Below are 115,343 nucleotides of genomic sequence, written 5' to 3'. Positions count from 1 at the left end.
TCAAGAGCGTGACATCGCCCTTTTATATCGCAACGTTTACAATGGAATGGATAGCTTTCCGCTGATGGCCATTCCATTTTTTATGCTGGCGGGCGAATTGATGAACCGGGGTGGAATCACAAGCCGTTTGGTGGAATTCGCGCAGGCAATTATGGGGCATCTGCGCGGTGGCCTTGCGCATGTGAATATTTTATCTTCAATGCTGTTTGCCGGCCTGTCCGGATCAGCCGTCGCTGACACCTCTGCGCTTGGCTCTATGCTGATCCCCGCGATGGAAAAACAAGGCTATACACGGCGTTTTGCGGCCGCAATTACCGCCGCCAGTTCGGTTATTGGGCCCATTATCCCCCCCTCTGGCATCATGATTATCTACGCCTATGTAATGGGCGAGAGCGTCGCCGCATTGTTCTTAGCGGGTATTGTGCCGGGGATTATGGTTGGTGCAGGGCTGATGCTGATGGTGAAGGTCATGGCCGACCGCTATGATTTTCCAGTTGCCAGCGCCAAATACAGCTGGCACGCCCGCGGCCAAGCCAGCCTGAAAGCGTTCTTTCCTTTGATGACGCCGGTGATCATCCTTGGTGGTATTCTCGGCGGGATATTTACCCCGACAGAGGCCGCGGCTGTTGCGGTAGGCTATGCGACTTTTATCGGCTTATTCGTTTTAAAATCACTGAAACTGCAGGATTTACCACAGGTTCTTACAAAAGCAGCGATGACTTCTTCGGTGGTTTTATTATTGGTTGGCGCGGCAATGGCGTTTAAAACAGTCGTGAGCCTGAGCCATGCCCCAGAAACCCTTGCAGCGTTTATATTGTCGCTTTCTGAAAACCCGTTGATTTTGCTTTTTCTGATCAATATCCTATTGTTCATTGTTGGGATGTTTTTAGACGCTGGGCCGGCAATCATTATTTTGGGGCCGATCTTGGGGCCAATTTTCATCAGTATGGGCGTTGACCCGGTTCATTTTGCAATCATAATGAGTGTAAACTTAACGGTTGGGCTGGCAACGCCGCCAATGGGTTTGGTGCTGTTTGTGGCCTCCTCTGTATCAGGAGAGAGAGTCGATAGTATCGCCCGCGCAATCATTCCATTTCTTTTGGTTGAAATATTTGTGATCTTCTTAATCACCTATATTCCAGCCATTTCCATGACGATCCCACGTCTTACCGGGTTCGTAAACTAACCTTAACTGCAATATCTCTAGGGAGGAAAACATGCTAAAAGGTACTATCAAGTCGCTGACGCTCGCAGCGATGCTCACCACAGGGGCGGTGGCTGCCAATGCCGCAGATTACACAATTCGAGCCACAGCCAACTCGAATGAAAACGATGAAGACTATGATGGTCTTGTTGTGTTTAAAAACTATGTTGAGAGCGCTTCAAACGGCGCGATCGAAGTTGAATTGTTCATCGGCACGCAGCTGTGTTCAAAAGGCGCAGAATGTTTGCAAGGTGTGGCCGATGGCTCAATCGATGTGTATATTTCAACATCCGGCGGCGCAGCAGGCATCTTCCCGTATGTGCAAGTTCTGGACCTGCCTTATTTGATGGCAGATGATCGCATTGCTGAGCATGTTCTTTCCGGTGATTTCACCCGCACAGTACGCAAAATGGCGCTTGAAGATTCGGGCGATAAAATCCGTTTGATGACAATCGGGAATACTGGCGGATGGCGCAACTTTGCCAATACAAAACGCCGCGTTCAAAACCCAGATGACATGGCTGGCTTAAAAATCCGCACCGTTGTTGCAGATCTTCCGCAAGAACTGGTGAAAGCGCTTGGAGCCTCTCCTACGCCAATCCCATGGCCTGAACTGTTTACATCGTTTCAAACCGGCGTGGTTGAAGGGTCCAAAAACGGCATTACCGATATCATGGGGATGAAATTCCCAGATGCAGGCCTGAAATATGTGACTTTGGATGGCCATGCCTATATGGGCGCGTTGTGGTGGATGTCAAATGACACATTCATGTCAATGCCAGTAGAAATGCGCACGATCGTTGCAGATGGTTTCTCACAATTGCAACAGGCCACTTTCGCTTCACCTAAGCGCAAATCAATCCAAGCCTATGCGGATTTTGTAGCTGGTGGCGGAGATCTTTACGTGCCCACACCTGAAGAAAAAGCAGCGTTTAAAGCAGCTGCGGCGCCCGTTTTTGATTGGTTCAAAGCCAATGTAGATGGAGGCGAAGAGGTGTTTAATGCACTGACCGCAGCGGTTGCTGCCGCAGAGGCCGATATTTCCGCCGGTCGCGCAGCGGATATTCAATAACAACAAAGGATCTGCGCCGCATATGGCGCTGCGCAGATCCCGCTTTTGCATCTTACTGTCAAAACTGTTGAAAACATTTGCAAAGCTGGTGTGCATCCGTTCTTATCTGAACGGATATAACCAGACCCGATAATCATCGATCAAAACATGCGCCTTTTCAATCTGCTCTTTCGTCATTTTTTAACCACTTCCTCTTGGCTAATCATCGCATCCGGATCATTGCCAATCGCAGAGAGCACATACCACATATAGGCGCGGGTCAAATCAGGCGCGGGCATGCCAAGCCCCAGTTCATAATACCACCCCACACCAGATTGTGCGCCCGGATGGCCTTTCATTGCACTGCGCAAATACCAATCAAACGCGCGCTCAAAATCTTGCTCTACGCCCAAGCCCATCGCATACATTACGCCAATCAATTCTTCGGCCTCGGCATTGCCCGAACGGGCCGCCGGCCACAGCGCGTGGCGCGCTTGTTCAAATTTGCCCGCCTCCATCAAATCTCTGGCAATTTCAAGCTCGGCCAAAGCCGGCCCAGCGCTCATCAACGCGGTTTGCAACGCCAAAACCAGCCCCAATTTCTTAAAAACCTGTTTAGTGCGATACATGTTTCTATCCTTGTTTCTGCGTTAAGCAGCTCTGCCATATGGGCAGAAACGCCACCCCTCACCGAGGCGCAGTTTCATCCATTCGACCTACAAAAAGCAAGCATTGGCCGGCTTTTATTTTACGATAAAATTCTCTCTGGCAATCGCAATATCAGTTGCAGCACATGCCATCACCCTGACCATGGCGGTAGTGATGGGCTTAGCCTTGGCATCGGCGAAGGCGGTGTAGGAATAGGCCCTAAGCGCAGCGCCGGCACGGGCGATGACAAAATCAAAAAGCGTATTCCACGCAATGCCACAGCGCTGTGGAATTTGGGGCATAAATCTATCAATGTGGTCTTTCAGGACGGACGGCTTGAAATCAGCGATATTTATGAAAATGGCTTCAACTCACCGGCTCAGGAATGGTTGCCAGATGGGTTGAACACGATTATTTCAGCGCAAGCGATTTTTCCGCTTGTGGCGCAATTTGAAATGGCTGGAAACCCCAAAGAGAATGAAATTGCCGGCGCTGTGCATGACAGAATCGATGCAGCTTGGCCGATTTTGGCCAAACGCGTGCGCGTGATCCCAGCCTATGGTGATATGTTCGTCAAGGCCTTTGATGATATAGACAGCCCAGAACAGATCACGATCGTGGAAATCGCCAAAGCCCTAGGAGATTTCATCAATCTTGAGTGGCAGAGTTTTGACAGCCCCTATGATGCGCTCTTAACCTCGGGCAAGCCACTAGACCCGGCCAGTGAGCGGGGACGGCAATTATTCTTTGGCGAGGCGGGCTGCTCAAATTGCCATAATGGACCTTTATTGAGCGATCAGAAATTCTACGCGCTGGGCCTGCCCGCTTTTGGCCCCGGCCGCGCACGGCGCTGGGATCCAACTGCGCGCGATGTTGGACGTATGGGTGAAAGCGATGATCTGCGCGATGCCTATCGCTTCAAAACCCCTCGCTTGCGCAATATTGCTCTGACAGGGCCCTATGGACATAACGGCGCCTACCCAACATTAGAAGGGATCCTGCGCCATCATTTAGACCCGCAGGGAATGCGTGCGGCTTGGACGCGCGATATGGCCGCTCTACCCCCGGTGCCTTGGTTGGAGGAAATTGATTTTGTCATCCAATCAGATCGCTATGAAATGGCGCGACAAGCCGCGAAAATTGATATTGAGCCCCGCTCGCTAACGGATAATCAAATCGCTGATATTGTGAAGTTTTTGCATAGCCTTACGGGAAAAACCGCTACCAAAAGCCGGTTGGGCAGCCCGGAGTTTGTGCCCAGCGGCTTGCCCGTTGACTAAACTGACCTGAGGCGAATGACTGGTCACGATCATCCCTTGGTTTGTTAACCCTTATTAGCCCTTTCAAGCGCGTGGGCCAGAAACTTGAATCTACCAGTGATCTTAAGCTTTTGCCGCGCAGAAGCGCGCTTGAGGCAATTCTTAAAATGATACAAATCAGTATTTTGGTTTTGGCGCCTCTGACTCAAAGCGGGCTACACTTAAAACCACTTAACCAACGCGTCTGCCCAGCTGGTCTGATTTCGCACTTTTCTTTTTATGACACCACTTCCGCTAAATAAATGTTTTACAGATCAGGCCAAAGGAGGAGGCGCTGGGTACAGCATCAGCTCCTGCTCTTACCCCGTCAACTTGTAACCACCGCGTTTTTTGTTTTGGAAAAACTATTATATTTTAAAAAGTCCTTACCTTTCGCCCATCCCAACCGAAGATGGCGCTTTTTTGTCATTCCTTTTAACTTAAAAGCAGGCAAAATCGACACAAACTGATTTTAGAGGAGATGAGTGCACCCCTCCAGTAAAACATACCAAGGCGCGTAGCTTTACGGTCCGTACAGAAGAGCGCTATATGGCCATGCCCAATCATAAAAAGTTTTCAACGGGCAATCACCCGGTTGAAATGGCGTTGCCAATGCTTCATTTTTTAAGCGCGGGATTTGAAATCGATTTGATAACCCCCACTGGCGCCCCCATCGCGATCGAAATCTGGGCAATGCCTGATAAAGACCCGCGTGTCGCAGGTTTCTTCCATGCGTCTGAGACGGCATTCAAAAACCCCAAAAGCCTTGCCGAATTTTTAAACAATGCCATGATCCAAGATGCTTCTTAAATTGCCAAATTTATTCCCGGCGGGTAGGGTGACATGCTCAGATTACCAGATAATCCGGATTTGAGAGAACTGCTTGATTGGGCGCATGATCGCAAGCTGTTTACATTGGCAATCTGTCATGCGGCCGCTGCGCTTTTGGCCACAGATACAAGCAGTAGGCTTATCTATCAGAGATATCAGAATATCGCTTTCCCAGCCGAAACCAACAAACACCAATGGTTGGATATATGCCCAGACCCATGCCGAGGTATTTTGTAGAGAAGCTGAACGTTTTTGGGGGAACTCACTTGTCAACACAAAGCCCGATGCAACCTACCATCTTGATCTTAGGCTTCTCACAAGCGCCAGTCCGAAAGCAGCAAATAATCTCCGCAGATTGGCCAAAAACACCCTTATTAACGCACTTGGCCAGAAATAACCGCGATTGCAAAAATGTTGAAAATCTGCCGATAAGCCCTCTGATTTGTTGAGCGCAAATCCTATTCCCCCCAGCAAAGACCGCGGCGTCCCCAGCACACCCGAAGGGCTTCAGCGCATTTTCGGGGCAATTGACCTCTCAGCCAAGCCTAACTAGGGTGCGCGAGATACGCTGGAGGATCATCCATGAGCATAAGCAAAACAGGTGTCGTTCTTATGATTTGCCTCAGTATCGTTGGCTTTATCGGCTATCATCAACAAGGGGCCCGCAGTTGGACAGAAACCAACGATGTAACGGGCGAATACCGTGTCTGCCAAAAATCTCCAGGTGCCGCCAAGGTGGTCTGCGATGCGTGGCATCCAAAGCAATTGATAGATCTGGACCCTTAAGGACATTTGGCCCAAAAAGGTTAAACATAGCGCTGCATAGCTTTGAGTTTTTTTAAAAATATTCAGGCTTAAATTCACAAATCCGCGCCATGGTTGTGAGAAACCGTTGTTCTTTAAGATAGGCCCTGCATTAACAAAACCTCAAAACGATGGAAAAACGTTTATTGCGAGCATGCTAGAACATAAATGTCTGGGAACTAACAATCGGCAAGGTCTTTCAGCCCATGTTTCAGCATAGGTGCATAATAGCAGCTTATCAAAAGCCAAACGGTCAAAATAGTCCTGTATTTCTCAACGCAAAAACGTGGTAAATTCCCTTTCATCTCAGTGGTTTCGCACGTGCACCAGCTTGGCCGATCTGCATGCAGGCGTTCCAATTGTTTCGCTAGACCCGCCTCTCATCACTATACGCGCAGCTTTTGCGGTTGACAAAGAGGTATAAATGACTGTGCACGGCCCAAACACTGCGCCCCATTCGCCCGTAAAGCTGTTGTTTTGAACTCTGCCGTCGCCATTGCAAAGGCTTTTAAGGGTTCGATCACGCCGGCAACCGTAACGCCAGCTTTACATTTTACCGCCATATCACCCCTGTTCCCTCTGAGCTACAAAAGGGGGCTTCTCTTCATTTCGCAACCATTCAGTCTGATTGGTAATACCCGACAACATCCCCTGCGGTGGTCACGCCCAGCCCATTTAACAGCCTATTGACATAATTAAAGTAGCCAATAATTTGATTTGCCTCAAGAATTTCACCGTCTTCTACGCCTGCAGACTTCAGAGAATCAACATCTTCTTTGGTGATATTGCCTGGCGATAAAGTTAACTTTTCAGCATAATTCAACAAAGCAAGTTCAGCGCCTTCAAAGACATCGCGCGGCGAATGGGCACGCAAGGCGGCCTCTACCTTTGTGGCTTTTGCATCATCCGCCATTAAATGGCGCGCATTCGCCCAATGGTTGGCATAAGAATAGGGGCAATTGTTTAAAGTCGAAACATAAGAGCTTATTACCTCCTGAAACCACATGGGAATGGTGTTTTGATCATCATGCAGGCAGGCCCGATACAGCGTCACATGTCCGTTCATCGTACTGGGGCGCAGAGAATGCACCCGCATAACGTTATCCACCGTACCATGCGGGGTACGTGCAAAATCCAGCGCTTTTTTCAAAGACGCATCCGCCTCTTCATCCGAAATCATCCTTATCCAAGCAGACATGTGTCTCTCCTTTTAACGCTGCGCTGACGAGGCGCTTATTTGCAGAAAATAGGGCAATCTATACAGCGCGGTCTTTTGGCCCGTTAAGCCTTTTTTCAATGTGTTTTTGTTCTTGGTCAATCATTCGCTGCAGCTTAAGCCGGAAAAGCTTGGCCCCCGCATCCAGCCCCAAATCGATATGGGGCGTCACCATATTATCCATGCCTTTTTGAACCTCTTCGAGAATAACCTTATCCTCCAGAAAGGCCATGCGCGCACCGGCATTCATTTTCTCGGAAATCTCGGCATTTTGCGGATCCGTGTTGCGGTGTTGAAACCAGATATATTGCGTGTTTTTTTCATCAACCGGGGTCATGAAATTATAAGAAATATTGACATAAGTGTTATCGACCGGTTTCGATTGCGGCCCCCCCGTACCTGGCGGCGTGTAGATTGACATATTTAAAGCTATTCCGGGAATAGACATTTCATAATGTTGTTTGCGATCACAATTTCCCTCAAAACGCAGAAGATCTTTATAATAGGGCGATGGTGGCTGATCATAAATCCATCGCGAGACAATTATACCATCTTCTGTTTTCTCAAGGTCAAGCGGTTGATCATCGGTGCCGCTACCCCCAAAAGACGTGACATGCACCCAAGCCACGTGGCTGGGATCGAGTAGATTATCCACAACCCATAAATAATTGCAGGCAATCGGCAACACGCCGCCCTCGGTATAGCCCCAATCTGGATTGTCAAAATTTTTGATTTCAAAAATATCATCTGGATTAGCTTTGTTTGGATCGCCCATCCAAATCCAAAGCAAGCGATATCGATCAACAACCGGGTAAGATTTCACCACGGCGCGACGTGGAATATTGGCGCGCTGGGTGGGCGCTTCAACGCAGGATCCGCTGCAATCAAAAGTCAGCCCATGATACCCACAAATCACCCTATCTTCGCTTAGCTGGCCATGCGACAGCGGCAATTTGCGATGCGGACAGGCATCTTCTAAGGCCACAGGGCTGCCATCTGCGCGGCGGTAAAAAACAACATTTTCTGACAACAAAGTCTGCGCGCGCAGTTCTTGTTTATAGTCTTTACTCCAGCCGGCAACGTACCAGCAATTCTGCAAAAACATATGTTAGCCCCTTTGATCTTTCTGCTCAATCCACACAACGCTTTTTTCGGCCAGCGCCGGCGCCTCGTATCAGGCAAAGCGTAATATGCGCGCTGCGGTTAGTCCATTGCAAATAGACCGGTTACATCCCCGGTTTGCGGCGACCGGCACAACAGCGCCAAACGCGCTTCGTAAGCCGCCCCATACCGAGTTATGGCACCGTTTGTGAAAACCATAAAAGCCGCATAATTTTAACTCAAATTTACGCCTCAGAAAGGCCTGTGACACCATGAGCAAGAGATTTTTGAAAGGTTTCAAACCCCAGCGCATCAAAGATTGAGCTTTAAATCCGTTTCATGTTTAACAGTAAGGTTGTTTACGAAAATGACAGCCGCTCTGCAGGCCCCAGCCCGATTTCTTTGGCAGGGTTTTGAAACGCCCGCGCCAAATCGGGAAAACGTGCCAAAAGCATATCACCTCCACGCAACCGCTCAGGATGCAACACACCTTTTTCCCAAATCAAGGCATCATCCAGTCTGATGCTTGGGTCAACAACATTTATCGATATTTCGCCAGGCGGAATTTTTCCGCAGGAATGAAAATGCAGCAAACGAGGATTGCCGAATGCAGCGCCGCTCCAACGCTCAAAATTTTCTGATGCCGGATGATCAAAGCGACAGGCCGGATGGATCCCTGCATGCCAAGAATGAACAAAATAAGGATCGATATTATATTTTTTGGCAACCATTTCATAATGGGTTTGGGCTGATGAAATATCGCGTTGACTGCCTCTAAAACCGGTGATGTCCGCGCCTTTAAAATCAATCAAAAGCGTATCGCGCAATTCGCAGGCATAAGGCTTATAATATTGCGATCCGGTTCCGGTCAAAAATCCATTTTGAGCAATGCACCCGCTGAATGCAAATATCGGAACAGGATTGAAAATCGAAAGCGGGAAGCGTTTTAAGTAAATATCTGAATGTTCAAATTCACCGTTTTGCAGCGATCCCGAAAAATCGGTACCCGCAGGACAGGTGACTTGAATGCGCTTTGCGGCCACAAACGCTGCCTCTATAAGCCCTTTTAACTCGGCAAACCCCGCATAGTCTGCCCGAGCAAAGCTGGATAAAAACATATCACTATCAATCGCGTAGCTGATGATCGAACGCGCGGGTATCTTATTCTTCTGAAATCGGAGCTGGTCGCCCAATCTTGCCAGAAACAAACTGTGATCTGCAGCGGCCAGTTTTGCCGCTAATTCGGGGCTAGGATCTTTGATATCTGGCGCAAAAGCGATTTCGAACAACGTGACCTCAAAACCAAGCGTCTTGGCCGCTTCGGCGACGAGCCCATGAAGCTTTGGATCATAATACCCCTCATCACAAGCTTCATGCACAATCAGCAGCGTGTCACCCGCCTGGCCTTTTGCGCAATTGAACAAAATGTTTTTCGCAGCCTGCTCAACGTTTTTGATCAACTCACTCATTCCTGTTCACTTCACCGCTGATGGCGCTCGCATACGCCAGAGATTAAGGTAGACATATAACGACAAATACGCAGATTTTGGCAAGACCACGATCAGGCTGCGATATGAATTATGCATTGCAGCCCCCTAAAACCACTTGGGCGTGCATCTCCAACTATTGAGAAAACTGATCATATGCCTCAAGGGCTTTGGCGCTGTAAGAGATAGCAGGCCCTCCTCCCATGTAAGCGATCATTTGAAGCGCTTCACAAAATTCTTTTCGAGAGGTTTTCAGCCGCACAAGCGCTTTCACATGATAAGCGATACAAGGATCGCAACGGGTTGAAATCGCAATACCAAGAGCAATCAACTCTTTTGTTTTTTCGTCTAAAGCATCACTCTTCTTTGCCGCCTTGCCCATGGCCGCAAAAGCTGCAAAAAGTTCGGACGCTTCTTTGTGATACACGCCCGTACTTTGAATGGTTTCATCCAGAAACTTTTGCCAATCCATAATATATTCTCCCTTGCTCGCATGTTTCAAATTTATCAGAATTTGACCAACGTGACGCAATCATAAAAATTAAACTTTCGGCTTCAATGGCTTGATCAACTTTAAGACCCCACGAATTTTTCGTAATCTTTTATAAGAGCAGACACGGCCGCGGCTTTAAGCTGCGCACCCTGCGCCCGCGTGGCCAAAGCCGAATGCGATCCGACGCGACCGTCCGGAAATTGCGCCCGATGTTCATCTGCGGACCCATGTTTGTCACCTGCATGGGTTCGAACAAAGTCTTGAGTTAGTTTTTCAGGTGGCTCACTGGCCAAAGCAGCATCCACGCTGCGATGCGCAACTTGCGTAATAGCGATTTCGGATGGGGTGGCATGCATACCCTCCCAATCTCCGTAGAACGCTTGACGTAGCAACTTAACGCCCTCAAAATCCCACCAGCTTTTGATCCGCAATTTTGCCTTTGAAACTGCATCTGCAGCCTCGGCTTAAGGCTCCAAATTAGCGCCGTGGCCATTTAAAATATAAATATGCCGAAAACCATGACGCTCTAGCGCGTGAAAGATCTCGCCACATAAATTTCGATAGGTATCTTGGGAAATTGAAATCGTCCCTGCGAAGCCCATATTGAACTCAGCCGGCGCGTATCCCAGCGGCGGCGCAACCAGAAAGTTTGCCGCTTGGCCAGCCGCGACGGCAATATCATCCGCGCAAAGCATATCAGTGCCAATCAAACCTATGGGACCATGCTGTTCGATCGAGCCGGTTGGAATGAGAATACCATCCGATATTGTCAAATACGCGTCAATTTCCTGCCAGGTTGAATGGGTAAGTCTCATTTAAAAAACACATTCCACTATTTGGAGACTGTGCAGCCTCGTGGGCCTAAAAGTAAAAAGGTGCCCGAAGGCACCTTTTGAGGGTTTTAATTAAGCTTCCATTTTTCATCTAATTCTTTAAAGAAGCCGCGCTCTTGCTTGAGCTTGATCCAAGTGTTCACATAGTTGATCCAAACTTGATCTGCCTGTGGCAATAACATCGCGATTGGTGTGGGTGATTTTGGCGCTGAAACCGGTACAATCATCAAATCAGAATGAATCGCTACCAATTTATTCGCCTCTACGTTTGACGTAATATGTGCATCGGCGCGGCCACTCAGCACCTGTTGGAACGGCTGCGCGGGAGCTTCTACGATCACATGCTTCGCATCGGGGAAATACTGTTTGACCTGTTTTTCCTGCGTTGTACCCAGCGTTGCTGCAACGCGCACATCCGCATTGTTGAGATCCTCCCAATCTTTATATTTATCAGCATTTGACTTCAACGTCAGCGGCACTGTGGCCAACGAAAAATAGCTGTCAGAATAGCCTGTTGCTTTTGCGCGCGCCGGCGAGACCGAGGCAGATCCCGTCATATGATACTTGCCCGCCGTAATGCCAGCGACCAGCGTTTTCCATTCTGTCGGAACCAGCTCTAGTTCAACGCCAAGGTCAGCCGCAAGCTGGGTCATCACATCGATATCAAACCCGGTATACGAATTGGTCGCCGAATCCTTCATCGTCATCGGGTTCCAATCCCCCGTGGTGCCAACTTTCAACGTGCCGCTGCTTAAAATATCCTGTAAAGCGCCCGCGTGGACTTGAACGGATGACACCGCCATTACCATTGCTGCTGCAATTACCTTAGCTAACTTCATGATTATCTCCATAATTTGTAATTTCCTCAACAAAAGGAACGCAAAGCGGTAGAAAAAGCAACAAGATTTGGAGATTTAGGCATCGTATCATTGCCTTTATCGGTTTTGAGGTGTTTGTTAGGGCGAATATTTGGAGATTTCATGCCTAAAAGCCCACGAGATAATGATATTGAGATTAAAGATATCTCAAAAAATTTTGGTAAATTCGCCGCCTTAAAGGATGTTTCGCTAAGCGTAAAGCAAGGAGAGCGCGTTGTTGTCTGTGGCCCTTCTGGATCTGGAAAGTCTACATTAATAAGATGTATCAACGGATTAGAGGTCCATGATGCGGGATCAATTACGGTTGATGGCATCATATTAAACCATAAAACCAAATCTCTTGAACAGATCAGATCGCGCGTTGGCATGGTTTTTCAACAATTCAATCTTTTTCCCCATTTGACTGTTTTGGAAAATATCACGCTTGGGCCGGTTCGTGCCAAAAAAGTGACCCGTCAAGAGGCGGATAGCCGGGCAATGGGGTATTTAGAACGGGTTAAAATTCCAGAACAAGCGCATAAATATCCGGGCCAATTGTCGGGCGGGCAACAACAAAGGGTGGCGATTGCCCGGTCTTTATGTATGGAGCCAAAAATTCTATTATTTGACGAGCCAACATCGGCTTTGGACCCAGAAATGATCAGCGAAGTGCTTGAGGTGATGATTGAACTGGCCGATACCGGAATGACAATGATTTGCGTCACCCATGAAATGGGGTTTGCCCGGCGGGTGGCCGATACAATGATTTTTATGGATCAAGGTCGGATCGTTGAAACTGCGCCTCCAGCCAAATTTTTTGACTCTCCAGATACCGATCGGTGTAAGGCCTTTCTTCAACAAATTCTGCATCACTAGAGTAATGAGATGAAAAAGCTGGCAATTTTATTATTTTTAATGCTGTTTCTGTCGGGTTGCTCTGACAATTGGGGATGGTATGTGGTTAACCCCTACAGCAAATCCGGTTGGATAAACTTAAAATTCCTTATGTCGGGATATTATTTCACGTTGTTGCTGTCCTTCACCTCGATCCTCATTTCGATTGCCGTTGGATTATTGATCGCCCTGCCCGGTCTTTCGAAAAATCCGTGGCTTAGGAATTTTAACCGCCTCTATGTCGAGATTGTCAGATCGGTTCCTATTCTGGTTCTCATTTTATGGGTATATTATGGCCTGCCTCCAATGACAGGTCTGGAAATAAACGTTTTCTGGGCTGGAGTCATTGCGCTGGCATTGTCCGATAGTGCCTTTCAGGCAGAGATTTTTCGCGCGGGAATACAATCTATCGATAGAGGCCAATATGAAGCGTCACATTCCATTTCATTAAACTACAAAGATACGATGCGATTTGTGATCTTACCGCAAGCCATTCGTCGTATTCTTCCAGCATTGGGCAATCAACTGGTCTATATGCTAAAAATGTCTTCACTGGTTTCTGTGATTGGCATGCAAGAACTGACCCGAAAAGCCAATGAGCTTGTTGTGACAGAATATCGGCCTTTGGAGATTTACACCATTTTGGTGTTGGAATATTTGGTGCTCATCTTGGTTGTTTCCGCAGGCGTGCGCTGGCTAGAGCGGCGCCTTAAATCAGATGAAAGGGTATAAAGCCCATAGGTCTACTGCAAATTCGACTGCCGGAAAAATGGTGCTAGCGGTTCATCTGTTTTCATCAGATATTTTTATACTCGCTCTAATGTGTTTCCTACGGATGAACGGAGGACTCGCTTATAATTAGAGCCCTTTGATCACTTGATCTATTGAGCGGTTCATTCACCTTTAGTGTTATATCGATTTGGCAACTTCAAAAACGGAAAGTTATAAAGACGTGTGGAACTTTTCAAACCTTGATACATTATAATTCGAAAATTATTTTTTGAGATTTTGAACGATGAGAATTGTCTGCAATAGCTTTTAAGGGCTTGGTTGGAGAAAGATGCCGAAACTCACATGTCTTATTTGCATACAGAATAGGAATTTCATCTGCATATAAATGACCTGAAAATCAACATTACAAATTATGATATTGATCGGATTTTAAATTTCATGACCGAAGCCGAACAGCTACATCCACCTTATATTTATCAAAATGAAGAAATTTTCATTGAGCATTTTCATACAGTTGCCACAAAAGGCAGCTGCGAAGCGGTTCTATGGTCCCACAAGCTAAAAAATGGGTTTATTTGGCGATCGCAAAATGGCTGTACTTCACCGACAAAAAAGCAATGGTAGGCTCATCCTGTCAATCATTGATTGAGAAATTTTAATACCAACCCAAGCATATCTTTATTCGAGCAAGACCAAACATGCCATAATACGGCAACCAATCGCAAAATTTCATGTGGGTGGTATGCAGTGACTGTTTCAAGTTTAGGATAGTAAAAAGAAGATTTGTGACTGAGCTCACACCTGTCATCTAAAGCGGCTTTCGTAGATCACGATAGAGAATAATTCAAAGGGCACAAGATACCAGGCTTTTAATAAATATTATCGAGCTTGATAAAAAACGGTCGCCGGCACCCGGGTAAAAGAATACCAAAATTGCAAGAAAACAGTTTTCAGAATAAGTTTTACTTTTCACGACTAGACCAAGCTCAACGCCAGCGATGACCACCGTATTTTATCCCAATGAAAAAACGACACAGCGCAGCTTGAAGATGCGTGCAAAGCGGAGTGTAAGCGAAAAATATATTTTTAATAGGCACAGGGAAGGCGAAAATTCTCGACTGTTCTCAACAGGTCTATCTTATAAAAGATGGCTGTTTGTCACTGCAATCTAACAACTCTTGGCGCATAATTTTTTCTTCCAGATAAGCTTACAATGCCAGCGCGTAACAGCGCCGCTTAAAACCTCTACCCCAGACCAGATAACCAAAGCGCCCATTGCGGTTTAAACATTCACGTCAAGGCTTGGCTCGCGATAAAACGCCTCTCTCTATCCTGTTCAGCACGTCACCAGCCAGTCAGGGACATTAAGGGGGGGGACATGCGAGAAACCTTGCGTCAGATTTTTAACTGTCAAAAAAACCCGCGCTGTGGTTGGCTAAACGCGAAGTTTAATAACACAAAACGAGGAGAGCGTTGTGCTAGTGGTGACGACAATAAGGTTATCTAAAGGTTTCCAAGCATGGAAAGATATGGTGCACTGTGTTGAAGACAAGATGCAAGAACATGGCATGACATTTGTTTTTGCAGGAACACAAAAAGACGATGACACTATGCTGCATACCGTCATACATTTTGAATCAGAAGAACATTTGAAGCGCTTTGGTGCCGATGAGGAACTGACTAGACTGAGAAAAGAAGCAGGCGCGATAGTCGAAACCGGAACGTTTACACCGATTACAAATGACGGCTTTATTAATTACCCGAAAGTTGTAGAATTGAATTAATAAATTAACCTGCAATCTTACATTCAGGATCGTGCCACAGGCTTTTTGGCACGATCATATCTTCTGCGATCATTGACCCAAGAGCCATGGTCATACCCATCAGACCAGCGATCTTTGAGCTGCTGTTTAATTCATGTCGCTTTCAGTTTCCCGCATGATCACTTTGCCCATCCCTTTTCCGCATGTGCCGTGCGACTTCTCAAACCTATCGGGAATAAACTGCGCTGGAAACCCATCAGCGTGAGCGGCAGCCCAATCTAAGTGCCGTCTGGGATTAAGCAAAAAGTCTATGAAAGCGAATATTCTGTGATCGGGCGTCATTTAGATTCTAGCTTTCGCAACGTAATCTTTGACAAATCGACAATTGAATGAACGATGATGTAACGTTGCAAAAAATGGAGAGAAAAATGTTTGTATCTTTTACGGATTGGGAATTTGACGGGAACGTTGACAATGCAGTTGAAGCCGCCAAGGGTTTCTGGCCCGAGATGAAAAAGTATGGCGCAGTGAACATGCGCGCCACAGTTACTGGAGAAAATACAATAAGAACCATGACACTATGGAGAGACCCAAAAATGTTGGAAGCAAATATTGATGAAATTAGAGCCGCAGCCGGTTCTGCAGTTGGCATGTCCGTGACCGGGGGAATGACTGGTCCGCTTGCTGTCGAACTTGATTAATTAGGAAGAGAAAAAGGCCGGATAGTGTAAGCTCCCCGGCAAATCGTGATCTGCGTCAGAGGCTTGGAAACCAAAGAGCACGCGACTTATATTGGGGATTTGCGATTGCAATATGAACTAGTTTGGCAACGCTTTTTATCATTTCACAGGGCGCGGATTTTCAATCACTGGCGATATCCACGATGATACTGCGAACATTCGTCTTTGTGATGATCAATTCTTTTGATTTCATGGACGACCTTAAAGCGAATGGGGATGATTTGGATGCAGAGGAAGCTACCACGCACTTTGGATCAAAGTTTCGCAAAGAACTCTGGGGCATGTTTGAAACTGTTGTAACTATTTTATTTGGAGCAACCGCTCTTACCCAGCGCCAAGCCATCTGGGGCCTTTTTTAATGAATGAGCGGGCTGAACAATCAGCCCCTCATGCCCACCTGTTCAACGACTATTCTGGCCTCAACCTCAAGCTTAGCTGATCCCTTAATCCTGCGCGGATAACAGGAGGTTTGATTGGGCGAGATTAATCAGATCAGCGCAAGCTGATGCCAAAAGTGATCCATATCTCATACGCAGCCGTACTATGAATGGGTCGCGACAAAATACGCGCGCGGAAGTCACGGTCAGCTTTTTTTCCAATTTTATTCAGACGCCATAATTTGGCAGATCTTTTATGGTGGAAAGGGAAGAGCGTATGAAAAAAATGAGCGACCTCACGCTGTTTGAAAACGTTATATTGCATTGCCAAATGACGCATAACCTCACTGGAACAAGGGAAGCCTTAGTCGCTGCTCAAAAAGAAGGCTTAGTGGATTTTTATAATCAGCTAACATCTGCGGGCCGCAACGTTAGCCAGCTGATGCTATCAAATCTTGAGGACTATCAAACCCTATTTGACGTCGAAATTAAGAAGGCGCCAGATTTTTTTCATCAACAGGCCAATGGTAAACATTGATATTTGCCCTCCAACAATCGCCTTTTTCAGTTTGATTATGCAAAACTGGCAACGGCAACATAACGTCTATTGCTTTGTTCACGAACCAGTTCTGCGCGGTTAAAGACAAAACAGTTTGAGATGACTGAACTGAAAAGGCGATCAAATGATCAAAGCAAGCCTTGCCTATTTTATGCACTCAGCTTTTTTTACCCGTAGGACTTGCGATCTCCCAAGTGGGAAATAGAGCGATTGACGCTTTTCTTTTGGTCGCTGAAACACGTGACCTTGGGATTGCGTTGGGCATTTCAATATCCGCAGCTGCCTTTTTCACAGCCCGTTAAGGCGTTGCAGGCTTGATTGTCCAGTTTACCCCCATGAAAACAAAGGCATTGCCGCTGCAGAAACTTTTTATCCACATCTCGCCGCTTTTTTACGACCATTGATTTTTGTTTTTCTCTTGTAGGGGCTATGGAATGCTTCGCTTATAATCCGCTGCACCAAATCGCTTTTTGTCTACATCTATGGCACCCATACAAAAATATGAATGCTTTGCAGACAGCCTATCACGTTAAGTCTCGATGCCCTTTTCTTGGCAGATTTTACCAAAAATATTCCAAAACGAAGCCCTATGTCGCCTTGTACCCGCTAAAGGCGGTGCTTGCACGACCAGCGGATGTAATGGCAGTGATCAAAACTTTAGTGAATGCCCCTGGGATATCGAATGTCATTATTCTTTGGAAAAAACCTCATATCCGGATAGGTCTCACCCTTAACAGGATAAAATCATAGAACGCCTCTTTCGCGCCGTAGCGGGCTCGACGGAAAGCCGATTGGTTTAATGCAATAAAAAGAGACTGAAACAACCCTGTGCTGTAAGACTTACCGGCTGGCGCGCGCCAAGAGCCCGACAGCGAGCAAACCTACCAATATTATCAATAGAGCCGCTGGCGCAGCCTGGGGTAAATTTTCCAAACTTGCCTGATCATGCGTGCGAGTCGCGAGCGTGCTGAAATTGAACGGCCGTAAAAGCATCGTTGCAGGCAGTTCTTTCACACAATCGACGAAAACCAGCACCAAAGCCGACCCCAAACTGCCTTTAATCAGGGGTAAAAAAATCTGCACCAATATTGCACGCTTCGAGCGGCCTAAAGAACGGGCCGCCTGCGATAAATTGGGAGAGACGCGCTCCATCGCGGTATCCGCCGCGCCTTGGGCAATCGCAAAAAAGCGCACAAAATACGCCAAAATGACCGCAAAAGAACTACCCGTCAAAATCAACCCGATTTCTCGCCCTGTGAGGGCAAGAATAAAATCGGCCAAGGCGTTATCAAAAGCCGCCAAAGGAATTAAAATACCAACAGCCAAGACCGCGCCAGGGGCAGCGTAGCCGATCGTGGTGAGGGGCAATAAAAGACGTGGCAATTTCTGTTGGCTGAGGCGAACACCATAGACCATGACGAGTCCAGCAATCACTGTGAAAAAGGCTGCAATCGCGCCGACAAACACAGTGTTCCACAAGGCCGCATATAGATCCGCATCTTTCCAGTAATCAAGCTTGCGCACCGCGTGCAGCGCCAGCACCAAAGTGGGAAGTATAAATCCGAATAAAACCGGTAAAAAGCAAAATACCGAAGCGAAAACAGCTTGGCGACCGCGCAATTTTTGTCGCAAAATTGGCCTGTGATGAGTGGATAAACTGAAAAACCGCATTTTGCTGCGCCCATTTTTTTCAAGCAGCACCAAAATGATAATCAAACACAATCCCAAAGTTGCCAATTGCGCCGCCCCGCCTGCATTGCTGCCTTCCAGCCAAACGCTGAAAATTCCAGTTGTTAGGGTTTGAACCGCAAAATAATCTACGGCGCCAAAATCATTAATCGTTTCCATCATCACAATCGCCGTACCCGCCGCGATTGCCGGGCGCGCCAAAGGTAAACCAATTTTCCAAAACCGCAAAAATGCATGCGATCCAAGCGATTGAGCCACCTCTTCGGCGGCCCCAGATTGTTCCCGAAACGCTGCCCGACTGAGTAAATAAACATAAGGATACAGCGCCATAGTCAGCACAAAACTGGCCGTCCCGAATGACCTGATTTCAAAAAACCAATAATCTTGCGCGTTTTTCCATCCCATCACCCCTCTAAGCGCATTCTGAACGGGACCCGCATATTCAAGCAAATCGACCAACGCATAGGCCCCCACATAAGAGGGTATCGCCAATGGCATCAGCAGCAACCATTCAAAAGAGCGCACGCCCCAAAAGCGGTACCGCGTAACCAACCACGCGGTGCCAGCGCCTATGCAAGCAGCGCCAAAACCCACGCATAACATAAGCGTCAGCGTGGTTTTAAGGTAGCGAGGCAAAGTGGTTGCCAGTAAATGGCTCCAAATATTATCCGAGGGGAAAAACGCCAAAACCAAAATCGCAATAATGGGCAATAAAACGCCCGCTGCAATCAGCAGAGCCGCCAGCGACCATATACCGATCGCTTGGGGAAAGGCTGCCCCCAACGTCTTATTAATGGCGCGGCTTGTCACATTGTGGTCCTTTTCCGGTTTTTCTGCGTAATGCTCAGCTTATACTTGCCCGATGGGCGCGCTTTGCACAACTGGTGCGACAGCTTGCAACGCCAAAGCCTCGAGCGCGCGCGTCAAAAGAGACTACAGAGTTCCCTTATTCAACGCTTTAGGTAGAATTCACCTTACTCAACTAGCCCCAAGCGCTACATCCCCAGCACTTCTTTATACAGATCCAAAATGGCTTCTTCTTCAGCAATCTCATTTTGATCGCGTTTGCGCAAAACGATCAATTTACGCATCACGCGCGTGTCGTAGCCCCGCCCTTTGGCTTCTGCCATCACCTCTTTCTGTTGATCCGCAATATCTTTTTTTTCAGCCTCCAAACGTTCATATCTTTCAATAAACTGGCGAAGCTCTGCGGCAGCCACACGGTGGGTATCTTCGGGCGTATCTTGCATTTCAATCTCCTTGGAATTCCTGCCCTCCTTAAACCAGCTTGCTTTGGCTGCGCAAGAGAGCCCTTTTGGTTGCTTGGTATAAAGAAAATCTATAAAGCGGGCTCAATCTGGATCGCTAGGAGTGCCGTCATGTCGGGAATAGTTTTAACTGGGGCCGCCCTATCTTTGCTTGGCATTGTTGGATTGATGCTTTGCATCGCGAGAGTTGTAAAGGCAAAGAAGCGATCGCTCTCGGATGAGGACTTGCGCGCTGAATTAGCCTCCCTAATGCCGGTAAACTTAGGGTCTTTATTTTTATCTGCCTTGGGCTTGATGACAGTCGCAATCGGTATAGCGGTTGGGTAACTCGTCGTCCAGACCACAAAATGAGAGGCGAAGAACAAACGCCTTCGGATTGCCCACCTAAGAAAACAAAATTCCACCAAGCAAACCCTTTAAAAACAATCCATTCGATATGCTTGTCAATTTGAAGGATATTGTTATTCTGCCCTCGACCATACCTAGGAGCGCTGAATGGGACCGAAGGTAAAAGCTTTTTTTGATCCGCAAACCAACACAATTTCATATGTTGTGCGCGACCCGAATGGACATGCAGCGGCCGTCATCGACAGCGTGCTTGATTTTGACCATGCCTCTGGAACCACGCAGACCAGCTCAGCAGATAAAATCATCGCTTATGCCAAAGAAGAGGCTTTGGATATTCAATGGTTGCTTGAAAGCCATGTACATGCCGATCACCTTTCCGCAGCTCCCTATATTCAAGAAAAACTGGGCGGCAAAATAGGAATTGGAAACAATATCACCCTTGTTCAAGATACTTTTGGAAAAGTATTTAACGAGGGCACAGAGTTTCAGCGCGACGGAAGCCAATTTGATCAATTGTTTGATCACGGGGATGTTTTTCACATTGGTCAAATGCGTGTTGATGTTTTGCATACACCAGGGCATACCCCGGCCTGCCTCACCTATGTCATCGAAGATGCAGCTTTCGTTGGAGATACGTTGTTCATGCCCGATTTTGGTACCGCGCGCTGTGATTTTCCGGGCGGCTCCTCGCAAACCCTATATGAATCTATCCAAAAGATACTTGCGCTGCCTGATGAAACGAAAATTTTTGTAGGCCATGATTACAAAGCGCCGGGCAGAGATGAATATAGTTGGGAAACCACAGTTGGCGAACAGCGCAGACAAAATGTTCACATTGGGGGCGATGTCAAAGCTGAAGCGTTTGTAAAGCTTCGAGACGAACGAGATGCAAAACTCGCGATGCCAAAATTGATAGTGCCCTCATTGCAAATCAATATGCGGGCAGGCAATATGCCGCCGCCTGATGAGCATGGGGATGTGTTTTTAAAACTGCCCATCAATAAACTTTAAATTTAAAAAATGGCTTGAAAATAGGCGCGCGCAGTCGGAGAGCAAAATATGCCAATGGATTGGATTTATGGATTGGTCGGCGGTGTTTTGATTGGCTGCGCTGGCGCTGTTCTTTTATTGGGGAATGGCCGCGTTATGGGCGCAAGCGGATTGATTTTTGGCATGTTCAAAACAACGGATCGGCGAATTTGGGCGGAAAACCTAGCGTTCGTTTCTGCTTTATTCGTTGTTCCAATGCTGTTCGTAAGACCATTAAACATAGCTCCGACACATGCTAGCGAAAATGTGATCGTCTTGGTGATTGCAGGCCTAGCAGTGGGTTTTGGAACAAGGCTGGCAAATGGTTGCACATCGGGCCATGGCGTCTGCGGCATTTCAAGGTTTTCCCTGCGGGGTATAGCCGCAACGATGGTGTATATTTTAGCCGGGGCGATAAGCGTGGTTCTGTTCAAACATTTTTTCGGATTGATCTGATGCGCATAGTGATTAGTTTGGTTGCAGGAGCTCTGTTCGGCCTTGGCTTGATCATATCGGGCATGACGAATACCAAAAAAGTGCAGGGGTGGTTGGACATATTCGGCGAATGGGACCCCACCTTAGCTTTCGTAATGGGCGGAGCAATCCTACCAATGGCCATCGCCTGGAAGGCCACGCGGGCACGCATGCCTTTAGGGGCGGATAAATTCCCAGCTGTGAACACCGCTGGAATAGATCGCGACCTTATTATTGGCTCGGTATTTTTCGGGGTAGGATGGGGGTTGGCAGGCCTGTGCCCTGGCCCGGCAATCGCATCCTTAAGCTTTGGCGGAAGCAGCGGCGTGGTATTTGCCAGCGCGATGATCATTGGCATGCTTTCGACACGGCGCCTTCAAGCATTTTTTCGTAAAGCTGAGAATACATCAAAAACGATCACGTGACGTTACAAACCAACACCTAAGTATCACTTGTATACGGTGATCATCAAACCGATCAAATCGATATTCAAGGCCAGTTTTGCCTCGTGCTATACGTTTTGTAAGACCAACGTAAAAAAAAAATATCTATCTTACATCAGTTTTCCCTTGAATAACGTGCGACGATCGTTCTTATAGAGCTAGAAGGAGAAACCAAATGAAAAAGATTTTTATTATCGCATTCGCGCTCATCGGAACCGTTTTTGTCGCAGGCTGTGAAACAGCAGCACCAGAATCCGTAATGGTTACCCCTGAGGCTTCAAGCAATAAGCTTTAATTAATACTGAAACCTGAATGTAAAGACAAAGCGGTTTAACTGCTATGTGTATATAATCAAGGGATGCAAAAGCCTGTCGCGCGGAATTTGAATTGGCGCTATGGCAGAAGGACAAAAAAACAGGGTCCAGTTGGATACCTAAGGTTTTATGGCGCGGGTGATATTTAAATCACCCGCGCCTGTTTTATTTCCATAGGACAATAGATCAAATGCGCGTAAGGACACGCCACTAGGAAAGAAAACTTTTGGCTTATTTGCTGTAATTGGATAATCTCGGATCTGAACAACCGCTTGGGGATTGGCCGATGCAATACCAAATAATACGCAAAACCAGCCTGGAAGATCTACAAAACTCGGTCAATGATTTAATCAGCGCAGACTGGCGGCCAATCGGCGGATTGACAATCGATGGGGCAGATACAGAACGCTACTATCTACAAACAATGTTTCGAGCCAATGCAACGGATGCGTTTAAAGAACGCGTGCGGCGCGAAGAAGGCAACGGACCGTTTGGCCTTTGGTAAAAGCGACTTAGCTCACTTTCTTAAGCGCAAACCGCACAAATAAAATCAATCTCTCAGTTGCAGAACGATAAAAACAATGCACGATAAAGCCAAGCCTAATTGACCCCGCCCATTTACGTTGAACCTCTGGTGAAAATTTTCACGCAGTTGCATAAAATTGTAAGTTTTTGGCGCTTGATAACCCGCGCCGAGAACAGCGCGAAAACACTTATCCTACGCGACTCTCGCCAAAAAAATTCTTAAAATTTTGGTAGAAAGATTTTGATTGACTAGAAGAGCTTAGCATGGAGAAGAAAATTTTAAATTGATTAAAAAAACACAGAGCCGATTGTTGTGAAAAAAGGCTTTAATCGTCTGCTTGAAAAAATCGAAAACCTCTCAGCGCACAGGGCGACATGAAAAACCTTTTAAGAACCTGTAATAAAACACTGTTTACCCAATAGGATTAGAACATATTAGATCAATACCCAGTGGCATATTACATGCTCTGCAAGGCGGCCCCTCTATCTTTTATTAAAGCATTATTTCGAAAAGGCGCTTAATAATTATTCTGTCACACCAAATCCCAAATCTCTTTCAGCCCAGCTAGCAAATAATCTTTAATGATAGTGGGGGCAACTTCTTCGTAATCCTGAAGCGTCTTTAATTCCGGCCGCGCTGCTTTAAACGTTTTCAAATAGGCTTTTGCCGCATCTTTGTTATTCAAATGCACATTAATCGCCGCCCGAAACCCATCATAGCGGTTATGCTGCGACCTGTCATAAAGCGTGTTTGACCATTTCAGCGCCTGTTCCGACTGATTCATTGCCATATAGAGAAACGGGAAAAAACCTTCATAGGATTTGCGCTGAACAGGATCCAATTCAATGGCCCGTAAAAAGAACTTTTCTGCCTCGGCAAAGCGCCCCTCGTTACAAATCGCCATCCCATATTGAGAATTTGATCTTGGATGGCTTGGGTTGAGGTCCAAAGCTTCTTTGGCATATTTCACCCGTTGCTCATAATCTCCTTTCATATTGAAAGAATTGCTATAATTTGATACCGCATCCGGGTTTTTAGGATCAAGCCGATAGGCAAGCTCGGACAGCTCGTGAAAGCTTGCCTCCATCTCGTTCCGGCGTGATTTATACTTAGGTTCTAAGCGTACCGAAAAAAGACATTTACATTTTAAAACATAAGCATCAACCAATTCTGGATCTTTTTCAATTGCTTCATCGCACAGCTCGATCACCTGTATATTGCGCTCATCCCCAAACGTGTTGAACTGGTTGAAAATGGACAAAGCCTGTAAATAACTATCCCAGGCCGAAAACGAGGCTTTGGGCCGCCTCTTGGCTCTTTCATGTTCTTTGCTTTTCAAAGCCGGCGTGATTAATGCCGCCACTTCTTGAGAGACTTCATCTTGAACTTCAAAAATATCGTCAAGCAGGCGGTCCCATCGCTTTGACCAAATTTGCTGATCATCTTTTACGTCGATTAAATTGGCGGTGATCCGCACTTTGTTGCCGCCCTTCCGGATACTGCCTTCAACGATGTAATTGGCCGCCAATTCCTGCGCGATCTCGCTGGTTTTTAAATCTTGGCCTTTAAAACTAAAGCTGGAGTTGCGCGAAATCACCGGAAATGATTTCCAAGACGATAAATTGGCAATGATATCTTCGGTCACACCATCCGCGAAATATTCTTGCTCCTCATCATTGCTCATATTTTTGAACGGTAACACGGCAATCGTGGGAGGTTTGCTTTCAAACGCTTCCCCGTCTAGGATCGCTTTAGCCGCTGCCTTACGCTGTTCGACGCCCTCTAGAGTGATATCAAAAGCATGCACCAAAGTGTTTTTAACCTGTTGATTGCCCAGATCTGAAAAAGTCATATCAACCTTTTCGCTCACAAAATCATGTATCGATTTTGATAAAGAAACCCCGCCAGGCTGACAAAATGCCTCAAGCCGCGCGGCCACATTTACGCCATCCCCGTAGAGATTACTTTCCTCAATGATCACATCCCCCATGTTAAGCCCAACCCTAAAGTTCATTTGCTCTGAAGGGTCCAGCGTGGCGTTACGCTGTTTGATCAGCTTTTGGAACTCGCTGGCGCACAAAACCGCTGAAACAGCACTTTGAAACTCGGCCAGCACAGAATCCCCAGCCGTATTGAATATCCGCCCTCCATGTTCTTGAAACAGATTGTCCAAAATTTCACGGCAAGATCTAAGCGTGCGCAGCGTCAAATCTTCATTATGGGCCATCATTTTGGTAAAACCCACAACATCAGTCACAAAAATAACTGCTATTTTTCGGACTATCTTCGCCTCGGACATATCAAACTCCTAGAACAGGCAAAGCAGCCGCAACCCCAGCCTATGAAATATTTATAGGATAGCTTATCAGCTTTAAACGCAAAAGAAACACCACATGTGCGCGACCTAGGCGCGGGAAAGAAAAAAATCCGCTGTAAAAAGGCTATCGACGCCTCTTTAAATGACCAATCTAATAGGTTGCGCGGCCGCCGCTTAGGTCAAAGGTAGATCCCGTGCTGAATGAATTTTCCGAGGTGCTCAGCCAAGTGATCATTTGGGCCGCTTCTTCAACCTGCAAAAAACGACCACGCGGAATCTTAGACAACATATAGTCGATATGTTTCTGGCTCATTTGATCGAAAATTCGGGTTTTCGCCGCGGCGGGGGTCACGCAATTCACAGCAATATCCATATCAGCATGTTCTTTGCCCAAAGATTTGGTTAACGCGATCACCCCAGCTTTTGAGGCAGAATAGGCCGCCGCATTCGGGTTTCCTTCTTTACCAGCCACGGAGGCAACGGTCACAATGCGCCCATAGCCCTGTTCCATCATGGATGGCAGCACCGCGCGGCAACAATTGAAGGTGCCGTTGAGATTGATGTCAATAATCGATTTCCACTCATCAGGATCATATGCCACAAGCTTTGCGTTTGATCCCGCAACACCAGCGCATGTGATCAAAATTGAAATAAAACCATCGTCAGCTTTGGTTTTTTCCGCTGCGTCTTTCACCGCATTGGTATCGGCCACATCCACAGCCATCGCGGCCGCACCCTGCCCCAATCGCGCGGCTGCGGCCTGACCCTGCGCATCATCTCGATCCCAAATCATCACTCGGGCGCCGCTGGCGATAAAGCGTTGCGCAACAGCAAAGCCGATACCCTGGGCGCCGCCAGTGATCACCGCCAAACGGCCATTTAAATCATAGCTATTCATCCCAAAAACCTTTTTTAAAACGCCGCCGCTAGCTATATCACATTAAAACGGCACATCATCCGCCAATATTACAAAGCGCGAGACCACTTTTTTAACCCCCGCCTTTTCAAAGGCGATTGTTAATTTATCGCCTTCGGTCTCAGATACGGAACCATAGCCAAACTTTTGATGAAACACTCGCACACCGGTCGTAAAGCTTGAAACCGCAACCGCATCAATTGTCATATGCGCGCTTTCGCGCGGTTGGCTTATCGGGCGCTCAGCGCTTTGGGATTGCAAGCGCTTCCACCCCGGTGAGGCATAGCCCCCGCCGATATTTTCCATATCAACAGCCAAATTTGACGTCTCAGTCTGCATTCCATAGGCCCCCCCATAAAGCCCCGGAGGGGTCAGCACATCGACGTGCTCAGCAGGCAGCTCATCAATGAAGCGAGAAGGCATTGAAGATTGCCATTGTCCAAAAATGCGCCGGTTGCCTGCAAAACAAATCGTACACAGACGCTCTGCGCGCGTAATCCCCACATAGGCAAGACGGCGCTCTTCTTCCAAACCACGCTGACCAGTTTCATCCATACTGCGCTGCGAGGGGAATAAGCCATCTTCCCACCCTGGAAGAAAAACGGCCGGAAATTCGAGCCCTTTGGCGGCATGCAGCGTCATAATGCTGACTTTCTCACCCGCCTCATCGCGCTCATTATCCATCACCAGCGACACATGCTCTAAAAACCCTTGTAAATTCTCAAATTGATCGAGTGCTTTTACCAATTCCTTCAAGTTTTCCAGCCGCCCCGCCGCTTCGGGCGTTTTGTCATTCTGCCACATCTCAGTATAGCCCGATTCATCCAATATCACTTCGGCCAATTCTTGATGGGAAATTGATTGATCTTGCATCGCTTTGCGCCAACGCCCCAACCCATCGACCAAACGTCCCAGCTCAAGCGCCCCTTTGCCCGACATGCCTTTGGCAGCCAAAAGCAGCCTGGCCGCCTCCGTTAAGGCAACGCCTTCTTGACGCGCCATAGATTGAATTTTCTGCTGCGCTTTATCTCCCAGCCCGCGTTTGGGCGTATTCACGATCCGTTCAAAGGCCAAATCATCACTGGGGCTACAAACCAGTCGAAAATAAGCCATCGCATCGCGAATTTCCATTCGCTCATAAAACCGTGGGCCACCAATCACGCGATAGGGTAAACCAATGGTCAAAAACCTATCTTCAAAGGCGCGCATTTGATGGCTGGCCCGAACCAAAATCGCCATTTGATCCGGGGTAAATTTATCAAGACCACGGCTGCCTTGTTGAAGTGCTTCGATCTCATCGCCAATCCAACGGGCCTCTTCTTCAGCATCCCAATGCCCAATCAAACGCAGCTTTTCACCTTCGTCAAGATCGGTCCAAAGCTCTTTGCCCAACCGCCCTGTATTGCCTGAAATAACGGCGCTTGCGGCGGCAAGAATATGTGGCGTTGATCTGTAATTTTGCTCCAGCCTTACGATTTTCGCTCCGACAAAATCCTTTTCAAATTTCAAAATATTGCTCACTTCGGCGCCCCGCCAGCCATAGATTGACTGATCATCATCGCCAACGCAGCAAATGTTTTTGTGACCGCCAGCCAATAATCTAAGCCACAAATACTGCGCAACGTTTGTATCTTGATATTCGTCTACCAGGATATATTTAAACCATCGCTGATATTGCTGCAGAACATCCGGCTGCGTCTGAAAAATTTTAACGACATGCAGTAGCAGATCGCCAAAATCCACCGCATTTAACGCCTTAAGGCGCGCTTGATAGGCCGCATAGAATTCAGTGGCGCGGTTATTGAAAGCACCCGCTTCAGCCGCGGGTACATTTTCAGGCCCCCAAGCTCGGTTTTTCCACTGATCGATAATACCCGCCAATTGCCGCGCCGGCCACCGCTTATCATCCACATCAGAGGCCACGAGCAATTGCTTCAGCAGCCGGAGCTGATCATCGGTATCTAAAATCGTAAAACTGCCTTTCAGCCCAACCAATTCTGCATGCCGCCGCAAAAGCTTCACGCAAATCGAATGAAATGTGCCCATCCAAGGCATCCCTTCAACGGATTGCCCTAGCAATTCTGCAACGCGGCCTTTCATCTCGCGGGCGGCTTTATTGGTAAATGTTACCGACAATATCTCATGAGGACGCGCCCGCCCTGTCGTCAACAAATGCGCAATCCGGCAGGTTAAGGCTTTGGTTTTTCCCGTCCCTGCCCCCGCCAACATCAAAACCGGCCCGTCAAGCGCTTCAACGGCAGCGCGCTGAGCTGGGTTCAGCTCCTCAAGATAAGGGCTTGGCCGCGCCGCGATCGCTTGCGCAGAAAGAGAAAGCTCTGCGGGTTTGTGGGTATCATCATAGCTGCTCATGGCGCCAAATTAGCGCCAATAAAGCCGATTGAAAAGAGGATGTTCAGCAAATGTTCTATTATTTTCTTTCGATCAGATGTCTGTGCAAAAAGATCAAAAAGCTAAAAAACACAAAGTTTTATTTATCCGATTGCCGCCACGGCTCTAGACAAGAACATCTTGGTTTCGCCATATAGAAATATGGATTTAGACACACGATATCCCGGCCTCTTAGACCTGAAACGGGCCGCAAAGCGCAAATTACCTTATTTTGTTTGGGAGTATCTTGACAGCGCCACCGGAACAGAAAGCGTTCTTATTAACAATCGCGCCGCCTTTGACCGGTTGCGCATGATGCCCTCAGTTTTGCATGGGCCCCTCGCGGTTAATCTTAATTGTAATTTTTTGGGAAAAACCTTCGATCTGCCCTTTGGCGTTGCACCAGTGGGACTGTCGGGACTGATCTGGCCCAATGCCGAAACGCTGCTGGCGCGCAATGCTAAGGACAACAATCTACCCTACACCCTGTCAACGGTTGCGTGCCAAACCCCTGAAACCATTGGTCCTGTCGCAAACGGCAATGGCTGGTTTCAGCTTTACCCACCGCGCGACCCTAAGATCCGCACAGATATGCTAAGCCGCGTGAAAAATGCTGGCTTTGATACCTTGGTGTTAACGGTTGATCTGCCCGTAGCCAGCCGACGAGAACGTCAAACACGAAGCGGCATCACCCAGCCCCCAAGGCTTACTCCGCGCCTTCTGGCCCAAATCGCTCAAAAACCGCATTGGGCGCTGGCAACGGCCGCTTTTGGACGGCCCGCGATGCCGTTTTTGAACAAATATGCAAAAGTTAAACCCGGCATGCCCCCCACCGCCCATATCGGCTATTTGCTGCGCGCCTCGCCCGATGAGGCCTATCTGAGCTGGCTTCGAGAGAATTGGCATGGCTCGTTGATCGTCAAAGGTATTTTGAACCCCGAGGATACAAAGCGGTTGGAACGCATTGGAGTGGATGCGTTATGGGTATCAAACCATGCCGGCCGACAATTTGACGGCGCTCCTGAAAGTATCAGTATGCTACACAGCATTCGCCGCGCCACAACACTTCCTCTGGTCTTTGACAGCGGTATTGAAAGCGGTTTGGATATCCTGCGCGCGCTTGCGCTGGGTGCAGATTTTGTGATGCTTGGCAAAGCATGGCATTACGCTTTGGGGGCATTAGGGCCGCTGGGTCCGGCACATTTAACAGATATTTTACGCAAGGATCTAATCGCCAATATGGGCCAATTGGGGCTCGAAAATCTCAAAGACTGCGCAGGCAAAATAATCGTATAACAGCCGGGTTAAGCTTTCGCGCAGCGCGCGCTTTAAACGGTGACGAAACACCGATACAAACCACGCTTTACATAAATTTTGACAATGAAAGCCGACAGTAGTAATTCTGCAGCGCAGCATGACGTAGCATACCCCCATCGTTTCAGATTTTCAGGCGTAGACTTCAACCAAGGACGATCAAATGACTGATTTCAAAAAAATTCTTATTGCAAACCGCGGCGAAATAGCCATCCGCATTATGCGAGCTGCGAATGAAATGGGAAAGAAAACCGTCGCCGTTTTTGCCGAAGAGGATAAACTGGGCCTGCACCGCTTCAAGGCCGATGAAGCCTACCGCATTGGCGAGGGGTTAGGCCCCGTTGCTGCCTATCTGTCAATCGATGAAATAATCCGGGTTGCGCTGGCATCGGGCGCAGATGCCATCCATCCAGGATATGGGTTATTGTCTGAAAACCCCGATTTCGTTGATGCTTGCGTGAAGAATGGTATTACGTTTATCGGGCCTCGCGCGGACACCATGCGCGCGCTTGGCGATAAAGCATCGGCGCGCCGCGTGGCGGTTGAAGCCGGTGTTCCGGTTATTCCCGCAACCGAAGTGCTTGGGGATGATATTGCCGATATCGCGCGGCAAGCTGAAGATGTTGGCTATCCATTGATGTTAAAAGCCTCTTGGGGCGGCGGCGGGCGTGGCATGCGCCCGATCACCCATCCAGGCGAGTTGGAAGAAAAAGTGTTGGAGGGGCGCCGCGAAGCAGAAGCCGCCTTTGGCAATGGTGAGGGCTATTTAGAGAAGATGATTCTTCGCGCCCGGCATGTTGAGGTGCAAATTCTGGGCGATAAGCAAGGTGCGATCTATCACCTCTGGGAGCGCGATTGCTCTGTCCAGCGACGCAACCAAAAAGTCGTTGAACGGGCACCGGCCCCCTATCTAAACGAGGCGCAGCGCGCAGAGCTCTGTGAATTGGGGCGGCGTATTTGTGCGCATGTGAATTATGAATGTGCAGGTACAGTTGAATTTTTGATGGATATGGATAGCGGTAAGTTTTACTTTATCGAGGTAAATCCCCGCGTACAGGTTGAGCATACTGTGACCGAAGAGGTCACCGGTATTGATATCGTCCAAGCACAAATTTTGATTGCCGAGGGCAAAACGCTTGCCGAAGCGACGGGAAAGCCATCGCAAGCTGAGATTAGATTGAACGGTCACGCGCTTCAGACGCGAATCACCACTGAAGACCCACAAAATAATTTTATTCCCGATTATGGGCGTTTAACCGCCTTTCGCAGCGCCACCGGCATGGGCATTCGCCTTGACGGCGGCACTGCCTATGCGGGCGGCGTCATCACGCGCTATTATGACTCGCTCTTGGTGAAGGTCACAGCCTGGGCCCCCACACCCCAAAAGGCAATCGCGCGTATGGATAGAGCGCTGCGCGAATTTAGAATTCGTGGTGTGAGCACCAATATTGCCTTTGTCGAAAACCTGCTCAAACACCCAACATTTTTGAGCAATGAATATACCACAAAATTCATCGATGAAACGACAGACCTGTTCGATTTCAAAAGCCGCCGCGACAGAGGCACGCGGGTACTCACTTATATCGCCGATATCAGCGTCAACGGACATCCTGAAACAACCGATAGGCCGCGCCCTGCAGCCCATATTAAACCGCCAAAGCCCCCAAGAACTGCAGAAATCGTGCAGCCCGGTACGCGCAACCTACTGGAAGAAAAAGGCCCAAAAGCCGTTGCGGATTGGTTGTTGGATCAAAAGGCTTTGCTGCTTACTGACACAACGATGCGCGATGGGCATCAATCGCTTCTGGCGACCAGAATGCGTTCGATCGATATGATCAAAGCCGCGCCGGCCTATGCCAGCACGCTGCCAAATTTGTTCAGCGTCGAATGCTGGGGGGGCGCCACATTCGATGTTGCTTATCGGTTTTTGCAAGAATGCCCTTGGCAAAGGTTGCGCGACCTTCGGGCCGCGATGCCAAACCTAATGACCCAAATGTTGCTGCGGGCCAGCAACGGTGTGGGCTATACGAATTATCCCGATAATGTGGTGCAAAGCTTTATTCAAGAAGCCGCCAAAGGCATTGATGTTTTTCGTATTTTTGACAGTCTGAACTGGGTTGAAAATATGCGCGTTGCGATGGAAGGCGTAATAGACTCTGGAAAAATATGCGAAGCAAGCATTTGTTATACGGGTGATATTTTGAACCCGAACAGAGCAAAATATGACATAAAATATTACGTTTCCATGGGCAAAGAGCTGCGCGATGCGGGCGCTCATATACTGGGCCTGAAAGATATGGCCGGGTTGCTCAAACCGGCAGCTGCACGCCAGCTAATCACCGCTCTCAAAGCCGAAGTTGGCTTGCCCATACATTTCCACACGCATGATACATCAGGTTTGGCCGGCGCCACTTTATTAGCTGCAGCAGAAGCCGGTGTTGACGCGGTTGACGCCGCGATGGATGCGTTTTCTGGGGGCACTTCGCAACCCTGCCTTGGATCAATCGTCGAAGCGCTGCGCCATACCGAACGGGACACTCATTTAGATATCGCTGCGATCCGCTCGTTAAGTGATTATTGGGATCATGTACGTGCCCAATATGCAGCGTTTGAAAGCGGGCTGGCAGCGCCTGCTTCCGAGGTGTATTTGCATGAAATGCCCGGGGGGCAATTTACCAATTTGAAAGCGCAGGCACGCTCGCTCGGACTTGAAGAAAAATGGCCCGCGGTGGCTAATACATATGCCGATGTAAACCAAATGTTCGGAGATATTGTTAAAGTCACCCCGTCCTCTAAAGTCGTAGGCGATATGGCCTTGATGATGGTCAGCCAAGGTTTAACGCGCAGCAACGTGGAAGATCCCAATCTTGATCTGGCCTTTCCAGACAGCGTTGTCGACATGCTACGCGGCAATTTAGGCCAGCCTCCGGGCGGCTTCCCCGAAGCGCTTGTTAACAAAGTCCTAAAAGGCGAGGCCCCGATGACCACGCGCCCCGGGGCCGTTTTACCCCCCGTGGACTTGGCCGCAGAACGCCTTGCACTGAGCGCGGCGCTGGACGGGCGCGAGGTTGATAACGAAGATTTAAATGGGTATTTGATGTACCCAAAAGTGTTCCTTGATTATATGGCTCGGCATAAAACCTACGGCCCCGTGCGCGCTTTGCCCACCAATACATTCTTTTATGGCATGCAACCTGGCGAGGAAATAACAGCGGAAATTGATCCCGGAAAAATTCTAGAAATTCGATTACAAGCCATCGGAGAAACCGATGATAAAGGCGAAGTAAAGGTTTTCTTTGAACTGAATGGCCAGCCGCGGGTGATCCGTGTTCCCAACCGCTTGATCACATCACAAGCGATGTCTCGCCCAAAAGCAGAGCAAGGCAATGCAAACCATATTGGAGCGCCTATGCCGGGCGTTGTAGCTTCGCTGGCGGTCAGCGCAGGGCAACTCGTTAAAACCGGTGATCTGCTTTTGACTTTGGAAGCGATGAAAATGGAAACAGGCATACACGCCGAGCGTGATGCAGTGATCAGCGCAGTACATGTGCAAGCTGGCGGTCAAATTGATGCCAAGGATTTGCTGATAGAATTTCAATCAGATTAGACAGCTTAGGGGGCCTGGGATGAAAACGTCCAGTTTACACGTGGCGGCGGGACATCTCGGCTTGCCCCGTATCTGGAAGAAAAAATCACGACAGAGTGCATTTTACCCCTTGCGGGCGGGTCAAGTTGTTTATATCACCCGGCTACCCATCGGATGCGGGCGTAGCTCAGGGGTAGAGCGTTACCTTGCCAAGGTAAATGTCGTGAGTTCGAATCTCATCGCCCGCTCCAAATTAACGCATTTTATTTGATAGATGTCAGTTATTTAATTCGAAGACGATGTTTTTCGGGTACACCTTTGGATACACTTTATTTCACTAAGTCAGACGAATCTTGCCGTAAAAATCACTACTGCAAACATTTCATCCACCTTCTCTGCCCCCTGTCGCGCCGCACGATATCTGTTCAAATCAGGAACAGGCAGGGTTTCGTTTAGATAGCAAATGACGGGCTTTACCTTGCGCCGTGCCTCTGCGTCTTGTGGTTTATCGTTCATTTTTTTGTCCCGTTCATGCATGAATCCTAATGCACTTACTAAGCCTACCCAAAGCCTCCATGGCAATCATTTTTGTGATCAAAACAATCCCGCTTGACCTTACACAGTGATCTGATATCACTCAATAATTCTCAGGGCGGGGCGAAATTCCCCACCGGCGGTAAGGGGAAACCCAAGCCCGCGAGCGTTCAGCGATGAGGTCAGCAGATCAGGTGCAATTCCTGGGCCGACGGTTACAGTCCGGATGAAAGAGAAGACGCAATGTACCGATCGTGATCGGTGTGCTGTCGTGTGATCGCCTTGGGTGAAGTACGCGTGAATAAGGAGATTTCATGATGCGCACCCAAATCGCCTATGTCCAAGCAAAATGGCATTCCAACATTGTTTCAAAATCGCTGGATGGGTTTCGTGCCGCCCTGCCCGATGCGGATGTCGCCAATTTCGAGGTTCCAGGCGCATTTGAAATGCCCCTCATCGCGAAAGAATTGGCAAAAACAGGCAAATATGATGCCGTGGTTTGTGCAGCCTTTGTTGTGGATGGCGGGATTTATCGCCATGATTTCGTGGCCCAAACCGTGGTTGAGGCACTAATGAACGTCGGTTTAGAAACAGGTGTGCCTGTGCTGTCCGTTTCGCTCACCCCCCATAATTTCCAAGAGACCGAGTTTCACACAAAACAGTTTGAAGACCATTTCGTGAAAAAAGGGGCCGAGGCCGCAGCGACCGCCGATCAAATCGTGCGTTTGAGAAAACAAATAGCGAATTCAAATTGATTTGTTACTGTGATCCAAAGACAGTATCTGAAGAGGGGTCGAATGATTGAATGACTATCCGCAGCAACTGCGGCCGCCATTACAACCTTTAGCTATTCAAGATTACTGATATTGCATGCAGAAAATGCAAAGTCATGTGTTTTACATGATCACAAAGTTGTCGTAGCGATATCAATTCCACAAGACTAATCCTAAATAAAGTGAATTGCTTTACCGTGGCAGGCCATCGCCGCTTCGCGCACTGCCTCGCTATAGGTAGGATGGGCATGTGATACAGCCGCCAAATCAGCAGCACTGGCGTTTAATTCCATTGCTACGCAAATCTCATGGATCATATCACCAGCAGACGGACCAAGAATTTGCCCACCCAAAATTTTCCCCGTTTCACTATCGGTGATAATTTTTACAAAACCATCCGCACAGTTTGCCGCCTTGGCGCGTCCATTGGCAGCAAATGGAAAAACGCCAGATCTTGTGGCCACACCTGCCAATTTGGCGCGGGCCTCACCATAGCCAACGGTTGCCAGTTCTGGATGTGTGTAAATAACACCAGGAATTGAATGATAATTGATCGAATGAGGCTCGGATCCCACAATTTGCTCTGCCACCATGATGGCTTCGTCTTCAGCCTTATGTGCCAACATTGGTCCCGCGATAACATCACCTATAGCGTAAATATGTGACACGGCGGTTCGGCACTGAGCATCAACTGGAATTATACCGCTCTTAGCCAGAGAAATGCCCGCTTTTTCCAATGCTAACCCACGCGTGTTGGCGCGCCGACCTGTTGCAACCAGAACCTTTTCGCTATGAATTTTCGAAATTTCATTTTTAGAGCGATCATTGTAGGTCACCGTAATACAATCCACGTCCACCTGGGATTGTTTGACCGCCGCGCTGAGAATAAATTTCAGCCCCTGCTTTTTCAGCAATTTTACATATGCTTTTCGCATATCTTGATCGAGCTCCGGCAATATTTCATCAGCGTATTCTAAAACTGTAACATCACATCCAAGCCGCGCATACACGCTGCCCAGCTCTAGACCGATAACGCCTGCCCCGATAACAACCAAACTCTTTGGGATTTGGTCAAAATCTAGCGCCCCGGTTGATGACACAATGCGTGTTTCATCGATCAAGACGCCAGACAGAATCTGCGGCTGCGATCCCGTTGCAATAACATAATTTTTTGCACTATAGACAGCTTCGGATACGCGAACCTCATTTGGTGATATGAATTCCGCCCATCCTTTAATCCAAGTCACGCCATTCGCTTTGAACAAATATTCCAAGCCCTTTGTATTCTGATCGATGACAGAATTTTTGTGCGCTTTCATTGCGGGCCAGTTGATTGCACTGTCACGCACATCGATGCCGATCGAGGCAAAGTTTTTATTCATCTCGACATACATATGTGTTGCGTGCAACAATGCCTTGGAGGGAATGCAGCCAACATTTAGACAGGTCCCGCCCAAACGAGCACGTCCTTCGATAATTGCTGTTTTTAACCCAAGCTGTGCCGCCTTGATTGCACACGAATATCCACCGGGGCCGGCCCCTATGACGATCATATCATATTCCGTCATGTTCTTTCCTTTTACTATAGCTTTGCTAGCGCTGGCATGGTCCAAATGGGCATAATCCCCGATCTTGCGATAAATGGAGCTAGAGGTTTATTTCGAAACAGCCCGTGTTGCGTCAGACAAATGGTATCCAATCCAACAGCCTGACCGCCAAGGATATCTGTATGCAACGTATCCCCAACCATGGCATAATGCCCTGCCCCCCACGCATTAAGCGCGATGTCAAACGCATGATGATAGGGTTTTCCGAAAAACACGACGTCGGCTTGGGTTTTATCCCTCAGATCGTGGGCCCAAAAACCCGGTTCAATCGTCAGTCCATTTTCGCGCGGCGCAACCAAATCAGGGTTACCAACAATCACGGGTCGAGGGTGGCGCAGCAAGCTTTCGATCAACCTATCTTGATGGGCTTGCGTCCAGTTTTCGGCAGTCAAAAACAAAAACGCTGGAACATCATCCCAAGAGCCTGAAACCTCAAAGAGGTTGCTTACATCCTGTTTTGTATCTTGAAATTCATCTTGGGGCGTCGCAATCGCCGCCCATTGGGAAATCTGCGAATATTCGGATAAATTGGCGAATAACGTATCACGGCTGGATATAATTTCATCGCGGCGAATATCTAGACCAAGATGCTTATACTTATGAAAGGCGTCCTGAGAAGTATAACTTGCCGCATTCGTTAAAATCCGAAATGGGATATGCCGCAAACGCAAATCCTCCAGAACCCGCGCCGCGCCTTCGATCGCACTGTTGCCAACATTAAGCACACCGAATGAATCGAGTAAAAACCCCTCATAGTAATCAACCATCTCATCCAAACATGTTGCCTGTCTGGAGGCTTGTTGCACCACGACTGAGGGTAATCTATCGCGGATAGCCTCATATCGATCAAAGGCTGCATGAAAGGTTATTGTTTTTTGCTGCACAGTCATTGCAGTCATATTTGTTCCAATTCAGATGTTACGTCGGATAAGCGCGTAAAATGTTCTTTCAAGGCGGGATAAATATCTTTGTAAATATGATAGATTTGGTCATATTTCAGGCGATCGGTTTCATTCGGATGATAAGAAACGCCCGCACCACACATTGCCGCTACCGCGTCTTGTACAGATGGAAATATCCCCGCGCCCACAGCCGCCAACAAACCGGCACCTAAACAGGTTGCTTCTGGCTCTAAGCCACGATTCCCGCTACCGGTACCACTTTATGCATGGATGCATCGATCTGGTAGTGTATCGGAAACGACACATGCAAGATGCATCAATAACCGTTTTACTGGTACCATTTTATGCGTTTCTGCATCGCTGCCAATTTGACTAATCAACATACCGACACACCATTTGTTAAGGCAGTCGAGTGGTTCCGGCTCCATCATACTAGCGGGTGATTTCCTACCGATCCTGTCGCCCGTCAGTTCACTCAATCATACCTTTGGCCTTCGCCAGCACTTCATCATTGCGACGCGGCCACCCTCGTCCAAATATCTCAAACGTCTTTAAGCTGCGGTAATATGCTGCACGTGCTTCAGCGTATTTATCCAACATGTCTAGCCCCCAATTTCGGTGCGAGTAATTTTGGGTTGCTCTAATAAGGTTTCTGGCATTGGAGGTCGCATGCCACGCGCATGAGGGGGTCTAGACAGTCAGCGGAAATTCTCTGATCGCCATTTGCTTGGTGAGCGCGATAAAAAACGTCAGCTTTGACATCGGTCTCCGAGAGGCTCTACCAGCATCAGACAATCACCAACATGGCGCAATAGATTGATGCCTAAGATACTTCCTAAACTGCAAACGCGCTGCCTTATAAGCCGACATGCAAGGTGTCCGGCAATCCACCGCTCGGCAGAGAACAGTTTGGATCTTATTCAAAACATAGAAAAATGAAAATGATCTATGTAAGACCCGCAACCGGCTCGGACGCGCCGATTATGAAAAAATTGCTCCTCAAAGCGCGAAGCGATGCGATGCCTTATCTGCCCATCCATTATATCTAAGCGCAGATAAATTGATGTATATAAACCAAATCTTTAGCCCCTTTAATAAATAACTTTTGTTAATTTATATAAGTCTTGACCTCCTATGTTATTCTGGCCTTTTCTGACCTAAATTAAATTGCATCCGTTTGAGAAAGAGCGCTGCATGACACGCTTATCTCACCCCATCTGCGCGCCTGGAGCCTCTATGAGTAATGTCTTTCCGAGAAATATCGCCAGTCCGCCCCCCATCGCTGTTGCTGGGCAGGGCTGTTATTTATATGATGAACATGGAAAGAAATATTTTGATGGATCCGGCGGGGCGGCGGTATCCTGCCTTGGGCATGGTGATCCCGAAATTATTAACGCGCTGAAAACACAAGCGGACACATTGGCCTTTGCGCATACGGGGTTTTTCACCAGCGCAGCCGCAGAACAACTTGCGAGCCTGCTTAGCGCGCATGCTCCAGCCGGCCTTGAGAAAGTCTATTTCGTCTCGGGCGGCTCTGAAGCAGTGGAAGCCGCGATCAAACTGGCGCGGCAATTTCATGTTGAACATGGGCAGCCGCAGCGGCGGCACTTAATAGCCAGACGGCAAAGTTATCACGGCAATACCTTGGGTGCATTGGCCGCTGGGGGCAATCAATGGCGGCGCGCGCAATTCGAACCAATCTTAGCGCCCGCCTCGCATATTGCTCCCTGTTATGAATATGCTGAAAAGCGGCCCTCTGAAACGCCTACACAATATGCCCAGCGCACCGCACAGGAATTGGAAGATGAGATCCTACGCCTAGGCCCTGACACAGTAATGGCCTTCATAGCCGAGCCGGTTGTGGGGGCAACCATGGGCGCGGTACCAGCCGTTGAAGGATATTTTAAACTCATACGCGAAATCTGTGATCGCTATGGTGTTTTGCTGATTTTTGACGAGGTAATGTGTGGAATGGGGCGCACGGGTCACCTTTTTGCCTGCGAAGCGGATGGGGTTACCCCGGATATATTATGCATCGCGAAGGGCCTTGGGGCCGGTTATCAGCCAATCGGGGCAATGTTGTGCCACAAGAACATCTATGCGGTGCTGGAACAGGGTTCAAAATTGTTTCAACATGGACATACGTATAACGCGCATCCTATGGCCTGCGCAGCCGGCCTGGCCGTGCTGAACGCGATTTTAGACCGCGACCTTCTGGTCAATGTGCAACGAAGCTCTGAGCTTTTATTTTCAGACTTACGCGCACGTTTCGCGCAGCACCCTTTTATTGGCGATATCAGAGGGCGCGGATTGTTTATTGGCCTTGAAATCGTCGAAGATAAAGGCCTGAAAAAGCCCTTTGATCCGAAACGCAACATTGCGGCGCAGCTGAAGACAGATGCGTTTCAAAATGGCCTGATTTGTTATCCGATGCGCGGTACCAGGGACGGCGAATTTGGCGATCACCTTTTGCTTGCCCCCCCCTTTATTATGGAAGATAGCAATATCACCGAACTGGCAGATCTGGTCGAAATCGCGGTTTTGAAGATCTCGGCCTCTGATTAGAAAAACTTGCTTGCAATCAAAGTGACAGCGGTGCCATTCACTGACCTTTTAGTAAGCTGCGCAGAGGATCAGGTGTGTCGCATATGGGACGGACGCAAAGCCACCAGAGAGGCCACCAAATGTGTCCTAAACAAACCAGGTCATTTGTGGCTAAGCGCTTGATATCATTAGAGACGGGGGTCTGCTTCGGGCCTTATTAAGGAACCAACCCCCTGCGGGTGCATCATCACTTTTAATTAAATTATAAATAATAATTATTTAAGTCGCTGCTTTTTCCAATTTCAGTACCAGTTTATTAGCCGTGTGTGTGCCAAATAAGTGATCTATCTAACCCAAAAAGAGTATCGCGCTGAAATCATGCTCTTCAATTCCCCTCTGGAGAAACATGAAACGCATTACTCTTGGGCGGTGTATGCCTGATCAGCTAGAATAGAACTTTAGGTTTCTGACACAGTCGACAACAAAACTGTAGCCTATCTATCAGCCCAAGGGTTCTCTGTGCGTGTTCTACGGCCGGTCTTTGGGATGGAGGATCGGTGGTTGGATTGGTTCGGTTTCACCTTGCCAACCATAGCTTCTAAAGCAGTAATTCGGTTTGCTGTACTTGGATGAGTTGAGAATAGCTTGTCGTGTGCATGAGCATGGAGAGGGTTTATAATAAACATGTGGGCTGTAGAAGGATTTCTTTCTGCTCCATGATTGTCGATTTTGGAAGCAAAGCCTTGAATGGATTTTAAGGCGGAGGCCAACCATAAGGGGTTGCCGCAAATTTCAGCACCAACTCTGTCGGCGATGTATTCTCGACTACGACTAATTGCCATTTGTATGAGTGATGCAGCCAGAGGTGCTAGGATCATCATCGCTATCAACCCAATAAAGCCCATATTATTGTTTCTTCGCCCACCAAAAAACATTGCAAAATTGGCCAACATAGAAATGGCTCCAGCAAAAGTAGCTGCGACTACCATGATCGTTGTATCTCTGTTCTTAATATGGGCCAGTTCATGTGCCATTACTGCTGCTATCTCATTCTGATTTAACCTTTGTAAAAGCCCTGTAGTAGCAGCAACTGCAGCGTTTTCAGGATTACGGCCAGTTGCAAACGCATTGGGTTGATCGCTTTGTATTTCGTAAACCTTTGGCACTGGCAGCTCGGCATTTAGTGATAGATCAGCTACCATTTCATAAAGGGGATGACCGCGAGGAACCTCTTTAGCCCCATACATTCGAAGAACCATCTTATCTGAATTGTACCAAGCGAAAAGATTAACTGCTATGGCCAATATGATAGCTATGAGGAGACCTTCAAAGCCCCCAAGCATCGTACCTGCGAAGCCGAATAGGGCAGTCATGGCAGCCATAAGCATTGCAGTCTTAATCATAACAGAACCTTTGTTTCGTTAGCATTATAAGCAGATATGTGTTAGGCCGAAGCATTCAATAACTGATCTTGAATTTAAGTGACGCTTTAGCCCATCGCACTAATGCCTAATATCCCTGCTTGTTCGAAATAACACCTTTGAGCTGAACTACGTGACGGTAGTGATGGTGCCGCTATGATGACAATACTACTCAATAATCTGGTGCCAGACATTCGAAGGGCTTAGGCTCAGAATACTGGCCATCATTCAATTGCAATAATAATAACACCGACCCCAACAAAGCTGGCCCACCAAATGTTATAAAAAAACTTCTTTTCTTTCAGAACAATCGTGGCAAACACCACAGCCAAAGGAATTGAAACCTGTCTAATAGCACTCACAGCTGCTGCCTCTGACCCCACCTTAAAGGCCCAGAGTATCAAATAATAGGAAACGTAAGACGACACACCTGCTAAAATAATTCGTTGTGGTGCATTTGCAAAATTGGTTTTAAGTAAAGACATTGAGTTCGCTATACTTCTGGTTTCAGAAAGGCCCAATCCGAACAATCCCAAAGTGACAATAATATAGACGTAAAACAAAAATACCGAGGGTGATATTACCGACATAGCGTTAGCATCGGCCACTGTATAGGCTGCTGATCCCAGCATAGCCAAAAGTGCTAAGTACAAGCTTTTCTTGTCGCCAGTCACTCCCCTCGCAGATTTTTGAAGCATAAATACTCCAATTAATACCAAGCCAATCCCCAAGAGAACTTTAAGCTCATAAGAGTGATCAAAGGCTAGCCAGTTTACAAACACGATAGCCAACGGCGATGAACGGATAATTGGATAATAAACCGAGAGGCTCCCCCGCTCTAATGCTTTTAAAGTTCCATAGTAATAGATGATTAAGCCAAGTGAAGAAGCCACAACATAAGGCCAATAAGATACTGGTAATCTCAAATCCTCATTAAATATTAAAACGTGAATAATAGAGATAAAAATCCAAATTAAGCATATACTGGCATAGGCCGAAATAGGATGCCTTGAGCCTTTCAGAAAAATATCCCGAAACGGATGTATAGCAGCGGCCATAAGTACGAATGCTAAACCGTATGAATTCATAACAACGTTTGATGTAGCGGATTACGCTGTAGGAAGGTGTTAAAATGCACAACTAATTGCTCTGTCGTCACGTTTACCACGCTATAAGCAGGAGGTTCATCACAGAACTCACCATCTACGCTCTCTGGAACCATCGGAATTTGATGATTCAAACTCGGTGGGCTAGTAAAAGGGATACCCTTCCAATTGACAGATGTCATTCGATGAACATGGCCAAAAAAAACATGCCTCAAGTTTTTCGCATATTTTAGAACAAGCGCAAACTTTTCACTGTCTATAAGACTAATCTCATCAACATAACTAACACCAATCTCAAAGGGTGGATGATGCATAAAGATAAATACCGGCTCGTGCTCTGCGGCAATCAACTGCTCTTTCAACCATTCTAAGCGAGCATCACAAAGTTGGCCTTCGTGTTCATCAGCCCCCTCTTTACTCGTATCCAAAAAAATAAAAGTTCCAGCAGAGCACTGATATTTGAACTGTATAAAACCCATTGGATCTTGGTGATAATTATCAAATATTCTCAGGAAAACATCACGGTCATCGTGGTTTCCCATCATCAAAAAGTAAGGCAGTGGAAATGCGCCTAGCATATCTTTTAACAATTGGTATGCCCCGGGCTCTGCAAACTCTGTTAGATCGCCAGAAATAACGCAAAACTCAGCATCGCTGTGCCATTGCAAAATATCATCAAGGCAAGAACGAAGTCTCTGCGAAGGCAAGCAACCATTTAACTCGCCACCACCTGCAACAAGATGGACATCACTTAACTGTACGAATTTCATCACTTTCCTCCATGAGCTACACGCCTATTTTCTCTTACCTTAATAAAGCTTGGCTCTGCATCACAAATCAATATTAGACTTGCCTTATGACGGAAAGCGCAAACCCAAACGAACTAGACCAGTATTTGTCTTCTGACGAAAGCCCAGAGGATTCTATGATGCTTTCTGATCTTGATGGTCTGCTTCACGGTGTGATTTGTTCTCCCTCTTCAATCTCATCTGATGTGTGGATGGCAGCAGGGCTTGGCGTTGAGCCAAAAGAGTTACCTGATTGGGCCGTGAGTACCCTTACTGATCTCTATATGGAGATCGCTCAAGGTCTTACTCATGATCCGATGATGGTTGTCGAGCCAATATTCTGGCAAGCCAAAGCAGGACATCTGTTGCGGTACTTGGTGTGAGGGTTTCATGAAGGCTGTCAGCCTAAATCCAAAAGAGTGGCTCAGGTTAAGTGAACGCGGCCCAGACGGACATCTAATGCCCCCGACCTTGCTTCATTTGATCTATAACAATTTAGGTTCGCATCCTCATCAACAAACCCAAACTTCTTATCTTGTGCCTGATTATGACCAACTGCTATCTCTGCAACCTCACCGCTCAGTGAGTTTATCTTTTCAATCTCACTATACTTAATTGGCCGAAACGACCAAAATACTGTATGAACCACTAATACAGTAAAGCAATTCGTAGGAACAAATATGAATAATCATAGTGAAAAATTCTGCATCTCCAGAGCTAAGAACGCTACTTTTGAGAATGACCAGTTTAGAACTTGGCTATCTGCACGAGACTTAGGTTTAGCTACTGCCACAAATGGCGCTTTTGGTGCGCAAGTTACTAGGGCAAAGGAGTTGGGGCATTCTACTGGAAAGCACTATCACGAAATGACCTTCCAAATGATATATGTTTTAAATGGATGGGTTAAATTCTGGTATGAAAACGAAGGTGAGTTTCTGTTAGAAAAAGGTGATTTTGTTTATCATCCACCGACTGCAGCACACGACCTGCTTGATTATTCAGCAGACGTTGAATTGTTAGAGGTTTATTCGCCATCATCGCCCGAAACAATTGATGTCTGATATTACCTAATGCCGAACTCAAGGCTTGTCTTGTTGAGGGAATGCGACAACTTGTGCGTTGTTTAGCTTATTGATTGACTTATCTTTGTATCAGTCAAAAAGGAGATGAGAGATGAAATTTATCACAACTTCGATTTTCGCTTTAATTCTAAGCACCCCAGCCGTCCTAGCTGACGGATGCGGCAATCATGGCAAAGACGTAACGATGTCTTGCGCTGTAGGACAGGTTTGGAACCCTGAAACCCAGCAATGCATGGATACAAACGCATAGAACCTACCTGAGGTGGGGTCATTTTCCACTGGAGGGTGTTCAGGCGGCAAGTCTATTGTAGATCCGCTTCACCGTGACGTTCTGCCATTTGCCTCTACCGCTAGGCGTTGGGATCTCTTCAGCATTTAGAGCTTGAGCCATAGAGTTCATTGACATCCGCCCATCAGGGTTCAATCTGTCGAACAGGGGTTTATGGTTCTCAGCTTTAGCGTTGGCGTATTGCTTCTTGGCTGTAACTGCTTTGAGGCAATACTCTTTCGCAACAGTACGCCCAATCAACCCATTCTTGTCCTTTTTGTCGTGGGCTGCCGACAACTGACCTCTAGTCTTTGCAGCAGCCAAAGCTCTCGTCGTCCCGTCAAAGATACGCGTGGCCTCATCCTGCGCAGTCCCACAGTTTCGCTGACTGGACAGGTCACGGAATTGTTCTGCTGCTCTCACTTGGTATTTTCCCGAAGAGGAGAAACGATAGGGCATCACCAATACGGACAGCAGAATTCCGCGCAGCAGCGGCGAGGCCTGCGGGCGTGACGGCAGACGCGGCGGGCGGCGGCGCGCATAAGCGCGCTGTTTGCCACGCCTGAATAAAGCGTTCAAAACAGGCTGACCTGCCCGGCTTTTAAATAGGGATAAATTGAGCGCCTTTTCAGATATTCACAAATGGCATCATACGCGCTGCGTAAAAACTATTTCCCCTTTATCAAAAAGCCAATTTTGCGATTAATCTCAGAATGTCAGATCTAGATCAGATCGAAGCCGCAGTGCAGTGTGGCGCAACTGCAGCGCCGTCTCGTTTTCAGCCACAAAAAAGCCCTTTTTCTATGATGAAGAGGTTTGCATATCATTGCCTTAGTGCAGCGAAATATGACCGCAGTATTTTGACGGTACCAATAGTGTAGAAGTTTTTGTTTAGAGTTTCATGCCGTTAAAGAGTTTCAAAATCCTCCTAGTAACCTGTATGATGTTCACCAAGCCCGCACTGACAGAAGAGGTAGATCAATGCCCTTTTGTTTTAGGAGAGAGCGTTGAAGCTGTATCAAGATCGAAACTGCAAGAGTTTGCAAACAACTTTCCTATAAAGAAATCCCAGTTTGAACCCACCGCAAAATTTAAGGCGCGACAAGAGCGTTCGGTGAAAAACGCCATAATCGCTATTCAAGGTCGCGGAGCGTGCAATGTCAATTAGGCTCGGAGGTAAATGCAGCAATGTCAAAAGCGAAATTTGAGATAGCATTTGAAGGCCATCCCTTCGATGAAGGCGAGATCGATGTACGCGATCTTGCGCCTACCCTTCTGGCATTAGGAGATGTAGTTCAAGCTGCCAACAAGGCACTAAATGGCGACAGGGCAAATGCGCGTTTGAAAATGGCCACTACTGATGAGGGGTCTTTCGTCGTGGCGCTCACAATGGATGTTGGTTGGTTGACGGACATGCTAGATACTGTCGATGCCCATAAACAAAGGGTGGATGCAGCCAATCAGGTCATGGATCTTATTATTAAGGGGACCACCATCACCGTCGGTGGAACCATTGGCTTAATCGCAGCAGTGAAAGCGTTGAAGGGCAAACCTCCAGACAAAGTTAAACTGAAGTCAGATGGCACTGCCGAGATAACTAACAACCGGAACAACTTCTTGGTGGATGAACGGACCTTAAAACTGATGCAAGATTCTCCGACACGGGAAGCCATCGCGGATCTTGGAAAAAATGCTTCTCAAGTAGATGGTCTCGACTATCTTCGAATTGGAGCCGATACCGAAGCGATCAAAGCTGTTCGCCTCACTAAGACTGATCTCACGTCTTTTAAAAAACCGCCAGAGGCCGATGAACCAGGCACAGAAACAACACGCCGTGAAGCCTGGCTAAAGATCGTGACTATGCATTTTACTTTCGGTTATAAATGGCGTTTCTCCACTCGCGGTGAGCGCCCTTTTTTGGCTGAAATGGAAGACTCAGACTTTCAAAATGACGTCCAAAAGGGAAAGGTGACGCTCCACGCTAACGATACTATACGCTGTCAGCTGCGCGAAGAGCAGTCCATATCCGCGTCCAGTTTAATAACAACCATTTACGTGGAAAAGGTTGTTGAGCACAGGCCAGGTGCCCGCCAGATGAATTTGCTTTGAGCACTAGAGCTTCGTTTTGATAAGTTTACTACAAAAAACAAACTGAGCTGGATAATCCAAGCGCCATAAGCGCTGCTTAAATAATCTTCATTACAATAGCTCAGAAAAAACCTTTGGTTGAAAAGACCAAGGTTCACTCAAGTTGTTACAATTTCAAAAAGGAGGCCTCATGGTTGATTTTGTAAAGCTCGTGCTTGAGTTGGATACATCAGATCTTGAGCAGGGCGAGGTGAAGCTTAAAAACTTGACCGTAGCCGGTGATAAGGCCGAAAAAAGCGCGAAAAAACTTGGCTCATCGGCAAAAGCCAGCGCTGCGCAGTTAAAACAAGCGACCAAATAAGTCGAAAAATTCGGCAATGGCCTTAAGATCAATGGCGGGCATACCGCCAACCTTACCGCGCAGCTCATAGCAGGCGGCAGATAGCATGCAATAAATACAAAAACACCCAAGAACGGGCTTAAAACAACCCGCTCCCACGCTTTGATCCATATCGATTGTTTTGGATCAACCCAAAATATCCCGGCGGGGATCATCCCATAATGACGGGCATTGCAATTCTTTACGGCGCAAAGCGGATCTCCGCCAAATCGCTCTTGTAAGCGCCGGCAATCACCCGCATCCTCGCTGTATAAAGCGGAGGATATATGCGAAGTTCAAAAACCATCCACGTCATCTCGGCGCATGCAGAAGGCGAAGTTGGAGATGTGATCGTTGGGGGCGTTGCGCCGCCACCGGGCGCCACGATCTGGGAGCAACGAAACTGGATCGCCAAAGATGAAACGCTGCGTCAATTTATGCTGAACGAGCCACGTGGCGGCGTATTTCGCCATATCAATCTTTTGGTCCCTCCCAAAAACCCGGATGCCGCCGCCGCTTTCATCATCATGGAGCCCGAAGATACCCCGCCGATGTCCGGCTCAAACTCGATCTGCGTGGCCACTGTTTTGCTTGATGGCGGCCTTCTTCCGATGCAAGAGCCGATCACCGAATTTAGCCTTGAGGCCCCCGGAGGGCTGGTGCAGATTAAAGCCCATTGCAAGAACGGCAAGGCTGAACGGATATTTGTTCAAAATCTTCCCAGTTTCGCTCAACAAATTGCCGCGCCGCTTGAGGTTGCTGGACTCGGCACGCTGAGCGTCGACACAGCCTTTGGCGGCGATAGTTTTGTGATGGTGGATGCCGCCGCTTTAGGATTTCAAATTGCCGCGGATGAAGCCGCCGATCTTGCCAAATTGGGTCGCAAAATAACCGACGCTGCCAACCAGCAATTGCGCTTTTCTCATCCCACCAATGCCGATTGGAAGCATTTTTCGTTTTGCCAATTCGCAAGCCCATTGGAAGAAGATAAAGAGGAGCTGCGGATGAAATCTGCTGTGGCCATTCAACCGGGAAAGATTGATCGCTCGCCAACCGGCACTGCCCTCTCTGCGATGATGGCTGTTCTGCATAAAAAGGGCAAAATGCGCCTCGGCCAAACGCTTACCGCGCGCTCTATCATCGGGTCAGAGTTTTCCGGACGCATCGTAGATCTATCTGACGTAAATGGCATCGCGGCCATTCTTCCTGAAATAAGCGGCCGTGGTTGGATCACTGGCATTCACCAGCATATGCTGGATCCGGATGACCCCTGGCCACAGGGCTACCGCCTATCCGATACATGGGGCGCAAATTAACATATGGCGGCAATGCACTCTTTTTATGGGCAACCTCAGCGTTTTCCGCGCAGGATTTAGAGTAAAGATCCGTTTTTTTGAAATTGACTTTGCAAAATTCAGATAAAAAACCTCTTTGAGCCAACTTACCATACACTGAAAATTATTTTTCCTGACACAGGCCCGATTTCTTGACCTCAAATCGAATCCTACATGATGAGAAGACGCGCCAGCAAGCATAAGCAGGCCAAAATTTAAAAACAAATTTTGAAAATGATAAAAAACACCCTGACGTAAGAATGCCTCACTTTTAACATTTTTCCATGCCCATAGTGTTCCTGCACAGCAAAAAACTGAAACAGCGTCTGTCTCAGTCACGGCTGAGCATATGCTTAATTAGTTAAGTGAAGATATTTTTATGAAGAAAGTCATGTTGGGGATCGTTGCTTATACGATTTTTGGGACGATGGCCATGGCGCAATCTCCGGGAAGAGATCTAGCGGCGCTTGCCTTTGCCAGCGAGGATAGCAATGAGGACGGGTTTGTCAGTCTGGGCGAACATCAAGAACAGGCTATAAACATATTTCTGTCAATGGATGCCAATGATGACGGACTGCTCAGCTGGAGAGAATTTTCTTTTTGGGGATTTGGAATGGAACTTATTGCGGATGACTCGCATCGTTCACAGGCCTATGAAACTGCAAGAAAAGTTGTGTTTGACCTTTGGGATCGCTCAGATAACTGGAAGCTTACCCAAAAAGAGCAGCTGCGTGGCATAACCGCAGATTTTTTTCAAGCCGATGCTGCTTTTGGTGTGACACATCTGTCCGCGCAAACATCATCAGAGGGTCATGGTAATGCGGCATTGCATTGCCAGCACTTCCCGGCTGACTGCGAAGAAACGAAAAATGAATCCAAAGACACGAAAGAACATGAAGACCATGAAAGTGGCGGTGGTGCATTCGCCAGCCCACTGGAACCGGGCCAAGGAATGTTCGGTGCAATTTCTGAAGTGAATACAATCATCGAAGAATCTGGTGCAGACTGGACCAAGGTCGATTTGGATGCTCTTTGGGAGCATCTAAAGGACATGGATGCTCTTATGACCTGTGCCAAAGTCGAAAAATCGGAATTGGACGACGGTCTGAAGATGCTGGTGACGGGTGAAGGTGCCGCTGATCGGGCCGTTCGCAACATGATCCCCGCGCATTCGCAGTTTTTGAAAAATGTGCGCCCTGCGTGGGAAATCAGTGTTTCAGGCGAAGGTGCGTCATATGAGGTTGTCGTGACCTCAAGCGATCCAAGCGAAGCGCAGAAAATCAAGGCGCTCGGGTTTGCAGGGTTCATGTTTCAGGACGATCACCACGCATCGCACCACCTTGGGATTGCGGTTGGCGATCAAGTGCACTGACCACGACTGAGCCATTATGAAGATCGCGATGGACGATTATCAAAGGATGAGATGCTGAAACACTCGATTATCAATGTCACGTTACGCTCAGCGCTCAGGTTGGACCAATAAAAAACGCGCACATCTGCTGCAGTTCAAGCGGGCAAGCCGCAGACTATTGCAAATCTTTGGGCAGCGGAGTGCAACGCATTTAACGAGTTTGTGCTGCTCGCCCGATATGGTCTAAACGTGGATCACCTGATCAAAGGCATCCAACACGCTTTCATGCATCATTTCAGACAGCGTCGGATGTGGGAAAACCGTTTCCATCAAATCTTGCTCCGTGGTTTCCAATTGACGCCCGATCACATAGCCTTGGATCAACTCGGTCACCTCGGCGCCGATCATATGGGCGCCCAGCAATTCGCCCGATTTTTTATCAAAAATGGTTTTCACCAATCCCTCAGGCTCGCCTAAAGCAATGGCTTTGCCATTGCCGATAAATGGAAACCGCCCAACTTTAATCTCATGGCCCTTCTCACGCGCTTGCGCTTCTGTATACCCGACGCTGGCGATTTGAGGATGACAATAGGTGCAGCCTGCAATTGTTTCGGGGCGCACGGGATGCGGCTTTTTACCGGCAACTAACTCGGCAACCATAACCCCTTCATGGCTGGCCTTATGGGCGAGCCAGGGGGCGCCGGCCACATCGCCGATTGCGAAAATGCTCGGAATAGAGGTGCGGCAATAGGCATCGGTTACGATATGGCTGCGATCAACAGCAATGCCCATATCTTCCAAGCCCAAATTTTCAACATTTCCCAAAATCCCAACCGCAGAAATGACCGTGTCAAACGTCTCGGTGGTGGTTTTACCGGCCTGTTCAATATGCGCCGTCACTTTGCCTTTTGCCCGGTCGAGCTTTTTGACCATTGCCTTTTGCAAAATATGCATACCCTGTTTTTCAAACTGTTTTTTGGCAAAAGCACTTATTTCAGCATCTTCTACGGGCAAGATCCGATCCATCACCTCTACAACGGTGGTATCCGTACCCAGCGTGTTGTAAAAACTAGCAAATTCAATTCCAATCGCGCCCGAACCAATAACCAATAGTTTTTTGGGCATGCGGCTTGGCGTCAGCGCGTGCTTATAGGTCCAAACCAGATCGCCATCGGCTTCAAGCCCGGGCAACTCGCGCGCTCTGGCGCCGGTTGCCAGAATGATATGCTTGGCTTTCAGCGTTTCCGTTTTGCTCTTGGTCGTTACATCGACGCTGGTGGCGCTTGCGATCCGCGCCTCGCCCATCAAAGTGGCGATTTTATTTTTCTTCATCAAGAAGCCAACGCCTTGATTTAACTGTTTGGCAACCCCGCGCGAGCGCGCCACGACAGCCTCAAGATCGTAATCGATGCCTTTGGCGCTTAATCCGAAATCTTTTGCCCGATGCATTAGGTGGAACACCTCCGCCGATCGCAACATCGCTTTGGTCGGAATACAGCCCCAATTGAGACAGATTCCGCCCATATGCTCGCGTTCGACAATGGCGACCTTCAAACCAAGTTGGGCGCCCCGTATCGCAGCCACATAGCCGCCGGGCCCCGCCCCAATAACCACCAGATCAAATGCACGCTCTGCCATCGCTTTCCTCATCTCAAAAAATTTGTTTAACGTTAAACTAAATTAGGATCGAGTTCAATGGGTCAGCGCGAAATCAAATCGGAACGGTCAAATTTTGAAACAGGTTGCCATAGCCACCATCGCGTATGAAATCAGCTTCGGCCTGGCTGCTCTTGCGCGAGAGGGCGCTGTTTCGATCAGGAAATCTGCCAAAGTTACGAATAACCTCACGATGCGCCCTGGCATGCAGCAAATTATGCCCGCCGCCATCGCGCATGCGTTCCTTGAGCAAACGCACGCATCGATCCTGATCGATCAAGTTCTCAGAATGCATCAGCGGCATGTAAAAAAATTGCCGTGCAGGTTCATCAACGCGCAAATCCCATTTCTGATTAATGGCTGATTTCGACGCCGCCAATGCCACAGTATCAGATGAAAAGCCCGTATCCTGACCACGAAACATATTGCGCGAAAATTGATCTGCGAGAATAATATATGCCAAAGCCCCGCTCGGATATGTCAACCACAAGCCATAGCGACCTTGCATCAATTCGCGCCACGCAGGCTCAAAGCGGTGTTTGATTTCCGCATCAAGGTCCAAATCAACAGAATACCATTTTTCTGGCGCAGTCTCATCAAGCCAGAATTTTAAAATCTGATCAGGGGTCATGGTCGCTCCCTTATTTTACGACAGTTCTTCTCTGGTTTTTTTATTTATGAAAATAAAAGGGTTTTCAATATTTTTCTATATATAGATGTATAAAACTTCATTCATCAACATCTTGGCCTTCTTCCTCTTCCATAGCCGTCTCAATCGCGATTTCTTGCGCGAACTCAACCGATAAAAGAGACGCCGTGGGCATAACGGTTTGATAGGCATTTGCCTCTTCGACGGTTGGAGCCGCGCGCTGCGTACTGCGATAGGCCGCGTAAAGCGCAAGACCTGCCATCAAGAAAGAAATAAGCACAAAAAACCCATAAGCTCCGATGGCCTGCATGACCCATCCCACGATTAAAGGACCAGCAATCGCCCCAATCCCATTGATGAACAGCAAACCTCCAGAGGCGGACACCATATCATCAAAGTCTAAAAAGTCATTGGTATGCGCGATCAGTAAAGAATAAAGCGGGTTCGACGTCCCCCCTACAATGAAGGCCGAAACCAATAACAAGGTGAAATTCTGCCCCATAAAAACCCCAATAAGAGCCCCAACGGCTCCAATCGCAGCCACGCTCATGATCAAGCGGCGCCGGTCCATTCGATCAGATAACCAGCCGATCGGGTATTGTAAAAACACCGCACCAATATAAAAAGTCGCAACGAAAAGCGAAATCTTTCCCAGCGATAAACCCACTTCCGCCCCATAAACCGCCGCCATGCCAAATTGTGCTGAAAACACCCCGCCCAGCACAAACATCCCCGCGCAGCCCAAAGGTGAGGTTTCAATCAGCTTTTTCAATGGCATTGGATTTGTGGTTTCAAAAGCTGGTGTCGGGCTGATCGAAAGAAGAATCGGCGCAAATGACACGGAAACGAAAACCGAAATGATAATAAATAACGTATAGCCCCCAGGATCACTGGTGACCAATAGGCCTTGGCCAACGACAATTCCCACCATTTGCAATATCAAATAAAGCGAAAGGGATTGACCACGGTTTTCATTCGTTGCGGCGTTGTTCAGCCAGCTTTCAGCGATAATATAAACGCCACAAAAACAAAACCCGATGATCAAACGCCCAAACATCCAAAAAACCGGGTTTAAATATAATGGAAACAACACCAGCACAGCCGAAATGAAGGAGGCAAGTGCCGCAAATACGCGCACATGGCCAACGCGGCGAATAAGCGAGGGCACCATGCGGCTGGCGCCCAAAAACCCAATGAAATATGCGGACATAATCATCGACATTTCGAAAGGTAAAAACTGCTCTATGCCGCCACGCACCCCCAACAGGGTGCTCTGCAGACCGTTTCCAACCATTAACAGCATCATGCCCAATAAAAGGGCCCAAGAATTTTTAAAAACTGACAGCATGGAAAGGCTCCAATCACCACGCAGAACGGCAGAAAGGCCCGTCTGTTTACCCTAATCGAGTCGCTTACTTCTGTCTATCTCTGTGGAACCAAAAGCGAGGAATCACCATAGGAAAAAAACCGATATTGCTGTTTAATCGCATGGGAATAGATAAATTTCATCTGTTCAAGCCCGATCAACGCTGAAACCAGCATCAACAATGTTGATTTTGGCAAATGAAAATTGGTCATCAATGCGCTTGCAACGTTGAATTCGAAGCCTGGAAATATGAAAATATCGGTTTCCCCCTGCCACGCCTCAATCTGACCACTGCGACGCGCGGCGGTTTCCAGTAAACGCAGCGCGGTTGTTCCTACTGGAATAATGCGCCCCCCCGCAGCCTGCGTTGCGGCTATTTCTCCGGCAGCTTGCGGGGAAACACTTCCCCATTCAGAATGCATCTTATGGCTTCGAATATCCTCGACCTTTACGGGCAAAAAAGTGCCCGCGCCCACATGCAGCGTCACATAGGTTATGCCAATATTTTGCTCTGCCAATTGCGCCAAGAGCGGCGCATCAAAATGTAGCGAGGCGGTGGGCGCGGCCACCGAGCCTTGATGCCGCGCGAATACGGTTTGATAATCCTGTCGATCTTGCGCATCGGCGGCTCGTTTTGACGCGATGTAAGGCGGCAAAGGCATCATCCCAAAACGGTCTAGCGCGCTCTCAAACGCCGCTTCGCTTCTATCAAAGCGCAGCACAGCTTGCCCTTGTTGTTTATCGAGCAACTGCGCCGACAGGCCGCCGGCGAATTCGATCGTCTCGTTAAGAGCGACTTTTCGCAAGGGTTTGATCAGCGCCATCCAATCACCATTCTTGTGCCGATGCAGCAATGTCACCTCGATCCGGGCTTCGCCGCTGCCGCCTGAGGCGGCGCTTCGCCGGCGCATACCGCTCAGGCGGGCCGGAATGACCTTCGTATCGTTCAGAACAAGGCGATCTTTAGGAGTGAGATATTCTAGCAAGTTTGCCACAGACCGATCCGCGATCCCTTCCCCATTTGACACCAGCAATCGGGCCGAAGAGCGCGGTGAAACAGGCCGCGTGGCAATCAATTCTTCGGGCAGCTCAAAATCAAATTCGGTTAAGTTCATCGCTGCGGTCACTCAAGTTTGGGGGGAGGGCGCCGGAACACTTCGCGAAAAATTCCGGGCGTTAAGATCGACAAAGGATTCACCTCTAAACTTGGCTGTCCTTTTTTTCCATCTAGATTAAAACTAAAGCCAAAGAGACCATCGCCTTTTCTGGTCAGGGCTGAGCCAATACCGTTGATAAAATATATTGGCGATAGAACCCCCTGCATATCCAGGCTCTGTGCCTTTCGATTGTAATAGCCATCCAAAGACAACCCGATGGACGGCCCAAACGCAGAGGCTGATTCAACTATAATTTGTTCCTTAGTGCTTCTGAATTTGGCATCTATCTCCGATAAAAGAATACCCGGCCCTGTCAATTGCTCTAATAGGCCAACGATGCTGATTGCGTTCAAAAGCTCTGCAAAAACGGGCGCTTTTTGTACTTTGACATTCCGGATTTCTAAAAGCCCATCAGTTTCACCCATTTGTTGCGTTGGACTTAAATTTAACCGCAGCTGCCCACCTGTGGCGCTTTGCAAAGCCCCAACCGATGTCAGCAAACGCCCTGCCTGATCTGATGTTACTTCCAATGCGGTGCGGCCATTAAGCGGCGATAAAACAGCCACAACTTGTGCCACCCCGTTCACTTTTGCCGAAAACGGACCCGACAATTGCGGTGCGCTGATCAAATCCGCACGAAATTCGGTCAGTTTATTTTCACCCAACACCACCTCATCCAAGGCCACCTTTAGCGCAAGCGGCGCCGTCTGCGCAGCGTTTGTTTCGGGCATGCCTGCCATCAGATTTGGAAAATTAACCCATCCGCCAAATATCTCAATGCCCATCGCGGGGTTAAACTGACCGAACACATCAAGTATATCATCCACTTGAAGCTTAGATATTGATAGCGATTTGAATTCCTCTTGTTCCGCGTAATCTACCGCGCCTTCCAAATTCAAACCAGCGCCGGTTAGGGAAAACGCATCAGTCAGCACCCGCTTATTATAGCGTCCCGTTAGTCGAAACTGGGCGGGTTTTTTAGCCGGTTTTTGCCAATTTATTTGCTTTGCGTTTACCCCTAATCCCACCAAATCAGAGCTGAGGGAAAACGAGGCTTCTGCGCCGCTTGGCAAGCTTGCAGTTATCTGCGCAGGGCTGCTTCCGCTGATCAAGCCTTCGATCTCAGCCCCTGTAAAGCGACTTACCAATTCAGAGGAAAGATCCAATTCAGCCTCAAGCAGTGCAGGCACATCCGCCTGATCTGGGCCCAATCCTTTTTGAAACTTTGCCTTGAAAGGCACCTGATCAAACCGGCCTGTTCCGGTGAGTTCCAATTGCTTGGGAGATAAAGCGATTTGCACCAAATCACTCGAGATCACAGCGCCTGTGTCACCGAACTCGCCTTCAAAATTCTTCACATCGCCTTCCGCAAAAATTTCAACAGAGTCGCCGCCATTTTTAACCATCAAAAATGAAACCGAGGCGGTCAAAGCAACCTCGCCCACCCCCGGTATTTTGGGAAGTTTTGTTTCGCTATTTCGCGAAGACACGATGATATCAACAAGCGGCAGCACATCCGCCAACTGCCCCGACACGACAACATCCGCCACCCCATCTGATGGGATTTTTTTCGTATCAGGGATCACGAAGCGCGTTCCGGACATGTCAACAGGCCGGGCCCCGCTTGCAGTCATAAATCCGGCACTCAAATTGGTTGCAAGCCGATTTGAATTTGACGAAAATTGCCCCCGCGCCTGCGTGATCATCGGCAATGATTTTGTAACCCGTAGCGCCGTCTCCTCATAAGCAAATCCAAGATCTAGCACAGGGGGCTGGTTTGCGGGCAATCTCCAGGCGAAGCGCACATCACGTAATTTCGAGTGCTTTACATTTTTTGACACCCAATCTCTGGATCTAGGTTTAAACCCTACGGGCCAATATTCCATTATGGCGGCCTTGGTTAAAGCTGGGGTGCGAGCGTCAAGCGCCACAGACCAACCCAGCGCCTCAGCGTTCACCCGCGCCTCACCCCGAACTGAAATCTTTTTTGCACTATTCGTTGCGTAAAACTGCCCAACTTCAAGCCGAAATGGAGTTAAATTCAAGCGAAAATCAACCAAGGCATCATCCAGAATAACTGCATCGAGTTGACTGTTTTGCAGTTTGGCTTTGGCCTCCGAAAATCTAAGTTGGCCAAACAAGCTATCGGGCCAAGCCTCATTCATCTCAAGCGCGGCGTAACCCTGCCCCAGAAACGACACATCAGAGCCCACAATTCTGATTTGATCAAACTCTAAACGGCGATCCAGCGGATCATAGGTGAAATAGGTTTGCGCCGTTTCAAACTGGATCGGCACCGCTGTTTCATTGGGTCTGAGCGCGCCTTGCTTTATCTGCAAACTTACGCTGAGCGCCCCCAAAGCGCCGGATTCATCTATCGCGCCGTTTATCGCGCCAGAAATTGGACCCTCAACGGCGTTCAACCATGCAAAAAATGGCAGCTGGCTCGCCATGTCCTGCGCTGGTAAATCTTCGAATAGCACATCAAAATTTGCGGCGCTCTCCCCGATTTGTCGTTCTATTCCGGCGCGCAAGCTCGCATAATCAGCTCCCCCGGCCAGCAGCCCCATACTGACGTCAAGCGATAAAGCCGCCCCTTGTTTTTTCAAAACAAGCCTTGCCCCATCAATCACCCAATTTCGCCGGCTGAGAAAATCTTGATAGGTGATCGCAATGTTGTTGATCGCGATTGTCTTCAAACTCTCAAAGAGGGCGGTTTGCAACACTTGATCCATTGGCATGATCAATGTTGGAAACAGCGTCATCGCCACATCGCTTGGCTTCAAATCCGCGCTTTGAACGTAGATATCGCCCGTCTTCTGCCGGCTTAACGGCATAAAAACACCGTCTGCTATGAGCATTTCTGGCCTGATCTGCCCTTCCAAAAGCGCTGGCAGATTCACCTCAACGCGCAGGGATCGTACCTCAAGCGGCGCTTCTAACGGGCCTGGCAACGAAATCGAGACATTCTCAAACTGAAATTGAGGCGCCCAATTTTCGGATAAGGTCAGGAATACATCAGAAAACTTGACTTCCGCATCAGGAAGGTTTTCGCTTAAAATGCTCGCAACGCGGTCTTCAACCCAATATGGTAGCGCAAGATCGCGGCCCTTTAAAACCGCAACGAACAGCAATAAACACAGGATCAACGCTCCCAAAAGTGCACTAACCGCAGAGACCAATACAGCAAGCCAGCGCCAGGGATGACGCGCAGCCCTCACATTCTTCCCTTCTTCGCCCACTCTTTTGTTGCCCTAACTCTTTTTTCGCGTTCAATTTGTTCTAGCTCTTAGCGCGTCTGCCAATTATTTAGCAAGGAATGCACCATGACAAATTTGCCTTATCCCGCTCCAATTGTACAGCTGCCGCGGGATGGTGGCGGCGAATTGGCGCTCTCAGATCTGCAACCATCTTCGGTTGTTCTGTTTTTTTACCCCCGCGATAATACAAGCGGCTGCACGAAAGAAGCTCAAGGCTTTACCACCCATCAGGACGCGTTTGAAAAGTTAAACGTCAAAATTATCGGCATTTCAAAAGACAGCGTGAAAAGCCATGACAAATTTGTTGAAAAGCAGGGGCTCGGCATACCCCTTCTGTCAGATGAAAAGGGCGATATCTGCGAACAATTTGGCGTTTGGAAAGAAAAATCCATGTATGGTAAAACCTATTTTGGTATTGAGCGCTCCACTTTTTTGATAGATGGCTCCGGTCAAGTGGTGCAGGAGTGGCGCAAAGTTAAAGTGGCCGGGCATGTCGAAGCTGTCTTGGCCGCGGCGCAAACCCTGTAACCCAAAAGAGGTCATTTGATGCGATTAAGCCTTGCTGAAATGGGCGCACAAGTACTGAACACTGCGGATGGGCGCGCAAAGACCGCCCTGTCTTTGCAATATGCCCAAGCCTGGCAAGAGGCGCGCGCCGCAGGCAACACGCTTGAAATTGGAACCGCGCCGGCACCAGATCACCCAGCGCGTCCAGAGGCCCCCCGCTTATGCGCGCCAAAAGACGTGGCCAAACGCAAGCCCGGATCACCCGAAGGCCGGATTGCGCTGTTGCACGCGGTCGCCCATATCGAGCTGAATGCCGTCGATCTGCATTGGGATATTATTGTTCGGTTCAGCAAGACCCGCCTGCCAACCGGCTTTTTTGATGATTGGGTGCAGGCGGCTGCAGAAGAAAGCAAGCATTTCAATTTAATCTGCGATTGCTTAGAAAATTTGGGCAGCTTTTATGGCGCGCTTTCTGCCCATGCCGGAATGTGGCGGGCAGCCCAAGATACAAAAACCGACCTGTTAGGGCGCTTGGCCGTGGTGCCCATGGTTCTAGAAGCCCGTGGACTTGATGTGACGCCGAATATGATAAAAATATTCAAACAGGCAAAAGAAACCCAAGCCGTTGAGGCGCTAGAACTGATCTATTCAGAAGAAGTGACACATGTAGCATATGGATCAAAATGGTTTAATTTCTTGTGCGGGCGCGATGATAAAGACCCAAAGCAAGTTTTTCATGCGCTGGTGCGAAAATATTTCAAAGGCAATCTGAAACCACCCTTTAACGCTGAAAAGCGGGCAGATGCGGGCATCCCGCCAGATTTTTACTGGCCTTTAACCGAAAATATTGAATACCCTGCCTTTCTTGGTGGTAAAAACGCGCCTGGTTGAAAAAGCGACAGAACGCGGCACAGCGCCGTTAGAAAAATGACCTGCGCAACCGATGCGATGCAGCGGTGCAAGCTGATTGACCTCAACGTTTGCGATCAGTATCACCGATACAATATATCTGGCCTTACAAATTTGCAGGAAAACTGTGCGACCCCCCTCAAAAAGATCTTTCTTTTGGTTTAGCGAAAAAACCATCTACGTGGAAACTGCCGGGCAAACCATAAGGCTCAGCCTGTCATCAAGGGCGCAGATTTTAGCTTTTATTTGCGCTATTGGAGTGGTTTTCTGGATCAGCTTTAGCGGCCTTATGCTGTTTTCGAAGGGAATTGGCGCGCCATCAATCCCGGCAAGCCCCATAAATAACACAATCAACGCGTCTGAAACTAGGGTCTTTGCGGAAGAATTGAACGCAATCACGCAACAGAGCCTATCAGTAAAATCACAGCTCTCGGCAGCGCTTACAGAAATGCGAAAAATGCAAAACGGGGAGTTAATCGCAAGCGAACAACAAGAGCAGCTGCAGCATAAGCTGGTTTTGGCGCTCAACGAGTTGAAGGTATTAAAACAGCAGCGCATGGGTGAACGCAACGCAAGCGCTGCAGGCTCGGTCGCCCCTAGCGCATTATCAGCGCTCCCTCGCCCAGAAAACGCCTCTGCGATCGACAAGGTGTCGCAAGCACTTTCGCAAACAGCCGCAGACAAACTGGAAACCGAACAAAACCTTGCCGCCGCGCTAAGCGCACGCGATGCGCTTGAATTGGAAATTCGCCTCATTGAACAAAAATACGAACAATTATTCCGTCAGATTGAAGAAGCCCTTACAATTTCCGTAAAGCCATTGGAAAAAGTTTTGCGCGCCAGTGGCCTAGACGCTGACTCGCTTTTAAACACCGTGCGCCAAGGATATTCGGGGCGCGGTGGACCAGCTTTCGGGCTTGAAACAAACCCCGCTGACCTTTCTGCCGAAGAAGCCAGAGCGCTTGGTATTTTAAACTCTGTGGCCAAGCTGGATCACTACCGCATCGCAATAAACAAACTGCCTTTCGCGCCCCCGGTCACCGCCGCGCATCGCTTCACCTCTGGATTTGGCCCACGCTGGGGGCGCATGCACCGCGGCATTGATCTTGCCGCGCCCAAGGGCACCCCAATTCTGGCAACGGCGGATGGCGTTGTAACATTCGCCGGCACGTTTTCCAGCTATGGAAAACTTGTAAAAATCAAGCATGACTTTGGCTATGAAACACGCTATGGTCATCTTTCAAAGATCCGTGTAAAAAAAGGGCAAAGAGTATCTCGTGGAGAGGCAATCGGTGGTATGGGAAATACTGGGCGCTCCACAGGGACGCATCTGCACTATGAAGTGCGCTACAAAGGAAAAGCGTTAAATCCGATGAATTATATTAAGGCAGCGAAAGATGTTTTCTAAAAGCAAAATAAACGAACCAGGTCAAAAAGACAGCGATGCAGCAACGCCCAGCGCCCCTGCGCCCACGGCTTATGCGGCTGATCAAATTGAAACAAAGCCATCGGCACCTAAGGCAAAACCACCTGCATCCGTTCTGTCATCTGATCTGCACGTTACCGGAAACATGAAAACCACGGGCGACATTCAAGTGGAAGGCACGGTTGAGGGCGATATACGCGCGCATCTGCTGACGGTGGGCGAAAGCGCCACGATCAAGGGCGAGGTGATTGCCGATGATGTGGTTGTAAATGGCCGAATCGTCGGTCGGGTGCGGGGTCTGAAAGTTCGCCTAACGGCGACGGCGCGCGTGGAAGGCGATATCATTCATAAAACAATCGCGATTGAATCGGGTGCGCATTTCGAAGGTTCTGTTCAGCGCCAAGACGATCCATTAACCAAAACGGCCGCCGCGAAGCCTGCCGCAGCGGCTCCAGCGCCCCGGCAAACCGCCGCCAAAGTCTGAGTATCAGGCATAAACAGATAATGCGCCAGCTCTTCGCGAGCTGAGCGCATTTTTCGTTCCGATTACATCTTACTGCGTTTTAATCGTTTTATCGGGCGGTAAGGCATATGTCATGGAAGCCCGCGCCACGGGGTCGGCTTTACCCTCAGAAAATATGAGAACATCGCAAACAGCCAATAAACGGCCAAGTTTCAACACCTTACAATGCGCAATCAGATCACGACCTGCATCCGGTTTGCGCATAAAATCCAAAGATGCATTGGTCGTAACGGCAAGTTCTTTCGGCCCGATTGCGGCCAGAACGCTCATATAAACCGAAACATCCGCCAAAGCGAACATCGCCGGCCCTGACACCGTGCCGCCAGGGCGCAAATGCCGCTCTTGCACCTTCAAGCGCACCTCTATGTGCCCCTCCTGCAGCGCCTCAATGGCAAACTCACCGCGGATCTGAGGAAACACGTTTTCAAGATAGCGCATTAAGGTCTCTGCCGTGTAAGGTAATGGCATACTTTTCTCTCTCTTTATTTTGGCGTAGACTCGCGGAAAATCAGAAGGAGAGCAAGATGGCTTTATTAGAACGCAACGATACGGGATCGATTGCCCATCTCACATTGAATGCTCCAGAGAAATTAAACGCGCTGTCAGAGGGGATGCTGGAGGCGCTGCAATCTGAATTTGACGTCCTAAAAAACGACCAGGCGATCCGTGCGGTTATTTTAGAGGGCGCCGGCAAAGCGTTTTGTGCCGGCCATGATCTAAAAGAGATGACCGCAGGCCGGCAAGCCGAAGATAGCGGCAAAGCCTATTTCAAAACGCTATTCAATCGGTGCGCAAAAATGATGCAAACAATCCAGAAATTGCCGCAACCGGTGATCGCACAAGTGCATGGCATTGCCACTGCCGCAGGCTGCCAATTGGTGGCAAGCTGCGATTTGGCAGTTGCCGCCGAGGGCACGAAATTTGGCGTTAACGGCGTTAATATCGGATTATTCTGTTCCACCCCAATGGTGGCGCTTTCCCGAAATATCCCCCGAAAACAAGCATTTGAAATGCTAACCACCGGGCAATTTATTAATGCTGCGCGCGCGCAAGACCTCGGTTTGATAAACCGCGTTGTCTCCGAAGAACAGCTCAGCGCAGAGACTCGGGCCTTGGCGGAATTATTGGCCAGCAAACTTGGCGTTGCGGTGAAAATTGGCAAAGAAGCGTTCTACAATCAGTTACAAATGCCATTATCCGAAGCCTATGATTATACGGGCGACGTGATGGTCGAAAATATGCTGTATCGGGATACCGAAGAGGGCATCAGCGCCTTCATTGAGAAACGCGATCCTAACTGGACACAGTAAACCATCCAAAGCTAAAGCCTCAGGTCAATAAAGGCGGGTCTTGGGCTGGTCATTCCGTTGCATTTCGTTAGGAAGAGCGCATGAGCGAGACATTAAATATCATTGGCGGCGGCATGGCAGGATCAGAAGCCGCCTGGCAAGCCGCCCAAATGGGCGTGAACGTGGTGATCCACGAAATGCGTCCTCAGGTGAAAACATTTGCGCATCAGACGGCTGATTTGGGTGAAATGGTATGCTCTAACTCTTTTCGTTCTGACGATCACGAACAAAACGCCGTCGGCCTGCTGCACTGGGAAATGTTACAGGCCGAAGGCGTGATCATTCAAACCGCCTACGAGCATCGTTTACCTGCAGGCGGTGCTTTAGCCGTTGACCGTGAGGTTTTTGCCAAAAGCGTAACACGCAAACTCAAGGCGCATCCCAAGATCACGATTGTTAATAAAGAAATCGACGCGCTGCCTCAATCAGGTCATTGGATCGTGGCCACTGGGCCGCTCACCTCATCCGCGCTGGGCGCCTCTTTGGCAAAAACAACTGGCCGCGATGCGTTGGCCTTTTTCGATGCCATCGCCCCCATACTCTATTATGACAGCATTGATATGTCCAAAGCCTGGATGCAATCGCGCTATGATAAGGGCGAAACTGAGGCCGAGCGCACCGCTTATTTAAACTGCCCGATGGATAAAAGCCAGTATGAACGCTTTATCGACGCGCTGCTCGAGGCCGAAAAAACCGAATTTCATGAAGGAGAAACGGCGGGGTATTTTGATGGATGTTTGCCGATTGAAGTGATGGCAGAGCGGGGCCGCGAAACGCTGCGTTTCGGACCGATGAAACCCGTTGGCCTGACCAATCCACATAGCAGCCAAAAGCCCTATGCCGTGGTGCAGTTGCGCCGCGATAATGCCCTGGGCACGCTGTATAATATTGTCGGATTTCAAACAAAAATGAAATATGGCGCCCAAAAAGAGGTTCTGCGGCAGATACCAGGGTTAGAGGCGGCTGAATTTGCGCGTTTGGGCGGCATCCACCGCAATACGTTTTTAAATTCCCCCACTCTTTTGGATCATCAGATGCGTTTAAAGGCGGCCCCACATCTGCGCTTTGCCGGCCAAATAACTGGCGTAGAGGGTTACGTAGAAAGCGCCGCGATGGGTTTATTGGCTGGGCGCATGGCAGCCAGTGAAATCCTTGGAAAGCCTCTGCCCCCTGTACCGGAAGATACCGCCTTAGGGGCGTTAATGCTGCATATTACCGGCGGCGCTGATGCAAAAACCTTTCAGCCCATGAATGTGAATTTTGGCCTTTTCAGACCGATAGAGGGCACAAAGAACGGGCGTAAAGGGCGCAAAGAGCGCTATAAAGCCTATACAGACCGGGCAAAAAGCGCTTGGCAGGATTGGTTGGCCAAAGCCCCTCTGGACGCCTAGCATCTGATTTGCTTAACTTACGGGATGACGACAACATATCTCGATAAAATTTACAGCGCTGACAGCGCAGATTTACGCCCCTTTTACGCCCAATGGGCGCAGAGCTATGATCAGGAAGTGGGCGAAAACGGCTATGTCACTCCGCTGAGAATTGCCGAGGCGCTGGCGCGACATGTAAAAGATCTGAGTATACCCATCCTCGATTATGGATGCGGCACAGGTGTTTCAGGGCAGGCGTTTCAAGAGGTGGGTTTTCTTACGATCGACGGGGTAGATATTTCGGCTGAAATGCTCGAGGTTGCGGCGCAAAAAAAGATCTATCGCCGCTTGGAGGTGTTTGCGCCCGAAATCGGCCCGAACGTGAAACTGGGGGCTTATCAGATTATTGCCGCGGTTGGCGTCATTGGCGCCGGCGCCGCACCGCTCGCCGTATTAGATAAAATGATGGCTCTCTTGGCTCCAAAAGGGCTGTTGGTGTTTTCATTCAATGACCACACGTTGGAAGACCCCGCTTATGACGGGCTGGTTGAGGATTATGTAAAACAGGGTCAGGCGGTGCTGCATTTAAAGGAGTATGGCGACCATCTGCCAAAGCAAAAAATCAATTCCAATATTTATATTCTTGAAAAATTGTGACGTTTCGAACCAGATTTGCCCCCTCGCCCACGGGCCCGCTGCATCTTGGTCATGCGTATTCTGCCTTATATGGCCACAGACTGGCCGAGGCAAAAAACGGGCTTTGGCTGCTTCGGATAGATGATCTAGACCACAGCCGTTCAAAACCAGAATGGACGCAGCAGATTTTCGATGATCTGCGCTGGCTTGGACTGGCTTGGCCCGAGCCTGTCAGGTTCCAATCGCAGGAAACCGCCTCCTATCAAACAGCGCTTGATGCTCTGGCACGCGCCGGAGTGATCTATCCGTGCTGCTGCAACCGCGCGGATATTGCGCAAGCCGCAGCTGCCCCGCAAGAAGGCGTGCCCGAATTTGGTCCAGATGGCCGCATCTACCCGGGCACATGCCGCCATCGCAGCCTGTCGCAGGCTAGCGCCGGCGATGCGTTGCGCTTGAATATGCGCAAAGCCGTCAAAGCCCTGCAAAAACCTGTGACCTATGAGGAATTTGGAACGCAGCATTCGAAACGGATAACGCTTAAACCCGAGCCGCTTATTGCGCAGGTTGGAGACGTGGTGCTGCGCAGAAAGGATCAGGGGGCAGCCTATCATCTTGCGGTGGTCATAGATGATGATGCGCAAAACATCACCGATGTGGTGCGCGGCGCAGATCTGAGCGCCGCAACGCAAATTCATGTCGTGTTACAACAATTGCTGAATATTCAGACCCCTCGTTATCACCATCATGCCTTGATAAGAGATGAAACGGGCAAGCGCTTGGCAAAACGCAGCGATTCTGAAGCGCTCAGCAGTTTGCGAAAAGCCGGCCACTCTGCCCAAGATATCACGGAGCGTTTGTTTTCAGCGCCTTAAAGCAGAACCGGCAAGCGTTCATGTTCCCTACCATCTTGCACGGTGATGTAAAAGCAACTGCGGCGGTTGGTATGGCACGCAGGCCCGGTTTGATCAATCAACAACAGCAGGCAATCGCGGTCACAATCTACGCGAAACTCAACCAATTTCTGGATATGCCCCGAGGTTTCGCCCTTCACCCACATCGCCTGACGCGAGCGCGACCAATAGGTCATCCGCCCTGTTTGAAGCGTGAGCTTTACCGCCTCGGCATTCATCCAAGCCATCATCAGCACTTCGTTGCTATTGGCATCCTGCGCAATCGCTGGAATCAAGCCATCTTCGTTAAATGCAAGTTCCTCAACGTTAAATTCCATTCTTACAAACCTTTGCTTCTGCGCTGCTTCGCCTTATGTATTGTGTTGCGGGAAAAAGGGAAAGACTATGCCGGGCGACCCAGATCTGATAAAATTATACTCTAAAAAGATTTTGGCCTTGGCGGCCGATTTACCACATTATGCAGAGCTTGAGCATGTGACAGCTCGCGCAAAAAAACGTTCTCCCCTCTGCGGATCCAGCGTAAGTGTTGAACTTGAACTCTCAGAAGGGCGCGTAGCTGGCTTTACGCAAGACGTAAAAGCCTGTGCATTGGGACAGGCCGCCGCATGCATCACCGCCAAAGCGATCATTGGCTGCAGCGCCGCGCAAGTGCGCGTGGCCTGCGCAGAATTACAGGCCATGTTGACAGCAGATGGCCCAATACCCGCGGAACCGTTTCACGATCTTGAGGTTTTGCACCCCGCAATTCAGTTTAAAAACCGCCATGCTTCAATTTTACTGTCTCTCGAAGCCACCACCGAGGCATTAGAGCTTGCGCAAAATGCAGAAAATACCGGCTGAGATAATGGGAAATGCACGCGCAAACCGCGTTCAAAACCGGTTGAGCCGGGCCCATACCAAGGCTTCTGAGACGCGTAACCCCGCCGCTTTCAGACCCGATCGCGACGGGTAAATCACGTTCTTAACGGCAAAAAAGCCGTCCGCAGGATGGTAGATATCACCATCGTTTAGGCAATATGAGAATTTAACGCTAGGCTTCATCACTTGCGGATATTTGGGCAACCCATATTTTGCCTCTTTAATTGCTTGTTGGCCGAAAAAACATCAGGCGGCACGGGTTGATTTGGCGCTGTCGCGCAAATTATGCACAGCCAAAGCGAATTGCTGAAAATCAGCATAGAAAGCACCCAAGAAACAATAGGATCATGAGCGCATAGGGCGCGCATTATCTCTTTTTCAAAAAAAAGGCAGTGCTGAAAAGCACTGCCAATAAATTGAAAACATCTGGGAGGAGAATTTTCAACACAAGCAAATTAATGGGAGGAGAAATTTGCTGCAACACAAATAGCAACAGGCAGCCTCTGTCAGCAATGCATAAGATTGCATTGCCGATATGCATTTTATGCAAATCTAAAAGTTCTTGTGTTGCTTAATAATTAAGCTATTGACATCGCGTTAACGCAGCGTCAGTTGTGTTGCAAAGTCTCGCCGCGTCAGGCTTGAGGCTATAGTGGCTAGGCTCTCTGTTTGGGAGGAGAGCGAGTCTAGCCACTAAAATCTTCACCCTATATTGCCATGGATCAAGCCGACAAACATAGGGCAATAAGCTTGCCCAAACGAGCGAGACCGCTGGCCTAAAGAATGACACCAATTGGCCGCCGCATCCACAGCGCCAAAACAGGCTGTAAAAGGCAGCGCGGCTTTGCGCAGAATATTCAACTAAAAAGCAAACCAGCCGTGATCTTTTTCTTGGGGTCGAAAAATGGCCGTTCAACCACCAATGCGCTGCGCTGCTGCTCCCCCACAAGAACACGCAGCTCGGATCCCAACGCAGTATAATCTACAGACACCATCGCAAGCGCAATATTTTTCTGCAAGCGCGGCGAGAAAACCGCAGAGGTCACTTTGCCAATCGTTTCCTCCTTATCTGTGATGGTCCAAAAACTTGTATTTGGCCCCCTCAAAGGCGCGCCGTCCAAAATCAAGCCGACTTGTTTGCGCTCTACCCCTTTGGCCTTGATAAGGCGCAGCGCAGATTTGCCAATAAAATTCGCCTCGATATCCAGGTTAACCAACCGGCCTAAACCCAGCTCAAACGGGTTCGTATGGATATCAGCATCCGCGTGGTAAGACAGCATCCCCCCTTCGATGCGCCGAATTGAAGACGTGTGCCCCGGCTTCAGGCCAAACGCAGCACCAGCGGCCATAATGCGCTCCCACAGCGCACTTCCATAAGCCCCATCCCTAAGATAAATCTCATAACCCAATTCGCTTGACCAACCGGTGCGGGACACCAGCAATGGAATGCCCTCAAGCTCAAGCTCGCGCAGCCAGTAGTAGCGCAAATCTCCTATAGATTCTCCGAATAAAGCCTTCATGATTTCCCCGGAATTGGGGCCCTGCAATTGCAAAGGGGACACATCCGGCTCACAAATACTTACATCCAAGCCAGAATGTACGGCCACCCCCTGCGCCCAGAGTAAAATATCGCTATCCGCCAAGGAAATCCAAAAATGATTTTCTGCCAGTCGCAAAAGAATTGGATCGTTTAACAGCCCACCATCGGCATTGGTGATGAGAATATATTTACATTGACCCACCGCCATTTTCGAAAGATCGCGGGGGGTTAACATTTGCACGAACTCTGCCGCATCAGGCCCTGTTACTTCGACCTGCCGTTCAACGGCTACATCGCACAGGATTGCTGCGTTTACCAAATTCCAAAAATTCTGCTCAGGATCTCCGAAGTCGCGGGGGATATACATATGATTATAAACCGAAAACCCTTTTGCCCCCCAGCGAACCGTGGCGTCAAAATAAGGAGATTTTCTAATCTGAGTGCCGAAGCCAAACTGATCTGTTGCTGTCATGATCCATGCCTTTTGCATATGAAATTTGGGCAAGATCTGCCCAGTTAAACGTAGCGATTAATAGATCGGATCACTCTGCTTAAGAGGGCCAAAAACGCCCTAAATTCTGACGAAAAAGACCCGCCACGCTTTCAAAAGGCACTGCCGTTTATCCGCGCTGATTAAATACACATTATGCTTCAAAATATCGTCGTCACCTGCATGGGGTGGGAGGTTTGCCATCACCAAACCACAAGGCACGCTGGGCTCCCTGTTTCAGGCAATACCTAAAAATGACTTGCCAAACACGGCCAATTACAACGTCTGCCCCAAAAATGCCGCCAGCGCCAAGATTTGCGTTTGGGCTTTGAGTGAAGCTAGGTTTACATACAGGCGCCGGCGCCAAATATTTAAAGGCCCGCACTGTCTACCATAAGTCGGATCACGCTATCCGCATAGGCACGCAAGTGCATCGGCAATTACAGCTCAAACCCGCGGCGTGAAAAGATAAAAAAATCAGGCAGGCGGATATCTTCCCCAATGAGCTTAACTAGGAGGCGTACAGCCTAGTCGCTCTGGCGCAGCGGCCGTTTAAAATACCACCTCAAGCGTCAGGCAGGTAGGGATTACCTGATCTGAATATACTGGCTGAGCGCATCGGGTCTTGCAGCGCCCTGCGCGCCATGCGGCTTTTACATCGCGGCTCAAGCCAATAGTCACCTAACCGCGCTGAGGCAGGCTTTCAGTATAGGCAGGCCAGTTTGTGAGCCTATACGGCGCCTCTTCGAACGAGTACCGACCGGCGCCATTGAATTTTTGCGGCATCCATAATATCCAATAGATCAAGACAGCCCCGTTCTGACAGAACCGGCAGGATCCGCGCAACGAGGCCCTTAAACAACCCCCACCAAATTTGGATTTATCTGCATTTGGACGGCTTTTTCTTCATCCGCAGCGTCCATTTCAGCCAAAACTTGAGCTTTGATTTCGTTCACATAGGTTGCGCGGGTGAAGCCAATATCTTGCAGCTGATGATCGCTTAAATGGCTAAGGGTTTCAAAAGCAGCACTGGCTTGGCGTGCCACGATCAATGATTTAAATATTTGTCTAAGCATCTCAATCTCCATTGCTTGAATTGCCGCCTAATTAGGCACTTTCTGCATGAGCAACATCATCTAAGTTAGAATTGCCGCCATGCAGCATTTGCAATGCTCGCTGGCTCATACCGCCACTGGCATTAAACGGGTGCGTCAGCTAAAATTTTTTGGGCAGAGACAGTTTTTGTTAAAGAGAGGGGATTGAAATGTGTGGAAGGTTTGCCATCACCATACCACAAGACGCGCTGGTCAACCTGTTTCATGCAACACCCGCTAATGACTTGCCTAGCACCCCCAATTACAATGTCTGCCCCACAATGCTTGTTCACGCGCTTATTGCAGCCAACGGGATGCGCCAGCTCAAACCAATGCGCTGGGGTTTCATACCAAAATGGTACAAAACAATGGCGGGGGGGCCTTTGCTGATAAACGCAAGGTCAGAAACGATCGCTGAAAAGCCCGCATTTAAAGAGGCCTGTCGATCAAGACGCTGTTTAATCCCCGCAGACGGATTTTATGAATGGCAGCGCGTTGAAGGGAAAAAGCCGGCACCCTACCGCGTCACGCGCTCGGATGGTAGCCCGCTTGTAATGGCGGGGATATGGCAAGACTGGCAGTTGAATGGCGCCCAAGTAACCAGTTGTGCAATCGTAACCACCAATGCCAATCCCAAAATGGCACGGATCCATCACAGATTGCCTGTAATACTTGAAGCAGAGGACTGGCCCCTTTGGCTGGGAGAGCAGGGAAAAGGCGCCGCAAAGCTTATGAGGCCGGTCTCTGATCAGCTTTTGGATATCAAAAAAGTGTCAAACGCAGTGAATTCAAACCGATCAACAGGCGCCGCGTTATGGCAACCCATTTCGTCCTAAGCCAAATTCAACAGCAAAAACGGACGAGGATGCAGCGCCGCGCATTTTGGTGATCAAAATCGGCCAATGCGCAAATCTAGGGATGTAAAAAATGCCCTCATTCGCAATCTGGCTTGCCCATTTCATGGCCCATCATCTTCTTCAAGCCAGGGCAATCCTCGCAGAATTTGAAACCCAAAAAAAACCCGAAAAATGAGGCTTTAGCCAGCGCGGTTTTTGCTTAGCCCAAAAGCGCTTGGCGAGCCTTCCCGCCGTCTACCACGATCAATCAGACCAAAAGATCATGCGCCAAATGCAGCCCATCTACCAAGCGGTCAACTTCCTCAAGCGAATTATAAAATGCAAAAGACGCCCGGCATGAGGCGGTGACGCCCATGAACTCCATCAAAGGTCCTGCACAATGCTGGCCTGCCCGCACAGCGATGCCTTTTCGATCCAGGATCGTCGAAATATCATGTGCATGCGCGGCCCCCTGCAAAGTGAAGCTGAAAATCGGCCCCTTATCCTGCGCTGCGCCTTGCAGGGTCAGCCAATTCAAACTTCCCAACTGAGATTGCGCATAATCGGTAAGCGTCTTTTCATGCGCTTGAATCGCCTCAAACCCGATATCCATCATGTAATCCAGCGCCACGCCAAATCCGATGGTTTGCACAATGCCGGGGGTTCCAGCCTCAAGCATCATGGGCGGATCATTATAAATCACCTTGTCTTTATGCACTTCTTTGATCATATCGCCGCCGCCGATAAAGGGGCGCATTTCCGCCATCCGTTCAGCACGCATAAATATTGCCCCCGACCCTGACGGGCCGCAGAGTTTATGACCGGTAATCGCGTAAAAATCGCACCCGATATCTTGCACGTCAACGGCGTGATGCACCGCCGCCTGCGAGCCATCGACAAGCACAGGAACGCCCCTGCTGCGGGCATGATGACAAATGGTTTTCACATCCACGACGCTGCCTAGCACGTTTGACATATGCGTGATCGCAATCAGTTTGCTGCGCTCGGATATGGCATCGATAACCGCTTGCGGGTCCAAATTGCCCTGGGCATCAATATCAACCCATTTCAACACCACCCCATAGCGCTCGCGCAAAAAATGCCAGGGCACGATATTGGCATGATGCTCCATCACCGAAAGGATAATTTCATCGCCTGCGGTTAAATTTTCCATCGCCCAACCGTAGGCCACAGCGTTTATGCCTTCGGTCGTGCCCGAATTGAGCACAATCTCAGTTTCAGCGCCGGCGTTTAAAAACCGCGCCACAACGCCACGCACCGCCTCATATTTATCGGTTGCCAGATTGCTAAGATAATGCAGGCCACGATGCACATTCGCATATTCATGCGCGTAAGCTCGCGTCACCGCATCGATCACCACCTGAGGCTTTTGCGACGACGCGCCATTGTCCAAATACACCAAAGGCTGTCCGTTTACTTCACGGCTTAAAATTGGAAAATCTGCGCGAATAGAGGCGATATCAAACGTCATAACAGGTCAGGTTCCCAAGAAAAATAAAGTGGTCAGCATCGCCAAACTCAGCACCCCGAGCATGCTGCCCAGTAGGGAAACAAACGTTGCCTTGATCATATTGTCAAACCCATGAGCCACATCAATAAAGGTGATAAAAATCCAAAATGACCACCCGATCAACGCCACTTGAAAAAACGCAGAAACCGGGGGCATGATGAACAAAAAGACGTAAGATATAATTTGCAATGCAAATTGCAGCACCTGCATCCAAGCCATCAGCGCCATAATTGATTTAAAATCGCCCAAGCCCTGTAGCTTCTCGCCAATCCAAGCAATGCCGAACGCAACCGCGGTTGTCACAACAAAAATGACAACGCAAATTTTCCAAGGTGCGCCAAGGATCTCAACCGCCTCGGCGCTTTGCGGCAAAATGAAATCAATGGTGAACATCAAAGCGGTGCTGGCGCAGACCATAGCCAGAAACAAAGAAAAGATCGCATCATAAGAAAGGTTGATCGCAATCACCTCTTGCGCCGCCTCTCTGGGCTTTGAGAAACTATCTTGAAGAAGCCGCTTTATCATCAACTCACCCGTCATGGGGCCAGCGGCCGCGCCGCGCGCAGCCCCGCCGCCAAAAACCAAATAAACACCGCGAACCAAACAAAGCCGACGGCTTCTTTAATCCAAGTTTGACCTAAAAACCCTGAGATAAGCCCATGCAATAACATCAGGGGTGCGGCGGCCAAAAACGCCCAAAAAAGAACAACGCGAACACTGTAGGCTGACAGTGATGGCCCAAAAACACCCCAGCCCCACTTCACCAGCAAGGCCAAAATGTAAAACATCAACGGCGCCAAAAAGAACCAGCCAAACAAGGCGCCCCCCAAAAGCATATCCAAAGCTTTTTCTTCCAGATGCGCTTGTCGGGCAAGGCCCGGCCATTGCGCCAGAAAGGCCAATACGCAGCCGGCAGCCAAAAACGCCAAGGCGCGATCTTCACGCGGCCCCGCTTGCAACAAGTCGCTCATAACTTGGCCTGGCTTGGTGTAGCTCTTTACGATATTTCGCAACATTGACATGCTTAGCTGCGCCGCCGGGCCAGCCACGCCTCTAATTGCTCAAGCATCGCGGCGGACAATATGTCATTGTCAATTTCATCAAGCGCCTCTGCAAGAAACGCCAAAGTCAGCATATCCACCGCCAGCGGCGTCGGAACACCGCGCGAGCGCAGATAAAACAGCCCGTCTTCATCAATCGCACCCGAGGTGGAGCCATGCGAGCAAATCACGTCATCTGCGTAGATTTCCAGCTCAGGCTTGGCCAGAAACTGGCTGTCTTCATCCAGCAAAAGCGATTGGCTAATCTGATAACCATCGGTTTTTTGCGCCCCAGGTTTGACAAGGATTTTGCCTTGAAAAACCCCAATAGCCCCGTTCCGCAAGACTTTCTTGAACACCTGCCGGCTTTCGCAATTCACCGCATCATGAGTGATAAAGACCGTATCATCATGATGAAACGCCCCATCCCCCACGCAAGCCCCGGCGACATGCGCAACCGCATCATCACCCTTCAAGCCCAAAACGCAATCATTGCGGGTCAAAACGCCATTCACCGTTAAGGTAAATGATTTGAAAACGCTTTTTTGGCCCAAAGAGGCAAAGATGCTGCTGCAGCAGCGTTGTTCATGATCGCGGCCCTGCGCCCGTATGTGATGAAATTGCGCTTGATCTGCGACCTCTACTTCCATCACCAGATTGCTGCGCGCGGCGATAGGCCCGTTTTCAACCAACGTCAAAGATGCGTTTGATTCAAGCTTGATCAGATGGTGCAGCATCACATCAGATAGCGGATCTTCATGTCGGTACACGACGTTTAAAATAGGTTTCACCGCAGCTGTGACATGGATCAAAACGCCATCACTCGCAAACGCGGTGTTAAGCGCGGCCAAAGGCCGTTCCACCGGCGCTTGTCCCTGCGCCTCTAAGGTTCCATAAACCGGCTTTGCCCAATGCAGATCCAAATCTTGACAGGCGGCCAGGCGGTCAATTTGAACCCCCGAGCCAGTCAAATCATCAGAAGCCTCGGGGTCAAAAACCCCGTCAACGAACACAATTTTAAGGCGCTCTAGATCACCGCAAAGCGCCGCTTCGGGCAGACCCAAAACCTCAGCACGCGCGGCCTCAGGCGCCACCAACGCCGCGGGGTTGGTATATTTCCAATATTCATCGCGCCGGTCAGGCAATCCCATCGCTTTTAAAGTGTTGAGCGCCGCGGCGCGGGCCGAAGCACTCCAGCCCGTATCGATCGGCTGCATCATAGATAGACGCGCCTCTAAAGCACCCAGTTTGACTTGTGGCAAGGCCATTAAGCAACCTCCGCCAAAATATCAGAATAACCGTTATTCTCCACTTCCAACGCCAATTCTGGGCCACCTGTTTTCACGATCCGCCCGTTTGCCATGATGTGAACAACATCCGGTTTGATATGATCCAGCAGGCGTTGATAATGCGTGATCACCAAAAAGCCACGGCCGTCATCGCGCAAAGCATTTACGCCTTCAGCAACCAGTTTCATCGCATCCACATCCAACCCGCTATCGGTTTCATCCAAAATACACATTTTGGGTTCCAACATCGCCATTTGCAAAATCTCATTGCGTTTTTTCTCACCACCGGAAAACCCTACATTGACCGGCCGTTTCAGCATATCTGCATCGATTTTCAGGGTTTTCGCCTTGGCGCGGACAAGTTTCAAAAACTCGGCAGCGCTCATTTCTTCTTCGCCCCGTGCCTTGCGTTGGGCGTTCACCGCTGTGCGTAGAAACGTCATATTCCCAACGCCGGGGATTTCAACCGGATATTGAAAGGCTAAAAACAAGCCGGCAGCCGCGCGCTCTTCAGGATCCATTTCAAGCAGATCAACCGAATCTAATGCCGCGCTTCCGCCCGTCACCTCATAGCCATCCTTACCGCTTAAGACATAAGACAAAGTGGATTTTCCGGATCCGTTCGGCCCCATGATCGCGTGCACTTTGCCCGCTTCAACTGTTAAATTCACACCTTTTAAAATTTGCTTATCTTCTTCTTCCAACGACACGTGAAGATCTTTAATTTCTAACATCTCTTACCTCAAATTAATTGATTAAAGGGTTTGTTCTTCCACTCTGACACACCCGATCTAACTTTTTTATCACCGGTAGCTCGCCCCGGATCCCGACACCGGCGCGGCTAGCCCACCGAGCCTTCCAGACTGATGGCAACCAATTGCTGCGCTTCCATCGCAAACTCCATCGGCAAAGCCTGCAAAACATCTTTACAAAAGCCATTCACAACCAGCGCGACAGCCTCTTCTTCATCCATTCCGCGCTGACGGCAATAAAACAGCTGATCGTCATCGACCTTTGACGTGGTCGCTTCATGCTCAACGCGCGAGGAATTATTTTTCACCTCGATATAAGGCACCGTATGCGCCCCGCATTTATCCCCGATCAGCAAACTATCGCATTGCGTGTAATTGCGGCTGTTTTTGGCCTTGGGATGCATTGAGACCTGCCCCCGATAGGTGTTTTGCGCCACGCCTGCAGAGATCCCCTTCGAGACAATCCGAGATTTGGTGTTTTTGCCCAAATGGATCATTTTTGTGCCGGTATCCGCCTGTTGGTGATTGTTCGCAATCGCAATCGAATAAAACTCGCCCTGGCTTTCATCACCGCGCAGAATGCAAGACGGGTATTTCCAGGTCACAGCAGACCCGGTTTCAACTTGCGTCCACATGACTTTGGCGCGATCACCGCGGCAATCTGCACGTTTGGTCACAAAGTTGTAAATGCCACCTTTGCCCTCCTCATCGCCCGGAAACCAGTTTTGAACCGTCGAATATTTAATTTCGGCATCCTCTAGCAACACCAGCTCAACCACCGCCGCGTGCAATTGCGTGGTGTCCCGCTTAGGGGCCGTGCAGCCCTCGAGATAGCTGACATAGGCGCCCTGATCGGCGATGATCAATGTGCGCTCAAATTGGCCGGTATTTTCTGCATTGATGCGAAAATAGGTAGACAGCTCCATCGGGCAGCGCACGCCCGGGGGGATATAGACAAATGATCCATCCGAGAATACAGCGCTGTTCAACGTGGCATAGTAATTGTCAGACACCGGCACAACCGACCCGAGATATTGACGCACCAATTCAGGGTAGTCTTTGATCGCTTCGGAGATCGAACAGAAAATCACACCCGCTTTTTTCAGCTCTTCTTTAAACGTGGTGCCCACAGAGACGCTGTCAAACACCGCATCTACCGCCACTTTACGGCCCTCAGCGGGAACCTCTTGATCGGATTCCACTCCGGCCAAGATCATTTGTTCCTTCAACGGTATCCCCAGCTTTTCATACGTTGCCAAAAGCTTTGGATCCACCTCATCCAGCGATTTTGGCTTTTCAATCATTGATTTAGGGCGCGCGTAATAATATTGATCCTGAAAATCTATCTTCGGATAGCTGACCATCGCCCAATCCGGCTCTTGCATTTGCTCCCAGCGGGCAAAAGCTTGCAAACGCCACTCGGTCATCCAGTCGGGCTCATGATTTTTTTCTGAGATCAGCCGCACGATATCAGGGTTCACGCCTTTCGGGGCGTATTCCATTTCAATCTCGGTATCCCACCCGTATTTATAGGCACCGCCAACTTCGCGCACCGCGTCAACAGTTTCCTGATCGACACCCTCTTTGACGTCCATTTGATCCAAAGCAGCCATTTTGGCCTCCTTATTATTGGCTAGGCGCTACGGCGGCGACCTTGTAACCGATGTTGATGAGCGCCCCAAACCTCGACAAAGCGCTCGATATCTTCTTGTTTATTCTGCGGCCCCAAACTCACTCGAAGCGCGCAGGCTGCTTGCTCAGCTGAAAACCCCATGGCTTGCAAAACCCGGCTGCGTTTTACTTTTCCGCTCGAACAGGCAGAGCCTGCAGAGACTGAAAACCCCGCCAAATCCATTTGCATCACTTGGGTTTCCCCGCGCCAACCCTCCGAAATCATGTAACTCGTATTGGGCAATCTGCGACCACCCTGACCTACAAAAATAGTCTCCGAAGCGGATTGTGCAACCGCCTTTTCTAGAATGTTTCTAAGTTTTTCAACTTGCTTCCAAACACCATCGGCCAAGTCGCGCTGTGCAGCCTCGGCCGCGGCGCCAAAACCGGCGATTCCAATCACGTTTTCAGTACCCGAGCGGCGGCCCATTTCTTGCCCGCCGCCTTTGATTTGTGCCGCGACCTCGGTGCCGCGCTTAACGATCAATGCGCCCACGCCTTTGGGCCCACCAATTTTATGCGCAGAGACCAGCGCCATGTTGGCGCCGGTCCAATGAAACGCAACGGGAAGCTTTCCAAACGCCTGTGTCATATCGCACAGCGCCAAACCTTCGGGCAATTGCTGCAGAATGCCTGTTTCAGAATTTGCCAATTGCAGCGCCGTTGCCTCGGGCGCTTCGCAAGCCACCCCCCCATCTAAGCCGCAACTCAAATCGCTCTGACACCACGAAGACACGGCTTCATGCTCGATATCCGCGCAGCGAATGCCGCGCCCGTTCAGCGCCAATCCCGCCGCTTCGGTGGCGCCGGATGTAAAGATGACATCCGCGCCCTGCGCGCCCAATGCTGCGGCAACCTGCTGGCGGGCTGTTTCCACGATAGCGCGCGCCTGACGCCCCTCGGCATGCACCGAAGATGGGTTTCCCGCAAGCGCCATCGCGTGCACCATAGCCTCGCGAGCCTCTTCGCGCAGCGGCGCGCTGGCGTTATAATCTAAATAAACCCGGTTCATTCCTCATCAACCAATGACAAAAACGAAGGGATCGCCGGGCATGGAATGAGACCATTCTGGATCACATCCGATAGGCGGGTCTGATGCAGAAATACGTATACATGCGCGCTCAGCCCCTCCCAAAGGCGGTTGGTTAGCGATTGTGCGCGGCTGCCAGAGAGCCCCCCAGTGGCGCCCGCGCCTTTATGCATAGCGTCCAGCTTTTCATCGACGGCCGACAAAACATCAATAATCCGCATCTCATGGGGCGATTTGCCCAATTTATAGCCACCGCCCGGCCCCCGAACAGATTGCACCAGACCTGAGCGCCTTAATTTAACGAAAAGCTGCTCCAAATAAGCTAAAGAGATATCCTGGCGCTTGGAAATATCAGCCAATGTCACCAGCGCGTCCTGCGGTTGTAAGGCGATATCGGTCAAAGCGACCATTGCATATCTGCCTTTCGTGCTGAGTTTCATCGTTTCATCCCGCAAATTGATTGACCTGCATTGCTGCACAGACTATCTGCAACTCCAATCAAACGCCGCAGAGCAATTTAGAATAGTTCTAATATGGTTGATATAAACTGTCAACAATAAGCCGCCGGCGCCAAGGAGAGAGAAAAGCATATGCCTGAGGTAATTTTTCCCGGTCCTGAAGGTCGTCTTGAAGGCCGTTATCATCCGCAAAAAGATCGCGATGCGCCGATCGCAATCGTTTTGCATCCGCACCCGCAATTCGGCGGCACGATGAACAATAAGGTCGTCTATAATTTGCATTACGCATTTTACAATATGGGCTTTACCGTTTTTCGCTTTAATTTTCGAGGCGTCGGGCGCAGCCAAGGCGAGTATGATCAAGGCGTTGGTGAATTAAGTGATGCGGCGGCGGCGCTCGATTACCTTCAATCGATGAATAACAATTCAAAGCATTGTTGGGTTGCAGGGTTTAGCTTTGGCGCATGGATCGGCATGCAATTGTTGATGCGCCGCCCCGAAATTACCGGTTTCATTTCCGCCTCTCCCCCCGCCAATATGTATGATTTCTCGTTTTTGGCGCCATGCCCATCTTCTGGTTTGATCATCAATGGCACCGAAGATCGGATTGCTCCGCCCGCCGACACGGTTGGGCTGGTTGAAAAACTGCATGAGCAAAAAGGCATTACCATCACGCATACGGAACTTGAGGGATCAGGGCATTTCTTTGAAGATCGGCACATGGATGATATGATCGGCCACGTCTCGTCTTATGTGAAGCGCCGACTCACAGAAACCAGCCGTTAGAACGTTGCCCCAAAACGGCCCCGTGCATCGCAGCATGCTCAGAGCGTTCAGGGTTTCGGGCTATGCTTGCGCTTGGGACTCGGCTTTCGCCGCTAGGTCTTTTGCAATGCTAAAAGAGCCCTTGATCTTATCGCTGGTTTTGCTCCAATCGCGCCGCACGACCAATTTGTTATCTTTAATCTTTGCCAAACCGCGTTGATCTTGAATAAACGCAACAAGGCCTTCAGGGGCGGCAAATTTATTATTATGAAATTGCAGAACCGCGCCTTTGGGGCCCCCATCCAGCTTGGCTATACCCGCGCGTTTGCACATTGCCTTTATCCGCACAACCAATAGCAGTGTATTAACCTCGCGGGGCAAGGCGCCGAACCGATCGATGAGTTCAGCGGCAAAACCTTCCAACTCCACTTTCGTGCTAAGCCCAGAAAGCCGGCGATACAGCCCGAGTCGCACATCAAGATCCGGCACAAAACTCTCTGGTATAAGCACCGAAACGCCCAAATTGATTTGCGGGGCCCATTGATCATCAGCGTCTGACAAGCCCTCTAATTGCCCCGATTTGATCTTTGAAATCGCCTCTTCCAACATATTTTGATAGAGTTCATAGCCCACATCGCGCATCTGCCCGGATTGCTCTTCCCCCAATAGATTGCCCGCGCCGCGGATATCCAAATCCTGCGAGGCCAAGGTAAACCCTGCCCCTAAAGAATCTAATGAGCCCAACACCCGCAGGCGTTTGCTGGCCGTGTTGGTTAGTTTAACCCGGGGCTTGGTGGTCAAAAACGCATAAGCGCGGGTTTTAGAACGCCCAACCCGACCGCGAATTTGATAAAGCTGGGCCAGACCAAACATATCGGCGCGATGCACCACCATGGTATTCGCGCTTGGAATATCCAAGCCCGATTCAACGATCGTTGTGGCCAGCAAAATATCATATTGGCGATCATAAAAGGCATTCATGCGCCGATCCAGTTCACCTGCCGCCATTTGGCCATGCGCAACCACATAGGTAAGCTCGGGCAACTGTTCTTGCAAAAAGGCTTCGATTTCAGGCAAATCGCTGACCCTGGGCACCACGTAAAAGGACTGACCGCCGCGATAATGTTCCCGCAACAATCCTTCGCGGATGGTTACCGCATCAAATTCGCTGACATAGGTGCGAATGGCCAAGCGATCCAGGGGCGGCGTGCCGATGATCGACAGATCGCGCACCCCAGAAAGAGACAATTGCAACGTGCGCGGGATCGGCGTGGCGGTCAGAGTCAGGACATGAATATCAGAGCGCATCTGCTTCAGCCGTTCTTTATGCTGCACCCCAAAATGTTGTTCTTCATCAATAATCAGAAGCCCTAAATTCTGAAATTTGATCGATTTGGCCAGCAAGGCATGCGTGCCCACAACAATATCAACGGTTCCCTCACTAATGCCATCGCGCGTGGCTTGCGCCTCTTTGCTCGAAACAAATCGCGATAATTGGCGCACTTGCAATGGAAAGCTGCGAAACCGCTCGGCAAAGCTTTGCGCATGTTGACGCGCGAGCAAGGTGGTGGGCGCGATTACGGCGACTTGCGTGCCAGACATCGCGGCAACAAAAGCTGCGCGCAGGGCCACCTCGGTTTTACCAAACCCCACATCCCCGCAAATCAACCGATCCATTGGCGCGCCCGATGTTAAATCATCGACGACATCTCTAATTGCCATCAACTGGTCGTCGGTTTCCTGATAGGGAAAGCGCGCACAAAACGCATCCCAACTGCCGGGCGGCGGCTCTAAAATCGGCGCTTTTCGCAAAGCCCGTTCGGCAGCAACACGGATCAATCGATCCGCCATATCGCGAATACGTTGCTTGAGTTTGGCCTTCTTGGCCTGCCAGGCACCCCCACCCAATTTATCCAAAAGGCCTTCGTCATGGCCATATTTACTCAGCAATTCTATATTTTCAACGGGCAGATAGAGACGCGCGCTTTCCGCATATTCCAAAACCAAACATTCATGCGCCGCCCCCGCTGCCGTCACCAAGTCAAGCCCGCGATAGCGGCCGATACCATGATCGACATGCACCACCAAATCACCCGCAGATAAACTTTGCGTCTCGGTCAAGAAATTTTCGGCTTTGCGGCGCTTTTTGGCGCTTCGCACCAAACGATCCCCCAAAATATCTTGTTCAGAAATCACCGTGAAATCGGGGGTTTCAAAACCATGTTCAAGCCCCCAAACCGTGACATAAAGCCCCGCATCGCCGATTTGCGCCCGCGTATTTATCTTAACAGGATCGCCAAAACCCTCATCGCTTACCAATCCACTTAGGCGTTCACAAGAGCCGTCGGAATAGCTTGCCAAAACCACGGGACCACTCGCTAATTTTTTCTGAATATGGTGACATAATACACTGAAAAGGCTTACCGTTTCCTGTTGGCGCTCTGGCGCAAAATTACGCCCCATACGCCCTTGTGCGTCAATCACACCCGGCCCGCTGGCCTGCGGCAAAGGATGCAATTTTAAAATTTTATGCCCGTTTAAACTGGCTGCCCACGCCGCGTCATCTAAATACAAAGCCGTTGGCGTGACCGGTTTGTAAACGGAACCCATGCGTTGCTTAGCTTGCATCGCCAATTTACGCGTTTCATATTGGTCCTCAATACCTTCCCAACGCGCCAGTCTTGCGGGCTCCAATTGGTCATCAAAGCTCACGCAAACCTCTGGGAGGTAATCGAACAGGCTTTCCAAATGCGCGTGAAAAAACGGCAACCAATGTTCAAACCCTTGAACCTTTTGGCCTGCACTTATCGATTCATAAATCGGATCATCGCTGCGGGCTGCCCCGAATTCGCTACGGTAATTTTGACGAAACCGGGTGATTGCCGCCTCATCCAAAATCACTTCCGATACGGGCGATAATTCAATCTCAGATAATGTTTCAGTTGTGCGCTGACTGACCGGATCAAACCGACGCGCCCCATCTAATATATCCCCGAACAAATCCAAACGAATTGGGCCCAAATCACCCGGGGGATAAATATCGATAATCCCCCGCGAATGGCGTAATCTCCGGGTTCCAACACCGTCGGCGCCTTGGAAAACCCCATTCGACCTAAAAAAGAACGCAGCGCCTCTTCATCGATGGGCCGGCCAACCTCGGCCCGAAATGCCGCATCGCGCAACACCTGGCGCGCAGGCACGCGCTGCATCGCGGCATTCAGCGTGGTAAGCAAGATGAATTGTTTGGGCATGCCATGTACAAGCCCGGCCAATGTGGCCATCCGCTGGGCTGAAATATCCGCATTCGGGGATACACGATCATAGGGCAAACAATCCCAGGCGGGAAACCGTATCACGGGCATGTCTGGTGCAAAAAACCGGACCGCTTCGGCAAAGGCTGCCAACCGCTTATCATCCCGCGCAATATGCATCACAGGGCGCTCATCTTGCTGCATTTGGCGCAATATAATATCTGCGTCAAACCCCTCTGGCACGCCCCCTATTGTTACGGTGTTGGCCATCATTCAAACCTTGCTGCGCAAAAACTAAACCACCCGTCTTTTTTCATAGGACCAGCTTGTTTATATTGAAAATCATCCCCCAGAACGCCGTCAGGAAAAGCGTGAGCACGCCGATACAAAACGTCCAAAACCGGATCCATCGGAGTTTTGTATAGACCTGCGCGAAATCGGGCCGGGTGCCGATAATACTGCGGGCAAAACGCACGCGCAAGAGCAATACAGGCCAAAGCGGCACCACTAATAGAAAGACAGCCTGCAGCGGCTCATTGCTATATCCAAAGGCTGCCACTGCCCAAAACCCCACCGCGAATCCAGCCCCCAATGCCAAGCCCAAGCGAATAGTTGCAATGGCGGGGGGGGCCACACGCTGCGCCTGCGCAAACAGCCGAGTTAAAGCTTCCTCTTGCGCATCTGCATCAGCCTTGGCCGCGCGCTGTAAATCGGAAAAGGGAATGCCCAGGATATATTGGCTGGTCACCGCCCAAACAAGCACAAGGATAACCCAGAACCAAACGCTGGTAAAAGCTGTAAAATCAAGGTTATCAATGAGTAGCACGATAATTTTCTCTGGGTTTCCGCGAATAAGCGCATCGAATACGCAGCGCTTTATGCGCAATCAATCTCTTGCTCGGCTGCTTGTTACATGCCACGATGTGGCCGGTCAACTGGAGGATCATAATGGCATCGAACCCAATCGCAGCATTTCCCGCCAGCCGCTTTCGCCGCGCGCGGCAATCGGCAGCCACGCGCGCGCTCATCCGCGAGAACACGTTGAGCGTGGGAGATCTCATCTGGCCGGTATTTGTCTGCGATGGCCAAAATATCGAGCAACCCGTGGTCTCGATGCCGGGGGTTGTCCGGCGCAGCGTTGATAAAGTGGTTGAGGCAGCAAAATGGGCCGCTGGATTGGGGATTCCGGCAATTTGCCTATTTCCTTACACGGATCCCGCGTTGAAAACGCAGGATTGCGCAGAAGCGTGGAACCCCGAAAACCTTTCAAATCGCGCAACGCGCGCGATCAAGGACGCGGTGCCAGAGATCGCCATTATGACCGATGTCGCGTTGGATCCCTATAATATCAACGGCCATGACGGTTTTGTTATCGATGGCAAAGTGGAAAACGATTCAACGCTTGAAGCGCTTGTAAAACAGGCGCTCTCGCAAGCGGAAGCCGGCGCAGATATCATTGGGCCCTCCGATATGATGGACGGCCGCATTGGGGTCTTGCGCCAAGCGCTTGAGCAGGCGGGCCATCAAGATGTTATACTTTTGTCTTATGCGGCGAAATTTGCCAGCGGGTTTTATGGCCCGTTTCGCGACGCGGTCGGCGCTGCGGGTGCCTTAAAGGGCGATAAATCCACCTATCAAATGGATCCAGCCAATTCAGATGAAGCCCTGCGCCAAGTGGCCAGAGACCTCTCGGAGGGCGCCGATATGGTTATGATAAAACCAGGCATGCCTTATTTGGATATCTGTCGACGGGTCAAAGATAAATTTGGCGCCCCAACATATGCGTATCAAGTGTCTGGCGAATACGCGATGTTGCAAGGTGCGATCGAAAATGGCTGGCTTGACAGTGATAAGGTCATTTTGGAAAGCCTGATGGCCTTTAAACGCGCAGGCTGTGACGGTATTTTAACCTATTATGCGCCCTATGCGGCCCAAAAACTCAAGGGAATGTGAATGAAATCTAGGATGACAAACTGCGTAAGACAGGCTAGAGACTGAGGCAATCCGGTACCCTTATAAATCGAGCAAAATAACATGAACAAGCTGACCTCAAAACTACGTCTCTTTGCAAGCCTCTTTGCCACAATGCTTGTGTTAAACGGCTGCGCGGCGGCGCTTGTTGATACCGAGGCTTTAAAGGAAGAAGCCGCTTTTTTAAAAGAAGATGCCACCAAAATTGATGCCAGAGTAGACGCCACGCTCGAGCAGCTTTATCAAACCCACCCCCATACGCAGGACTTAAGCCAACGCGCCGCGGGTATTTTGATCATGCCTCTGATAACCGAAGCTAGTTTTGGAATTGGCGGCTCTTACGGGCGCGGGGCCCTGCGCACGGAAGGAGAGACGATCGAATATTATTCTATGGCCTCCGCCGGCTATGGCTGGCAGCTGGGCGCGCAACAATATGCGCATGCGTTATTTTTCATGAGCTCGAAAGCGTTAAACGATTTTCGTAATTCCGACGGTTGGACTGTAGGCGGCGATATTGACTATGCGTTTCAGGGCGAAGGTGAGTCGATCCGGCTTGACACCACCACGCTGAATGCCCCCGTGATCGCGGTGGTTTTTGGCCAAGCCGGTCTGAAATTCGGAGTCAGCCTAGAAGGGGCAAAATACACGCGCATTCTGCCCTAAATCTTGCAGAAATTACCGTCTTTGACTGAATGAAACAGCCTCTGCCATTGCGCAGTATATGGTTGTTCTGCTAAGGTTAACTCACAAGATTTAGATTAGGCATCGAAAAGAGCAGTTTATTTGACCGACACGCCAGAAACCCCCGAAGCCACCGAAGAAACGCCCCCGCAACGCGCTGTCTATGACGGGCCCAGCGTTTCGATCGCGGAGGAAATGAAAACCGCGTATCTTGACTACGCGATGAGCGTGATCGTCAGCCGCGCGATCCCGGATCTGCGCGATGGATTAAAGCCGGTGCATCGCCGGATTTTATACGCCATGCATGAAACCGGCAATACGCATGATAAATCCTATCGCAAATCAGCCCGCCCCGTGGGGGACGTCATGGGTAAATATCACCCGCATGGCGACAGCGCGATTTATGATGCGTTGGTGCGCATGGCGCAAGATTTCTCAATGTCGCTGCCGCTGCTGGATGGCCAGGGCAATTTTGGCTCTATGGACGGGGATAATGCCGCCGCAATGCGCTATACCGAAGTGCGCATGGACAAGCCCGCATCATTCTTATTGGCCGATATCGATAAGGATACTGTCAATTTTCAAGATAATTACGATGGCAAAGACCGCGAGCCAACCGTGCTTCCAGCCCGATTTCCGAATATGCTGGTCAATGGCGCGGGGGGCATTGCCGTTGGCATGGCCACCAATATCCCGCCGCATAACTTGGGCGAAGTGATCGATGCCACTTTGGCTTTGATCGAGAATCCCGACCTCACCAGCGAAGAATTAATGGGTTATGTACCGGGGCCCGATTTTCCGACCGGCGGCATCATGCTTGGCCGTTCGGGCGCGCGCAAAGCGTATTTAGAGGGGCGCGGCAGCGTTATCATCCGTTCGAAAACCCGCGTCGAAGAAATTCGAAAAGACCGATTTGCCATCATCATCTATGAAATCCCTTATCAAGTAAACAAAGCCGCGATGATTGAAAAAATCGCTGAACAGGTGCGCGAAAAGAAACTCGAAGGCATCTCGCATGTGCAAGATGAAAGCGACCGAATCGGGGTTCGGGTTGTGATCGAATTGAAACGCGATGCAACCGCAGAGGTTGTTTTGAACCAACTGTTCCGCTTCACCCCGATGCAAACCTATTTTGGCTGCAATATGTTGGCGTTAAACGGGGGGCGGCCAGAGCAGTTAACGTTGCGTTCGTTCTTAACCAATTTCATCGCCTTTCGCGAAGATGTTGTGGCGCGCAGAACCGCGTTTGAGCTGCGCAAAGCGCGCGAACGCAGCCATATCCTATGCGGGCTGGCCGCGGCCGTTTCAAACGTTGATGAAGTTGTAGCGACCATTCGCAGCTCGGTTGACGCCGCGGATGCGCGCGCCAAATTGATGACGCGGGCATGGCCGGCAGAAGAGATACTTGAATATATTAAACTAATCGATGATCCGACCCATCCTGTGAATGCGGATGGCACCTATCATTTATCAGAAGTGCAAGCCCGAGCGATCCTTGAATTGCGCCTTCAACGCCTGACCCAAATTGGGGTAAAAGAAGTAACGGATGAATTGCAGGAATTGGCGGGAAAAATCCGCGAATATCTTGAAATTCTGGGCTCGCGTGACCGTATTATGGCGATCATCACGGATGAGCTGAACAGCGTGAAAGAGCAATTTGCGGTTCCGCGCCGTACAGAGATTATCGAATGGTCCGGGGATCTGGATGACGAGGATCTGATTGAGCGCGAAGATATGGTGGTGACGATTACCTCTGGGGGCTATATCAAACGCACCCCATTGGTGGATTTTCGCGCCCAGCGCCGCGGCGGCAAAGGCCTATCGGGCATGCAAACCAAAGATGAAGATTTGGTCACCTCGCTCTTCGTGGCAAATACCCATACCCAATTGTTGTTTTTTACGACCGATGGCATGGCCTATAAGCTGAAAACATGGCGTCTGCCCCAAGGCGGGCGTACCTCAAAGGGCAAGGCTGTAGTGAATATTCTGCCCATTCCAACCGGCGTTTCGATCGCCGCAATCATGCCGGTTGATATTCCCGAAGAGGATTGGGAAAACGTGCAAATCATTTTCGCCACCTCGGCCGGCGATGTGCGCCGCAATGCGCTGTCTGATTTCACCAATGTCCGCGCCAATGGCAAGATCGCCATGGATCTGCCAGATAATGTCGCGCTGGTAAACGCGCGCATCGCAACCCAAGATGATGATGTGATGTTGGTCACTAAATCAGGCCGGGCGATCCGCTTTTCCACCAACGCGGTGCGGGTTTTCAAAGGGAGGAAATCCACCGGTGTGCGCGGCGTGCGCCTCACTGGCGATGACTGCGTTGTCTCGATGTCGATCCTACGCCATTTTGAAGCCAGTTCAGATGAGCGCGCCGCCTATCTGAAGATGCGCCGCGCCGTCGCCGGAATGGTTGATGACGAAGGGGCTGGCACTGAAGATGAAGAGGTGAGCGCCAACGCAACCATCAGCCCTGAACGCTATGCCGAAATGTCAGCCGCCGAGAACCTGATCTTAACGATTAGCAGCCGCGGCTCGGGAAAACTGTCCTCTAGCCATGATTATCCCGTCCGTGGCCGAGGCGGGATGGGCGTTGCTGCGATGGATAAAGCGATGCGGGGCGGTGATTTAGTTGCCAGCTTCCCAGTCGATTTGGAAGATCAGATCATGCTGGCAACGTCAAAAGGCCAATCCATCCGGGTGCCCATTGAAGGTATTTCTTTCCGCTCGCGCAGCGCCGGCGGCGTGAAAATTTTCAACACAGGCAGCAACGAAGAAGTAGTTTCCGTCGCCCGAATTGTCGAGCAATCAGAGGAAGAAGAAGCCCCGCAAAGCGAGGCTTAAATTCTAAATCCGCAAAGCGGCCCTGCTTAAACACGATTTGCACCTTTCTATGCCAAATCATAGAGGTCTGAAAACTTTGCCTCGATATAGCGCAGGAATGCAGCTTCAGATGGTGCCTCGCCGCAAGCGGCAGTCATCAATTCATGTGCTGGCAAAAGATTACCGTATTGTTGCACATTCTGTTTCAGCCATGCACAGGCAGGTCCTAAATTGCCTGCAGCTAAATCTGTATCTAAATTTGGACAGGCCGATTGCAGGCTTTCATACAGGCACCCCGCATAGACATTGCCCAAGGAATAAGTTGGGAAATAACCAAATAACCCAATTGACCAATGCACATCCTGCAGCATCCCATGCGACGGGCGATCAACCGCATATCCAAAATCTGACAAAAACCGGTCATTCCAAGCCGCTTCAAGGTCCGACACTGCAAGCTGTCCAGACAACAAATCACGCTCGAGATCAAACCGCATCATCACGTGCAAATTATATTGCAATTCATCGGCTTCGGTTCGGATATACCCACCACTGACACGATTCACCGCTTGATAAAACTGCCGCTCAGAGGCCACGCCAAAAGAGCCAAACGCGTCGCGCATCCGGCCATAAAGAAAGCTGGTGAAGGCTTCAGAGCGGCCCAGTTGATTTTCACAAATGCGGCTTTGACTTTCATGAACCCCCATCGAGCAGCCATGCCCAATCGGCGTAAAGCCATAAGATTGATCTATATTCTGCTCATAATTACCGTGACCCACCTCATGAATGGTCGAATAAAAACACCCTAACGGATCACTGGAGTCGGTGCGTGTGGTAATCCGTACATCCGCGCCAGTTCCAGAACAAAACGGATGCACCGCCCTATCGATTCGTCCACACGCCATGTTATAGCCAAAGCATTCTGCCAGCTCCTGGCTCAGTTTCAACTGTAACTGCGGATCAAATTGTCCCTCCAATTCAGGCGCAGGCGGGCGCTCAAGCACCGCGGAGCGCAGCGCGACCAATGGGCTGCGCAAAGCCTCAAACATTATTGAAATTTCAGCCGTGCTGCCATCAGGTTCATAATCCTTAAGCAACGCGTCATATAAGCTGAGCCCTGTGCCATCGGCCAAAGCGGCGGCCTCTTGCTGGCGCAGTGCAACCACTTCGGCCAATATCGGCGTGAAATCTTCAACCGCCTCATCCGCGCGCGCTTGGGCCCATATATGTTGCGATTTTGAGGTTAATCCGGCCAAAGCCACCGATATCTCTGCCGGCACTTTGCAATTACGTTGATAGGATTTCCCAATCAACTGCACTTGCCGCTGTTCTGAGGCGGCTAGTTTTGTTTGGCGCGCTGCGGCCAGCAACTCACCCAATTTGGAGCTGCTGCGCCGGGCATGCAAGGTCTTTTCAAGCGCGGCTGATTCCTGTGAGCGGTCTGAAATAGCGCCTGACGGCATCATCGTTTCTTGATCCCAGTCAAGACGCGCCGCAATTTTTGACAAGGCCTCTGTTTGATGCTGATATTCCATCAAAATTTGATAGGCGCTCATGATTTAGGCTCCTTTTATGAATTGCTCAGGCGGATATCCAGCCAAGAAACGGGCCCGAATAACCAAAACCCAAAGCGCAATACCTCCCAATTGGTGCAGAATCGCCAAGGACCAAGGCGCCGAATGCATCACAGTGACAATGCCCAACACCATCTGAAGCACGAGCATACCCATCACCCAAGCATAGCCAGAGCGCACCACGCTATTTCCCGATTTGCGCGACCGCCTCCATACCACCACGCCAAAGATAAAGAGCAGATAACCCGACATCCGGTGAATAAATTGCACCAAACCATCATCTTCGAAAAAATTGCGCCACCAAGGCGTAAGGCTGAATGGATCAGGGGGGAAAAACCCGCCCGCCATGAAAGGCCAGTCGATATAATTGCGCCCCGCATCAATTCCCGCCACCAGCGCCCCGATCAAAATTTGCAAAAAGGTAAAATGCATCAACCCGGTGCTCATGGAAAATAGACGCTCTTTACGTCTGCGGCGCTGTTGCAAAAGCGCTCTCTCTGAAAGGCTGAGCGAGAGCGCAAACCAAGCTATGAAACCCAAGATAACAAAGGCCAACCCCAGATGCGTTGCCAAGCGATAGCTGGCCACATCCAAACGCTCGCCAGTTAGGCCACTGGCCACCATCCACCACCCAATCGCCCCTTGCATGCCGCCCAAAACACCCAGCAACAATAAACGGCCAGTCCACCCAGTGGGGATTTTACGGGCGGCGAAAAACACCGCAAATCCAACCGCCCAAACCAAACCAATCACCCGGCCCAATTGCCGATGCCCCCATTCCCACCAGTAAATAAATTGAAATTCCACTAGGCTCATGCCTTTGTTTTGAAGTTCATATTCGGGAATGGCTTTGTATTTGTCGAACTCGCTCTGCCATGCCTCGGCAGATAAGGGGGGCAACGCCCCGGAAACGGGTTTCCATTCGGTGATGCTTAAGCCGCTATCGGTCAGGCGCGTCAGTCCCCCGACCAGGATCATCGTCACCACCAAAGCAAATAAAAGATACAACCAGATCCGGATCCAAGACCGGGCTCCGGCGCCACGACCTTGGTCAATCATACCCTGAACCGGCGCTGTATCAGTTGCTGCGCTCTGCGATCCAACCTCTTCAAATATCGATCTTTTATCATTCATCTGCGTAAAAAACCCTTATTATAACATGCTAAAATTTAGACTAAGAAAGAGGCTGTTCAAGTCAGTCTTGGCCTTTGGTACCCCGCACCAATTGCCGCAGCACCCCATGCAACATTTGCACATCCGCGCGGGTCAGCGTAAAGCGAGACCACATATTCCGCAAATTCACCTTCATCCCGGGTGCCTTGGCCTCGGGAAAGAAAAACCCAGCATCCTCAAGCCGCTCTTCATAATGTTGGGCCAACTTTTCAACCTCAATCGCCTCTGCCCATTGGGTTTTTGCCAGTTCCATGCGCACCAGCTCAACCTGCCCCTGCGCGCGGCGCCACTCATAGGCCATCAGCAACACGCATTGCGCCAAATTCAGCGATGGAAAATCAGGATTCACCGGCACCGATATCAACGCATTTGCCCCCGCGATATCTTCATTTTCCAACCCCGCGCGCTCTGGGCCAAACAACACGGCTACTTTTTGCCCCTGAGCGAGTTTTTCCGCGGCTTGGCGCATCGCCTCTTCCGGCGCTAAAATTGGCTTGGTTAAGCCGCGGCCGCGCGCTGTTGTGGCAAAAATAAAATTGGCGTCGCCCACCGCTTCAGAGACCCCATCAAAATGCTGCGCCGCATCCAGCAACCGGCCCGCGCCACTGGCCATCGCCACCGCCCGCGTGCTGGGCCAGCCATCGCGCGGCGCAACCACGCGCATTTTCTCCAAACCAAAATTCCACATCGCACGGGCGGATGCGCCGATATTTTCGCCCATTTGCGGGCGGACCAAAACAAAATAGGGTTGACGCTGTGACTCAGGCACGGCTTAAGCCTCCTTACATAATGGCCTTGCTCTACGCCAGAAAGACGAGGGTTTAAAGCCCCATAGCAGAGATCAGCCATAGTCACCGCAGGCAAATCGCGTTAGCCTTATAAAAAACACTTGGAGTCCAAAACATGGCCGAAAACGAGCAGCCGCAGACCTACCTGATTAGCCCGCCCGAATTTGAATTAAGCAGCTATGCAGATTTACTATCACGAATGCTAGATCTACATGAGATCGCTTGCGTGCGCCTGGCAATGAGCACTCGAGATGAAGGCATGATTGGCAAAGCTGCCGATACCTTGCGCGAAATTTGTCACAGCCGCGATGTGCCGTTGGTGCTGCAAAGCCATTTTTTTCTGGTTGAGCGTTTCGGCCTTGATGGTGTGCATCTCACTGATGGCGCCCGCTCAATACGCTCGGCGCGCACCGAACTGGGCAAAGACGCAATCGTTGGCGCCTTTTGTGGTATCTCGCGCCATGAAGGGTTAAATGCCGGCGAGGCCGGCGCGGATTACGTCTGTTTCGGCCCGTTAAACGAAAATGACCTGAACGCAGGAGATATCGCCGAGCCAGAGCTATTCGCCTGGTGGAGCGAAATGATTGAAATACCGATTGTGGCAGAAGGCGGGCTGGAGGCCACGAAAATTCTTCAACTCAAAACCTGCGCCGATTTCTTTGCCTATGCCGAAGAAATTTGGCAGCAGGAGGATCCAATTGCGGCCTTAGGAGCGCTTATTCACGCGCAACAGGCGCATGGGTGAGCGTGCGCTCATGTGTAACGCGTATATCCGCCTCTAATGCGCCAGCCAAATCTTTGCGAGATGAAAAATCCGCGACGCGACGCGGCGCATTGAAACAAAGCTCAACGCGCCCATGCCGCCAAACGCTGAGCGTTTTGATGAAATGAGTGCCAAATTCCATATCACCCCACCATCCATAAAACGCCGCTGGGCGCTCTGGTGGCGCAAAAAAAGCCACGCTCACGGGTTGAACCCAAAGTTCTGTGCAGGCGTCATCAGAGGCAAAAAACGCTTCAAACAAGCTTGACTTAAAAGGTAAAATACGCAGCCCATCCGTTGAGGTTCCTTCGGGGAAGAACATTAAACGATGGCCATTTTGTAATCTGGCGCGAAACATTTCTGTTTGTTGCGCGGCATCCTGCCGGCTGCGGCGAATAAAAACGGTGCCAGTGGCCCGCGCCAACCATCCAATTAAAGGCCAGGCCGAGACTTCTGCTTTAGATACAAAATAAACCCGTGCGCAGCTGTTCAATACGAAGATATCCAGCCATGAACTGTGATTGGCAACAAAAGCGCCCGGGCTGCGCATTGGCATGCCTGTTACGCGGCAAGGCAAACCAATAATACGCAGCGCAAACCGGCAAACGGCCACCGTAATATATGGCGTTAGCGGGCGGTTTTGACCAAAAACCGGGCGTTCCAGGCCTCGGATCAGCACGCTCAGCAGCAGCCCGCCTAAAACGATCGGCGCTAAGCCAAGAAGCCGCACAGCAACAAGCCACCAACCGGCAAAAGAAATGCCTGTTAGTGCCTCAGAATCTTCTGATCCATACCAAGTGTTCATGACTTTAAAAGATCACCCGAATAAAGCACTTTCTGGCGTGTGCTGATACTGTCTCGATCAAGAATAAGACAAACATCAACGGTCTTAAACGCGAAATCGACAAAAGCCCCCTCACCGATATACCCGCCCAGCCGAAGATAGGCTTTAATCAGCGCCGGCATGGCCAACATGGCCGCGCGCCGGTCAATCCTTGCAGATGGGATCAGATCCATCGCCTGAAACGCCTCTGGCCTTGCGGCGACCCGCAGCGCTTCGGGGGCCAAGTGGCGCGCGTGAAGCCAACTTAGAGGTTCCGCCAGTTTCTGCGGATCGGTGCCATGAAAACTGGCCACCCCGAACAGCACTTCGACATTATGCTCTGCCACATAGCGCTGCAAGGCCTGCCATAAATGATACATTGCGAGGCCGCCGCGATACGCCGGATGTACGCAAGAGCGTCCAAGCTCAAGCAGGTTACGCCCAGTGGCGTATAATCTTTGCAGGTCATATTCATCTTCTGAATAGAATTGCCCGATCCGTGCCGCTTGTTCCGAGCGCAAAAGCCTATAGACTCCTATAATCCCACCAAAAGGGCAGTTTTTTCGAGCCTTATCTTTCAAGACAAGATGATCGCAGAAGGGATCAAACCGGTCCATTTCTAGCTCGTTTTGATGATCTATTTCGGCCCCAGAAGCCCCCAACTCTTTCACGAATACAGCGTAGCGCAACCGTTGCGCCGCGCGCAAATCAGGCCTGGTTTCAGCCAATTCTACGACCAAATCAGTGTCACTCTGTAGCATCATCTAGTCGTATCTTTCGCTTATTATGCAAGTTTTGATACAATTTCGTTTCAAATTGACCGGAATCCGGCCCTTACTGATTACAACTATAGGTTTAATGCAGCTTAGATAATCGCTATTCTTGATCATAGACCTGCACAAGCGCAATTTTGGATCCATCAATGACCAACTTACCCATTTCAGAAAAATTCACGGTAATGCGACCGTTTATACGAGATTGTACTTGTCCAACACCCCAATCTGGCTGGCTGGGATGGCGTACCAGCATGCCGGGTTCTAAAAAAAGATTTAAGTCCTCCACCACACCACTCCTGACGCTGAGGCATTACCAATGATACAATCGGCATCTCATCTTGCAAGCTTGATTGGCTCGCGCATATGCCATGACCTGATAAGCCCAATTGGCGCAATACACAACGGGTTAGAGCTGATATCGCTTTCCGGTGCGGTGCAACATGAAGCCGAGATATCTTTAATCACCCAAAGCTGCCAAAATGCTGCCAGCCGCATAAAGTTCTTTCGCGTCGCCTTTGGCGTAAGCGGCAGTGACCGCCAACTTTCAACCGATACTCTGCTGGACATCTTAATGCCGTTAATCAACGGTCCCCGACAAAATTTACACTGGAAAATCCATCGGAGCCTCACCCGCCGCGAAGCACAAGCGCTTTTTCTGGCGATTTTATGTATCGAAACCGCCTTGCCGCTTGGCGGCGAAATATCGGTGACCGAACGCGGCCCGCGGTTAAGCGTTGAGGGTTATTCAACCAAGATCATCGTAGATGCGGCCATTTGGGACCCTTTGACAAATACGAGTCCCAAACACGCCTCGCTGCCAGAGCATGTACAATTTTTGTTTTTGCCCAGCATCGTGCATGAAATCGGCCGCGAATTGAACGTCTGCGTTCAACCAAGCCTAATCAGGATCAATCTTAGCGCCTGACGGCGCCATCCCCGCTGACTAAATATTTAAAGCTGGTCAATTGGGCCGCACCAACGGGCCCACGAGCATGCATTTTTCCGGTCGCGATGCCAATCTCTGCCCCCATGCCAAATTCGCCTCCATCGGCGAATTGCGTCGACGCGTTATGCATCAAAATCGCGCTATCAACCTGTGCAAAGAACCTTTGTTTGGCGGTGTTATCCTCGGTCATAATGCAATCGGTATGGTCCGAGCCAAATTGGCGAATATGAGCAATCGCAGCTTCTATATCGACAACTGATTTGGCGGCAATTGTGCTGGAAAGATATTCTTTACCCCAATCCTCTGCGCTTGCGGCTTGCGTTCCGGAAAACCCATCAATGCCGGCGCCAGCGCGCACCTCAACCCCTGCCTGAATGAGCGCTTGAACAACCTCAAACCCAATGGTGTCTACCACATCCTGATGAATCAACAGGCATTCCGCAGCCCCGCAAATACCCGTGCGGCGGGTTTTCGAATTCAACACGACACTCAGCGTTTTGGCCAAATCAGCTGCCGTATCGATATAAATGTGCACGATACCTTCAAGATGGGCGAAAACCGGCACGCGGGCCTCGCGTTGCACCAAACCAACCAGGCTTTTGCCACCCCTTGGCACCACGACATCAATATAATCGGTCATGGTTAATAAAGCAGCCACCGCCGCCCGATCGCGCGTGGGTACGGTTTGTATTGCCTCTTTAGGCAACCCGGCCGCAACCAAACCCTGGGTCAAACACGCATGGATCGCCGCGGTGCTGTGATGGCTTTCCGAGCCACCACGTAAAATCACCGCATTGCCAGACTTCAAACACAAAGCGCCCGCATCCGCCGTTACATTCGGGCGGCTTTCATAAATCACCCCTATCACGCCAAGCGGCGTTGCCACTTTTTGGATAGATAAGCCGTTCGGGCGCTCCCATTCTTCCAAGATGCGCCCAACAGGATCTTCTTGCTGCGCCACAGCGCGAAGCCCCTCGGCCATTGCCTCGATGCGCGCAGGATCCAACATCAAACGATCAAGCATCGCGTCAGACAACCCCTTATCGCGCCCATAGACGAGATCCAGTTTATTGGCTTCTATAATTTCCGATTGCGCCGCTATTACGGCATCCGCTGCCGCCATCAGGGCCGCGGTTTTCTGCGCGGCGGGCGCATAGGCCAGACTGGCAGCAGCCGTTTTCGCGCGCCGCCCCAGATCTTGCATCATTTGCTGAACTTCACTCATCGCTTGGTCCTTCTTTTAGACAGCCATATCGTTGCGGTGCACCAGCGCGGCGCGGGCAGGATACCCTAAAATAGCTTCAATTTCAGAGGTTTTCAAACCGATCAAAGCCGCCGCCTCTGTCGAAGAATACGAGCTTATTCCAAGCGCTAAGGCAGCGCCATTGGCCAGCGTAATGGCCACGCAATCGCCGCGCTGAAAACTGCCAGACACGCCAGAAACACCCGCTGGCAACAAACTCTTTCCGCTTTCTAACGCCTTTTTTGCCCCCTCATCGATCACGATCTGCCCCAACGGTTTCATCGAGGCAATCCAGCGTTTTCGCGCCGATTGCGGATCCATTTGCGGTGCGAACCACGTGCCGGATTTGGCGGCGTCAAAGCTGGTCAGCGGATGATCCACAAAGCCTGCCGCAATCAGCATCGCGCAGCCTGAACCCGTTGCGGTTTTAGCGGCCATCAGCTTGGTTTTCATGCCACCTTTGGACAGGCCAGAGGTGCCCTCGCCTGCCATCTCTTCAATCTGCGGCGTAATTTCTTTCACAATTTTAAAGCGCCTCGCCGATGGATCACGCTGCGGGTTGGCCGAATAAAACCCATCCACATCGGAGAGCAAAACCAATTGATCCGCACCCACGGTTACCGCCACTTGCGCGGCCAGTCGATCATTATCACCATAGCGAATTTCATCAGTTGCCACGGTATCGTTTTCATTCACGATGGGCACAACGCCTAAGCTAAGCAGAGTTTCCAACGTTGCGCGTGAGTTCAGATAACGCCGTCGATCAGCGCTATCCTCTAAGGTGACCAAAATTTGAGCTGTGGTTATGCCATGCGGGCCCAATACCTCTTCATAAGCGCGGGCCAGTTGAATTTGCCCCACAGCGGCGGCCGCCTGCGATTGCTCAAGTGCAACATCCCCTGCCGACAACCCCAAGACTTTGCGCCCCAAGGCGATCGAACCCGAGGACACCAAAACCACATCACAGCCCCGGGCCTTGAACGCAGCAACATCTGCTGACAATGATTTGAGCCACGCGCTGCGCAAAGCGCCAGTGGTTGGATCCACCAACAAAGCCGATCCAATTTTGACCACAATGCGTTTTGCAGCGCTTAGGGAAGCCATTCCAAATCTTCCTGTTCCACTCTTGTTTCTTGCTTGCGCCCTGCGTCAATTTCATGCCGCAAGACGCGCAACACAGCCTCAACCCCCTCACGGCTGACACCCGACATTAAAAAAACAGGCCCGCCAGCAATTGCTTCCAGCTCAGCTTTGAAAAACGCGCGCTCTTCGTCATCCAACGCGTCAACCTTATTCAGCACTGTCACTCTTGGCTTTTGCGCCAAAGCGCCGCCATATGCCTCAAGTTCTTCTATGATCGTTTTGTAATCATTTAAAAAATCACCCGAGGTTCCATCGATCAAATGCAAAAGAACCGCGCAGCGTTCCACATGCCCCAGAAACAAATCCCCCAAACCACGCCCCTCATGTGCGCCAGCAATCAAACCTGGAATATCAGCCACAACAAACTCGGTATTATCAATCCCAACCACCCCAAGGTTTGGATAAAGCGTGGTGAACGGATAATCTGCGATTTTGGGCCGCGCATTCGATGTGGCCGCCAAAAAGGTTGACTTGCCTGCATTGGGCAGGCCCAAAAGACCTGCATCCGCGATGAGCTTCAACCGCAACCAGATTGTGCGCTCAATCCCCTCTTGCCCGGGATTGGCGCGGCGCGGCGCTTGGTTGGTTGAGGATTTGAAATGCAGGTTTCCAAAACCGCCATTGCCGCCTTTGGCCAAGACAATCCGGTCCCCCACTTCGGTAAGATCCGCAATTACCGTTTCTTGATCTTCATCCAAAATTTCTGTGCCGGCAGGCACCCGCAGCAGGATATCATCGCCCGACGCCCCCGAGCGTTGTTGCCCCATGCCAGCGCCGCCATTATTGGCAAAGAAATGCTGCTGATAACGAAAATCGATCAAGGTGTTAAGCCCGTCAACCGCCTCGGCAATCACGGAGCCGCCTTTGCCCCCATCACCGCCATCAGGCCCGCCATATTCGATATATTTTTCCCGCCGGAAGCTTACGCAGCCACCGCCACCCGAGCCAGAGCGGATATAGACTTTCGTCAGATCTAGAAATTTCATGTTCCGGGTCCTTATGCGGGTCGCATAAGGCGATATCGGGTTATGGGCGCAGGCTCAAGCCTTGCCGCCGATTTTCCCATTTCGCTGGGATGTGACTGCACCGGTATTGGCATAAAACCCGCTTTTTGTATCACGCGCCCCGAGCCGGGATTATCCTTAAAATGCTCTGCAGTGATGGCCTCAAGCGGATAGCGCTGGAATAAAAAGGCACAAAAGGCATTTACTGCCTCGCTCATTAGGCCCTGCCCCCATTGCTTTGGATGTATCGCATATACAAGATCTGCCGCAACCGGTGCGCTCAATGGGGCCGCGCGAAAGCCGATCATCCCGATCACGTTCTGGGTTTTATCCGCAAGCGCAAACATTCCATTCCACGCGCCTTTCCAGCGCGCCGCCTCAATAAACCGCCCCACGAAGCCGCGCGGCAAAGGATGTGGAACAATCGCGAGGTTCCGTGCAACTTGCTTTTGAGCAAGGCAGCCAAACAACGCATCTTGATGTACTTGGGCAAGCGGAAAGATTTGCAACCGCTGCGTTTCGATAAAAACAGGGTTTAAAAAAAACCATTGATCAGGGGTCAACGCCATCGGTTGCAACGGACCCGATTGGCGCAAGGCTTTTGAATAGCTTGCCACCGGCGGACCATTTGGCGCAAAGCCATTTTTTACCAATACACGCATAGAGCGCTGGTTTTGCAATCGCACGCTTGCCAAGAGCGGGCTGGCCTGCGGATCAGAAAAGTATTTTTTCAAAACCAAATCTGCCGCTTCAGAGATCAGGCCTTGGCCCCAAAAGGCCGGATCTAGCCAAAATCCAAAATTTGGATACTCTTCAATCAGAACGATAAATTCTTCCTTCAGCGTGATCGCCCAAACCTGCCGATGTGGATTATCCTGCAGAAGATTGAAAAACCCTTTGGCATCACTTGCGGTATAAGGAAACGGCAAAACCGGCACCCAATAAGAGATGACCGGATCTGCAAGAATACGCACCATCTCGGCGCAATCCTTTGGTTCCAAAGGTCTTAAAACCAAACGGTTTCCGGTTAAACACATACCCATCGCACAGCCTCAAACCAATTCAAACAAAGCACAAATAAAAAAGACGAGCGTCAGCACAATACTAAGACTACTCAGAAAATCCAGAATTTTCTTTGATGAAAAAGGATATAAAAGCCTAACGCTTACTTCGATTTCAGACTTTTTAGCCGCGGCTAGCCTCCAAATAGTAGGGCATAACCCACAAAACCAACGGTCAGCGCCGCAAGAGCGCGCATAAACCAACGTTCGGCGCGCTGGCCTGAGATCAGAGAGGCGATACGATCGCCAAAAAACGTCCAGATTGGGTGGCATATCAGCTGAATACCCATCAACGTAATGGCAATCCAAAACGTGGCTTGCAGACTGGGCGTTCCGGGATCGACAAAACTGGTAAACCCCGCCACGATCATCGCCCAAGCTTTAGGGTTCAGCGGATGTACCCATAAACCGGCGATAAAACCTGGCGCCGCCCCAGCGCCCCGGTTTGTGGATAAACGCATATTCGCAACCCGCCATGCGAGCCAAATAATATAAGCCGCCGAGATGAATTTAAGCGCCACAAACAGGCCAGGCAAACTATCAGATAAGCGCATGAGGCCAAACCCTATCGGCCAAATGATCAGCTGCTTGCCAAGCACCACGCCCGCCACAAACGGCAGGGCCGCGCGGAACCCATAGGCGGCTCCTGTGCTGAGCATGGCCATATTCGCCGGGCCCGGCGTAGCAATTTGTGAGGCGGCAAAGGCCGCAAAGGCACCCAGAGAAACTGCCATTTTTACCCTTCTAAACGCTTTAAGCTAATACCAAAAAAGGGACCGGCCCTGCCGATCCCTCACGTTTCAAAAATAAGGCGGCGATGCCGTTTATTCAGCCGCTTTTGCCGTTGGCAAAACAGAAATAAACGTGCGGCCTTTGAACCCTTTATGAAAGGTCACATTGCCTTCCGTGGTTGCAAAAATTGTGTGATCCTTGCCTTCACCAACGCCTTCACCCGGCCACCATTTATTGCCGCGCTGACGCACAATGATATTGCCAGGGATCGCCAATTGACCACCGTAAAGTTTCACACCAAGGCGACGTCCGTCTGAGTCGCGACCGTTGCGGGATGAACCGCCTGCTTTTTTATGTGCCATCTGATCGTGCTCCTTTTCTTATGCCAAATCTTTGGCTTGGGCGATCCAGCCCTCTTTTTCGATCTTGCCTTTCAACGCCAGTTCGGCATCCACGGAGGCCACATCATCTGCGCTCCATGCTGCGATCTGTGCAAAGCTGGTGACCCCACCGGCAAGCAATTTCTTTTCAAGCGCGGGGCCAACGCCGGATAGTTTCTTCAAATCGTCAGCTGCTTGATCAGCTGCGGGTGCAGCGGCTTTCGCCGGTGCCGCTTTGGCTGGAGCCGCCTTGGCGGCTGCCTTGGCGGGCGCTTTTGCAGTTTTCGGGGCCGCAGTCGCCGCCGGTGCAGATCCTGCGCCTAAGGCCGCTTTTACGCCAGACTTGCCGGCGCCTGAGGCCAGAATTTCAGTGATCCGCAACAGCGTAAGCTGCTGGCGATGCCCTTTGGTGCGCTGCGAGCTGTGCTTCCGGCGGCGCTTTACAAAGTTAATCGTCTTGTCACCTTTGATCTGATCGACCACATCCGCTTGCACAGCAGCATCTGCCACCATAGGCGCCCCAACAACCGGGCTTTCGCCACCAATCATCAGTATATCGTTAAATTGAACTGTTTCCCCAGCATCTGCAGCCAGTTTTTCAACGCGGAGCATATCGCCCGATTGAACTTTATACTGCTTACCACCGGTTTTAAGAACCGCAAACATATAGTCTTCCTTTTATTGCCGCGTTCTTTGGCCTCCCTGTCGGGACGTTTTGGCTGGCAGCCACCTCGAACAGCGCGCCCGATCAGGCGAATGTGAGATCAAATGCAAACGCATCCAACGAAGCCGCGCTTATTGAGCAGTTGTTGTGCAAAGTCAAGGCCCTTGCAGCGGGCTTTTCTATAAATCCTGCGCCGAAAGCGCAGAGGCCGTAAATTGCCCCAGCTGCTGTGCGTTTTCAGTGGTTAATTTATTAAACGTGTCAAACAAGGCCGCGTTCAAGGCCATTCCCTCTGGCGATGTTTGAAACGCAAGATAAGCGGTTAGCTCATCATCGGAAAGCGGCGAATACGCCATATGCATATATCCCAAAAGCCACTCTTCAATTTCTTTGCTCAAGGCTTCTTGATCCGATTGCATCAATGTAAAAATTTGCCCCTGATCAAGCTTTAAAGCCTCGGCCTGTGAAAGGGCCTCCAGAAAGGCAAACCGCGCTTCGAACGCGCCGGCAAGGTTTTGTTTGACCCAATCCATCTCTTTGATCGCAGAGCGCAAAAGCTGCGGCCGCCGTTTGCCCTGAGCTTCGGCCTCAAGCACCAGCTCGATCACATACTCTTCAATGGAAGGATCAGTGATCGCCCGACGCGCGCTTACCTCTAGCTGGCTTACCTGCACCCCCAAATCGCTGTTGTAAAACGCAATGAGCCTGTCAGCTGAGGTTGCAGGCAAGGCCTTTGCAAACATCGCCTTGACCCGCGAGGACAGGCTGTTTTTGTCATAAATCTTGGCAATCGAGGCCCCAAAGCCGCCCCTCGTAACGCCCTGCAGATAGGCGTCTGCGGTGGCGTTTGCATCGGCAAGCCCTTCTTCGCTGACAATCTCCACCAGCTCATCTAAGTACAGCAATTGATAAAGCTGCTCAGAGGGCTGCGCAATCAGCGCCGCACAACTGCTCCAAAACAGCAATAAACTTATCCGAATGATCCGCATTTCAGCCCCCTTACCTCTAGATGAAAACTAATCTAATCGGCGCGAATGGCAATGCTTACATATTCACAGATGTTAAAAGAGCATTTAAGTTCAGCCATCTTGAACCCCGCGCCACTGACCTGCTGCCGTGTTGGTTTGTTTTGCGTTACCAAACGAAAGCGATATCCGTGATATGATCTGCGCGCTGCCGCATTGCATGGCCTGGTTCAGAAATTTGCCGCGTTTTACAACTTGTAAAAAGCCACGATGCAAAATACTTCACTCCAGCGCCAAACCCTTCCTAAACAGTTTCTTTCAGCCGAGAGGTTGAACAGAAAAGAAAAGCCCATTGAGCAGTGGTTCTTTGTGGCATATTCTGATTAAAGAGTTTGACTGAAAACCGCGTTGAAGGAAATGAAATGTCCGGTGTGCTAGCTTGTCAAGAAATTGCGGATTTGATTGAGCGGGGCCGGATTGCATCAGACCCAGACATTATTCCAGCGCAGATCCAACCGGCAAGCCTTGATCTGCGGTTGGGAAACACTGCATGGCGGGTGCGCGCCTCTTTTTTGGCAGGAAAAGACGCCAAGGTTGAGCAGCGCCTGGCAGATTTTGAAATGCATAAAATAGATTTAAGCTCTGGCTATGTTTTGGAAAAGGGCTGCGTTTATGTGGTGCCGTTAATGGAGCGGTTGAACCTGCCCCAAGACGTGCAAGCCGTCACCAACGCCAAAAGCTCGACCGGCCGCCTTGATCTGTTAACGCGCGTGATCACCGATCAAGGCACCGAATTTGACCGGATACCCGCGGGATATCAAGGCCAGCTTTACGCCGAAATTTGCCCTAGATCGTTTTCCGTCTTGGTGCGCCCCGGAATGCGCTTGAACCAAATCAGATTTCGAAGCGGCCAGGCTATTTTATCGGATAGCGAGTTGCTGGAGCTCCATCAGGCTGAAACATTGGTGAATGGTCCAGCGATCATAGATGATGGGTTAGGGTTTTCGGTTGACTTAAAACCGCGTCAGGGCAGTTTGGTCGGATATCGTGCCAAGCCGCATACGGGCGTGATCGATTTGGAACAGATCGGGGCCTATGAGCCGGCAGATTTTTGGGAAGAATTACACAGCCGCAACGGACAAATTATTTTGGATCCCGGCGCGTTTTACATTCTTGTCAGCCAAGAAGCGGTTCATATCCCGCCTGATTATGCCGCCGAAATGGCCCCGTTTCTGGCCATGGTGGGCGAATTTCGGGTGCATTATGCGGGGTTTTTCGATCCGGGCTTTGGCCATGACGCAGCCGGTGGCGGCGGCTCGCGGGGCGTTTTAGAAGTGCGCTGCCATGAGGCCCCGTTTGTGCTTGAACATGGGCAAATCGTGGGGCGGTTGATTTACGAAAGAATGCGCTGCCGGCCCAGCCAGATTTATGGTGCCGGCATTGCGTCGAATTACCAGGGCCAAGGGTTGAAACTTTCCAAACATTTCAAAGCCGCTTGACCGGCGAATTACTCTTCCTCGAATAATTCGCTTTGCCCTTGGGGCTCTTCGCTCATCTCATACTCATCCTCTGACGGAGCAGATGGATCGAGCCCCATGCCCGGCCGGCTTTCGAGCAATCCGGCGGCGCGCAATTCTTTAAGTCCGGGCAGGTCACGGGCGCTTTCCAAACCAAAATGGTCGAGAAAATGCGGCGTCACCACGAATGTGGTTGGACGGCCCGGCGTCATGCGCCGACGCCCAAATCGAATCCACTCCATTTCGAGCAATTGATCAACCGTGCCCCGCGAAACGCTGACACCGCGAATTTCTTCGATTTCCGCCCGCGTGACAGGTTGATGATAGGATATAATCGCTAAAGTTTCGATCGCCGCGCGGCTCAGCTTGCGGGTTTCAACGGTTTCTTTTTGCATCAAAAAACCAAGATCAGCGGCGGTGCGAATGGCCCAGGCTTCGCCAATTTTGACAACATGCACCCCGCGCCCCTCGTAGCGTTTTCTTATCCGAAGCAAAGCCTCGGCAGAATCGCAACCATGGGGCATGCGATCATTCAGTTGTTTCACCGTAATTGGCTCTGCACTGGCAAATAAAATAGCCTCAACCATCCGCTCTTGCTCGCCCATCGGGGGGGCCTCGAACAAACTTTCTGAAGGGCGGTCATCACTTAGATCAGAGGTCATTTGCAGCTCCGTCTTTCTTTCTTAATTCAATCGCGGCAAAATTCTCTTCTTGCCGAATTTCAACATGGCCGGCCTTGGCCAGTTCGAGCGTGGCCGCAAATGTTGCGGCAGTGGCGGCGCGCCGGCGCTGAGGGTCAGCCAGCCAATCATTCGGGATGTAACTGGCGATATCCGTCCATTTTGCCGCGTATCCGATCAGACCATGCATGCGTTCCAGCGCCTCTTCCATCGTGAACACGTTGTTGCGATCCATCACAAAGGGACGGAATTCATCGCGCGTGCGGATTCGCGAATAGGCTTGCATCAAATCCAATAAGGTTGCAGTATAATTCACTTTTTTAACGCGCTCGACGGTTTCAGGCAGGCCGCGCACAAAAAAATCGCGGCCCTTTTGATCCCGTGCCATCAAGCGCGCTGCCGCGTCTCGCATGGCTTGCAAACGCTCCAATTGAAAGGCCAGATGCGCGGCAAGCTCTTCCCCGCTGGGGGCTTCATCCGAAGGGTCAGGCGGCAGTAAGAGCCGCGATTTCAAGAAGGCCAGCCAAGCCGCCATCACAAGATAATCGGCCGCCAATTCCAAACGCAATTTTTTGGCGCGCTCGACAAAGGCCAGATATTGCCGCGCCAAAGTCAAAATGGAGATTTTCATCAAATCGACTTTCTGCGAGCGCGACAGCGTCAACAATAAATCCAACGGCCCTTCAAACCCATCCACATCCACGATCAAAGCTTCCGCGGCGAGGCGATCTTCAACCGAAAGCGTGGCGTCACTTTGAGAGAATAGGTTTTGCATAAAGATCCTGCTATCTTGCGCTCACACGCTGCGCATTGGCGGCGGTGATGTCAACCATCCTTGGCTAAGGATCGCAGCGTCTGTGCAAAGCCGCCAAGGCACGCCGCTGTCCCTCTGGGCTTAAAACGCCGCTTGCCGCAGCGATTTGTTGCATGTCATCCAGTCTCCCATTGCAATGCAAAATCACATCGCAGCCGGCGGCTAAGGCGGCCGTGCTGCGTTCTGCCAAGCTGCCCCCGAGCGCCTCCATCGAGATATCATCGCTCATTAAAAGGCCATCAAAGCCAATTTCTTTGCGGATTAATCCGATCATTTTTGGGGAAATTGTGGCCGGCAGATCGTCAATTTCCTCATAAACCACATGCGCGCTCATGCCCATCGGCCAGTCTTTCAAAGCCGCAAAAGGCTTGAAATCATTCTCGCGCAATTCAGCCAATGATGCGCCCACCCGCGGCAGCTGCAAATGGCTGTCAACGCGCGCCAAACCATGACCAGGCATATGTTTCAGCACGGGCAAAACGCCTTCATCAGCCAAGCCCTGCACCGCGGCAGCCCCCATGACAGCCACCTGCGCCGCCTCATTGGAAAAACAGCGATTTTGCAAAATAGGGTGCGTTTCAGCGCGCGCAATATCCAGACAAGGCGCGCAATTCACGTCAATCCCGTAGCCGCGTAATTCTCGTGCGATCGCTTGATAGCGGCTTTGAATATGCGCGGCGCGCTGGTCGGCCGGCAAATCGCGGCCATCTTCAAGCGGTGGCGGCCAATCGCGCGCCATGGGGGGACGTAATCGTTGAACCCGTCCTCCTTCTTGATCAATCAAAATCGGCGCGTGCCACCCGACGGCATCGCGCAAGGAAACGCAGAGCGTTTTCACCTGATCGGCGCTGGCGATATTTCGGGCAAAGAGGATAAATCCAAATGGATTAGCGCGTTGAAAAAAACGTTCTTCTTCAGGGTTAAGAACCGGCCCTGCACAGCCAAAGATGAAGGGGCCAAATTCGGGCGCTTGGCTTGGCATCACCGAGCAAGAATAGGAATACAATCCACATCGCCAGCCACCATCGTTGCACAAAAGCGCTTTGCATCATCGATATCGGCAAAACCTACAGCGCGCAGACGATAAAAATCGCGGCCACCACTTGTGGCTTTCACGATTAAACGATCACGACCGCGCATAAAGCTAGAAAACGTCTTGTCTAAGCGCAACCATTCGGCCTTCGCAACCGCTTCACTGTCAAACGCGCCCAATTGCACCAAGGCTGACCCTGCTAAGATATCCGACGGGCTCAAATCGCGCACTGAGGCCACTTGCGCGGCGCGCGCTGACCCGATGGGCGCCAGGTTTGACGGGCGTTTGGGTGGCCGAATTGCTTGCGCCAGCCCCACAGAGCTCTCATCGTTCTGCAATGCAAGCTTCAGCGCGTCTTCAATCGAATCCGATTGCTTTCTTATCTTACCATTAGCCGGTAAAGCGCTACCATCACGCGCGCCGCTATCGCTCAAAAGATCATCGGGTAAATTGTTAATATCAAGCGGTATCGGCGCGTTCAAAACCATGTTGGAATTTTCTGAATTTTGGGCCCGTAAGGCCCCGCTGGCGAGGTCATCTTTTGACAATGAAACCGGGCTTGGCGCGAGCATTACTTGATCAGGGGCTTTCGAGGCAACTTCTTCGGCAACCCGATTGACCGATAGGCCTTTGTTCTGCGCGGAAAGCCCGCCGGGATTTTCCGGCGCCACCCGCATCGGATCTGAAGACGCCTTAATCACCGGAACACCGCTGACATCGCGCATGATTGTTTGATAGGCCCACGTTCCAATGGCAATCGCCAAAGCCAAACTAAGCCCGGCCCCAATCCAGCTGGCAAACATGCCCAGGCCTGGGCGCTGTTCGCTTTTCGCAGTCGCTGCCTCTAAATGCTCGTAATCTGCCATAATGCCCTCCGATCAAAGCGCTAAACGCTTCTCCGGTCTGTCTTTTGCTCGCCGGCAGCGATGGCTTTTTTAGCGCATTTCTTCTGCCGGATTTACGCCTAGAATACCAAGACCAGCAGAAATAACAACCGCTACGGCGCGTGCAAGAGCGATTTTTGATTGCGATGCTGCAGGATTGTCTTCCTGTAAAAAGCGCAGAGCTTCAACTTCATTGCCTTTATTCCAAAGACTGTGCAGATCACTCGCCAGTTCGTAAAGGTAAAAGGCCACCCGATGCGGCTCATTTCCTTTCGCTGCAACCTCGACCAAACGCGGCCATTCGGCGATTTTGCGCGCGACGCTCAATTCCGAGGGATGTTCCAACTCGCTCAGATCGGCGCACAGCAACGTGGCATCATCAACCGCGATCCCTACCGCCGTTGCGCGGCGCAAAACGCTGCACACGCGCGCATGGGCATATTGCACATAAAACACCGGATTTTCGCGGGATTGTTCAAGCACTTTGTCAAAATCAAAATCAAGCGGCGCATCATTTTTACGGGTCAGCATGACAAATCGGGCCACTTCTGGGCCCACCTGATCAATCACATCGCGAAGCGTTACAAAAGTTCCGGCGCGCTTTGACATCTTGAACGGCGCTCCGTCTTTATACAGTTTGACCAATTGCGTCAGTTTGACATCAAACCCCGTTTGAGCATCCGATAATGCCGATACCGCCGCTTTCATTCGCTTAACATAACCACCATGATCCGCGCCGAAGACGTCAATCAATTGATCATAGCCGCGCATCACCTTATCATAATGATAGGCGATATCGGGGGCAAAATAGGTCCAGCTGCCATCAGATTTCATCACCGGACGATCCACGTCATCGCCATGTTCGGTCGATTTGAACAGTGTTTGCTGACGCGGCTCCCAATCTTCGGGCGTTTTGCCTTTCGGGGGCTCGAGTACACCTTCATAGATCAAACCTTTGGCGCGCAGACTTTCAATTGCCGCTTCGATTTTTCCAGTACCATAAAGTGATTTTTCGCTGAAGAAACTGTCCATCGTGACGCCCAGCGCGGCCAGATCATCTTTGATCAACTGCATCATCGCTTGAGTTGCAAAGGCGCGGATATCGGCCAACCAGATATCTTCGGGTTGCTCCAGATAGGCATCGCCAACTTTATCTTTCAGCGCCTGGCCAACAGGCACCAGATAATCCCCCGGATATGTGCCATCCTCAAAGGCAACGTCTTGGCCATGCGCCTCAAGATAGCGCAAGTAAACCGAGCGCGCCAAAACATCCACCTGCGCGCCGCCATCATTGATGTAATATTCGCGCGTCACATCAAAGCCGGCGTAGTCTAACAAATTGGCCAGCGCATCGCCAAACACGGCGCCACGCGTATGCCCCACATGCAACGGGCCCGTCGGGTTGGCGCTGACAAACTCAACATTTACCGACCGATTATTTCCCAAATCGCTGCGGCCATAGGCAGCGCCATTTTCCAGCACCTGCCCCACCAGCCCCTGCCAAACGCTTGTGCAAAGCGACAGATTGAGAAACCCTGGCCCCGCCACATCCGCCCCGATAATCCTTGGATCAGCCCTTAACAGAGGCGCCAATGCTTCGGCGATGGCGCGCGGTGATTGCCCCGAAGGCTTGGCCAAAACCATCGCGGCATTGGTGGCCATATCCCCATGCAGCGGATCGCGGGGTGGCTCAACGGTGACGTTTACATAGCTTAAGCCCTGCGGAAGCTGATCGGCGGCCACCATTTGATCCAGCGCGTGCACAACCAAAAGTCGAATATCGTGAAATAGGTTCATCTGAAGCCTTCCTCTGTCTTGGCGGGGGTGTAGCACGCGCTCCGGCTAGGTCAATCGCTGTTTCGCCGCCGATCTGCGCTCTGGCCCCGTTTACAGCCGCGTCAATGCGCCTGAAAGCGCAGAAATTCGCCTTGGATTTGCCCCAGTGACCAAACGCGCATGTTCTTGCAGGGCAAACCGGTCCGTCATGCCAGCGATATAATCGGCTACAAGCCTGGCCCGTTTGGTTTCGTCGGTGGCCTCCAAAATATCCTTGCGCCACTGTTTTGGAAGCAAATCGGTGCGCTCCAAAAACAAAGGAAACAAATCATTCAGCGTTTCTGTCACCTCTTGACGCACCAGCACCACGCTAGGCGCTCGATACATACGCTCAAACAAAAATTGACGGATAACTTTCAAATCCGTCCAAACCGCCGGTGAAAATTGTACCATTGGGCGCCCTGCGCGGCGGATATCTTCAACGTTTTGTGGGTTTAAGTCTGCCAAATTATCGGACGAAACAGCGATCACATCTTCCACCAATATTCCAAAGAAGCGTCGCAGAGCTTCATGCCGGCGCCGATAATAATTCAAATTTGGGTATTTTGCATCTACCGCGGCAAAACAGCTGTTTAACAAGGGCAGATCCGCCAATTCATCGGTTGAAAACAGCTCGGCGCGCAACCCATCATGCAAATCATGGTTGTTATAGGCGATATCATCGGCCAAGGCGGCCACCTGCGCCTCAGCGCTGGCAAAGCCAGACAATTCTAAATCATGCTGGCGGTTATAATCCGCCAATGCGTAATGCAACGCTCCGGTGACCGGTCCATTATGCTTGGCAATCCCCTCAAGCGTTTCCCAGGTTAGGTTCAACCCGTCAAATTGGGCATAATGGCGTTCAAGGTTTGTAACGATCCGAACCGCTTGAGCGTTATGATCAAACCCCCCAAAAGGCGCCATCAATGCATCCAAAGCCTCTTCGCCCGTATGGCCAAATGGCGGATGCCCCAGATCATGCGCCAACGCCACCGTTTCCGTCAGTTCCGCGTTTAAACCCAAAACCCCCGCAATCGTGCGCGCCACCTGCGCAACTTCGATCGAATGCGTCAGGCGGGTGCGAAAATAATCGCCTTCATGTTCCAAAAAGACCTGCGTTTTATGCTTTAAGCGGCGAAAAGCGCTGCAATGCACAATCCGATCGCGATCACGCTGAAAGCAGGATCGAAACGTGCTGCTATCCTCTGCAAACCGGCGCCCGCGGCTTTGCGCGGGATCACAACTAAATTTTTCACCCATCGGTTTGCCTTTCTTGCCGTATCCAAAGCGAATGCCTATACTCTAATCGTACGGCCAGATCACCTCGATGGAGAGTAACATAATGAACCTGCCCCCAAAAGTCACCGAACGCGCTTTTTCTCGGTTGTCAGAAATCAAAGCCTCTGCGCAGGGCCAAGCTTTACGCGTGGCCGTTGAAGGTGGCGGATGCTCGGGATTTCAATACGAGATCAAGCTGGATACAGCCCAAGATGATGATCTTGTGCTTGGCAGCGGCCCTGAAAAAGTGATCATCGACAGCGCGTCGCTGCCCTTTTTGGAAAATGCAGTTATCGATTTTTCACAAGAATTAATCGGCGCTCGCTTCATCATTGAAAACCCAAATGCCACAAGCTCTTGTGGCTGCGGAACCAGCTTTTCAATGTAATCGGCGCGACAACCCGCAATTTCAACCAGCGACCAAACAGACCTATGCAGACAGCCTATTCGGGCTTTCTACGCGGGCCTGCAAAAAAGGCTGGATATGGAACGGGTTATTTTAAAACGGGCGTGCAGCGCGCGAAGCCGTGAAAAAACTCATCAAACTTATCGCTCGATGCTTCGGCCAATTGCAGATCACGATAGGCTTGGGGCGATAAATCTACAGTCAAAGTACCACGCATTTTAAACCAATCAGCGCTTCTTGCATTGTCCATTTGAAAAATACTTTCGGACATTCCGCGCAGCGCTGAAACCGGTTTGGGCGCGGGGTGAAACGATAGGGTGGCGGGTTCATTCGCGCCTTCAAACAGCGGCGTCCCTGATAAGGCCGCGAGCCAACTGCACATCAAATAACTGTGATATTCATCGCCCGGCAGAATTTTACGGGGAATCTCGGTTTTTACGGCCTTAAACCCGGCCAGCTGTTCGAACACCCAATCCTCCCAGCCCAACGGTGGTGTTTGGCCGGCAAAGCGTAACGCAATGCAAATCTCGGCAAGAAGGTCCGTGTTGTGATCCAGCAGCGCCAACAAGCCTGCAAATTCCAATGAACGGACCGCATCGGCGCTGATACCGGGGTCTTTACGCCCATATTCACTAAGATAAAAAACGATATGAGTTAATTCATACGCCGCCTTTTTATTCGGAATTGAAAAAGTCTCGGATTGATCGATAAAACCATGTAAGCGGTCAACCAAGGTCGGATCATCTCGCTGTGCGCGGCCAAGACCGCGTTTCAACAAACGCACCGCTTCTGCGCGTTGCAAATCTGATAATTCCGCACCCACCAAATTATGGTCTACAACCCATTGGCAAAGCTTCGCAGATTTACCCTGCCCAAGCCCCAAAGCTTCAAGATCAAGCGCAAGCGATAAAATGAATCGGTAATATTGCGGGAAAAAGCATAATCTATGCTCTAAGCTGTCATAAAAATTTTGGTAATGGGTTAAATCGTTGGTGTTCAGCGTCACCGTGCTGGTTTCCAGCAAATTGAGCAGCTCAGCGTTTTCTTTCAGCCAAAACACATCTTCCGTGGTGCGACGGCGATTGCAAAAGCAATCTATTAAAATGCCAATACGGCCAGCCTCTTCCAAGGGGCGGATCCTTTGCGGGAAGCTAATGATGTTTGACATTTTCTTACTCCTATTTGGTCAGAGAAAATAAAGAAGCCCCGTTTTGGTTTGGTTAGGTGAGGCGACGAGGCTTCTTAAATGAATAATTTCGGGTAGGTGAGCACAATCGATGCGCAGGGCCTTCACGAGGCAGAGGTGAATAAATGAATGCCATTGCCGCTGTCTAAATCTGAGTTTTGGCTGGGAGCTGAGGCGGAAGTGAAAAGCTGCACATTATCGCCCTGAATTGCATCGCTCGCATGCTCTGGAGAAGACGCTGAGGTGAACATTTCAACGCCCTCACCTTGATACGTATCACTCGCGCTTGCGGGGGCTGAAGCAGAGGTGAACATTTCAACAGCTTCACCGTGACGCGCATCACTGGCAGTGGCAGGCGCTGAAGCAGAGGTGAACATTTCAACACCTTCTCCAAGATAAGCCTGCATCGGGCCAAAAGGCTCTGAGGCGGATGTGAACAAATGAGTGCCCTCGCCACTATGCATGCTGGCAGTTTCTTGAGTGGCTGGGGCGGCTTGGATTTCGAATTTATGGGCTAACATAATTTTTTCCTCTCTAAGTTGTATACCATATTAATTACAGCTTTAGGTTGTATTGCAAGTTTTTTTTCTGCCTTTCGAAAAAAATGCCGAAAATACTGACCAGAAAGAACATTAAGTATATGTTATATATTAATTTTATTTTTTCTCAGCTTGAAGAAATATATAAAGAATCTACTCATCTTGGCATAATTTACAACTTTTAGGTGTATTAGGTGATTCTTTATTCGCAGTTTTGCTTGCGAAAAACCGCATGACGCCGCTAAAGGCTCAGGGCAAGGAAAGCTTGGGGGTGAAGATGAAACTAGCAACGTTCAACATCAACGGCGTTAAAGCCAGATTGTCGGCCTTGTGCGATTGGCTTGACAGCAGCGCGCCGGACATCGCACTTCTGCAAGAGATTAAATCTGTCGATGAGGGATTTCCGCGCGATCTCTTTGAGGATCGAGGCTACCAAGTGGTGACCCATGGACAAAAATCATTCAATGGCGTGGCTATTTTATCAAAACTGCCGCTAGAAGATATTTCCTTTGGTCTGCCCGGAAATCCCGAAGATGTGCAAGCCCGCTGGATCGAAGCCACGGTCATCGGCAAGCACGCGCTCAAAATCTGCGGCCTATATTTGCCCAATGGCAACCCGGCCCCCGGCCCTAAATATGACTACAAGCTTGCCTGGATGAAACGCCTGCGCCAACGCGCTATCGAGCTTATGGCCGCAGAAATGCCCGCCTTGATGGCCGGGGATTACAATATTATCCCTCAACCAGAAGACGCCGCCCGCCCCGATATCTGGACAGATGACGCGCTGTTTTTACCGCAAAGCCGCGCAGCCTATCAAGCAATCACCCATTTGGGCTTCACAGACGCGTTTCGGTGCAAGCACGCAGAACCCGGCCATTATAGCTTTTGGGATTATCAAGCGGGGGCATGGAACCGCAATGACGGAATCAGGATCGATCATATTCTGATGACGCCTGCCTGCGCCGACCTGCTGCTTGACGTCGGTATCGACAAAGATATCCGCGGCTTTGAAAAACCATCAGATCATGTGCCGGTTTGGGCGCAATTAGATCTTTAGGGCAGCCCCGTATCGGGGTTAAAGCGATATAACCAATCAAAACGTTTTAACATTGCGCTTGGGGCGACCGCCCCCAAACCGCGCAATGCGCTATGCGCGACCCACCGGGTCAGCGGGGCGCTGAGGTGATAGTTGCGGGCATTGCTTTGGGCTGTTGCAACAACCTTTTTCACGCGGCCTTGCCGCAAAAACTGATAGCGCTGAAAGCCTTGCCGCGTTGCACCATAAAGATGCAATGCCCGGCTCAACACCCAAGCATCTTCCAAGGCCATATTGGCGCCTTGAGCCAAAAAAGGGAGCATCGGATGCGCTGCGTCTCCGATTAAAACGCTGCGATCCTGAAACCAATACTCGGCCACAGGATGACGGAATAAACCCCATAAATACACCTCGGAGAGCGCTTTCAGCAACACATGTGCAAGCCCGCCAAAATCAGCAAAAGCGGCCCGGACAAGCGCGGGATCATCGCGATGGGACCAGCCTTCGCCCGCCCATAGGCTGCGTTCTTGTACCATCACCAAATTGACCAGGCTGCCGCCGCGCAGCGGATAGCTCACGATATGCCGCCCCGGCCCCATATGCACCATCACCTTATTGGGATGATCCATGCTATTGGATACCAGCGCGCGCCACGCCACCTGCCCGGTAAAAAACGGCGCAGATGGTCCCAGCAAAGCCGTTCGCATCTTTGAGCGCACCCCATCTGCCCCAATCACCAAATCCACAGGGCCCGCCGCAGCCTCGCTGCCACAAGCGCCAGATAAAAGATCTTGGCTGGAAAGGCTTTTCGAGAAGACAAAGCGCACCCCCTGTGCTTTGCAGGCTTGAAAGAGGGTTTGGATCAGATCAGCGCGATGCACCAGTAAGAAATCCAGATCCGGCGCGTGGGTTTTCAAATCAAGACGGCATACCAATTTCCCGTCTTTGTAATCGCGCAAATCCACCGCTTCGGCGCTATCTGCAATTTGCGCAACCGCGTCTTTCAGCCCCAAGCGGCTCAGCACGGCAAGCCCATTGGGGGATATTTGCAAACCGGCCCCAACCTCCTTGATCGCCGCAGCCTGTTCGCACAGGTGAACGCTGGCGCCACTTTGAGAAAAGGCTAGCGATGCGGCCAAACCCGCTATACCGCCCCCTACGACCTGGACTTGCAAGCCGTTCAGCATGTTTCACCTCAATAAAAAAGCCGATCTAGCGGATCGGCTTTTCAGGTTTCCTCAGTCGTCGCGATGCACTTTTTCGCGCCGCTCATGGCGCTCTTGGGCTTCCAAACTCATCGTCGCGATAGGACGCGCATCAAGACGCTTTAGCGAGATAGGCTCACCCGTAACCTCACAATAGCCATATTCGCCCTCATCAATGCGGCGCAGCGCTGCGTCAATTTTCGAGACAAGCTTGCGCTGGCGGTCCCGCGTTCGCAATTCCAGCGCGCGATCGGTTTCTTCGCTGGCGCGATCCGCAATATCTGGGATATTGCGCGTGCCATCTTGAAGCCCTTCGATCGTTTCCTTGCTGTCGCTCATCAGATCATTTTTCCAATCCAACAGCTTTCGTCTGAAATATTCCACCTGACGCTCATTCATGAATGGCTCGTCTTCGGCAGGAGTATAGCTATCCGAAATAAAAGTCTCTTGCTTCATTTCCACCCCTTGGCTTGGGTCAGAGTATGACATGCATGTCTCCTTCCACAAATTTTCGTTCCCATTGGCACGCACCTACCGCAACAAGGCGGGCTTGTCACTACTCAATAGCAACAGATTGCAGCAAAATGATTAACCCGCTAAGTTCCGCGCAACTGGACATGAATATGGGCAAAAGAATGAAATTTACCGGAACCAAAAACTATGTAGCGACTGAAGATCTCTCCATCGCCGTGAACGCTGCGGTCACGCTGGAGCGGCCACTTTTGATCAAAGGCGAGCCTGGCACAGGCAAAACCGAACTGGCCAAACAAGTGGCCAGCGGGCTTGGTCTCGAGATGCTTGAATGGAACATAAAATCCACCACCAAAGCCCAGCAAGGCCTGTATGAATATGATGCCGTCAGCCGGTTGCGCGACAGTCAATTGGGCGAAGAACGCGTTCATGATGTTTCCAATTACATCCGCAAAGGCAAGTTATGGCAGGCCTTTACATCAGATAAAAAGGTGGTTTTGTTGATCGATGAGATCGATAAGGCCGATATAGAATTCCCAAATGATCTGCTTCAGGAATTGGATAAAATGGAATTCCACGTCTATGAAACCGGGGAAACGGTGCGCGCCGTAAACCGCCCTATTGTGATCATCACCTCAAATAACGAAAAAGAATTGCCCGATGCGTTTTTGCGCCGTTGCTTTTTCCACTATATTCAATTTCCCAATCTCGAGAGCTTGAAACAAATCGTTCAGGTACATCACGGCGACATCAAAGAATCACTACTCGCCGCCGCGCTCACCCAATTTTACGAACTCAGAGAGCAACCCGGGCTGAAAAAGAAACCCTCGACCTCCGAGGTTCTGGATTGGCTGAAACTTTTATTGGCTGAAGATCTCAGCGCCGAGGACCTTCAGCGGGATGGGGCCAATGCCCTGCCAAAACTGCATGGGGCTTTGCTGAAAAACGAGCAAGATGTGCATTTATTT

At 50.2% G+C, this 115,343-nt stretch carries 111 protein-coding genes, 1 tRNA gene, 2 pseudogenes and 1 riboswitch (2 of these 115 cut by a window edge); of the genes and pseudogenes, 49 read left to right on the top strand and 65 right to left on the bottom strand.

The features are described 5' to 3' along the window. Both GN241_07450 and GN241_07445 read left to right on the top strand, forming a co-directional pair. Positions 1-1,186, top strand: partial view of a TRAP transporter large permease subunit gene (locus GN241_07450; protein XAT57216.1) — the 3' portion only. Its footprint begins 104 nt before the window's first position; 1,186 of the gene's 1,290 nt are visible here — the last part of the coding sequence; its start codon lies beyond the left edge, outside the window; it ends in the stop codon at positions 1,184-1,186. 31 nt (positions 1,187-1,217) lie between these two features. Further along, entirely contained in the window at positions 1,218-2,276 is a 1,059-nt protein-coding gene (locus GN241_07445) for a C4-dicarboxylate ABC transporter substrate-binding protein (GenBank protein ID XAT57215.1), read from the top strand. Between the two features lie 102 nt (positions 2,277-2,378). Here GN241_07445 and GN241_07440 read toward each other — a convergent pair. Further along, positions 2,379-2,821, bottom strand: a pseudogene (locus tag GN241_07440) (sel1 repeat family protein). A 69-nt stretch (positions 2,822-2,890) separates the two neighbouring features. Between GN241_07440 and GN241_07435 the strand changes: the two are divergent. The 4 genes from GN241_07435 (at position 2,891) to GN241_07420 (ending at position 5,818) form a co-directional block, all read left to right on the top strand. Further along, complete coding sequence (locus GN241_07435) at positions 2,891-4,183, top strand: c-type cytochrome (protein XAT59215.1); 1,293 nt, start codon at positions 2,891-2,893, stop codon at positions 4,181-4,183. Between the two features lie 567 nt (positions 4,184-4,750). Next, a complete protein-coding gene (locus tag GN241_07430; protein ID XAT57214.1) occupies positions 4,751-5,011 on the top strand; it encodes a hypothetical protein in 261 nt (86 codons plus the stop codon). 33 nt (positions 5,012-5,044) lie between these two features. Further along, positions 5,045-5,269 (top strand): hypothetical protein, encoded by a 225-nt coding sequence (locus tag GN241_07425; GenBank protein ID XAT57213.1) that lies wholly within the window; start codon positions 5,045-5,047, stop codon positions 5,267-5,269. A 345-nt stretch (positions 5,270-5,614) separates the two neighbouring features. Next, positions 5,615-5,818: a hypothetical protein gene (locus tag GN241_07420; protein XAT57212.1), complete on the top strand. Its 204-nt coding sequence runs from the start codon at positions 5,615-5,617 to the stop codon at positions 5,816-5,818. Positions 5,819-6,222: 404 nt separating this feature from the next. Here GN241_07420 and GN241_07415 read toward each other — a convergent pair whose 3' ends face one another. The 8 genes from GN241_07415 to GN241_07380 all read right to left on the bottom strand — a co-directional run bounded on the left by GN241_07415 (position 6,223) and on the right by GN241_07380 (position 11,805). Next, the gene (locus tag GN241_07415) at positions 6,223-6,399 is read right to left on the bottom strand and encodes a hypothetical protein (protein ID XAT57211.1); all 177 of its coding nucleotides are present in this window, start codon (positions 6,397-6,399) and stop codon (positions 6,223-6,225) included. A 56-nt stretch (positions 6,400-6,455) separates the two neighbouring features. Next, a complete protein-coding gene (locus GN241_07410) occupies positions 6,456-7,034 on the bottom strand; it encodes a peroxidase-related enzyme (GenBank protein XAT57210.1) in 579 nt (192 codons plus the stop codon). A gap of 58 nt (positions 7,035-7,092) precedes the next feature. Then, positions 7,093-8,157: a Rieske 2Fe-2S domain-containing protein gene (locus tag GN241_07405; GenBank protein ID XAT57209.1), complete on the bottom strand. Its 1,065-nt coding sequence runs from the start codon at positions 8,155-8,157 to the stop codon at positions 7,093-7,095. Positions 8,158-8,512: 355 nt separating this feature from the next. Continuing rightward, positions 8,513-9,622, bottom strand: a complete 1,110-nt coding sequence (locus GN241_07400) for a hypothetical protein (protein ID XAT57208.1) — start codon at positions 9,620-9,622, stop codon at positions 8,513-8,515. Between the two features lie 154 nt (positions 9,623-9,776). Continuing rightward, positions 9,777-10,112 (bottom strand): carboxymuconolactone decarboxylase family protein, encoded by a 336-nt coding sequence (locus GN241_07395; protein XAT57207.1) that lies wholly within the window; start codon positions 10,110-10,112, stop codon positions 9,777-9,779. A gap of 101 nt (positions 10,113-10,213) precedes the next feature. Beyond that, positions 10,214-10,525 carry a hypothetical protein gene (locus GN241_07390; GenBank protein XAT57206.1) on the bottom strand — a complete coding sequence of 104 codons (312 nt, stop codon included), beginning with the start codon at positions 10,523-10,525 and terminating at the stop codon, positions 10,214-10,216. Between the two features lie 72 nt (positions 10,526-10,597). After that, positions 10,598-10,948 (bottom strand): hypothetical protein, encoded by a 351-nt coding sequence (locus GN241_07385; protein XAT57205.1) that lies wholly within the window; start codon positions 10,946-10,948, stop codon positions 10,598-10,600. Between the two features lie 86 nt (positions 10,949-11,034). Next, positions 11,035-11,805: a transporter substrate-binding domain-containing protein gene (locus GN241_07380; GenBank protein XAT57204.1), complete on the bottom strand. Its 771-nt coding sequence runs from the start codon at positions 11,803-11,805 to the stop codon at positions 11,035-11,037. 141 nt (positions 11,806-11,946) lie between these two features. Here GN241_07380 and GN241_07375 point away from each other — a divergent pair, with 141 nt between their 5' ends. The 6 genes from GN241_07375 to GN241_07350 all read left to right on the top strand — a co-directional run bounded on the left by GN241_07375 (position 11,947) and on the right by GN241_07350 (position 16,867). Then, positions 11,947-12,699, top strand: coding sequence for an ATP-binding cassette domain-containing protein (locus GN241_07375; protein XAT57203.1), 753 nt, complete (start codon positions 11,947-11,949; stop codon positions 12,697-12,699). A 9-nt stretch (positions 12,700-12,708) separates the two neighbouring features. Continuing rightward, a complete protein-coding gene (locus tag GN241_07370; protein XAT57202.1) occupies positions 12,709-13,449 on the top strand; it encodes an ABC transporter permease subunit in 741 nt (246 codons plus the stop codon). A 1,475-nt stretch (positions 13,450-14,924) separates the two neighbouring features. Further along, entirely contained in the window at positions 14,925-15,233 is a 309-nt protein-coding gene (locus GN241_07365; protein ID XAT57201.1) for a hypothetical protein, read from the top strand. Positions 15,234-15,601: 368 nt separating this feature from the next. Beyond that, on the top strand, positions 15,602-15,913 hold the full coding sequence (locus GN241_07360) for a hypothetical protein (protein XAT57200.1): 312 nt from the start codon (positions 15,602-15,604) through the stop codon (positions 15,911-15,913). A 182-nt stretch (positions 15,914-16,095) separates the two neighbouring features. After that, entirely contained in the window at positions 16,096-16,311 is a 216-nt protein-coding gene (locus GN241_07355) for a hypothetical protein (protein ID XAT57199.1), read from the top strand. A 295-nt stretch (positions 16,312-16,606) separates the two neighbouring features. Then, positions 16,607-16,867, top strand: coding sequence for a hypothetical protein (locus tag GN241_07350; GenBank protein XAT57198.1), 261 nt, complete (start codon positions 16,607-16,609; stop codon positions 16,865-16,867). A gap of 861 nt (positions 16,868-17,728) precedes the next feature. On the opposite strand, the gene GN241_07345 is transcribed toward GN241_07350, so the two are convergent. Continuing rightward, a complete protein-coding gene (locus GN241_07345) occupies positions 17,729-19,321 on the bottom strand; it encodes an ABC transporter permease subunit (GenBank protein ID XAT59214.1) in 1,593 nt (530 codons plus the stop codon). Between the two features lie 251 nt (positions 19,322-19,572). Further along, the gene (locus GN241_07340) at positions 19,573-19,827 is read right to left on the bottom strand and encodes a DUF2312 domain-containing protein (GenBank protein ID XAT57197.1); all 255 of its coding nucleotides are present in this window, start codon (positions 19,825-19,827) and stop codon (positions 19,573-19,575) included. Positions 19,828-19,956: 129 nt separating this feature from the next. On the opposite strand from GN241_07340, the gene GN241_07335 reads away from it, so the two are divergent. From GN241_07335 to GN241_07315, 5 genes are all read left to right on the top strand, one after another. After that, positions 19,957-20,172 (top strand): hypothetical protein, encoded by a 216-nt coding sequence (locus tag GN241_07335; GenBank protein XAT57196.1) that lies wholly within the window; start codon positions 19,957-19,959, stop codon positions 20,170-20,172. Between the two features lie 168 nt (positions 20,173-20,340). Further along, complete coding sequence (locus GN241_07330; GenBank protein ID XAT57195.1) at positions 20,341-21,204, top strand: MBL fold metallo-hydrolase; 864 nt, start codon at positions 20,341-20,343, stop codon at positions 21,202-21,204. A gap of 48 nt (positions 21,205-21,252) precedes the next feature. Then, on the top strand, positions 21,253-21,678 hold the full coding sequence (locus tag GN241_07325; GenBank protein XAT57194.1) for a YeeE/YedE family protein: 426 nt from the start codon (positions 21,253-21,255) through the stop codon (positions 21,676-21,678). Then, positions 21,678-22,121 (top strand): hypothetical protein, encoded by a 444-nt coding sequence (locus GN241_07320; protein XAT57193.1) that lies wholly within the window; start codon positions 21,678-21,680, stop codon positions 22,119-22,121. Before GN241_07325 ends, GN241_07320 begins: the two co-directional genes overlap by 1 nt. A 618-nt stretch (positions 22,122-22,739) precedes the next feature. Further along, complete coding sequence (locus GN241_07315; GenBank protein XAT57192.1) at positions 22,740-22,958, top strand: hypothetical protein; 219 nt, start codon at positions 22,740-22,742, stop codon at positions 22,956-22,958. Positions 22,959-23,511: 553 nt separating this feature from the next. Here GN241_07315 and GN241_07310 read toward each other — a convergent pair. From GN241_07310 to GN241_07300, 3 genes are all read right to left on the bottom strand, one after another. Further along, positions 23,512-25,278: an adenylate/guanylate cyclase domain-containing protein gene (locus GN241_07310; GenBank protein XAT57191.1), complete on the bottom strand. Its 1,767-nt coding sequence runs from the start codon at positions 25,276-25,278 to the stop codon at positions 23,512-23,514. Between the two features lie 169 nt (positions 25,279-25,447). After that, positions 25,448-26,194, bottom strand: coding sequence for an SDR family oxidoreductase (locus tag GN241_07305; protein ID XAT57190.1), 747 nt, complete (start codon positions 26,192-26,194; stop codon positions 25,448-25,450). 42 nt (positions 26,195-26,236) lie between these two features. Then, positions 26,237-28,582: an AAA family ATPase gene (locus GN241_07300; GenBank protein XAT57189.1), complete on the bottom strand. Its 2,346-nt coding sequence runs from the start codon at positions 28,580-28,582 to the stop codon at positions 26,237-26,239. 180 nt (positions 28,583-28,762) lie between these two features. Here GN241_07300 and GN241_07295 point away from each other — a divergent pair, with 180 nt between their 5' ends. The 3 genes from GN241_07295 to GN241_07285 all read left to right on the top strand — a co-directional run bounded on the left by GN241_07295 (position 28,763) and on the right by GN241_07285 (position 33,751). After that, positions 28,763-29,896, top strand: a complete 1,134-nt coding sequence (locus tag GN241_07295) for an alpha-hydroxy-acid oxidizing protein (protein ID XAT57188.1) — start codon at positions 28,763-28,765, stop codon at positions 29,894-29,896. A gap of 181 nt (positions 29,897-30,077) precedes the next feature. Further along, complete coding sequence (locus tag GN241_07290) at positions 30,078-33,521, top strand: pyruvate carboxylase (GenBank protein ID XAT57187.1); 3,444 nt, start codon at positions 30,078-30,080, stop codon at positions 33,519-33,521. Between the two features lie 155 nt (positions 33,522-33,676). Continuing rightward, a tRNA-Gly gene (locus tag GN241_07285) sits at positions 33,677-33,751 on the top strand. A gap of 91 nt (positions 33,752-33,842) precedes the next feature. Here GN241_07285 and GN241_07280 read toward each other — a convergent pair. Further along, positions 33,843-34,016: a hypothetical protein gene (locus tag GN241_07280; protein XAT57186.1), complete on the bottom strand. Its 174-nt coding sequence runs from the start codon at positions 34,014-34,016 to the stop codon at positions 33,843-33,845. Positions 34,017-34,139: 123 nt separating this feature from the next. Further along, positions 34,140-34,276: riboswitch (FMN riboswitch) on the top strand. A gap of 72 nt (positions 34,277-34,348) precedes the next feature. Between GN241_07280 and GN241_07275 the strand changes: the two genes are divergently transcribed. Next, positions 34,349-34,789, top strand: a complete 441-nt coding sequence (locus GN241_07275; GenBank protein XAT57185.1) for a 6,7-dimethyl-8-ribityllumazine synthase — start codon at positions 34,349-34,351, stop codon at positions 34,787-34,789. Between the two features lie 191 nt (positions 34,790-34,980). Here GN241_07275 and lpdA (GN241_07270) read toward each other — a convergent pair whose 3' ends face one another. From lpdA (GN241_07270) to GN241_07260, 3 genes are read right to left on the bottom strand one after another with little or no spacing between them, the layout of a single operon-like run. Next, entirely contained in the window at positions 34,981-36,375 is a 1,395-nt protein-coding gene (lpdA, locus tag GN241_07270) for a dihydrolipoyl dehydrogenase (protein XAT57184.1), read from the bottom strand. 14 nt (positions 36,376-36,389) lie between these two features. Continuing rightward, a complete protein-coding gene (locus tag GN241_07265) occupies positions 36,390-37,313 on the bottom strand; it encodes an HAD-IIA family hydrolase (protein ID XAT57183.1) in 924 nt (307 codons plus the stop codon). After that, a complete protein-coding gene (locus GN241_07260; protein XAT57182.1) occupies positions 37,310-37,516 on the bottom strand; it encodes a hypothetical protein in 207 nt (68 codons plus the stop codon). The genes GN241_07265 and GN241_07260 overlap by 4 nt, the downstream gene beginning before the upstream one ends. Before the next feature lie 1,036 nt (positions 37,517-38,552). Here GN241_07260 and GN241_07255 point away from each other — a divergent pair. Further along, positions 38,553-39,881, top strand: a complete 1,329-nt coding sequence (locus GN241_07255; GenBank protein XAT59213.1) for an aspartate aminotransferase family protein — start codon at positions 38,553-38,555, stop codon at positions 39,879-39,881. Between the two features lie 473 nt (positions 39,882-40,354). On the opposite strand, the gene htpX is transcribed toward GN241_07255, so the two are convergent. The 3 genes from htpX to GN241_07240 all read right to left on the bottom strand — a co-directional run bounded on the left by htpX (position 40,355) and on the right by GN241_07240 (position 43,157). Further along, positions 40,355-41,263, bottom strand: coding sequence for a zinc metalloprotease HtpX (gene htpX / locus GN241_07250; protein ID XAT57181.1), 909 nt, complete (start codon positions 41,261-41,263; stop codon positions 40,355-40,357). 242 nt (positions 41,264-41,505) lie between these two features. Continuing rightward, positions 41,506-42,369, bottom strand: a complete 864-nt coding sequence (locus GN241_07245; GenBank protein ID XAT57180.1) for an EamA family transporter — start codon at positions 42,367-42,369, stop codon at positions 41,506-41,508. Then, positions 42,366-43,157: a phosphodiesterase gene (locus tag GN241_07240; protein ID XAT57179.1), complete on the bottom strand. Its 792-nt coding sequence runs from the start codon at positions 43,155-43,157 to the stop codon at positions 42,366-42,368. The genes GN241_07245 and GN241_07240 overlap by 4 nt, the downstream gene beginning before the upstream one ends. Before the next feature lie 86 nt (positions 43,158-43,243). Between GN241_07240 and GN241_07235 the strand changes: the two genes are divergently transcribed. From GN241_07235 to GN241_07225, 3 genes are all read left to right on the top strand, one after another. Continuing rightward, complete coding sequence (locus GN241_07235) at positions 43,244-43,558, top strand: UPF0149 family protein (protein ID XAT57178.1); 315 nt, start codon at positions 43,244-43,246, stop codon at positions 43,556-43,558. A gap of 297 nt (positions 43,559-43,855) precedes the next feature. After that, on the top strand, positions 43,856-44,236 hold the full coding sequence (locus GN241_07230; protein XAT57177.1) for a cupin domain-containing protein: 381 nt from the start codon (positions 43,856-43,858) through the stop codon (positions 44,234-44,236). 112 nt (positions 44,237-44,348) lie between these two features. Then, a complete protein-coding gene (locus tag GN241_07225) occupies positions 44,349-44,507 on the top strand; it encodes a hypothetical protein (protein ID XAT57176.1) in 159 nt (52 codons plus the stop codon). 39 nt (positions 44,508-44,546) lie between these two features. Here the strand turns inward: GN241_07225 and GN241_07220 are convergent, their stop codons facing one another. Next, entirely contained in the window at positions 44,547-45,104 is a 558-nt protein-coding gene (locus tag GN241_07220) for a hypothetical protein (protein XAT57175.1), read from the bottom strand. A 609-nt stretch (positions 45,105-45,713) separates the two neighbouring features. Here GN241_07220 and GN241_07215 point away from each other — a divergent pair. The 4 genes from GN241_07215 (at position 45,714) to GN241_07200 (ending at position 49,698) form a co-directional block, all read left to right on the top strand. Then, entirely contained in the window at positions 45,714-46,634 is a 921-nt protein-coding gene (locus GN241_07215) for a hypothetical protein (GenBank protein XAT57174.1), read from the top strand. A gap of 169 nt (positions 46,635-46,803) precedes the next feature. After that, positions 46,804-46,974 (top strand): hypothetical protein, encoded by a 171-nt coding sequence (locus GN241_07210; protein XAT57173.1) that lies wholly within the window; start codon positions 46,804-46,806, stop codon positions 46,972-46,974. Between the two features lie 305 nt (positions 46,975-47,279). Next, positions 47,280-48,308, top strand: a complete 1,029-nt coding sequence (locus tag GN241_07205) for a hypothetical protein (GenBank protein XAT57172.1) — start codon at positions 47,280-47,282, stop codon at positions 48,306-48,308. Positions 48,309-48,705: 397 nt separating this feature from the next. Continuing rightward, complete coding sequence (locus GN241_07200) at positions 48,706-49,698, top strand: hypothetical protein (GenBank protein XAT57171.1); 993 nt, start codon at positions 48,706-48,708, stop codon at positions 49,696-49,698. Between the two features lie 222 nt (positions 49,699-49,920). On the opposite strand, the gene lpdA (GN241_07195) is transcribed toward GN241_07200, so the two are convergent. The 5 genes from lpdA (GN241_07195) to GN241_07175 form a co-directional block, all read right to left on the bottom strand. Further along, positions 49,921-51,315, bottom strand: a complete 1,395-nt coding sequence (gene lpdA, locus GN241_07195) for a dihydrolipoyl dehydrogenase (GenBank protein ID XAT57170.1) — start codon at positions 51,313-51,315, stop codon at positions 49,921-49,923. A gap of 73 nt (positions 51,316-51,388) precedes the next feature. Further along, entirely contained in the window at positions 51,389-51,964 is a 576-nt protein-coding gene (locus GN241_07190; protein ID XAT57169.1) for a DUF924 family protein, read from the bottom strand. 97 nt (positions 51,965-52,061) lie between these two features. Continuing rightward, positions 52,062-53,330, bottom strand: a complete 1,269-nt coding sequence (locus GN241_07185) for an MFS transporter (protein ID XAT57168.1) — start codon at positions 53,328-53,330, stop codon at positions 52,062-52,064. 74 nt (positions 53,331-53,404) lie between these two features. Beyond that, on the bottom strand, positions 53,405-54,463 hold the full coding sequence (gene queA / locus GN241_07180; protein ID XAT57167.1) for a tRNA preQ1(34) S-adenosylmethionine ribosyltransferase-isomerase QueA: 1,059 nt from the start codon (positions 54,461-54,463) through the stop codon (positions 53,405-53,407). Between the two features lie 8 nt (positions 54,464-54,471). Next, positions 54,472-57,726, bottom strand: coding sequence for a hypothetical protein (locus tag GN241_07175; GenBank protein XAT57166.1), 3,255 nt, complete (start codon positions 57,724-57,726; stop codon positions 54,472-54,474). Positions 57,727-57,831: 105 nt separating this feature from the next. On the opposite strand from GN241_07175, the gene GN241_07170 reads away from it, so the two are divergent. The 4 genes from GN241_07170 (at position 57,832) to GN241_07155 (ending at position 61,091) form a co-directional block, all read left to right on the top strand. After that, entirely contained in the window at positions 57,832-58,293 is a 462-nt protein-coding gene (locus GN241_07170; GenBank protein ID XAT57165.1) for a redoxin domain-containing protein, read from the top strand. 18 nt (positions 58,294-58,311) lie between these two features. Then, positions 58,312-59,163, top strand: coding sequence for a DUF455 family protein (locus tag GN241_07165; protein XAT57164.1), 852 nt, complete (start codon positions 58,312-58,314; stop codon positions 59,161-59,163). A 307-nt stretch (positions 59,164-59,470) separates the two neighbouring features. Beyond that, on the top strand, positions 59,471-60,589 hold the full coding sequence (locus tag GN241_07160) for a peptidoglycan DD-metalloendopeptidase family protein (protein ID XAT57163.1): 1,119 nt from the start codon (positions 59,471-59,473) through the stop codon (positions 60,587-60,589). After that, positions 60,579-61,091 carry a polymer-forming cytoskeletal protein gene (locus tag GN241_07155; GenBank protein ID XAT57162.1) on the top strand — a complete coding sequence of 171 codons (513 nt, stop codon included), beginning with the start codon at positions 60,579-60,581 and terminating at the stop codon, positions 61,089-61,091. The genes GN241_07160 and GN241_07155 overlap by 11 nt, the downstream gene beginning before the upstream one ends. Before the next feature lie 69 nt (positions 61,092-61,160). Here the strand turns inward: GN241_07155 and GN241_07150 are convergent, their stop codons facing one another. Beyond that, entirely contained in the window at positions 61,161-61,598 is a 438-nt protein-coding gene (locus tag GN241_07150; protein ID XAT57161.1) for a hotdog fold thioesterase, read from the bottom strand. On the opposite strand from GN241_07150, the gene GN241_07145 reads away from it, so the two are divergent. The 4 genes from GN241_07145 (at position 61,592) to GN241_07130 (ending at position 65,357) form a co-directional block, all read left to right on the top strand. Continuing rightward, on the top strand, positions 61,592-62,440 hold the full coding sequence (locus GN241_07145) for an enoyl-CoA hydratase (GenBank protein XAT57160.1): 849 nt from the start codon (positions 61,592-61,594) through the stop codon (positions 62,438-62,440). The genes GN241_07150 and GN241_07145 overlap by 7 nt on opposite strands. An 80-nt stretch (positions 62,441-62,520) precedes the next feature. Next, positions 62,521-63,870 (top strand): methylenetetrahydrofolate--tRNA-(uracil(54)-C(5))-methyltransferase (FADH(2)-oxidizing) TrmFO, encoded by a 1,350-nt coding sequence (locus GN241_07140; GenBank protein ID XAT57159.1) that lies wholly within the window; start codon positions 62,521-62,523, stop codon positions 63,868-63,870. A 24-nt stretch (positions 63,871-63,894) separates the two neighbouring features. Next, the gene (locus tag GN241_07135; protein XAT57158.1) at positions 63,895-64,506 is read left to right on the top strand and encodes a methyltransferase domain-containing protein; all 612 of its coding nucleotides are present in this window, start codon (positions 63,895-63,897) and stop codon (positions 64,504-64,506) included. Continuing rightward, positions 64,503-65,357, top strand: coding sequence for a tRNA glutamyl-Q(34) synthetase GluQRS (locus tag GN241_07130; GenBank protein ID XAT57157.1), 855 nt, complete (start codon positions 64,503-64,505; stop codon positions 65,355-65,357). The genes GN241_07135 and GN241_07130 overlap by 4 nt, the downstream gene beginning before the upstream one ends. On the opposite strand, the gene hisI is transcribed toward GN241_07130, so the two are convergent. Continuing rightward, entirely contained in the window at positions 65,354-65,713 is a 360-nt protein-coding gene (hisI, locus tag GN241_07125; GenBank protein XAT57156.1) for a phosphoribosyl-AMP cyclohydrolase, read from the bottom strand. The two genes, GN241_07130 and hisI, sit on opposite strands and share 4 nt — an antisense overlap. Before the next feature lie 67 nt (positions 65,714-65,780). On the opposite strand from hisI, the gene GN241_07120 reads away from it, so the two are divergent. Continuing rightward, positions 65,781-66,236: an iron-sulfur cluster assembly scaffold protein gene (locus GN241_07120; GenBank protein XAT57155.1), complete on the top strand. Its 456-nt coding sequence runs from the start codon at positions 65,781-65,783 to the stop codon at positions 66,234-66,236. Positions 66,237-67,111: 875 nt separating this feature from the next. Here the strand turns inward: GN241_07120 and GN241_07115 are convergent. Both GN241_07115 and GN241_07110 read right to left on the bottom strand, forming a co-directional pair. Next, positions 67,112-68,266, bottom strand: a complete 1,155-nt coding sequence (locus tag GN241_07115; protein ID XAT57154.1) for a glycine cleavage system protein T — start codon at positions 68,264-68,266, stop codon at positions 67,112-67,114. A gap of 872 nt (positions 68,267-69,138) precedes the next feature. After that, the gene (locus GN241_07110; protein ID XAT57153.1) at positions 69,139-69,372 is read right to left on the bottom strand and encodes a DUF1127 domain-containing protein; all 234 of its coding nucleotides are present in this window, start codon (positions 69,370-69,372) and stop codon (positions 69,139-69,141) included. Positions 69,373-69,548: 176 nt separating this feature from the next. Between GN241_07110 and GN241_07105 the strand changes: the two genes are divergently transcribed. After that, positions 69,549-70,214, top strand: coding sequence for an SOS response-associated peptidase (locus GN241_07105; protein XAT57152.1), 666 nt, complete (start codon positions 69,549-69,551; stop codon positions 70,212-70,214). A 268-nt stretch (positions 70,215-70,482) separates the two neighbouring features. On the opposite strand, the gene sufS is transcribed toward GN241_07105, so the two are convergent. The 8 genes from sufS to GN241_07065 all read right to left on the bottom strand — a co-directional run bounded on the left by sufS (position 70,483) and on the right by GN241_07065 (position 77,967). Further along, complete coding sequence (gene sufS / locus GN241_07100) at positions 70,483-71,706, bottom strand: SufS family cysteine desulfurase (protein XAT57151.1); 1,224 nt, start codon at positions 71,704-71,706, stop codon at positions 70,483-70,485. Positions 71,707-71,712: 6 nt separating this feature from the next. Beyond that, positions 71,713-72,330 carry a hypothetical protein gene (locus tag GN241_07095; GenBank protein XAT57150.1) on the bottom strand — a complete coding sequence of 206 codons (618 nt, stop codon included), beginning with the start codon at positions 72,328-72,330 and terminating at the stop codon, positions 71,713-71,715. Then, a complete protein-coding gene (locus GN241_07090) occupies positions 72,282-72,767 on the bottom strand; it encodes a YIP1 family protein (protein ID XAT57149.1) in 486 nt (161 codons plus the stop codon). The genes GN241_07095 and GN241_07090 overlap by 49 nt, the downstream gene beginning before the upstream one ends. 2 nt (positions 72,768-72,769) lie before the next feature. Continuing rightward, entirely contained in the window at positions 72,770-74,053 is a 1,284-nt protein-coding gene (locus GN241_07085) for a Fe-S cluster assembly protein SufD (GenBank protein XAT57148.1), read from the bottom strand. Then, a complete protein-coding gene (sufC, locus tag GN241_07080) occupies positions 74,053-74,808 on the bottom strand; it encodes a Fe-S cluster assembly ATPase SufC (GenBank protein ID XAT57147.1) in 756 nt (251 codons plus the stop codon). The genes GN241_07085 and sufC overlap by 1 nt, the downstream gene beginning before the upstream one ends. Before the next feature lie 107 nt (positions 74,809-74,915). Then, on the bottom strand, positions 74,916-76,439 hold the full coding sequence (gene sufB, locus GN241_07075; GenBank protein ID XAT57146.1) for a Fe-S cluster assembly protein SufB: 1,524 nt from the start codon (positions 76,437-76,439) through the stop codon (positions 74,916-74,918). Between the two features lie 20 nt (positions 76,440-76,459). Continuing rightward, a complete protein-coding gene (locus GN241_07070; GenBank protein XAT57145.1) occupies positions 76,460-77,509 on the bottom strand; it encodes an aminotransferase class V-fold PLP-dependent enzyme in 1,050 nt (349 codons plus the stop codon). Next, positions 77,506-77,967 carry an Rrf2 family transcriptional regulator gene (locus GN241_07065; GenBank protein XAT57144.1) on the bottom strand — a complete coding sequence of 154 codons (462 nt, stop codon included), beginning with the start codon at positions 77,965-77,967 and terminating at the stop codon, positions 77,506-77,508. The genes GN241_07070 and GN241_07065 overlap by 4 nt, the downstream gene beginning before the upstream one ends. A 150-nt stretch (positions 77,968-78,117) precedes the next feature. Here GN241_07065 and GN241_07060 point away from each other — a divergent pair, with 150 nt between their 5' ends. Then, positions 78,118-78,771, top strand: a complete 654-nt coding sequence (locus tag GN241_07060; protein ID XAT57143.1) for an alpha/beta fold hydrolase — start codon at positions 78,118-78,120, stop codon at positions 78,769-78,771. A 60-nt stretch (positions 78,772-78,831) separates the two neighbouring features. On the opposite strand, the pseudogene mfd reads toward GN241_07060, so the two are convergent. Both mfd and GN241_07050 read right to left on the bottom strand, forming a co-directional pair. Further along, a pseudogene (mfd, locus tag GN241_07055) lies at positions 78,832-82,271 on the bottom strand (transcription-repair coupling factor). Positions 82,272-82,314: 43 nt separating this feature from the next. Further along, on the bottom strand, positions 82,315-82,887 hold the full coding sequence (locus tag GN241_07050) for a hypothetical protein (GenBank protein XAT57142.1): 573 nt from the start codon (positions 82,885-82,887) through the stop codon (positions 82,315-82,317). A gap of 62 nt (positions 82,888-82,949) precedes the next feature. Between GN241_07050 and hemB the strand changes: the two genes are divergently transcribed. The 3 genes from hemB to gyrA all read left to right on the top strand — a co-directional run bounded on the left by hemB (position 82,950) and on the right by gyrA (position 87,500). Then, positions 82,950-83,954: a porphobilinogen synthase gene (hemB, locus tag GN241_07045; protein ID XAT57141.1), complete on the top strand. Its 1,005-nt coding sequence runs from the start codon at positions 82,950-82,952 to the stop codon at positions 83,952-83,954. A 132-nt stretch (positions 83,955-84,086) separates the two neighbouring features. After that, positions 84,087-84,635: a twin-arginine translocation pathway signal gene (locus GN241_07040; GenBank protein XAT59212.1), complete on the top strand. Its 549-nt coding sequence runs from the start codon at positions 84,087-84,089 to the stop codon at positions 84,633-84,635. 120 nt (positions 84,636-84,755) lie between these two features. Further along, positions 84,756-87,500: a DNA gyrase subunit A gene (gyrA, locus tag GN241_07035; protein ID XAT57140.1), complete on the top strand. Its 2,745-nt coding sequence runs from the start codon at positions 84,756-84,758 to the stop codon at positions 87,498-87,500. Between the two features lie 47 nt (positions 87,501-87,547). Here the strand turns inward: gyrA and GN241_07030 are convergent, their stop codons facing one another. From GN241_07030 to GN241_07020, 3 genes are all read right to left on the bottom strand, one after another. Beyond that, positions 87,548-89,032, bottom strand: coding sequence for a carboxypeptidase M32 (locus GN241_07030; protein XAT57139.1), 1,485 nt, complete (start codon positions 89,030-89,032; stop codon positions 87,548-87,550). A gap of 3 nt (positions 89,033-89,035) precedes the next feature. Further along, entirely contained in the window at positions 89,036-90,184 is a 1,149-nt protein-coding gene (locus tag GN241_07025) for a heme A synthase (GenBank protein XAT57138.1), read from the bottom strand. Positions 90,185-90,245: 61 nt separating this feature from the next. Continuing rightward, entirely contained in the window at positions 90,246-90,992 is a 747-nt protein-coding gene (locus GN241_07020; GenBank protein XAT57137.1) for a TrmJ/YjtD family RNA methyltransferase, read from the bottom strand. Between the two features lie 134 nt (positions 90,993-91,126). On the opposite strand from GN241_07020, the gene GN241_07015 reads away from it, so the two are divergent. After that, entirely contained in the window at positions 91,127-91,756 is a 630-nt protein-coding gene (locus GN241_07015) for a thiamine phosphate synthase (GenBank protein XAT57136.1), read from the top strand. On the opposite strand, the gene GN241_07010 is transcribed toward GN241_07015, so the two are convergent. The 3 genes from GN241_07010 to GN241_07000 all read right to left on the bottom strand — a co-directional run bounded on the left by GN241_07010 (position 91,728) and on the right by GN241_07000 (position 93,659). Next, positions 91,728-92,579, bottom strand: a complete 852-nt coding sequence (locus tag GN241_07010) for a 1-acyl-sn-glycerol-3-phosphate acyltransferase (GenBank protein ID XAT57135.1) — start codon at positions 92,577-92,579, stop codon at positions 91,728-91,730. The genes GN241_07015 and GN241_07010 overlap by 29 nt on opposite strands. After that, positions 92,576-93,358 carry a GNAT family N-acetyltransferase gene (locus GN241_07005; GenBank protein XAT59211.1) on the bottom strand — a complete coding sequence of 261 codons (783 nt, stop codon included), beginning with the start codon at positions 93,356-93,358 and terminating at the stop codon, positions 92,576-92,578. Before GN241_07005 ends, GN241_07010 begins: the two co-directional genes overlap by 4 nt. A 115-nt stretch (positions 93,359-93,473) precedes the next feature. Continuing rightward, a complete protein-coding gene (locus tag GN241_07000; GenBank protein ID XAT57134.1) occupies positions 93,474-93,659 on the bottom strand; it encodes a DUF3553 domain-containing protein in 186 nt (61 codons plus the stop codon). A 30-nt stretch (positions 93,660-93,689) separates the two neighbouring features. On the opposite strand from GN241_07000, the gene GN241_06995 reads away from it, so the two are divergent. Continuing rightward, positions 93,690-94,298 carry a histidine phosphotransferase gene (locus GN241_06995; protein XAT57133.1) on the top strand — a complete coding sequence of 203 codons (609 nt, stop codon included), beginning with the start codon at positions 93,690-93,692 and terminating at the stop codon, positions 94,296-94,298. Here GN241_06995 and GN241_06990 read toward each other — a convergent pair. The 8 genes from GN241_06990 to GN241_06955 all read right to left on the bottom strand — a co-directional run bounded on the left by GN241_06990 (position 94,288) and on the right by GN241_06955 (position 101,535). Further along, entirely contained in the window at positions 94,288-95,544 is a 1,257-nt protein-coding gene (locus GN241_06990; GenBank protein XAT57132.1) for a glutamate-5-semialdehyde dehydrogenase, read from the bottom strand. The two genes, GN241_06995 and GN241_06990, sit on opposite strands and share 11 nt — an antisense overlap. 15 nt (positions 95,545-95,559) lie before the next feature. Beyond that, on the bottom strand, positions 95,560-96,666 hold the full coding sequence (locus tag GN241_06985) for a glutamate 5-kinase (protein ID XAT57131.1): 1,107 nt from the start codon (positions 96,664-96,666) through the stop codon (positions 95,560-95,562). Beyond that, positions 96,654-97,691 carry a GTPase ObgE gene (obgE, locus tag GN241_06980; protein XAT57130.1) on the bottom strand — a complete coding sequence of 346 codons (1,038 nt, stop codon included), beginning with the start codon at positions 97,689-97,691 and terminating at the stop codon, positions 96,654-96,656. Before obgE ends, GN241_06985 begins: the two co-directional genes overlap by 13 nt. An 11-nt stretch (positions 97,692-97,702) precedes the next feature. Then, complete coding sequence (locus tag GN241_06975) at positions 97,703-98,752, bottom strand: GNAT family N-acetyltransferase (GenBank protein XAT57129.1); 1,050 nt, start codon at positions 98,750-98,752, stop codon at positions 97,703-97,705. Positions 98,753-98,904: 152 nt separating this feature from the next. Beyond that, entirely contained in the window at positions 98,905-99,504 is a 600-nt protein-coding gene (locus tag GN241_06970) for a LysE family transporter (protein XAT57128.1), read from the bottom strand. 90 nt (positions 99,505-99,594) lie between these two features. After that, complete coding sequence (gene rpmA / locus GN241_06965; GenBank protein XAT57127.1) at positions 99,595-99,864, bottom strand: 50S ribosomal protein L27; 270 nt, start codon at positions 99,862-99,864, stop codon at positions 99,595-99,597. 18 nt (positions 99,865-99,882) lie between these two features. Further along, positions 99,883-100,548, bottom strand: a complete 666-nt coding sequence (locus GN241_06960) for a 50S ribosomal protein L21 (protein ID XAT57126.1) — start codon at positions 100,546-100,548, stop codon at positions 99,883-99,885. Positions 100,549-100,725: 177 nt separating this feature from the next. After that, on the bottom strand, positions 100,726-101,535 hold the full coding sequence (locus GN241_06955; protein XAT57125.1) for a DUF2059 domain-containing protein: 810 nt from the start codon (positions 101,533-101,535) through the stop codon (positions 100,726-100,728). A gap of 398 nt (positions 101,536-101,933) precedes the next feature. On the opposite strand from GN241_06955, the gene GN241_06950 reads away from it, so the two are divergent. Beyond that, on the top strand, positions 101,934-103,010 hold the full coding sequence (locus GN241_06950) for a 2'-deoxycytidine 5'-triphosphate deaminase (GenBank protein ID XAT57124.1): 1,077 nt from the start codon (positions 101,934-101,936) through the stop codon (positions 103,008-103,010). An 8-nt stretch (positions 103,011-103,018) separates the two neighbouring features. Here GN241_06950 and scpB read toward each other — a convergent pair whose 3' ends face one another. The 6 genes from scpB to GN241_06920 form a co-directional block, all read right to left on the bottom strand. Continuing rightward, a complete protein-coding gene (gene scpB, locus GN241_06945) occupies positions 103,019-103,690 on the bottom strand; it encodes an SMC-Scp complex subunit ScpB (protein XAT57123.1) in 672 nt (223 codons plus the stop codon). Continuing rightward, positions 103,680-104,483: a segregation/condensation protein A gene (locus GN241_06940; GenBank protein ID XAT57122.1), complete on the bottom strand. Its 804-nt coding sequence runs from the start codon at positions 104,481-104,483 to the stop codon at positions 103,680-103,682. Before GN241_06940 ends, scpB begins: the two co-directional genes overlap by 11 nt. Positions 104,484-104,547: 64 nt before the next feature. Next, entirely contained in the window at positions 104,548-105,504 is a 957-nt protein-coding gene (nagZ, locus tag GN241_06935; protein XAT59210.1) for a beta-N-acetylhexosaminidase, read from the bottom strand. After that, positions 105,504-106,421, bottom strand: coding sequence for an SPOR domain-containing protein (locus tag GN241_06930; GenBank protein ID XAT57121.1), 918 nt, complete (start codon positions 106,419-106,421; stop codon positions 105,504-105,506). Before GN241_06930 ends, nagZ begins: the two co-directional genes overlap by 1 nt. Before the next feature lie 69 nt (positions 106,422-106,490). Continuing rightward, positions 106,491-108,236: an arginine--tRNA ligase gene (locus tag GN241_06925; GenBank protein ID XAT57120.1), complete on the bottom strand. Its 1,746-nt coding sequence runs from the start codon at positions 108,234-108,236 to the stop codon at positions 106,491-106,493. Positions 108,237-108,326: 90 nt separating this feature from the next. Then, positions 108,327-109,514 (bottom strand): deoxyguanosinetriphosphate triphosphohydrolase, encoded by a 1,188-nt coding sequence (locus GN241_06920; protein XAT57119.1) that lies wholly within the window; start codon positions 109,512-109,514, stop codon positions 108,327-108,329. A gap of 82 nt (positions 109,515-109,596) precedes the next feature. Between GN241_06920 and GN241_06915 the strand changes: the two genes are divergently transcribed. Then, entirely contained in the window at positions 109,597-109,920 is a 324-nt protein-coding gene (locus tag GN241_06915; GenBank protein XAT57118.1) for an iron-sulfur cluster assembly accessory protein, read from the top strand. A gap of 106 nt (positions 109,921-110,026) precedes the next feature. On the opposite strand, the gene GN241_06910 is transcribed toward GN241_06915, so the two are convergent. Continuing rightward, entirely contained in the window at positions 110,027-111,106 is a 1,080-nt protein-coding gene (locus GN241_06910) for a hypothetical protein (GenBank protein ID XAT57117.1), read from the bottom strand. A gap of 122 nt (positions 111,107-111,228) precedes the next feature. Then, positions 111,229-111,645 carry a hypothetical protein gene (locus GN241_06905; protein ID XAT57116.1) on the bottom strand — a complete coding sequence of 139 codons (417 nt, stop codon included), beginning with the start codon at positions 111,643-111,645 and terminating at the stop codon, positions 111,229-111,231. Positions 111,646-111,940: 295 nt separating this feature from the next. On the opposite strand from GN241_06905, the gene xth reads away from it, so the two are divergent. Beyond that, positions 111,941-112,720 (top strand): exodeoxyribonuclease III, encoded by a 780-nt coding sequence (gene xth / locus GN241_06900; protein XAT57115.1) that lies wholly within the window; start codon positions 111,941-111,943, stop codon positions 112,718-112,720. Here xth and GN241_06895 read toward each other — a convergent pair. After that, positions 112,717-113,886 (bottom strand): monooxygenase, encoded by a 1,170-nt coding sequence (locus GN241_06895; GenBank protein ID XAT57114.1) that lies wholly within the window; start codon positions 113,884-113,886, stop codon positions 112,717-112,719. The two genes, xth and GN241_06895, sit on opposite strands and share 4 nt — an antisense overlap. Before the next feature lie 51 nt (positions 113,887-113,937). Continuing rightward, complete coding sequence (gene dksA / locus GN241_06890; protein XAT59209.1) at positions 113,938-114,360, bottom strand: RNA polymerase-binding protein DksA; 423 nt, start codon at positions 114,358-114,360, stop codon at positions 113,938-113,940. 179 nt (positions 114,361-114,539) lie between these two features. Between dksA and GN241_06885 the strand changes: the two genes are divergently transcribed. Further along, a protein-coding gene (locus GN241_06885; protein XAT57113.1) for an AAA family ATPase crosses the window boundary here: on the top strand, positions 114,540-115,343 show its 5' portion. It continues 36 nt past the right edge of the window; the window shows 804 of its 840 coding nt (coding positions 1-804); the start codon lies at positions 114,540-114,542; its stop codon lies beyond the right edge, outside the window.

It is taken from the genome of Rhodobacteraceae bacterium IMCC1335 (assembly GCA_039640495.1).
Lineage (GTDB): Bacteria > Pseudomonadota > Alphaproteobacteria > Rhodobacterales > Rhodobacteraceae > Thalassovivens.
The sequence above is the reverse complement of the archived record's forward strand: the minus strand, read 5'-3'. Positions and strand labels throughout refer to the sequence as shown.

Bases quoted from the DNA above. Each gene is read 5' to 3' on its own strand.
- GN241_07445 (XAT57215.1), top strand. From the start codon at position 1,218: ATGCTAAAAGGTACTATCAAGTCGCTGACGCTCGCAGCGATGCTCACC.
- GN241_07430 (XAT57214.1), top strand. From the start codon at position 4,751: ATGGCCATGCCCAATCATAAAAAGTTTTCAACGGGCAATCACCCGGTT.
- GN241_07425 (XAT57213.1), top strand. From the start codon at position 5,045: ATGCTCAGATTACCAGATAATCCGGATTTGAGAGAACTGCTTGATTGG.
- GN241_07420 (XAT57212.1), top strand. From the start codon at position 5,615: ATGAGCATAAGCAAAACAGGTGTCGTTCTTATGATTTGCCTCAGTATC.
- GN241_07415 (XAT57211.1), bottom strand. From the start codon at position 6,399: ATGGCGGTAAAATGTAAAGCTGGCGTTACGGTTGCCGGCGTGATCGAA.
- GN241_07410 (XAT57210.1), bottom strand. From the start codon at position 7,034: ATGTCTGCTTGGATAAGGATGATTTCGGATGAAGAGGCGGATGCGTCT.
- GN241_07405 (XAT57209.1), bottom strand. From the start codon at position 8,157: ATGTTTTTGCAGAATTGCTGGTACGTTGCCGGCTGGAGTAAAGACTAT.
- GN241_07400 (XAT57208.1), bottom strand. From the start codon at position 9,622: ATGAGTGAGTTGATCAAAAACGTTGAGCAGGCTGCGAAAAACATTTTG.
- GN241_07395 (XAT57207.1), bottom strand. From the start codon at position 10,112: ATGGATTGGCAAAAGTTTCTGGATGAAACCATTCAAAGTACGGGCGTG.
- GN241_07385 (XAT57205.1), bottom strand. From the start codon at position 10,948: ATGAGACTTACCCATTCAACCTGGCAGGAAATTGACGCGTATTTGACA.
- GN241_07380 (XAT57204.1), bottom strand. From the start codon at position 11,805: ATGAAGTTAGCTAAGGTAATTGCAGCAGCAATGGTAATGGCGGTGTCA.
- GN241_07375 (XAT57203.1), top strand. From the start codon at position 11,947: ATGCCTAAAAGCCCACGAGATAATGATATTGAGATTAAAGATATCTCA.
- GN241_07370 (XAT57202.1), top strand. From the start codon at position 12,709: ATGAAAAAGCTGGCAATTTTATTATTTTTAATGCTGTTTCTGTCGGGT.
- GN241_07360 (XAT57200.1), top strand. From the start codon at position 15,602: ATGAACGATGATGTAACGTTGCAAAAAATGGAGAGAAAAATGTTTGTA.
- GN241_07355 (XAT57199.1), top strand. From the start codon at position 16,096: ATGATACTGCGAACATTCGTCTTTGTGATGATCAATTCTTTTGATTTC.
- GN241_07350 (XAT57198.1), top strand. From the start codon at position 16,607: ATGAAAAAAATGAGCGACCTCACGCTGTTTGAAAACGTTATATTGCAT.
- GN241_07340 (XAT57197.1), bottom strand. From the start codon at position 19,827: ATGCAAGATACGCCCGAAGATACCCACCGTGTGGCTGCCGCAGAGCTT.
- GN241_07335 (XAT57196.1), top strand. From the start codon at position 19,957: ATGTCGGGAATAGTTTTAACTGGGGCCGCCCTATCTTTGCTTGGCATT.
- GN241_07330 (XAT57195.1), top strand. From the start codon at position 20,341: ATGGGACCGAAGGTAAAAGCTTTTTTTGATCCGCAAACCAACACAATT.
- GN241_07325 (XAT57194.1), top strand. From the start codon at position 21,253: ATGCCAATGGATTGGATTTATGGATTGGTCGGCGGTGTTTTGATTGGC.
- GN241_07320 (XAT57193.1), top strand. From the start codon at position 21,678: ATGCGCATAGTGATTAGTTTGGTTGCAGGAGCTCTGTTCGGCCTTGGC.
- GN241_07315 (XAT57192.1), top strand. From the start codon at position 22,740: ATGCAATACCAAATAATACGCAAAACCAGCCTGGAAGATCTACAAAAC.
- GN241_07310 (XAT57191.1), bottom strand. From the start codon at position 25,278: ATGTCCGAGGCGAAGATAGTCCGAAAAATAGCAGTTATTTTTGTGACT.
- GN241_07305 (XAT57190.1), bottom strand. From the start codon at position 26,194: ATGAATAGCTATGATTTAAATGGCCGTTTGGCGGTGATCACTGGCGGC.
- GN241_07300 (XAT57189.1), bottom strand. From the start codon at position 28,582: ATGAGCAGCTATGATGATACCCACAAACCCGCAGAGCTTTCTCTTTCT.
- GN241_07295 (XAT57188.1), top strand. From the start codon at position 28,763: ATGGATTTAGACACACGATATCCCGGCCTCTTAGACCTGAAACGGGCC.
- GN241_07290 (XAT57187.1), top strand. From the start codon at position 30,078: ATGACTGATTTCAAAAAAATTCTTATTGCAAACCGCGGCGAAATAGCC.
- GN241_07280 (XAT57186.1), bottom strand. From the start codon at position 34,016: ATGAACGATAAACCACAAGACGCAGAGGCACGGCGCAAGGTAAAGCCC.
- GN241_07275 (XAT57185.1), top strand. From the start codon at position 34,349: ATGATGCGCACCCAAATCGCCTATGTCCAAGCAAAATGGCATTCCAAC.
- lpdA (XAT57184.1), bottom strand. From the start codon at position 36,375: ATGACGGAATATGATATGATCGTCATAGGGGCCGGCCCCGGTGGATAT.
- GN241_07265 (XAT57183.1), bottom strand. From the start codon at position 37,313: ATGACTGCAATGACTGTGCAGCAAAAAACAATAACCTTTCATGCAGCC.
- GN241_07255 (XAT59213.1), top strand. From the start codon at position 38,553: ATGAGTAATGTCTTTCCGAGAAATATCGCCAGTCCGCCCCCCATCGCT.
- htpX (XAT57181.1), bottom strand. From the start codon at position 41,263: ATGATTAAGACTGCAATGCTTATGGCTGCCATGACTGCCCTATTCGGC.
- GN241_07245 (XAT57180.1), bottom strand. From the start codon at position 42,369: ATGAATTCATACGGTTTAGCATTCGTACTTATGGCCGCTGCTATACAT.
- GN241_07240 (XAT57179.1), bottom strand. From the start codon at position 43,157: ATGAAATTCGTACAGTTAAGTGATGTCCATCTTGTTGCAGGTGGTGGC.
- GN241_07235 (XAT57178.1), top strand. From the start codon at position 43,244: ATGACGGAAAGCGCAAACCCAAACGAACTAGACCAGTATTTGTCTTCT.
- GN241_07230 (XAT57177.1), top strand. From the start codon at position 43,856: ATGAATAATCATAGTGAAAAATTCTGCATCTCCAGAGCTAAGAACGCT.
- GN241_07225 (XAT57176.1), top strand. From the start codon at position 44,349: ATGAAATTTATCACAACTTCGATTTTCGCTTTAATTCTAAGCACCCCA.
- GN241_07215 (XAT57174.1), top strand. From the start codon at position 45,714: ATGTCAAAAGCGAAATTTGAGATAGCATTTGAAGGCCATCCCTTCGAT.
- GN241_07210 (XAT57173.1), top strand. From the start codon at position 46,804: ATGGTTGATTTTGTAAAGCTCGTGCTTGAGTTGGATACATCAGATCTT.
- GN241_07205 (XAT57172.1), top strand. From the start codon at position 47,280: ATGCGAAGTTCAAAAACCATCCACGTCATCTCGGCGCATGCAGAAGGC.
- GN241_07200 (XAT57171.1), top strand. From the start codon at position 48,706: ATGAAGAAAGTCATGTTGGGGATCGTTGCTTATACGATTTTTGGGACG.
- lpdA (XAT57170.1), bottom strand. From the start codon at position 51,315: ATGGCAGAGCGTGCATTTGATCTGGTGGTTATTGGGGCGGGGCCCGGC.
- GN241_07190 (XAT57169.1), bottom strand. From the start codon at position 51,964: ATGACCCCTGATCAGATTTTAAAATTCTGGCTTGATGAGACTGCGCCA.
- GN241_07185 (XAT57168.1), bottom strand. From the start codon at position 53,330: ATGCTGTCAGTTTTTAAAAATTCTTGGGCCCTTTTATTGGGCATGATG.
- queA (XAT57167.1), bottom strand. From the start codon at position 54,463: ATGAACTTAACCGAATTTGATTTTGAGCTGCCCGAAGAATTGATTGCC.
- GN241_07170 (XAT57165.1), top strand. From the start codon at position 57,832: ATGACAAATTTGCCTTATCCCGCTCCAATTGTACAGCTGCCGCGGGAT.
- GN241_07165 (XAT57164.1), top strand. From the start codon at position 58,312: ATGCGATTAAGCCTTGCTGAAATGGGCGCACAAGTACTGAACACTGCG.
- GN241_07160 (XAT57163.1), top strand. From the start codon at position 59,471: ATGCTGTTTTCGAAGGGAATTGGCGCGCCATCAATCCCGGCAAGCCCC.
- GN241_07155 (XAT57162.1), top strand. From the start codon at position 60,579: ATGTTTTCTAAAAGCAAAATAAACGAACCAGGTCAAAAAGACAGCGAT.
- GN241_07145 (XAT57160.1), top strand. From the start codon at position 61,592: ATGGCATACTTTTCTCTCTCTTTATTTTGGCGTAGACTCGCGGAAAAT.
- GN241_07150 (XAT57161.1), bottom strand. From the start codon at position 61,598: ATGCCATTACCTTACACGGCAGAGACCTTAATGCGCTATCTTGAAAAC.
- GN241_07140 (XAT57159.1), top strand. From the start codon at position 62,521: ATGAGCGAGACATTAAATATCATTGGCGGCGGCATGGCAGGATCAGAA.
- GN241_07135 (XAT57158.1), top strand. From the start codon at position 63,895: ATGACGACAACATATCTCGATAAAATTTACAGCGCTGACAGCGCAGAT.
- hisI (XAT57156.1), bottom strand. From the start codon at position 65,713: ATGGAATTTAACGTTGAGGAACTTGCATTTAACGAAGATGGCTTGATT.
- GN241_07120 (XAT57155.1), top strand. From the start codon at position 65,781: ATGCCGGGCGACCCAGATCTGATAAAATTATACTCTAAAAAGATTTTG.
- GN241_07115 (XAT57154.1), bottom strand. From the start codon at position 68,266: ATGACAGCAACAGATCAGTTTGGCTTCGGCACTCAGATTAGAAAATCT.
- GN241_07110 (XAT57153.1), bottom strand. From the start codon at position 69,372: ATGGAGATTGAGATGCTTAGACAAATATTTAAATCATTGATCGTGGCA.
- GN241_07105 (XAT57152.1), top strand. From the start codon at position 69,549: ATGTGTGGAAGGTTTGCCATCACCATACCACAAGACGCGCTGGTCAAC.
- sufS (XAT57151.1), bottom strand. From the start codon at position 71,706: ATGACGTTTGATATCGCCTCTATTCGCGCAGATTTTCCAATTTTAAGC.
- GN241_07090 (XAT57149.1), bottom strand. From the start codon at position 72,767: ATGTCAATGTTGCGAAATATCGTAAAGAGCTACACCAAGCCAGGCCAA.
- GN241_07085 (XAT57148.1), bottom strand. From the start codon at position 74,053: ATGGCCTTGCCACAAGTCAAACTGGGTGCTTTAGAGGCGCGTCTATCT.
- sufC (XAT57147.1), bottom strand. From the start codon at position 74,808: ATGTTAGAAATTAAAGATCTTCACGTGTCGTTGGAAGAAGAAGATAAG.
- sufB (XAT57146.1), bottom strand. From the start codon at position 76,439: ATGGCTGCTTTGGATCAAATGGACGTCAAAGAGGGTGTCGATCAGGAA.
- GN241_07070 (XAT57145.1), bottom strand. From the start codon at position 77,509: ATGAACCGGGTTTATTTAGATTATAACGCCAGCGCGCCGCTGCGCGAA.
- GN241_07065 (XAT57144.1), bottom strand. From the start codon at position 77,967: ATGAAACTCAGCACGAAAGGCAGATATGCAATGGTCGCTTTGACCGAT.
- GN241_07060 (XAT57143.1), top strand. From the start codon at position 78,118: ATGCCTGAGGTAATTTTTCCCGGTCCTGAAGGTCGTCTTGAAGGCCGT.
- hemB (XAT57141.1), top strand. From the start codon at position 82,950: ATGGCATCGAACCCAATCGCAGCATTTCCCGCCAGCCGCTTTCGCCGC.
- GN241_07040 (XAT59212.1), top strand. From the start codon at position 84,087: ATGCTTGTGTTAAACGGCTGCGCGGCGGCGCTTGTTGATACCGAGGCT.
- GN241_07030 (XAT57139.1), bottom strand. From the start codon at position 89,032: ATGAGCGCCTATCAAATTTTGATGGAATATCAGCATCAAACAGAGGCC.
- GN241_07025 (XAT57138.1), bottom strand. From the start codon at position 90,184: ATGAATGATAAAAGATCGATATTTGAAGAGGTTGGATCGCAGAGCGCA.
- GN241_07015 (XAT57136.1), top strand. From the start codon at position 91,127: ATGGCCGAAAACGAGCAGCCGCAGACCTACCTGATTAGCCCGCCCGAA.
- GN241_07010 (XAT57135.1), bottom strand. From the start codon at position 92,579: ATGAACACTTGGTATGGATCAGAAGATTCTGAGGCACTAACAGGCATT.
- GN241_07005 (XAT59211.1), bottom strand. From the start codon at position 93,358: ATGCTACAGAGTGACACTGATTTGGTCGTAGAATTGGCTGAAACCAGG.
- GN241_06995 (XAT57133.1), top strand. From the start codon at position 93,690: ATGATACAATCGGCATCTCATCTTGCAAGCTTGATTGGCTCGCGCATA.
- GN241_06990 (XAT57132.1), bottom strand. From the start codon at position 95,544: ATGAGTGAAGTTCAGCAAATGATGCAAGATCTGGGGCGGCGCGCGAAA.
- GN241_06985 (XAT57131.1), bottom strand. From the start codon at position 96,666: ATGGCTTCCCTAAGCGCTGCAAAACGCATTGTGGTCAAAATTGGATCG.
- obgE (XAT57130.1), bottom strand. From the start codon at position 97,691: ATGAAATTTCTAGATCTGACGAAAGTCTATATCCGCTCTGGCTCGGGT.
- GN241_06975 (XAT57129.1), bottom strand. From the start codon at position 98,752: ATGGGTATGTGTTTAACCGGAAACCGTTTGGTTTTAAGACCTTTGGAA.
- GN241_06970 (XAT57128.1), bottom strand. From the start codon at position 99,504: ATGGCAGTTTCTCTGGGTGCCTTTGCGGCCTTTGCCGCCTCACAAATT.
- rpmA (XAT57127.1), bottom strand. From the start codon at position 99,864: ATGGCACATAAAAAAGCAGGCGGTTCATCCCGCAACGGTCGCGACTCA.
- GN241_06960 (XAT57126.1), bottom strand. From the start codon at position 100,548: ATGTTTGCGGTTCTTAAAACCGGTGGTAAGCAGTATAAAGTTCAATCG.
- GN241_06955 (XAT57125.1), bottom strand. From the start codon at position 101,535: ATGCGGATCATTCGGATAAGTTTATTGCTGTTTTGGAGCAGTTGTGCG.
- GN241_06950 (XAT57124.1), top strand. From the start codon at position 101,934: ATGTCCGGTGTGCTAGCTTGTCAAGAAATTGCGGATTTGATTGAGCGG.
- scpB (XAT57123.1), bottom strand. From the start codon at position 103,690: ATGACCTCTGATCTAAGTGATGACCGCCCTTCAGAAAGTTTGTTCGAG.
- GN241_06940 (XAT57122.1), bottom strand. From the start codon at position 104,483: ATGCAAAACCTATTCTCTCAAAGTGACGCCACGCTTTCGGTTGAAGAT.
- nagZ (XAT59210.1), bottom strand. From the start codon at position 105,504: ATGCCAAGCCAAGCGCCCGAATTTGGCCCCTTCATCTTTGGCTGTGCA.
- GN241_06930 (XAT57121.1), bottom strand. From the start codon at position 106,421: ATGGCAGATTACGAGCATTTAGAGGCAGCGACTGCGAAAAGCGAACAG.
- GN241_06925 (XAT57120.1), bottom strand. From the start codon at position 108,236: ATGAACCTATTTCACGATATTCGACTTTTGGTTGTGCACGCGCTGGAT.
- GN241_06920 (XAT57119.1), bottom strand. From the start codon at position 109,514: ATGGGTGAAAAATTTAGTTGTGATCCCGCGCAAAGCCGCGGGCGCCGG.
- GN241_06915 (XAT57118.1), top strand. From the start codon at position 109,597: ATGAACCTGCCCCCAAAAGTCACCGAACGCGCTTTTTCTCGGTTGTCA.
- GN241_06910 (XAT57117.1), bottom strand. From the start codon at position 111,106: ATGTCAAACATCATTAGCTTCCCGCAAAGGATCCGCCCCTTGGAAGAG.
- GN241_06905 (XAT57116.1), bottom strand. From the start codon at position 111,645: ATGTTAGCCCATAAATTCGAAATCCAAGCCGCCCCAGCCACTCAAGAA.
- xth (XAT57115.1), top strand. From the start codon at position 111,941: ATGAAACTAGCAACGTTCAACATCAACGGCGTTAAAGCCAGATTGTCG.
- GN241_06895 (XAT57114.1), bottom strand. From the start codon at position 113,886: ATGCTGAACGGCTTGCAAGTCCAGGTCGTAGGGGGCGGTATAGCGGGT.
- dksA (XAT59209.1), bottom strand. From the start codon at position 114,360: ATGAAGCAAGAGACTTTTATTTCGGATAGCTATACTCCTGCCGAAGAC.